Origin of the sequence: Robertmurraya massiliosenegalensis JC6, from assembly GCF_000311725.1 — a bacterium.
Taxonomy (GTDB): Bacteria; Bacillota; Bacilli; order Bacillales; family Cytobacillaceae; genus Robertmurraya; species Robertmurraya massiliosenegalensis.
In genome coordinates this window covers 649,489-755,059 of the sequence record NZ_HE978511.1, presented here as the reverse complement: position 1 = coordinate 755,059, position 105,571 = coordinate 649,489, and the positions used below count along the sequence as shown (strand labels likewise).

Here is a 105,571-nt window from a genome sequence, read left to right as displayed (position 1 = left end):
CCGAAAGACCATAGTTTACATGATAGGTCAAGATCAGACCTAATGTATGTGGTGATGCATAAATCCTTGATAAGTCAACGGCTGGCAACTCTGGTGATTCCTTTGATAACGGTTGAAAATCGATATAAAACTGCCGGTAAATGTATCTTAATTTAAAGGCTTGAGGGTCCTTTTTAAATCGTTTCTTCTCTTTTGAAGATATCCCATTTAGCTTCTTTTGATAATAAGAACAGTCATTGTTCTTACACTTGAACACATGAAAATCTTTTCTTTCTTTAATTTTCTCGAGAGTTTTGGAACAATGAGGGCACTTAAGAATAGCCTCTTTTGAAAAACGATTTTTATCGCTGAAAAGGCAGGTACAGACTTTGCATTGATACTGACCTTTGTCTCCATTGTTGGCATACAAGTAATCTGATGGAGCACCACACTTTGGACAGAACATAGATTTAGGTACTGTAACTTTTGAACTCTTACGCCTTTGAACAGGTTTAAGAGACTTACCTTTCTTCTCTAGGTACTCAGCGAGAAGGACTTGATAATCAAGCTTTTCTGGCACTTCAATGATGGGAAGATCATCTACCTGGAGTTTTTGATAAGGTTTATTCACCGGCTGTTCTGTTGGCTTATCAAACATACTTTTACCGATTAATAGGGTAAGTAATGTTCGAATTAATTGTTCTTGAAAGTTTATAAAAGATAATAAATAGGTTATAATTTGAGGGTACAAATTGTCACTTCCATTCTAAGATATTTGGGTGTGTGGTAACCTCAATTATCCTTAGATTTCAGGGGGTGGCAATTTTTTTGCTTATAAAGCCCTCCAACAAGGTATTTTATAGCCTATTTCTTATAAAAGTTTTGACAATACGGTCTAGATAATGGGGGTGAGAAAATGGAGGTATCCACGAAACAGAATTATGGAAGCAATACAATGTCAAAATCAAAACAGAATAAAAACACCATATTTACTAGATTGAGGCAAAATAAAATTGCCTATTTTTCATTATGGTTCCTCGTTCTCCTACACTTGGTAGTTTTCTTAGGTCCGATTTTTTGGACCGTTAATCCAGAAGAATTACAAGAAGCTGGTTCATTAGCTAGTTGGTCTTTGCAACATCCTTTTGGAACAGATGATCTCAGTAGAGATGTTTTTGCAAGAATGCTCCATGGTGGAAGAGTTACATTACTAGTAGGTTTAGCAGCTATGCTATTCGCTTTATTTATCGGGACATTAGTAGGGGCTTGTGCTGGTTATTTTGGCAAATTTGTTGAAGCCGTGTTAATGCGAGTTACTGAGGCGATGATGGCAATTCCTAACTTCTTCTTTGTCCTCGTAGCGTTAACCGTTCTTGGAACAAGTCCAGTAATGGTCGTTATAGTTATTGCACTTTGCGGTTGGATGGAAATTGCGAGAGTTGTCTATGGTGAAACATTAAAGTGGAAGGAATATGAGTTTGTCGAAGCGGCGAATGCATCAGGTGCAAGAAGTATTCGAATTCTTACTAAATACATTATTCCGCAGATCGTTCCGTCCATTATTGTTTCAGGTACATTAACGATTGCAGCAGCAATTTTAACAGAGAGTGCTATTAGTTATTTAGGATTGGGGATTCAACCGCCTACACCAACATGGGGGAATATGTTGCAGAATTCACAACAATATATTTGGACAGCACCCATTTTAGGAATCTTACCAGGAGCCGCAATTACAATCGTTGTTCTTGCTTATAATTTCCTTGGTGATGGTTTGCGTGATGCTCTCGATCCCAAATATGTAAAGAAATAATGAGAGGAGAAAATTCTATTGTTTATAACCATTAATGATAATCAATTATATTATGAAATTCATGGAAACCCTGATGGAGAAACGATCTTTTTTATTCACGGCGCCCCAGGATTAGGAGATTGTCGAAGTGATATAAAAGCATTTTCACCACTTGGGGACCAATATCGACTCATATTTATGGACATGAGAGGTTCTGGACGTTCAGAGGGAAAACCACCTTTTACTCATGAACAATGGACAGCAGATATAGAAGCAATGAGAAAAGAACTTGTAGGGGGTCCAATTAAAATATTAGGTGGTTCCTATGGGGGATTTCTCACACTTGAATACGTCCTAAGATATCCTGATAATGTTACCCATGTATTATTACGTGATACATCTGCTAACAGTGAATTTGACCATCTCTCTGTTGATCAAGCTCTAGAAAGTAATTTACCAGGGATAACGGAAGAGGGAATACGGAAGCTTTTTGATGGAAAAGTAGAGTCTAATGAAGAATTAAAGGAAATGTTTGCTGCAATTCAACCACTTTATACAGTGAAGTTTGATGAAGAAGCAGTCAAAAAGAGGATCGATTCGATATATTATCGCTATGAAACTCACAATTATGCATTCAGATATAATAAGCCGAATTTTAATCTAGTTCCAGATTTACACAAAATAGCGGTCCCTACGCTCGTAACAGTGGGAAGACATGATTGGATTACTCCGGTAATTTGCTCTGAGTTGATTGCTGAGAAAATTCCTCATGCAACGCTAGTTATCTTTGAAAATAGCGGTCATTCTCCTCAGAATGAAGAGAATGAGAAATATTTGGAACTAGTTAGAGGGTTCCTACAAGACGCAAAATAAATGTCAGATAATGTGAAGCTAGATAATGCTGAGTTTCTAACGGCTGTTCTAGCTTTTTCTTTTAAATAAATTCAACAAGATAGCAGAGCAATTGAGGAAAATAACCATCTATGTAATTTTGTGATGAGGAGGATGTTAGATGAAAAATAGGATAGAAGAAATTGTAGAGAGGATCCCCCAAAAAATGAAAGCAGTTGTGATTCGTCAGCATGGTGGACCGGAAGTTCTAAACATAGAGGAAATGACAATCCCGAAACCAGGAGAGCAGGAGGTTTTAATTAAAGTAGAAGCAACTGCATTAAATCATCTCGATATATTTGCTAGAGAAGGTCTTAAAGGACCCGGTGTACCAAAGTTAACATTACCCCATATTTCAGGTGTTGATATTGTTGGATATGTGGTAGAATACGGTCCAAATATACTAAATTCATCGAATAAAATAGAAAAAGGGAAACGTGTGCTAGTAAATCCATCTTTTGGTTGTGGAGATTGTCGATTTTGTAGAAATGGTGAACCTAGCATGTGTCCAGATTATAAAATAGTAGGTGAACATTTATGGGGAGGATTAGCCGAATACGTTGTGGTACCAGCGAAAAATATTATTCCAATACCTGATCATATATCATCGGAAAGGGCAGCAGCCATTCCAGCTGTGTATACGACAGCTTGGAGAGGTGTCGTTCATGTAGGCAAAATTAAACCTTCCGATAAGGTATTAATCATTGGGGCATCTGGTGGGTTAGGCTCTGCGCAATTAGATATTGCAGTAGCTGCAGGGGCGACAGTTATTGGAATTGCAAGTAGTGAGGAGAAAAGAAAGAGATGTCTTGAAATGGGGGCAGTTGCTATGTTTGATTCTAATGGAGACTGGATGAGTGAGATCAAGGAATGGTCAAATCAAGAAGGGGTTGATATGGTTTTTGATTCTGTAGGGAAACCTACTTTTACCAAAAGTTTGAATAGTTTAAAAATGGGTGGAAAGCTGGTGTTGTCTGGAGCGACTGCTGGTGATTTTCCTGAGATTAGTATTCGCGAAATTTACCAATGGCATCGCCAAATATTGGGGGCACCGATGGGGAATTGGGATGATTTTTTACAAGTAACAGATTATGTTTGGCAAGAGAAATTAAATCCTCAAGTCAGCGCAGTGTTTCCATTGGAAAAAATAGCTGAAGCACAGAGTCTATTGGAAAACAGGAGCCATTTTGGCAAGATTGTGATACGTGTTTGTTAATAAATAGTAGAAACTTGGATGATTTCTGGAGCTATTCATGGAAAATATATAATAGGTTAGATAGTTAGAATTAGAATAAGTATACTGAAATTTGATAAAAGGCTATTGATTACGGAGGAAATCATGCAAATTCGAAAATTATCGATTAACGAAGAACCACCGATGGAACTGTTATTACTTGCGGATCCATCGTCAGATTTAGTAAAAGATTATGTAAAAAGAGGGGAATGTTTTGTAGCGGAAAAAGAGCAAGAAATGATTGGTTCATATGTCCTTCTTCCAACGAGACCAGAAACAGTAGAATTGGTTAATATCGCTGTAGCTGAAAGTAAACAGGGAAATGGAATAGGGAAACTACTTGTGTTAGATGCAATTAAGAGAGCAAAAGAACAAGGTTATAAAACAATGGAAGTTGGCACTGGGAATTCAAGTGTTGGTCAATTAGCCTTATACCAAAAATGTAATTTTAGAATTGTTGGCGTTGATCGTGACTTTTTTACTAGACATTATGTGGATAAAATTTTTGAAAATGATATTTGGTGTAGAGATATGATTAGGCTATCTCAGGATTTATTAAGCAAAGAGTGAAGGAAAATTAAAAGATTTATAGTTTTCAATAATAAATACTCAAAAACCTCTTGAAATTTTTTGAGATGTGAAGTATCATCTAACTATGTTTTAATTTATGTGAAAATATTCACATTCAAAACTATTTTTTTGGAGAGATATGTGAAAAAGTTCACAATAGCAGAACTAAACAAAAGGGAATGAAGTCGGATGAAAAAGCCAAAGGTTATTATTTTAGGTGCAGGCTATGGTGGTATTATTACGAGTAGAGAGCTAGAAAATACACTAAACAATGGCGAAGCAGAAGTTACTTTGATTAATAAGCATGATTATCACTATATATCAACCCAGTTGCATAAGACAGGTGCTGGTACAGCGTTAGATGATAAAGTTGCCCTACACATCCCAGATTTACTGAAGAAAAATATCGTTAATTTTAAAAAGGGAATTGTCCATCACGTGGACTTTAACAGCAAAACAGTGATTTTAGAAAATAATGAAACGCTAGAATTTGATTATCTATTGATTGCACTTGGATTTGATGTGGATACATTTGGTATCCCTGGTGTGGAAGAAAACGCCTTTAAGATTCGTAGCTTTAGAAGTTCTAAGGCTATTCAACATCATATTCAGCATCAATTTGAAAAGTATGCTGAAGATAGAGATTTATCTCGTCTTACATTTATCGTGGCGGGAGCTGGTTTTACCGGAATTGAAATGGTTGGGGAGTTAATTGATCAACTGCCTAAGCTTTGTAGAAAGCATGGGATTCCTTTAGAGAATACAAGAATTGTAAACGTCGAAGCTTCTGATAAAATATTGCCGTTCTTTGATCAAAAGTTAATTGACTTCACAACATCCTATTTAAAAAAGAATCGCGTCGAAGTGGTAACTTCAACAAAGATTGTTGAGTGTACGAGTGAGGCAGTTATTCTTGATAATGGTTATCAAGTACCTGCAAGAACACTAATCTGGTCCGGAGGAGTAAGGGCTAATCGACTTTTGGAAAAATGGAATCTAAATCTCGTAAGAGGGAAAATTCCTGTCGACCAATATTTACGCGTGAAAGAACTGGATGGTGTTTTTTGTGTAGGAGATGCGTCCTACTGTGTGAATGACGATCAAACTCCACTAGCCGCAACAGCTCAAGTGGCGATCCAACAAGCGCAAGTGTGTGGACCAAATCTAGCAGCTGCGATTCGCGGTCATGCCCTACAGCCATTCATGTATAGCCATAAAGGAACGGTGGCATCAATTGGAAGCCGTGCAGCTGTTGGGAATGTTTTTGGAATGAAAATAACCGGCCGTTTCGCTGCCTTTATGAAACAAGTGGTTGAAGCTCGATATTTATTTGTGCTTGGTGGACCATTGTTCATGGTAAAAGAATTGTTGAATTTAAATGCGAAGAAGGGCTATACTAAAACCGTTTCTTCTAGATAAAAGACTAAGAGAGTCTCCATTCGGAGGCTCTCTCAATGTATCTAAGTTGTTTAGACCGGAATCGTCACGATTTTATCATCCGTCTCGAGCTCATATATTGGAAGTATGATGATAAAAGTTGTACCTAGACCAAGCTCACTTTCGACTGAAACTTTGCCTTTTAATTGCTCAATGATTTGAAAGGAAATGGTTAAGCCGATTCCAGTTCCTTTATCTTTCGTTGAATAAAAAGGGGTACCAACGCGCGAAAGATGTTCTTTCGTCATCCCTTCACCATTATCTGAGATCTTAATGATGACATGTCTATTTGCCGAAAAAGCCGAGATAATAAGTCTACCGCGTTGTTTCATGGCTTCAATGCCATTTTTAATGATATTGATAAAAACTTGTTTGATCTCGTCAGCATTTCCTTTTATAAAGAGATCTGGCTCTATTATAGAGTTGATTTCGATGTTTTTTATATTCGTATAAGAAGTCATTAGTTCGATTGTTTTTGATAATTCTTCACTAATGTTAACAAGGTGAGAGCCTTTGTCATTTGGTTTCGCTAATGAAAGATAATCATTTATAATGTCTTGGGCTCGATGTAGTTCAGATAAAGAGATATCAATATATGTACGTTGCTGTTCAGTGATATTTCCATCCTTCCTCATTAGCTGTAAAAATCCATTGATAGTAGTCATTGGGTTTCGAACCTCATGGGCAACAGATGCAGCAAGTTGGCTAATGATGTTAAGTTTTTCAGAACGTTGCAATTCCCGATGTAGTTTGATTTGTTGCTTGAAATTTTCGATAAGAACGAAAACAAGTATTAAGGTAAACCATGTAATAAAGGAAAAAACGAACATCGTTAAAATGTGGTCAAATTGTTTATTATGAATTAATGAATAACTCCGAGTAAGTGTAACGATCCAATAGACAATACTGATTGCCAAAAGGCTCTTTTTTAAGGGAAGCGTTTTAAATTTTTTGCTTAAAAAATTTAAAATAATTGCCATGATGGCATAGTTTAAAAGGGTGATGAATATATGAGATTGTCCTAACCATTGTAAATATAGAAGCATAATAAGGATGGTCGCAATTCCTTGCCACAGGCCAAGATATATAAAGGCAACTATAATCGGAATAATACGAAAATCATAAACGAATCCATTAGCATAAGACACAGGAAATGAAATCGTTAATAGGAGAATCAAGACAACTAATGCGAATATCCTACCTTTATGTGTTTGCATTGTATAGATATTTTTGAGAATGGCCAGAAAGTAGTATAGCAGAATGGGAAAAATCACAAGTAATACATGATATAGTATGTGACCAATGTTCTCAAGCAAAATATAAAATCCCTCCCCCAAAACATATATGATCTCTTTCTCTTAATTTCTACAATTATAGATATAATCCTTCAAATGTTCTGTGATTCTAACAAAATTTCCTAAAATTCGGTTCCGTCTCTCGTACAAAAACTAGGATAATAGTCAAGAGATAATATCTATAGGTGGTATCCTTTTCTTGTTTGCCATATACTAGGAAATGTAGTTTACTTTTTAGCGTTAAAGAGGTGCATGATGTTTTGGCAAAAAATATGGATCACACCACACAGTTTTTACTTTTAAAGACTTTAGGGATAGCGATAATTGGCGGAACGATTGCTTTCTTCATTCATCTTCCGATTCCATGGTTACTTGGTTCTATGGCTGCTGTATTAATCGCTTCTAGTCTTGGACTAAAATTATATTGGCCTCAAAAAATGAGGGATATTGGGATCATCATTGTCGGTTATTCTATTGGACTATCATTTACAAAAGAGGCAATAAAATTAATTATTGCACAGCTTCCATCCATTTTCCTAAGCACAATCATTGTCATCAGCTTTTGCGTAGGGCTGGCATTCATGATTTCGAAAGTGACGAAATTAGATTTTCCATCCGTTTTGATTGGAAGTATTCCGGGAGGACTTTCACAAATGCTCCTTTTAGGTGAGGAGATAAAAAATATTAATTTATCGATTGTCACATTTTTACAAGTATCTAGATTAATCCTGATTATTATTTTTGTCCCACTGTTTGTATTCAGTCCATTTGTGGCAAAAGAAGAGGCTGTTTCTGCAACCATCATTCATTCTCCAACGGTACGCTGGGGTGATTTATTCCCAGATATACTCGTGTATATCCCAATCTTGCTCCTTTCTATTTTTATCGCCAAAAAATTGAGATTGCCTACTCCGTTCTTGGTTGGTCCTATTTTTGCAACAGCGGTCATTGGCTTATGTGGATATTTTGGCCCAACTCTTCCATCAACAGTGTTGGATGTTTCTCAATTGATGATTGGAGCTTACATAGGATTATTAATTCATCTAGAAGAAATTGAATACAAAATGAAAATGATTAGTGTTGCGATTAGTTCAGGGGTTTTATTATTACTCGGCTCCTGGGGGATGAGTTGGCTCCTTTCCCATTTAAAAAATATTCCTTTTTCTACGAGTACACTCAGCCTTGCCCCAGGTGGAATGGACCAAATGGGAATTATCGCAGCTGAAATTCACGCCGACCTCTCCATTGTTGCTGGTTATCAATTATTTCGCTTGTTCTTTATCTTTTTTGTTGTTCCGCCTATTTTAAGGTGGTTTGTATTTTATCTCTATAGAAAGAAAGATGTAGTAGTAACGCAGCAACATGGTGCAAAATAACGGCATCTCTAACGGAAAACGGAACCTAAATGGGTTCCGTTTTTTCATATTGGTACAAAATTTGCATAATCAGTTATGTATAGAAATAGAGGGAGGGGTATGATGACTTACCAAAATATATTGACGGACATTGATGAGAAAATAGGTGTAATTAAAATCAACCGACCTGAAGTGAGAAATGCTCTTGATGCCACCACACTGCAAGAAATAGGGGATGTACTAGAGCGTTGGGAAAATGAGGAGTCTGTGCAAGTGATTGTCATTACTGGAGAAGGAGATAAATCTTTTGCTGCAGGCGCTGATATAAAGCAATTAAAAGAGAGGAAGCCAAAAGATGCATTACTTCCAGGAAATCAAGGGCTTGCTCAACAAATTGAAAATAGCAGCAAAGTTACGATTGCTGCGATTAATGGATATGCCCTTGGCGGAGGATGTGAGTTAGCCTTAGCTTGTGACATACGAATCGCAGTTGAGCATGCAAAAATTGGACTGCCAGAACTGAACTTATCCATTATTCCGGGAGCAGGGGGAACACAAAGATTAGCTAGAATTATTGGCAAAGGTAGAGCAGTAGAAATGATATTAACTGGTGATATAATTTCTGCCCAGAAGGCGGAACGGATCGGCCTTGTGTCAACAGTTGTCCCAAAAGAAGAGTTGTGGAATGCTGTACAGGATTTAGCGTCAAAGATCGTAAAGAAAGGACCACTTGCATTAACATTAGCTAAATTGGTGATAAATCAAGGATTTGATGCTGATTTAAAAACAGCTCTGATGCTGGAGAAGTTTGCCCAATCCATTTTGTTTAGCACGGAAGACAAACGTGAAGGTATAAATGCATTTCTAGAAAAAAGAGAAGCAAATTTTAAAGGGGAATAATATGTAAAGTTTCAGAACGTCACTGTTCAATTAATAAACAAGAAAAAATTGGAGAACGTTGAAAGCTTACTATACGAGTTTTAAATATTGGCACATTTCATGCAAGAAATGAAAGTGTTTACAAGATATAAACCGTATGAATGGGAGGAGAAATACAAATGGACTTTAATCTTACAGAAGAACAACAAGAATTACAGAAATGGGCGAGAAACTTTGCAAAAGAAAAATTTTCTGAAAAAGCATATACATGGGTAAAAAACGGTGAAGTTCCATGGGAAAATGCAAGAATCCTTTCGGAGTATGGATTAATGGGCATGACTCTATCTGAAGAGGATGGAGGGCAAGGTTTGCCGTTAATCGATGCCATTATTGTCATGGAAGAAATTGCAAAGGTATGTCCAAATACAGCGGATATGTTTCAGGTGGGGAATTTTGGTGCCATAAGACAATTAGCTGCTTATGGGAGCAGAGAACTTAAGCAAAGAGTATTGCCGCAAATTCTAGGAGGAGAAAAATTGATATCTGTAGCAATGTCTGAACCAAATGCAGGTTCTGCTGTAACGGATTTAAGTACAAGAGCAAAAATTGAGGGAGACAAAGTTATTATAAACGGTACAAAGGTTTTTAATACACATGGTCCTCATAATTCTTACTATGTTGTCTGGGTACGTTTCGGTGAAGGTGTTAAAACCTCTGGTGCGATTTTAGTAGAAAGGAACTCGCCAGGATTTACAGTTGGAAAAACGGAGACTCATATGAGTGGTGAAGAACATTGTGCCCTATATTTTGAAGATTGTGAGGTTCCTGTTGGAAATATCCTCGTGCCTGAAGATGGTTTTAGAAGATTGTTTACGATGTTCAATATTGAAAGAATGGGGAATACTGCTAGGTCTCTAGCACTTGCTCAATCTGCTTTTGATTTAGCGGTAGAACATGCGAAAGAAAGAAAACAATTTGGGAAACCATTAGCTGAATTTCAAGGTATCCAATGGAAAGTGGCGGAAATGAAAATGAAGTTGGATGCTGGACGACTATTGCTCTATCGTGCAGCAACAAATGCAGATAAAGGGGCTCCAAGTCCACTTGAATCATCGATGGCAAAGGCATATATCAATACAACCGCATTTGAAGTAGCAAATGAAGCTGTCCAAATCTTCGGAGGATATGGGTATTCGACTGATTACCCGCTAGAATACATTTTTAGAAGAGTAAGAGGATGGATGATTGCAGGTGGGACACCTGAAATGATGAAGAATAAAATTGCTGAAGAAGTATTTGGAATGAGATTTAGTCAAAGAAAATAATCAAGAGTAGGAGGAAATGAATTGGCTAAAAATAATACAATTATTCAATCGACAGCTGCTGATACTCAATCTCCTGCTAGTCATTTTTTAATGGAGTTTGAAGGGGCGGACCTGCTAAGAAAATTTGAGTTACCTATTGCTAAGTCCAAATTAGCCACCACTCAGGCAGAAGCAAAAGAATTTGCAGAAGCAATCGGTTATCCCGTAGTTCTCAAAGGAATGTCAAAAGATATCATTCATAAAACAGAAGCAGGAATTGTTAAATTACCTATACAAAACGAAACAGCGTTAGTTGAGGCATATAATGAAATAATTGAAAACGCTTTAAACTACAACCAAGAAGCGAAGATGGAAGGAGTACTTGTACAAGAGCTAGCACCTAAAGGAACAGAACTCTTGTTAGGGATCAAAAAAGATCCCACTTTTGGTCATCAACTTATTGTTGGACTTGGTGGCACGCTTGTAGAGATCATGAAGGATTTCTCCATGAGAATGATGCCCGTAACCGTTCAAGACATAAAAGAAATGTTGAAAGAGCTTAAAGGGTATCCGATTTTGGATGGTTATAGAGGAAAAAGAGGAATTAATAAGCAATTATTATATTCCATTTGTTTATCACTTAACGACTTAGTAGAATCAACGCCTGAAATTGAAGAATTAGATTTAAATCCGGTTATTTTTAATGGGGATCAAGCGACTATTTGTGATGTGCGGATCCTAATGGGTACTCCATCAATGGGGGAAGCGAAAGAAAGGGATTTATCCTATGTAGAACACATGATTAATCCAACTTCCATTGCGGTCATCGGTGCATCTACGAACGAGAAGAAAAATGGTGGCAGACTTCTAAGATATATTATCGAAAATGGATATAAAGGGAAGTTATATCCGATAAATCCTAGAGCTGATCAAATTATGGGATATCAAGCTTTTCCAAGTCTTTTGGATATACCGGGTGAAGTGGAACTAGCTTGTATTATTGTTGGGGCAAATCATGTTCCGAGTGTCATGGAGGAATGTGTCGCAAAAGGGGTTAAAGCAGCGATTATTTATTCATCTGGTTTTGCTGAGATCGGAGAAGATGGGAAAGTTCTCCAAGAAAAGATTTTATCTATCGCTAAAAAGGGCAATATTCGTGTCCTTGGTCCCAATTCAATTGGAATTGCCAGTCCAAGTCTTAATATTTATACAGCGTTTGGAGCAGCACTTGAATCAAATGTTAAGATTCCGGGGAATATTGGATTTGTCTCACAGAGTGGTGCCATGGGGAGCGCATTACTAAGCAGAGCATGGGAGCAAGGAGCGGGATTTAGCCGTTGGATTAGTGTAGCTAATGAAGCGGATTTATCAACAGCTGATTTTGTTGAAGTATTAGCAGCAGACGAATTAACTAAAGTCATTACTGTTTTTATGGAAGGTCTGAAAAATCCAAAAGCATTCAAAAAAGCTATGGCAAAAGCATTAATAGCTGAAAAACCTGTTTTAGTGTATAAAACAGGGAGATCAAGTATTGGAAAACGAGCCGTTCAATCTCACACAGGGTCTATTGCAGGTGATGACGCAGTTTATTCGGCAGCATTCAAAAAATTTGGTGCCTTGAGAATTCAACGCTCAGATGAAATTATCGATGTCTCACGTGCATTTACGGTACAGCCATTACCAAAGGGGAAGAGGATAGGTGTGATTACAGCATCTGGAGGAGCTTGTAGCATTATTGCTGATTTATGTTCTGAACGCGGTTTAGAAGTACCTGAACTAACCAATACTGCCGACAAAATTAAAGAATTAATCCCGCCCTTTGGCTCAGCGCAAAATCCTGTCGATGTTACCGCAGAAGTGATTGCGAAACCGGAAATGTTCAAGAAAGTCGTCGAAACCTTGATAGAGGATGAAGAAATTGATGGTGTGATCGTTATGCTGACGACGAATGCTGACCCAGGGGCAACGATTATCGCCAATGCATTAATTGATGTATTTAAAAATCATGATAAACCATTAGTCGTCGGCAGACTAGGGGCAGACATGATTGCTCCACAGGCGATGGCGCGATATAGCACAGAAAATTTTCCCGTTTACCCAACTCCGGAACGAGTTGTGAGTGTAATGGACTATCTTGTTAAATATAGTGAAATTTTAAAGACTCACCGTGCTTCTTCAAAATTGTTTTAAAACAATGGGAATCTACGATCTTATCAAATAATGAAAATGATGGAATGAACATCGATAAGGGGAGGGACAAAGATGTCAAATATTGCTGTCATTGGAGCAGGAGTCATGGGGCGTGGCATTGCCTACACAGCTGCATTAGCAGGGAATAATGTCTATTTACAAGACTTGCATGCAAACGTGCTAGACGATGCACAAGCCTATATCCAAAAAGAACTGGAAAAATCGGTAGGAAGAGGGTATGTGAACCAAGATATAGCTGATGAAACGCTGCGCCGATTGTCCTTTACCACAAATATAGAATCAGCAGCATCTGATGCAGATCTTGTTATCGAAGCAGTGATCGAAAAAATGGAAGTGAAAATGAACGTTTTTAAGGAACTTGATCGAATTTGTCCGCCTCATACGATTTTGGCTACCAACACATCAACCATGAGCCCTACAGAAATTGGTGCACAAACCTCTCGTCCAGGAAAGTGCGTGGCAATGCATTTCTTTAATCCTGCTCATAAAATGAAGCTCGTAGAAATTGTAAGGGGTTTAGATACAACTAATGAAACGTATGAAAAAGTGAAGAGCATTGCCTTGACAATGAAAAAAGAAGTTGTTGAAGTCAATGAATTTCCTGGTTTTGTGACGAGTCGAATGAATTGCCTAATTGGTAATGAAGCAATGAATATGCTAATGGAGGGTGTCGCTTCGGCTGAGGACATCGATAAAGCTCTCAAGTTAGGCTTAAATCATCCGATGGGTCCATTAGAATTGGCAGATCTGGTTGGACTTGATTCTCGTCTTCGTAATATGGAATACCTTTATCAAACACTTGGTGAAAAATATCGCCCTTGCCCTCTGTTAATAAAATATGTTAAGGCTGGAAGACTTGGGAGAAAATCGGGGAGAGGTTTTTATACGTATACAGATGAAAAGGGGGGAGTTAAGTGAGAGATGTTGTCATCGTCGATTCCGTTCGTACCGCTATTGGAAAAATAGGTGGAAGTCTACAAGATGTTGAAGTAGATTTTTTAGCTGCAAAAGTAATCAATGGAATTATTGAACGAACCGGAATCGAAAAGCAAAGCATCGAGGAAGTCATTTTGGGTCATGGAAAGCAAAGTACGGATACACCGAACTTAGCAAGAGTTGCATCGCTAAGGGCAGGACTTCCAGTTGAAATTCCTGCTTACACGGTTCATAGACAATGTGGTTCAGGTCTCCAAGCGATTAATAATTCAGTTCAGCAAATACAATGTGGTCTTTCTGATTGTATTATTGCTGGAGGGGCGGAAAGTATGAGTACAGCTCCTTATTATATCCGTCATGGACGTTTTGGTTTTAAATCAGGGAATGGAGAAATTTTGGATCCAAATACAGAAAGTCAGCCCCGCTCTCAGCCGATAGAACAGTATGGGCATTTAACCATGGGGTATACAGCAGAAAATCTTGCTGAAATATACGATATTTCACGAGAAGAACAAGATGAATTTGCCTTAAGAAGTCAACAACTTGCCCTTCAAGCGATTGAGAAAGGTATTTTTCAGAAGGAAATAGTTGATTACGAGATCATTAGAAAAAAAGATAAAATAATTTTTAATACAGATGAACATCCGAGAAATACATCATTAGAGAAGCTTTCAAAACTTGCTCCTGTATTTAAGAAGAACGGAACGGTCACAGCAGGAAATAGCAGTGGAAGAAACGATGGTGCCGCTGCACTTTTACTTATGTCTAGTGAGTCTGCAAAAACGCTTGGGATCAAGCCAAAAGCAAAAGTCATTGCTCAGGCGGTGGCTGGAGTTGCACCTGAGCAAATGGGAATCGGTCCTGTTCCTGCTACATTAAAAGCATTACAGATGGCAGGACTCACATTTGATGATATTGGGTTAATTGAGCTAAACGAAGCGTTCTCAGCTCAATCCTTAGCAGTTTTAAAGGAATGGAATATAGATGCGGAAAAAGTCAATGTCAATGGTGGTGCAATTGCATTAGGACATCCAATTGGTGCATCTGGGGCAATCCTTATGACAAAGCTTCTTCATGAAATGGAGCGCCGTGGTGAAAAGTATGGACTTGTTACTTTATGTATTGCTGGTGGTTTGGGAATAAGTACGATAGTGGAAAATTTACAAGTGTAGTGTAAAGAGGCTCTAGACATAACTAACTTCAAATCATGAGAAAGGTGAATCCTGAGGGTACTCAAATTCACCTTTCTCTATTTTTGTATTCGATTTTCCTCGTACAAAAAAATCGTGTGAATCGCCAATTAGCCTTCAAGAATCCAATCGATTTCCGGTTTGCCTAAATTTCTACTAGAAGACCCTATTTTGCTCCAACCATCTCTTACCCTTAAGCGGAATTTTTCCTGTTATCTCCTCGATGGACTTCCTTTTAGGGAAAATAACGGAAGATTTTCCGCTTATGGAAGGCAAAATCGTTTGTTTTGGCATTTTTTGAGGGAATAGCAGGAATTTTTCCTGTTATTTTGGCTCTTTTTCATGATGGTTGCTCATTAAGCGGAATTTTTCCTGTTATGTTTTCATACCGATACGCCAACTGCGAGGGAATTTATCGACTCCAAATTAGAATCAAAAAGTCGTGACCCTGACTTTTTGACCTAGCCTTTATATTTTTTGTTTTGAACACAAATTTAAAATATTAAATTTTCTAATAATATGATAATATGTACAAGTAACTAGTTAGAAAAATGGACACATCGTTTAAAATTCAAACGTTAATTTTGTTTGATGACCATTTTTCCATCTACAATCGTATAGTGAATTGAACAAAGAAAGGAGATTTTTTGATGAATCCTAGGCTTATTATGACAGCTGGTTATCCAGAGCTAGTTGAAATGATCCAAAAGGTTTCTACTGATCTTCAAATTGAGGTGACAGTCATTGAAGGGATTTTGACTGAAGCAGCTCAAAAAGTAAAAGAGATGGTTGATTACGGAAATTATGAAGTGGTGATTAGTAGGGCGGGAACGGCACGGGCAGTAAAGAGTATGGTAGATTTACCGGTTGTGAACCACGATTCGGATCAATTTGATATTTTGCAAGGATTTATTCGCGCCAGACAATTGGGTGAGAGGGTGTGTTTTATTACATATCCGGAAGAAGGTTTTCTATTTGATTTTGACGAGATGATGAAGGTGATTGGATTTGAGGTAACGATTTTACCATATAATTCAGCTCAAGAACTAGAAGAGCAGATAAAAGTTGCAAAAGAAATGGGAATTGATGTGGTCCTTGGTGGTGGAATCCGCTCAGCTCAAATTGCTAAGAAGCATGGTATGAAGAGTATGTATTTGACCGCAAGTGAAAGAACGATAAAAAGATCTCTGATTTTAGCCAATAAAGTAGCCGAGGATCGCATTTTACTGAAGGAAAAGGCCGTACGTCATAATGCGGTCATTAATGCATCTGAAGAGGGGATTCTTTTTATAAACCGAGATGGAGAAATTGAATCGTGTAATCCGGCGGCTGAACAAATCCTGAATGTAAAGGCTGAGAATGTAGTTGGAAAGAATATGGAACAAATTTCCGATGTGCAATTACCAAGTTTTTTACGTGAAAAAGACATTTATTTAAGCAGTGGGAATTTCACACGAAAAAACTTGAATGTCACGTTTGAACCAGTTCTAGTTGAGGATAAGAGAATTGGAACCGTTATCACTTTTCGTGAAGTTAGTAAAATACAAAAATTAGAAAATAAGATTAGAAGAGAGCTTCATTTAAAAGGGCTTGTAGCTAAGTATTCATTTTCTGACATCGTTCATCAGAGTAAAAAAATGAAAGATATTATTCAGTTAGCAAAAGAGTATTCCAATACCGATTCGACTGTCCTCATCATTGGCGAGAGTGGAACTGGAAAAGAGTTATTTGCACAGAGTATACATAATGCTAGTAAAAGAAAAGATGGACCATTTGTTGCTGTAAACTGCGCTGCATTACCTGAATCTATTTTAGAAAGTGAATTATTTGGGTATGCGGAAGGGGCTTTTACAGGTGCTAGCAAGGGTGGTAGACAAGGTTTATTTGAACTGGCTCACGGAGGAACGATTTTTCTGGATGAAATTGGCGAAATCCCATCTCATATACAAACGAGATTATTAAGAGTGTTACAAGAAAAAGTAGTTATGAGAATTGGCGGAGACCGGGTGACACCTGTTGATATAAGGATTGTTGCCGCAACAAACCGAAAACTATGGGATTTAGTAAAAGAAGAGAAGTTTCGACTTGACCTCTATTTTCGATTAAGCGTCCTCCATCTTGAAATTCCTCCATTATTTCAACGAAGCGAGGATATCCCATTATTAGTGAATGCACTTTTAAAGAAACAGGGAGCTACTTTTATGTTTGAAGAGCTGCCAGAGCAACTACGCACCTTCTTTACTTCCTATCATTGGCCAGGAAATATTAGACAATTAGAAAATATTATCGAGAGACTTCACTTAAGACAACAAAGCTTAAATTTTTCAGGCAAAGAATTTATTCATGAAATTTTTATGGAAACAGAAACCGATAAGCAACAGACGAAAAATGGACTAGTCGTTAAATTAGGAACAATGGAAGAAATTGAACAACAGGTTATTCAGAACATGTTAGAAAGATACAACCAAAATCGAACATTAGTAGCCGAAAAGCTTGGAATCAGTAGAACGACATTGTGGAAAAAATTGAACGGATGAGTTTGGGAACAAGGTGTTCGGAAAATGAACGACATTTTTAAATATGTTTAAAAATTAAACTATTATTTAATTTCGCTATGCAAAATGTGTTAAATTAATCGTATTTAAATATAACTGGTGAATTAGCACGCTTCTTGCTATAAAGTATTAAGAAGAATTTTACGAATATTCGCTATATGAGCCAAAATATTCCATTGTGCAAGGATGGTGAAATCAATGGAGAAGAGTGTCGAAATGACTCTTGAAAACGGAGTAGCCAGCATTTTCTTCAATGAACCGAACTCTTTAAATGCATTAAGTAAGAAGTTAAAAGATGATTTAAAAGGCGCATTAGATCTTATTGAACAAGAACCAAATGTTAAAGTGGTTATTTTTGCAGGGAAAGGAAGAGCGTTTTGTGCAGGTGGAGACGTCAAGGCGATGCAAGCAGAATATGATCCGATCGAAGTGAAAAAAGGGATGGAAGTCTCCTCAACAATCATTGAGAGAATTCGTGATTTACGTAAAATAACCATTTCGGCAGTACAAGGATATGCAGCAGGAGCTGGAATGAGCTTAGCGATTGCTTCTGATATTGTAATTGCAGAAGAAAATGCCAAATTTGTTCTATCCTTTAAAAATGTAGGTTTAATCCCTGATTTGGGACTTCATTATCATCTCCCGAGAATGGTTGGTGAATGGAAAGCGAAAGAGTGGATTTGGTCAGGGAAAAAATTGACTGCTCAAGAAGCATGTGAAATTGGTTTTGTTCATGAAGTGGTGACGGAAGGTTCATTAATTGAAAAGGCAAATGAGATAGCAAATGAGTTAATGAATGGGCCCATTCAATCCTTCATTTTGTCGAAATTGCTTATCAATCGTTATCAAAATGCAAGTTTCACAGAGATATTAGAAAAAGAAGTCGATACTCAAACCATCATCAAGGGTGGTAGTGAACATAAGGATGCTGTTGCGGCATTTTTTTCAAAATAGTAGATAAAGCGTTTTCAAATGGTTTTCTTTATAGCGTATGAGGAGTTGTATGAAAATGAGAGCGATGACAGAAGAGTTAGCAAACCATGTAGCTAACTATAAAAAGATGACGTTGACAGAAGATATTCTCCAGCAAGTGAAAAGGGTTTTACTTGATTATTTCTGTTGTGCTATCACAGGTTCGCAAACAGTTGTGAGTAAACAGGTCTTTCAAACATTACTGGAATTAGAAGGAGAAGGGGACTATCATGTCATTGGCCATAAGAAAAAACTATCAAAAACAAATGCGGCTTTTATAAACGGAACGATTGCTCATAGTCTAGATTTAGATGATGGACATACGAAAGGCTCGATTCATCCTGGTACAGTGGTCTTACCACCTCTCCTTGCAGAAGCAGAGAAAGGAAAACCAAATTTCGATTTATTAGCAAGGGCGATTGTGATTGGATACGATGTCTGTTTGAGAATTTCTTCGGCTCTTCATCCTTCTTCACGGAAAAGAGGGTTTCATAATACACCTGTGGCGGGGATATTCGGTGCTGTTGCTGGCCTTTGTGTCCTGAATGAACTTAATAAAAAAGAAGTTCAAAATGCTTTTGGGATTGCAGCCAGCTTTGCTGGTGGAATATTTGCTTTCTTAGGCACGGGAGCAGAGGTAAAACGAATTCATCCTGGTCAGGCTGCTCGAGATGCACTATTGGCTGTGGAACTTTCGCTTAACGGGTTGACGGGTCCAAAGTCGGTATTAGAATCTGAAAATGGTCTTTTTCAAGCTTTTGCTGGCGCAGATATTTCAAGCGAAAGATTATTACAAAACTTAGGAAAAACCTTTGAGATTTCGAATATTTACTTTAAACCATATCCATGTTGCAGACATATTCATTCTTCAGTAGATGCAGTCTACAAGTTAAAAGAAAAGAATGAAATTAAGGTAGAGGATATTGTACGTATTCGAGTAGGGGTAAATAGTATTGCTTATAAGCATCGACATCATGAATGTCAGTCACTCCTTGATGCACAAATGAGCCTGCCGTATACAGTAGCACTTGCTCTGTTATATCCAACACTGGAAATTGGTCATTTTGCTCCTGAGAATTCAACAAGCCAATGCAGAAATTTGGCCAGTAAAGTAGAAGTGTATATCGATGAATACGCAGAAACAGTGTATCCAAATGAAAGAGCAGCAAAAGTAGAAATAAATGTTGCAGACGGATCGACTTTAATGGAGTTAATTCACAATCCATTAGGTGAACCATCACACCCGTTAGACGATGCTCAATTAGCAGCGAAATTCTATGGGAATTGTAAATCAATTATTGGAGAAGAAAAGACAGAAGAAATGATCGCAAATATTTTCAATATAGAAAAGGAGATTGATTTTCTCTATAAATCGTTTCATAACAACAATATTGCAACCGATTACAAAGGTTGGATCAAACATTCAAAGGGAGTGAGCAAGTGAAAAAAATAGATGTGCTGAACCCTGTTGCTGTGACAGTGAAAAAAGATAAAAAGGAAGTTTCCAAGCTTGAACAGCTTGAAGGGAAATATGTCGCTTTTCTTGATAACTTAAAACCCCAATCTGATAAAGTGCTGAATGGAATTCGTGATTATTTTGAAGAGAAAGGTATTAGAACAAAAGTATTTAAGAAAATAGATACTCCTACAGCAGTGCCAGAGATAGTGGTGCAAGAGATCCAAGATAAATATCATGCTGTGATTACTGGAGTCGGTGACTGAGGATCCTGCACATCATGGAGTGTCCATGATTCGATTACGTTTGAAACTTTAGGAATTCCTACTGTGACGATATGCTCGGAAGTGTTCCAGCCGTTAGCATCAATGGAAGCAGAAGCAAAAGGTTTTCCAGATCTAGTCATTAAAGAAGTTCCACACCCACTCGGTAGTTCCTCAGATGAGCAAGCATACCAGTATGGGCTTACTATTGCCGATGAAGTGGCTAGTGCTTTGACTGAAACTTCAATGAAGACAGATGAATGCTCTCATGAACAAGATTTTGAACCGATATCATTTGAAATTAACGCCGGACCGCTTGATTTCTTCGAGAGCGTTAACGAATATTTTTACGAGCAAAAATGGTCAGATGGTTTGCCGATTATTGCTCCTATACCAGATCGAGTCAAAGCCATGCTTGAACAGACTACACTTAGTCCAAATGACTCACTTGGTGAATTTCCACCTTCATGGGCAGTCACAACAGTGGAAAAGGTCGCGATTAACGCAGTAATGGCAGGCTGTAAACCAGAATATTTTCCAGTTGTTTTAACAGCTGTGAAGGCGTTATTAGATAAAAAATTTAATCTATATGCAATCCAAGCAACTACGAATCCGGTGACGCCATTAATTGTTGTGAATGGTCCAATCGCTAAACAATTAAAAATGAATAGTAAAGCAAATGTATTCGGGCAAGGGAATATGGCTAATCTCACAATTGGCAGAGCGATTCGACTATGTATGCTAAATATTGGGGGAGCATTGCCAGGTGAAATGGATAGGGCAACACAAGGTCAACCTGGAAAAATTAGCTTTTGTATAGCTGAAAATGAAGAGGATAATCCATGGAACGCCCATCATATTGATTTAGGATACACTTCTGAACAAAGTACGGTGAGTGTATTCGGTGTAGCTGGCACCCATAATATTCTTGAGCAAACAAGTACAAATGCCCAAAATTTATTGATTATGATTGCAGGTTCGATGACACCGTTAGGAATCAATAATATGACGATCGGGGGAGAAGTCTTATTAGTATTTTCTCCAGAACATGCAAAACTCATAGAAAAATGTGGGTATTCTAAAAAGGATGTTCAAAAATTTCTTTATGATCAGGCACGTGTTCCAATCAGTATGTTCCCTGAGGAAACGAGGAAGCAGCAGCTCTTTAAGAGAAGAGAAAAGTGGTTTGCAAATGTTCCTGAATATTATTCAGTTCCAGTGGTCGATTATTTAGAAGACATCAAAATACTAGTTGCTGGTGGAGATGGAGCGCACACAACGTTTATGCCATCATTTGGAGCAGCGAGTCGAACGGTGACAAAGTTAATAGAGTGAGAGCTTATAAAGAAAAGGCTGTCTTGAAGTAGTAGGGGACTGTTCACAGCTTAATAAAATGAGAGATATTTCCGCACATGATGGATGCTTGATTGGGGATCGGTTAGAAATGGAACAACTGTAGAAAGTGAGGGGACAATATGGTAAAAAAGATCGTTTTCATTATCGCATTGGCGACTTCGTTATTCACCATTTACACAGCAACCTTTGGACAATTCACACCCGTACTTCAGCGTGGAATTTTCATAGGATTGATGTTGCTACTGGTATTTTTACTATATCCAACTAGCAAAAATAAAAAAATACTCCGAATTATCGATGTAATGGCGATAGTGGGAGTCATTTCTTCCATTGTTTATTTATATATATCGTATCCAACCATTGAAAGTAGAATTGGCTATGTGAATCATGCTGATACGATTTTTGGCCTTATTTTGGTTGTACTTCTGTTAGAAGCATGTAGACGTGTGACAGGATGGGCATTAACGATTATCGCTGGAATCTTTTTGGCCTATGGCTTTTTTGGATACTTAGTTCCTGGCTTTTTTGGTCATGAAGGCTACACATTAGCTCGACTCATGTCAACGATGTTTTTAACGACCGAGGGAGTTTTTGGTTCAGCCCTTGCAGCAGCGGCTACGTTTGTAGCGATGTTTATCATTTTTGGAACCTTTCTCGAAAAGGGAGGGGCAGGTCAAGTATTCATTGATTTAGCCATGGCAATTGGTGGACGAAAAAGAGGAGGTCCAGCCAAAGTTGCGATATTTGCAAGCGCCTTAATGGGTTCTGTGAACGGAAGTCCTGTTGCGAATGTTACGACTACTGGAGTATTTACGATCCCATTAATGAAGAAAGTGGGATATAAAAAAGAAGTTGCTGGTGCCGTAGAAGCTGTTGCATCAACTGGAGGTTCTATTTTGCCACCGGTTATGGGAGCTGGTGCCTTCATCATGGCTGAAATGGCTGGGTTGCCATACTCAGCAATCGTAACAGCAGCTGTTATTCCAGCGTTATTGTATTACTTATCGATATATATGGTTGTTGATTTTGAAGCTGCCAAAAATAAGTTAGAAGGTTTATCAAAGGAAGAAATACCTGACCTTAAAGAAACGCTTAAAAAAGGGTTTTTGCTTTTGCTTCCGTTGTTTGTACTAATCTTCTTTTTAGTTTTCGCTAAAATGTCAGTTACGAGGTCAGCGTTATATTCGATCGTAGCGGTGATTCTTGTTAGTTTTTTTACGAAAGATAAGAAAATGGGCATCAGAACATTGATTGATACCCTTGTGACATCAGCAAAAAGTATGATTGTTGTATCGATTGCCTGCGGTACTGCTGGAATCGTTGTTGGGATTATTACGCTTTCCGGATTAGGGTTAAAGCTATCAGGAGTTCTCCTAGCTATAGGTGAAAACTCTTTATTCTTAACCCTATTACTAACGATGATTGGAGCCATAATTATTGGGATGGGGCTTCCACCAACACCTGCGTATATCGTCTTTTCAGTTTTAGCTACACCAGCATTAGTTCAATTAGGTGTTCCGTTACTTGCTGCCCATTTGTTTGTATTCTATTATTCTTGTTTTGCACCAATTACACCTCCTGTGGCATTAGCAGCTTTTACAGCCGCTGGGATTGCAGATTCCAAACCCTTTAAGACGGGGTGGATATCATTTTTGTACGCACTTCCAGCGTTTATCATTCCATTCCTGTTTATTTATGGTCCTGAGCTAATGGGAGAAGGCACATTACCATCGATTATCTATAGCGTAATAACGGCGTCAGTGGGAGTAATTGCAATGGGAGCAGCTTCAACAGGATGGTTCAGAAAGAATCTAGTCATAATTGAAAGGTTCATTTTGCTTAGTGGCGGGGTTACATTAGTTATTCCGGGATTAATGTCCGATTTAATTGGAGTTTTATTGATAGGTCTTGCCCTCTTTTTAATCCAAATTAGAAAACCTAAAGTAACGAATGTTAATAACAATAACCAAGTAAAAGAGGTATTGGAATGACAATCTATAACGAAACCATTAAAAAACTTTTAAATCAAGCGGTTGAATTTCATGTGCACTTTGCACCAGATGGATTAACGAAACGAAAGAACGATGCATTTGAACTTTTAAAAGAAGCAAAGGAAGTAGGAATGAGAGCTGTTGTGCTCAAGAACAAAAGCTTTGGCACAGGTGCGATCGCACAACTTGCGAATAAACATTGTGATGGTGCAAGAGCAATTGGCGGTATTACACTTGATTCAAGCGTTGGAGGTATAAATCCAGAAGCTGTAGCAATTGAAGCGGCAATGGGTTCAAAAATCGTTTGGATGCCAACCTATTCATCTAAAAATGATCCTCATTATATGGAAACAGAGAAACATAAAATTAGGAATGGTCTAATGATTGTCGATCAAAACGGTCAGCTACTTCCAGAAATAATTGAAGTGCTAGAGATTATAAAGGAGAATAATATGATTTTAGCAACTGGACATATTTCCCGAGACGAAATCTTCACATTATTTGATAAAGCCATTGAGATAGGGATTAATAAACTAGTTGTGAATCATCCTTTGACTCCATCAGTAGGGACTCGACTTTCGCTATCAGACCAAATCGAGCTTTCAAAACTCGGAGCTTATATGGATCACTGTTGGGTAGCAACGATGCCAAAGCATTCCCAGCTTCCAGTAACAGACTATATTACCGCTATTCGCAAGGTAGGGGTCGAGAAATGTATTATGTCTACGGATTTTGGTCAAATTCATAATCCGACACCATTGGAAGGATTCCAAGATATGGTTCAAACTCTTTTGCAGGAAGAATTTAAATTAGAAGAAATTGAACAGATGATTAAGAAAAACCCTGCTCAGCTTTTAGACATTGATAAAGGACTGAATTGAACAATGGTTACGGAGTTGAAGATCGGGTTCATCGGTTTCGGAGAAGTAGCAAGATCGATTTCAGAGGGATTAGGTGGGCAAGGGCATATAAAAATATTTGCCTACCATTATAAAGGACGTAATGTTTCGCAAGCGATGTTGCAAACAGCAGATAAACTAGGTGTTATGTTAATGGAATCAGAAGAGCAGTTAGCGAATGAAAGTGACGTCATTTTTAATGTGACGAGAGCAGATGTAGCAGTAGACTCAGCCCAAAAAATGTTGCCATTTTTAACCGATGCTCATCTCTATATTGATTTAAATAGTGCTAGTCCTATCATCATGCAAGAAATGGGAGAGCTCTTTAATAAAAAGGGGAAATCATTTATTGATGGTGTCTTAATGGCACCACTTCCCCAAACTAAACACGAAGTTCCTATCCTCGTTTCTGGAAAGAGCGCTATAAAGGTAGCAGATGTGTTACGGCCATTAGGAATGAATATCGAAGTTATAAAGGGGAGTCCCGGTACTGCTTCAAGCATTAAAATGATTCGTAGTCTTTTTATGAAAGGATTTGCAGCGCTAATAATTGAAACCTTTGTTGCGGCAAAACTTTCTAAAGACAGCTATGAAAACGTTATGGAATCACTAAAAGAAACGTTGAATACAATGTCCTTCGATCGGCTGTTAGACCGCTTCTTAACAGGAACTCAACAACATGCACAGAGAAGAGTGATTGAAATGGAAGAGGCCATATCTTATGTGTCTCAATTAGGAATGGAACCCGTCATGACAAAAACAACAAAAGAATTATTGCAATTAATCTCTGAAAAGAAAAAGAGCGCAAACAAGGATTTAAACAATACAAAAGATGAATTGTTTTTATTTTATAAACAGGTCTTTCATATGGAGGATAATCCATGAATGAAGATAAAGTGTTTTCCTATGAAATATTAAATGACTTTACGTATCAAATATTTTTGCAAGTTGGATTACGTTCGGAAGATGCAAAAACAATTGCTGATCATCTTGTAGGAGCAAGCTTAAGAGGTGTAGATTCACACGGATTAAGTAGAATCCCCATATATGCAAAGAGGATGAGAGAGGGACTTGTTACGATTGATGGAAAGATCGAAGTCGAGGAAAAGGGAGCAGCAGCAGCGCTTGTCAATGGAAATAACCTACCGGGTATATTAGTTGCACAAGCGTCTATAGAACTTGCGGTAGAAAAAGCAAAAAATACTGGAATTGCAATTGTTGGAGTTAAGCATTCAAATCACTGTGGGATGTTAGCAGCTTATGCAAAATATGCAGTTAATGAGAATATGATCGCTTTATTAACTTCAAATGCCTCTCCATCCATGGCACCATGGGGTGGGCAAGAAAAATTCTTTGGAACAAACCCGTTCTGCTACGGTCTTCCTGCTGGAGCGGAAGATGCCATCATTTTAGATATGGCAACGAGTGTAGTAGCGAAAGGAAAAATTAGGATTGCTGAGAAAATGAAAGAGAAAATTCCGGAAGATTGGGCGATTACACATGATGGCCGAAGAACAACAGATCCAACCGAAGCATTACAGGGGTTAGTCCTTCCAATGGCAGGACCAAAGGGATATGGAATCGTGTTATTAAATGACTTTTTGTCTGGAATTTTTACGGGAGCGAATTATGGACCTTATATTGCTTCAATGTTCGAATCAAAGAGGCAAGAGGTGGGACATTGTTTTATCGTCATGAGGCCTGATTTATTCCAATCACTTGAAGAGTATCAGAAAAAAGTAGATAACTATATATCGCAAATACGTCAGGTTCAAAAGATGAATGGAATTGAAAGAATTTATTTACCTGGTGAAATTGAAAGGGAAAAAGAAGCGATTCGAAGAGAAGAAGGAATTCCATTATCAAAGTCATTGTATCAAGAACTACGTGAAACTGGTTCAGAACTGGGCGTTACTCTGGAGACGTTAACGTAAAGGGGGGCATTACGTGACTAAATCGCTCAAACAGCAAAGTCCCTTTTGGGATTATATAAACATGGAGGAAGTCGTTTCAAAGAATGGGTATGGTGAGGTGGAAATTAATATTTTTCCTCAGCTATTGCAGCGTAGGGGGCATGTACATGGTGGAGTCATTGCTACACTTATAGATGCATCCATTGGTTGTGCTATACGTTCCCTACTTAAAGACGAAGAAATTTCTGCTACGATTGAGTTGAAAACGAACTATATAAGACCAGCAATTTCAGGGAAATTAATAGGCAAAGCAGAGATAGTGCAACGAGGAAAAACGATAGCAGTAGGTGAATCAAAAGTTTTCAATGATGAAGGAAAATTGATTGCAATGGGTGTCGCTACATTTATGATCAAGGAAAAGGGATGAAGATAGCTAAGTATTGGGATGATTTTCTTGTAGGAGACACGTACACAAGTGAGAAAAGGACAGTTTTGGAAGAAGATGTGGAGCGCTTTGCGGAAATCTCAGAAGATATGAATCCCTTACATCTTGATGAGAATTTTGCGAAAACAACTCCATATGGAAAGCGAATTGTTCATGGAATGTTGGTTCTTTCCAAAGTGACTGGACTTCATTATGGATTAGGTGTATTCAAGGGAACATCATTAGGAGTCGTAGAAATCCAATGGAAATTTAAAAAACCTGTTTTTATTGGAGACAGCATTCAGTTTGAAGCTCGGGTAGAAAATAAAATCGAGACTTCAAAAAAGGATAGAGGAATTCTCATACGTTCTATTTTAGTTAGGAATGAACATGGAGAAATTGTGCAAGAAGGTAAGTTTGTTAATTTAATCAGAAGAAAATGAATTTGATTTTGATATTAGACTAAAAAAAGGGGTCCTTAACAGTGCAATTATGGATGTTTCTAGGAATCCAACTAATCGTATCAATCGTTTTACAAGGAACGAAGCCCATTGTCTCTTTGTATGCCGATTCCTTAGGAGCATCATCTATTCAAATTGGAATTTTAGTCTCTGCATATGCTTTTCTTCCGATGTTATTAGCCATTAAAATTGGAAAAATACTTGATCGTATCGGTGCGAAAAAATTAACTCTATTTGGTGCAGTTGGCATGCTTTTAGCTGTCAGTACACCGATTATGTTTCCTACTTATTACGCTTTACTTTTTACCCAACTCATGATCGGTTGTTCTGTTATTTGCTGTCTTATTTCTATGCAGAAAACAATTGGGAATTTATCAGGAAGTCGTGATAAACTCATAGCACTTTTTAGTTTAATGGGAGCTGTTGGAGAGTTCATAGGACCGATACAAATGAGTTTTATTTATGAACATTTTGGGATTAAAGAAACCTTTTCAGTTAGTATTATCTTCCTTATGGTCGTTATTGTCATCGTAACGGCATTGCCAAAAACCTCGTGGAAAAAGTTGGAATCGCCTGTACCAAACAAACAGAGCACCCTTTCTCTCCTGACAAATAGTAATTTGCGAAAAGCAATGATTACATCAGGTTTAGTATTAAGTTCAAAAGATCTTTTTGTTGCCTATTTCCCCGTTTATGCAACTGATATTGGGTTCAGACCAAGTACGATCGGGATCATGATTTCAGTCAGTGCTGCAGCAGCAATGCTTGTAAGAATTTTTCAATTTCCGTTGGTCCATCGTTTTGGCAGAGGGAGGGTGCTTACTGCGACCTTACTGATCAGTGCGATTTGTTTCATACTCATTCCCTTATTTTCGCAAATTTATATGCTATTACTCATTAGTGCCATCTTAGGAATGGGTCTAGGATTAGGGCAGCCATTAAGCCTCGTCTTTGCACTTAATGTTAGTAAAACGGAGAGACATGGAGAGGTATTAGGACTGAGGTTAACGATTAACCGAATTTCTCAATTTACAGCTCCATTTGCCTTTGGAGGAATTGGAGTGTTAGCTGGAGTTGGTTCAATTTTCTATCTTATTGGATCAGTGATCTTTACAGGCATGTTTTTTACAAAAATGAGTGGTGAAGAGGCAGAGAAAATGAGTGAGAAAAATATCTCTTAGGTTGTTAATAAAAATTACAGCGGAAACGGTATTTTGTTAAGTTTTTAAACAGGGAGTATATTCTTAAGTATTCCCTGTTTCTCTAGATGATTGATAATTAAGAATTATTAATGAATTTTCCGAAAGATAAAAGTTGGCATTAAACTTGCTATGTTATTACTGTATAAATATTTAGGAGGGGTATGGATGAAGGAAGAAATATTAGAAGCATTAGAGATGTTTAGAAAAACGCTTCAAGCAGACGGGGCCGATCTTCAAGTTCGTAATGTTGATTCAGAAAATATTACGATGGAACTAGTCATACAAGATGAGACTTGCCTTGATTGTATTGTTTCGAAGTCGATTATGAGTAATATTATTGAAAGCCAGCTTAAGAAAAAAGGGATTCCTTTTGAAAATCTAAATTTAGAATATCCAAATATTGAAGTATAGTATTTTTTATTCATAATGAAAGCGTTGTCAAAGAAAGAGAAAAAATAAAAAAACGAAGAGAGAAGGGAATAAATTGGGGAAGAATTTAGTGAACAGAAAACTAGTCTTCATTTTTATCGTAGCTTTCTTATTTAGTGGTATATTAGCAGCTTGCTCTGGCCAGTCATCTTCTAGCTCTGGAGGAGATACAAAGCAATATAAAATTGTGACAGCGACAACTACGGGTGCCTATTATCCAGTAGGTGGTGTGATGGCATCTATTTTAAGTCAGATGGATGGCTATAATTTCACAGCGGAAGCAAGTGGGGGATCTCAGGAAAATGCTCGTTTAATTGATTCAGAACAAGCACAAATTGGCTTTTTTGGAGCAGATACTAGTTATAATGCTTACCATGGATTAGAAGCTTTTACGGATAAACCGATAAAATTAGCGGGACTAGCGCAAATTTACTCTAATCCCTTCCATGTAGTGACATTAAAAAATAGCGGAATAGAATCCATTGCTGATTTAGAGGGGAAAAAGGTTGCAGTTGGCGCACCTGGTTCAGGAACATCTGGTAAGGCTAAGTTGATTCTAGAAGCTTATGGTTTGATCTTTGATGAGAACATGAAAGCAGAATATCTCGATTTTGCTGAGGGTTCTGACGCTTTGATTGATGGAAATGTCGATGCGGTTATTATTTCTGTAGGATTGCCTTCAGGAAATGTACAGGAGTTAGCTACTTCACATGAAATAAATCTCGTAGGATTTGAAACAGAAAAAATTGACGAGATTAGAGAGAAGTATCCGTACTTCACAGAGACTACAATACCTGCTGGTACGTATAAAGGTATTGATGAAGATGTAAATGTAATAAGTGCACCTAATGAAATTAATGTGGACCCTGATTTAGACGATGATTTTGTATATGAAATTACAAAAATGCTTTACGAAACGAAATATGATGAATTTGTAGCTTCACATGCGAGTATGAAAGATTCAACATTAGAAATAGCCCCTAATACGAGTGTACCTCTTCACCCAGGTGCAGAAAAATTTTATAAAGAAAAAGGGTTGATTGAGGAGTAACGATTCATCGAAGAACCTTAATAAGATGAGATGAGAACAAATTTAGAGACTGGGATCTAAAGTTTAATGGATCTCAGTCTCTTCTATATTTCCATAGCTATCCGTATTCGATCATTTGCTTTCAAAACACTTATATGGTCTAATTAATTGTCGAACATATTAAGTGTTTATACTATTTTTATACTAATTTATATAAAAAGTATGATATATCATTGTGGGGTTTTTTTATGAAGAATGAAATAAGTAGTACTATCCGTTATCTGATCGAAAATGGGGATATAGAGGAAGCAAACGCACGATTAGATCGCCCATATACTCTTTCTGGCCTAGTTGTTCATGGGCAGGCATTGGGGCGTGAACTCGGTTTTCCAACAGCGAATATGCAACTGAAGGAATCATATGTACTTCCAAAGGCAGGAATCTATGTCGGGAAGGCTGTTATTCATGAAGAATCATCAAAAGAAGGCCAATGGAATGTTCTCATTAGTGCCGGCTATCGTCCGACTGTAAAAGGAAAAGACTATTTAATTGAAGTCCATTTCCTCGATTTTAGTGGTGATTTATACGATCGTACTATTTCTGTCTCCTTCTTACACTATTTACGTGAGGAAATTAAATTTAATGGTCTGGATCCGTTAATTGAACAAATGAATTTAGATAAACTCGAAGCGAAAAGAATATTAGAGATAGACAAAAATTGAATCATTGTCGTGAAGAAATGGTGGTTGGGGAATTTTGAAGCTATTTCATATTTTTAAAGATTGCTTATTGTTACCGCAAAAAGATGCCATGCTACGTTTAAATCGTCTCCAGATGAAAAATACCTTTTTATACTATTTCGTTTTATTGCTCATTTTGATCATTCCATTGGAGTTAACGGTGTTGCAGAAAAATACGACAGGACCTAATGACTTTTATATTACCCAAGTCCTTATTTTGTATCCTTTTTTTATGATATTCTATGCTTTAATCGGAATCTCTTTATTAACCTTTCTTACTGTCCTAATGGGAAAAGCGTTAAAGCGAAAACTGAAATTTCAACTCCTTTGGAAAATGATTGCCTTTACTCTAACTAAACCAATACTCGTTTTTGTGTTCGCCTATATAATGCTAGGAAATCAGATCATTGTCAATGTGATTGTAATGCTGCTAACTTTTATTAGCATTCTAAGGTTGATACTAGCTTATCCTAAAAAGAAACTGTGATCAAAAGAGGCTGAGTTAAAAAGTCGGTGGTTACGACTTTTTGATTCTAGTTTGGAGTGTATACATTCCCTCGCATTTGGCGAATCGATATGAAAACATAACAGGAAAAACTCCGCTTAATGAGCAACCATCATGAAAAGAGCCGAGATAACAGGAAAAATTCCTGCTATTCCCTCAAAAAATGCCAAAATTAACGATTTTGCCCTCCATAAGCGGAAAATCTTCCGTTATTTTCCCTAAAAGGGACTCCATCGAGGAGATAACAGGAAAAACTCCGCTTAAGGATGAGAAATGGTTGGTGCAAAATAGGGTCTTCTAGTAGAAATTTAGGCAAACCGGAAATCGATTGGATTCTTGAAGGCTAATTGGCGTTTCACACGATTTTTTTGAACGTGGAAAATCGAATACAAAAATAGAGAAAGGTGAATCTGAGTACCCTCAGGATTCACCTTTCTCATGATTTTGAAGCTAGTTATGTCCTAGCCTCTTCTTAATATCCAACCTCAACTGAAGCTACAACGATGTACATCAAATCATTTTTGTCGCCTTTTTCCTCGAGGACAATTCCACTCGTTGTTAACATACCGCCATCCATTATTTCAACGGTTACTTGTCCATATGGCAATGTCGCTTTTACTGTTTCCATATCCAATTTATCTTTATCACATGGTACAGCCAGCTTTACATTAACTTTCATATTATCTAGGTTATGATCAGGTAAAACAGTACGAATGCCAGGCATTGAGTTAAAATGAATGGCATTTTTAATCGCTCTGACAGCAGCTGTCGTGATGTCCTGACCATGAACATCAATCCCCATTCCAGTTTCGATAAACATTAATTGCTCCATATATCCTCATCCTTTCCTCTGCTTTCAACTATTATATTAACTCTTTTTTTGGTCAGATGTTAAATAAAAGGATAAAAAAGTATAGGAAGTAATCAAAATATTACCATTTGTTAGCGCTTTCAAAAGTTCTTTTTCAATATATAATCAATTTGTAAATAAAATACTTTCGATTGAAAGGGGTTTCATTATGAAAAAGGGGTTTAAAGTCATTTCATTATTATTTGTCACATTTCTGCTGGTGGCATTTTTGGCAGCTTGTAACAGCAGCAGCAGTGGGGGAAGCAGTAAAGGAGTTAGTGTAGGAATTGTATTGCCAACAAAGGATGAGCCAAGATGGGTGCAAGATGAACAACGATTTAAGGACGCACTTTCAGATTCTGAGTATACAACTGAAATTCTATTCAGCCAAGGTTCTTCGGCTAAAGAAAAAGAAAATGTTGAAACCTTATTAAACAAAGGGATAGATGTTCTAATCATTAGTCCACATGATGGTGAAGCTGCAGGCGCTGCAGTTGAAGCAGCCAAAGATGATGGTGTGACAGTCATTGCGTATGACCGTTTAATCACAAATACTGATGCAGTCGATTACTACGTTACGTTCGATAGTATTGCGGTTGGAGCGGCACAAGCACAATATTTAGTGGATAAGACAAATGGTTCGGGAGTGCCTCTTTATCTGTATGCTGGAGCTGCATCTGATAATAATGCCTTTTTATTCTTTGAAGGAGCGTGGAGTGTTCTTCAACCGAAAATTGCTGACGGTACATTCAAAATTGCCAATTCAAGTGAAGCGATCGCCTTACAGGATAAAGGAGAACTTACTCGTGATGAAATGAGTAAAATTCTTGGTCAAGTAACGACAAATTGGGATCCAAATGAAGCAATTAACAAGGCACAAACCCATCTTACGGCTGCAGGAGCAGATATGAAAGGGGATGTAGCGATTCTTGCTCCAAATGATGGTACTTCACGTTCCATTGCGGACACATTTGCTTCAGATTCAGAGATTTCAAGTTATATCATCACAGGCCAGGATGCAGAGAAAGCTTCTATTCAATACATTATAGATGGTAAGCAATCGATGACTGTCTTTAAGGATGTTCGAACGCTAGTTAAAGATGCAATGGGCATGGCTGTAGATATTCTTGATGGAAATACACCAGAAACAACAGGTACCTATGATAACGGTGAAGTTGAAGTAAAAGCAAAACAAACGGATGTTATCGTCGTTAATCAGGAAAACGTCAAAAAAGAATTAATTGATTCTGAGTATTATGAAGCAAGTGAGTTTACTGGACTTTAAGAATGATAAAGACTGTATAGGAATGAGGGATAGTGATAGATTCGTCTATCACTTTTCCCATTTAATAAGGGATTGATAGGGGGGATAAAGATGCAGAAGTATATTTTAGAGATGAATCAAATTTCAAAGGATTTTAGTGGAGTTAAAGCACTGAGTGATGTCAATTTCAAAGTAGAAAAAGGAGAAATTCACTGTTTAATCGGTGAGAACGGCGCAGGGAAATCTACTCTGATGAAAGTTTTAAGTGGCGTACACCCTTACGGAACATATGAAGGTGATATCGTGTTTGAAGGAAGAATTCAATCCTTCAATAAAATTAGCGATAGTGTCAAAGCTGGGATTGCCATTATTTATCAAGAACTGGCGTTATTTCCAGATCTCACAGTCTATGAAAATATTTTTGCTGGTAATGAAGTTAAGCGCGGCGGGGTTATTGATTGGAATCAAACGATTGTCCGTGCAAAAGAGCTGTTGAACAAAGTTAAGTTGGATGTGAATCCAGATACCCTTGTGAAGGACTTGGGCGTCGGAAAAAGACAGTTAATCGAAATTGCCAAAGCGTTAAGTAAAGATGTTAAGCTTCTCATTTTAGACGAACCGACTGCAGCACTCAATGAAGATGATAGTGAGAATCTCCTAAAGCTATTAAAAGAATTGAAATTACAGGGCATCACTTGCATCATGATTTCACACAAGTTAAAGGAAGTCATTCATATTGCAGATAGAGCGACCGTTTTACGTGATGGCCGAACCATTTGTACCCTCGATGGTGCAAATGGTGAAATGACCGAAAGCGTTATTATCAAAAATATGGTAGGTCGAGAAATAAATGATATATATCCAAAAAGACCAGATAAAAAAATCGGCAAGAAAATTTTAGAGTTAAATAATTGGTCTGCTTATGATCCCCAGTTAGGACGTCACGTCGTAAAAAATGTTCAAATGCATGTGAATGAAGGAGAAATTGTTGGCATTTCAGGATTAATGGGTTCTGGAAGAACAGAGCTTGCACTGAGCATTTTTGGAAATTCGAAAGGATATCGGCTTAAAGGAGATTTTTTATTTAATGATACACCCCATACTTTCAAACATCCAAGTGAAGCAATACATGCTGGAATCGCTTACGTTACTGAGGATCGAAAGGGAGATGGACTATTCCTAAGTCAAGATATCAAAAATAATATCTCTGCCGCCAATTTGAAAGGAATCTCTCCCAAGGGGCTTATCAATCAAAATGAAGAAATTAAAGTGGCAGATCAATACAAGCAATCACTCTATATTAAGGCGTCATCTGTTGAACAACTCGTCGGAAATTTGAGTGGTGGAAATCAACAAAAAGTCTCTCTAGGAAAATGGTTATTTGTAAATCCGAAGCTTTTAATACTTGATGAACCGACTCGTGGCATCGATGTCGGGGCAAAATTTGAAATCTATTCAGTTATGAACAAATTAATACGTGAGGGCATGAGTATCATCATGATTTCTTCAGAATTAGGTGAGGTGTTGGGCATGAGTGATCGTATTTATGTGATGGCACAGGCAGAGATAAAAGGAGAACTTTCAGGTGAAGAAGCTACTCAAGAAAAAATTATGCAACTTGCGACGCAATAGGAGGGATTAGAGCATTGAATACGATTAATGAAGCAAAAAACTTAATTAAGGATAATATTCGTGATTACGGTATGTACATTGCTTTAGTTGTTATTATTCTTACATTTACGATTATGACGAATGGTTTATTTATGTCTTCTCGAAACATTAGTAATCTCCTCGATTCTGCTGGATATATTGCTGTTCTTGCTGTTGGAATGACATTAGTCATTGTCATTCGTCACATCGATTTATCGGTAGGATATGCAGCAGGATTCTTAGGAGCGATTGCAGCGATTCTTCTGACACAAGCTGGTGTTTCTGTGTTTATAACGATACCGGTTATTCTCCTTTTAGGGATAGTGGTAGGATTATTCAATGGAGTGCTTGTTGCGAGTATTGGAATACCGTCTTTTGTAGCAACATTAGCAGGGATGCTTATATTTAGAGGTGCACTCCTGCAGGTAACAGAGAAAACAGGAACGATAATCATTCAAGATGAAAAATTCAATGCCATTGGAAATGGATATATTCCTGCTCTTTTTCAAATAAATGGTTTGCACTTCCTATCATTAATTGTTGGTCTAGTGGGAATTGTTCTTTATATTTATAGCGAAATCTCGAATCGTCGAAATAAAATTAAGTATCAATTTGAAGTAGTCTCAAAAAATATCTTTATTTTAAAATTAGTCTTTATTTCTGCCATTATTGCCTATATTACATGGATTCTTGCTGGTTATAATGGCTTTTCGTGGACCATTATTATTATGTTATTAGTGGTAATTATTTATCATTTCCTGTCTACCAAAACCGTGCTTGGGAGACATGTCTACGCTGTGGGGAGTAACCCCGAAGCGGCTCATTTAAGTGGAATTAACGTTAAAAAAATTACCTATATTGTATTTGGTTCTATGGGCATGCTGGCTGCTCTTTCTGGAATTCTATTCACGTCTCGATTACAATCTGCTACAACTACTGCAGGAACGCTGTTTGAGCTTGATGCTATCGCTGCGGCCTATGTCGGTGGTGTTTCATCGGCAGGAGGAGTTGGGAAAGTAACGGGAGCCATTATTGGTGCAATCGTTATGGCTTCCTTAACAAACGGAATGAATTTGTTAGGGGTTGGTATTTCCTATCAATATATGATAAGAGGTGGCGTGTTAGCTGGAGCAGTTATTTTTGATGTAATGACAAGGAAGAAGCGATAGAGGAGCAGTTTAGCGAAGGAAAAAGAGTATCCAAAAGAGGATGCTCTTTTCCTACATTCTCTCATTTCGCTGAAGATAGCTTGAAAATAGAAATCTAGCTATATCTTTTGTTGAACAATTACCAATTAGTGGTATGATGAGAATAAAAAAGCTCTTGTAAATAGGCCAATCAAACGCTTAAAGAGATCATCCTTAAAATGTTCAATTGAAAGCGTTTTATCAATGGTGTTTAAGCTTGAAGGGAGATACCACTTTTGCGAAAGATAGGGTTTATTTTACTGTTTATAGTATTCTCCTTCCTAATTTATCTTACATTTGTATCGGCTGAAATTGTTTTTCGGTCTGATCGACAAATGCCCAAGTTTGTAGAACAGAAAGAAATGCAGCAAAGGCTTGTCCTAATCACACAAGATACAGAAACCCCTTTTTGGAATAAAGTGGGGAATGGTGCGCTCGAACAGGCACATAAGGAAGGAGCTCTACTAGAAATTTGGGGTAGCTATGGAAATAATCGTGAGGAATTTCTAAAGAAACTCGAAATTGCTATTCATTCAAAAGTAGATGGAATTATTGCACAAGGGCTTGATTCTGATGAATTTAAATATTTATCAAAGGTGAAAGCATCTTTTTATGGAATTCCTGTCATTACAGTCGCAAACGATGTACCTGTTCAAGAAAGCTTAAGAAGAACGTATGTAGGCTCTGATCAAGTAAGAGCAGGAAAGATGCTTGCTCGACAATTATTACATGATATGGGAACGAAGGGAAAAGTACTACTTACCTATAATAGCGAAGAAGAATTCTATCAATTACAGAGATTACAAGGAATAAAGGAGATATTGGGAAAGCATCCGAATATCGAGCTTGTTGATGCGGAAACGGCAAGTTCCCGGGAAGAAGTAATCGCTACTACACAGGATGTATTGAATAAATGGCCAGATGTTGACGCCATTATTGCGGTAAATTCAGATATTTTATCAGCATTAGTACAAGAAATAAGTAAGCGTTCACAAGTTGAGCCGTATTATATTTATTCCTTTGATGATGGGCAAGATTCCATAGCCCTTCTCCAAGAAAGAAAAATTGATGGCTTAATCGAACAATCTCCTGAGTTGATGGGGGAAAAAAGTGTTCAGTTGATTATGGAGTGGCTCACAGGAGAAACCATGCCACTTCAAATTGATGGCTATTTTACCAATATTCGAATTGCGAGAGCGACGGACTACAATGATTAGTATTCAGAAGAAAATATTAATGCTGACCACATTTGTCTTATTTATTATGGCGAGTATTTGGATTGCCCTTACGTATTACAATTACAAAACACAGCATCACTATAACGAAATATTACAGAGATATTTAAATATGAATGAAGTGACACGAGTTAGTCAAGAAATGATCACCCACTTAAATAACTATATGCTCTTACCGTCAGATGAAAATTTAAAGCTACTTGATTTCAGCAAGGAAAAGATTCAGCAAGCAAAGTATGAGGTATTTCCTTTACGGAATGAAGAGAATCAGTTTGCATTAACAAATTATATCAATCTTGTTGATAGTTTAGTTGAGACAACGGATCGGCTTATTTTATTCAATAATGGCAATGATCCAGAGTCCGTGACACAAGAGTTTTCTGAAGCTAATCGAATTTCAAATTATATTGCGGAAATGAAATTAACGTTGTTAGATACAGAACTGTCAACATATGACCGTTTCTATCGCAGTATTATCGAACAGTCAGAGGAATTAATCAAGCTGGGCGTTTGGCTCATCCTGTTAATTACGATTGCGTTATTAATCATCACGTATTGGCTGTCTTTAAGCATAACTAGACCGATACAGAAGTTGACAGAAGCAGCGAATGAATTGTCACATGGACGATTTGACATGAAAATACATGTTGATGCGAATGATGAAATATCATTTCTTGCGAAAACATTTGATCGCATGCGCATCAATATTAATAATCTTATTTTAGAAATGAAACAAAAGGCACAGCTTGAACACGAGTTACAGCAAAATAAATTACTTTTACAAGAGAGCCAATTTCGTAGTTTACAAAGCCAAATCAATCCCCATTTTTTATTTAACACGCTTAATACATTATCAAAAAAGGCGTATTTAGAAGGGTCAGAAGAAACAAGTGATCTACTTGTGAGTGTCGCTGGGTTACTTCGTTATAACTTAAAACAGATAGATCGCTCTGTTACACTTTTGGAGGAAGTGGAAGTATTAAAGCAGTACATGGATATTCAAAAAGCAAGATTCTCAGATCGCTTAATCTTTCACACTGAAATAAATGAGGCGTGTCTTCATGTTCGGATTCCAGCTTTAACGTTACAGCCAATTATTGAAAATGCTGTGATCCATGCAGTAGAGCCAAGTGAAGAAGGAGGAACGATTCTATTAAAAATTGAGGATGGAGCAAATTGGGTGAACGTGCACATTGTAGATGATGGAATGGGAATGTCGCAATCAAAAATGGAACAAATCTTAAATGAACAACAGATTCAATCAGAAAGTCATTCTACAGGGATCGGATTTAGTAATGTCGTAAAACGGCTTAGACTTTTCTATGGATATCATGATGTCATTTCAATTAAAAGTATCGAAAAAAACGGTACAACCGTAACGATAAAAATAAATAAAGGAGTGATAGAACATGACGAAGCTCCTAATCGTAGATGATGAACAGATTGAAAGGGATGGAATGAAAGCGATTTTACAGAAAGCATATCCAGAAATCGTAATCGAACAAGCGAAAAATGGGAATATCGCTGTTCAAATGGTCGATAAAGTTTCTCCTGACCTTATTTTAATGGATATAAAAATGCCTGGGATGAGTGGGTTAGAAGCGATAGAAGTCATCAAAAAGAAGTTTCCAAAAATCAAATTTATAATGGTTACTGCCTATGACATGTTTGAGTATATGAGAGCTGCGATAAAATTCGGTGTCAAAGATTATATATTAAAACCAAGTAAGGCGAGTGATATATTACAAACAGTGGGAAAAGTAATCGAACAAATCAAAGTGGAAAAAGAGCTGGAAGAGAAAAATAGGTTGAAACAGCAAGAATATCAAAAGGCTTTAGCACTTGTGGAAACGGATATTGTCACCCAGTTGTTGTTCGATCATGTGCATGAAGTTCATCTAGATATGCTTGTTGAAATGTTGGATATTAAATCAACGAATGAAATGTTCGTAATATGTGTGTTAATCCCTCAGGAAAAAGAGAATATATACTCCCTTATCAAAGATAAAGCAAGAAAAGTTGGAAGTTGTTGGGTAGGTGCTTTATATGGAAATCAGCTGCCTATCATTGTATTTAGAGATCCAGCCAAAACATTTCGCTCCCAAGCAACTTTCCTCGCCCGAGAAATTCTCTCGATTGGGAAATCAAATCAAGAGCAATGGTTTATTGGCATAGGGAGAGTCGTGCATTCATTGGAAAAAATAAAACAATCCTATCAGGACTCATTAATAGCGACAATTGAGACAAAACTTCCACAAAAATTTCGTTTTTACTCAGATGTCCCCGCCCTAGCAGACGACGGTATGAATCTATTAGCTTTTCGTGAAAAAGACTTCTCCGATCAGATTAGACTGGGGGAATGGAGAAAGATTCAGGGAAACGTAATGGGATTTATTCAAGCACATGAAAAAGAAGGGGTTGATATCGTTCAGGTGCAGCAAAGAGTTGTGGAAGTATTATGGTTTATCTCAAGAATTATGCGTGAAATCGGTATTCAAACGATTACGCCTTTATATTCCTTTAAAATTCAAGATTACCGCCAGTTACGAACAGAGGTTAATCTTCTTCTTGAGAAAATGAAACAAACTCATGCAGAATATTATGAGCAGTTTGAAGCAGCCACGATTAGGCAAGTCAAACAATTTATCATCGACCACTCCCATGAAGATATCTCTCTTGAGTCATTAGGGAAGAAGGTAGGATTAAGTTCAATTTATATTAGTAAAATGTTTAAAGAGAAATTGGGGATTAATTATATCGATTTTTTAACCGAATGTAGAATTGAAAAGGCGAAGAGCTTAATGTGTGATCCGGAGAAGAGTATTAAAGAGATTTCGTATGAAGTTGGTTATCATGAGCCCAATTACTTTAGTAAAGTATTTAAGAAGATTTGCCATATGTCACCTAAGGAGTATAGAAAGAACGTACTTCATACCAATCGTTAAGGAGGAATATGGATGCAAAGGGAAATCGTTAAACCAATATTCTTCCTTATTTTCATTATTTGCGTAAGTCTACTTTCCGCTTGCGAGAAGAATCCGGTGCAAAAGACGATTCCAGCAACAACTCCTTCAGATGAGGATGTTCATCAGGATGTGGATGAAATTAAAGTTGGCTTTTTGATGGATACTTTGGAGGAAGAACGTTGGTTAAAGGATAAAAAAATGTTTAAAGAGGCAGTAGAAGAGATTGGTGCTAAAGTGGAAATCATGGAGGCGAATGGTGATGAGGTTCTCCAGATCACACAAGCAGAATCACTCATTAAACAAGGTGTAGATATTTTGGTGATGGTTCCATATAATGCAGAGGCTGCAGGAGCAATTGTACAAAAAGCACATCTTGCTGGCATTAAAGTTATTTCTTATGATCGGCTAGTGAAAAATGCTGAGATTGATTTATATATTTCATTTGATAATGAAAAAGTAGGGGAATTACAAGCTAAAGTTATTACAGAACTTGCTCCAGTAGGGAAGTATGTCTATATTGGTGGAGCGGATACGGATTATAATGCTCATCTTTTAAAAAGAGGAGTGTTTCGTGTTTTAAAGCCGTACATCGATAAAGGGGATATTAAAGTCGTATACGATCAATGGACGGAAAATTGGATCCCTGTTAACGCTTATAAGAACATGGAAGCAGCACTTAAGGCGAATCATTATGATATTGATGCTGTATTTGCTGGAAACGATGCAACAGCAGAAGAAGCGATTAAAGTTCTTTCACAATTTGGTCTTGCAGGGAAAGTTCCAGTTGCTGGTCAAGATGCAGAATTAGCAGCCATTAGGAGAATTGTAGAGGGTACACAAACGATGACCGTTTATAAGCCAATTAGAGCCCTTGCCACAGCTGCAGCAGAAGTTGCAGTCCGATTAGCAAATGGGGAGAGCATTGAAACGGATAGCAAAATAAATAATGGAAAAATAGAGGTACCTTCCATACTACTCCCACCAATCCCAGTGGATAAACTTAATATTGATGAAACGGTCATCGCAGATGGTTTTCATACGAAAGAGGAGGTGTACACAGATTAGGTATTTTGAGAAATTACTTCACAATGATCTTGCGTAGATCATTATGTATAGATTTGAAAAACTGGTTTCTATTTTAGGAAATGGAGCGTCTTTATAATTGAACGCAATCCTCCCATTTGGAATGCGTTCTTTTTTTATTATACAAAAAACGAATAGTTGAAATTTTTAGAAAAAATCTATAAGATCAATAGATAATCGAGTTAAAGTGTAGATTGGAGATGCAAAAACGATGGAAGAAATTTTGAAATGGTATGAGGAGTTTCATAAGATTCCGGAGATTGGTTGGAAGGAATTTAAGACAACGGATAAAATTGCTAGTATTTTGGACGAGCAAGGTGTTCGTTACAAACGATTGCCGAATATGACAGGAATTGTCGCCGAAATCGGGGAAGGAGAAGAAGTTATTGCCGTTCGAGCAGATATCGATGCTTTGTGGCAAGAAGTTGATGGAGTGTGGAAAGGGAACCATTCCTGTGGTCATGACGCCAATATTGCGATGGTGTTAGGGTCCATTTTACACTTGAAAGATAAACCGCTAACAAAGAAAATCCGCTACATTTTTCAACCTGCTGAAGAAATCGGCGAAGGTGCCTTAGCATTGCTTGAACAAGGGGTAATGGATGATGTTAGCCATCTTTTTGGTATTCATCTTCGTCCGATTGAAGAGCTTCCATTAGGAAAGGTGTCTGCCTCGATTCAGCACGGTGCACATGTTTCCCTTATCGGAAAAGTGGAAGGAGTCGACGCCCATGCCGCTCGCCCTCATCAAGGACAGAATGCTCTTGATGTCATCGTAACTCTGCATCAATTATTAAAAACGATTTATATGGATCCATCTGAAGCGTGCTCTGTTAAATTGACGAAGGTTATGGCAGGAGGAGAAAGTATCAATATCATTCCAGGTACAGCGGAATTTGCAGTTGACGTTCGGGCCCAAAAAAATGACGTGCTTTCAGCGATTCGTAAAGAAGTGGAACATATATTAGATAAATTAGAAGTTTTATTTGATCTAAAAATAGATTGGGAATGGACGAGTTTGACACCAGCGGCAGAGGTCTCACGAGAAGCAGAAGAAATTGCAGAAGATGCGATTAAGGCTCTACTAGGGCCAGAAGCATTTGCTCCATCTATCATAACACCTGGTGGAGACGACTTTCATTACTATACGATTAAAAAGCCTCAAATAAAAGCTTCGATGATTGGAGTCGGTGCAGATCTGAAGCCAGGACTTCATCACCCCAACATGAATTTTGATAAATCAGCATTAAATCAAGGAGCTTCCGTGCTAGCGGAAACTTTACTAAGAGCATAAAAGAAAAAGGCTGGATCCTTGGTGATTCCTGCCTTTTTACATTTCACGTTCTTTTAAATTGTAGGCTCCCTTTAACTGCAGTTCTCTTTTGGCAGCAGGGTTCCAATTAACGAGGAAAATTCCTAAAAAGATTAAGAAACCACCAATTAGCAGGTTATATGTTAATGGCTCATTTAATAGTATCCATCCGGATAAAACTCCGAAAAAAGGGGCTAAAAAGAGAAACGCACTTGTTTTTCCCGGATCTCCAATTCGAAGTACAGTAAACCAACTGCCAAATTGAACGACGGAAGCCATAATTGCTAACCATAATAAAATACTGATCGATTCACCGGTAATGATAAAGTGAGGTTTTTCAAATAACAAACTCGTAATAATTAAGACAATGCCGCCAAATAACATTTGATAGGCTGTTAAAACCCAATTGTCGAATTCATTTTCCCATGCTTTAATCAAGAGTGTTGCGATCGCCCAGCTTACTGCAGAAAAAAGGCCAAGGATCGTCCCTATTTCATATTGAAGGCTCATGCCAAGGGTAATAAAGACACCGATAAAACCAACGCTAACACCAATCCATTGTAAAACTCGATACTTGGTTTTGACGAAAACGGTTCCAAACAAAACGACTAAAAAAGGGTTTGTAAACGTCAAGATTGAGGACTCACCAGCATTAATCGTCTTTAAACTTAAGAAAATACATCCCATTACCCCTGCCGTTTGGAATAATCCAACGACTATTATTTTCCCCCATGATTTAAGTGACTTCGGATGAATGCGATGGAATAGCTTAACAAAAAGAGCCATAACAAGCCCGGCAAGGGTAAAACGGCAGGCGACTAAAAGTATAGGCGACGAAAAGGCGAGACCCATCTTGCCAATTGCAAAGGATGAACCCATTAAACTAGTGGCTAATAAAATTAAACCTGAGTAGAGCCATTTATTCATTCCGTTTCTCCATTCTCAAGATTTTAAACGTATCAATAATGGGAATCTAATACTAGAATATTAATTGATTTTTTGGATTATTTCAACAAAATAGTTTAATGTGAATGTTTTCGATATCACCTCAGTATGATGGTGATAAAGGGAGGAGATTAAGATGGAAAAAATTAAATATGAAACAAATAATAAAATCGCATTCATTACGATTCATCGACCCAAACAGTTAAATTGTTTTGATTATGAGACTTTACATAAATTAGAAGAGATTGTAGATGAAACTAAATTTAATCAAGATATTCGAGTTGTCATGATTACTGGAGCTGGAGAAAAGGCGTTTAGCGTCGGGGCCGATTTAAAAGAGAGAAGGCACTTGAATGAACAACAAGTACGTAGAAATGTTCAAAAGATCAGAGATGTCTTTACAAAAATTGAAGAACTTCCACAGCCTACAATTGCAGCAATTAATGGTTATGCTTTAGGCGGAGGACTTGAATTGGCGTTAGCCTGTGATTTTCGTTATGCCGTAAAAAGTGCTCAATTAGGATTAACGGAGGTTAGCTGGGCCATTATCCCAGGAGCTGGTGGAACGCAAAGACTATCAAGATTAATAGGAGTTGCGAGAGCAAAGGAGCTAATTTTAACAGCACGAAAAATCGATGCCAATACGGCATATGAGCTCGGAATTGTAACAAGAGTAGTAGAACGTGAGCAATTAATAAGTAGTTCCATTGAATTAGCTGAAGAAATATTAAAAAATGGACCTCTTGCTGTTGCCCAAGCAAAATATGCAATAAATTATGGAAGTAATGTTGATTTAAAGACTGGTCTTGCCATTGAATCGAAGGCGTATGAGGTCATCATTCCAACTGAGGATCGGCTCGAAGCTCTGCGTGCTTTCAATGAAGGTAGGTCGCCACAATTTAAAGGAGAATAAGTTTAAAACATTGTGCAAAACCTAAAGGAAATAAATATTTAATTATGGTGGATGCACAATGGAATTATCAATGAATTGGAGTTCTATTTCAATCTTAGTAGCACCAATCATCTATTTCTTTACTATATATTCGCTATTTGGATGGTTGATTGAGAACACCCACAGCTATTTAACAAAAGGGGTATTTTTTAAAGAGAATTTCTTGTTAGGGCCATTTAAACCAATGTATGGCATTGCTCCTGTTCTACTAATTACTTTCATAACACCAGACACCGACTGGAAAATGGTTCTACTTATATGTTTTATCGTCCCAACAGCGGTAGAATATTTTAGTGGACTAATTTTAGACACCTATTTCCACAAAAAATGGTGGGATTATTCGAGAGAAAAATGGAATTTTCAAGGCCATATTTGTTTGAAGTTTTCATTCTCCTGGCTTTTACTATCATTAGTATGCGTGTATGTAATTCATCCAGTGGTGGAAAAGTCATGTCAACTTCTGGTGCAGCCTCTCGTGTTTACATGGCCATTTCTCCTCTTCTATTTTATCGTCGAGACACTTTGGGCAGTTCGGAGGCACATCGTTCAAAAAGAAACGATTGAAACACTTGGATAACAATCCAGGTGTTTTTTCATGGTTTCTTCCGAATGTGTGAAATTTGTCATAGCTGGATCTCGTTGCAAAATATATACTATGTGGATAAAACAATGAGTCATAAGGGAGATAGGCAGATGAGATTAAAATTGAAACTAGGTCCAAAAATTAATGTAGTTGTTTTAATTATGATGATGTTTTTGGCGATTGCGGTTGGTGGAGTCGTCGTACAGCAGGTAACAAAAGGAATCAAAGATTTCGCTTTGGAAAAGGCTAGAGGAGATTTAAATCTTGGAAAAAGTTATCTTGATGCTAAATTTCCAGGAGATTGGGCGATAAAAGATGGAAATCTCTACAAGGGTGAGACTCAGATCAGTGGGAATTTTGAAATTGTTGATGAAATTGGGGAACAAACGGGTGACACAGTTACGATTTTTCAAGGGAATACCCGAGTTGCAACAAATGTGATGAACAATGGCGAGCGTGCAGTCGGAACAGAGGTATCAGAGGAAGTCGCACAAGCTGTGTTAGAAGAAAATAAGGATTTTTTCGGTGAGGCAAATGTTGTTGGCAATAATTATGTAACCGGATACACACCTATCCATGATAAAAATGGTGAAACGATTGGGATTTTTTATGTGGGGGCACCACAACAAATTATTGATGAAACACTCACTTCGTTTATGAAAATATTTATTATTGTCCTTATCGTAATGGTCGGATTATCAATTGTAGTAGTCTATATCTTTACGAGGGGGTTAACGAAAAGATTGTCCACAATATCGTCTGCATTAGAGGCTGCAAAGCACGGAGATTTTACTAAAATGATTAAAGATGAGAAAGGTGACGAACTAAGCTTTCTATCAGAAAACTATAATTCAATGAAAGACCATCTACGAGAAATGATCCAAAAAGTCATTGAGAATTCAGAAAAAGTTGCTGCATCATCGCAGGAATTAACAGCAGGGGCACAGCAAACAACAGCGGCAACTGAGCATATTACCCATATCATTCAAGAGGTTGTGGAAGGGGCTGAAAAGCAGGCGACGAATGTGGAGGAAAGTGCACGTGCGATGGATGAAGTGACCATCGGGATTAATAATCTTGCCGAAAATTCCTCTCTTATCTCTGCATCAACCCAAAAAACTAGAGAACATGCAGAGCAAGGTGGAGTGCTAATTAATGAGACAGTTGGGCAGATGGAAACGATTCATCAGTCTGTGAATGCGAGTAGTCTAGCAGTTAAACTATTAGATGAGCGTTCTAAACAAATAGGTGTCATTACGAATACGATTTCTGACATTGCAAATCAAACGAATTTATTAGCTCTAAATGCTGCAATTGAAGCTGCGAGGGCAGGGGAGCATGGAAAAGGTTTTGCAGTTGTAGCTGAAGAGGTGCAAAAACTGGCGGTTCAAGCACAGCAATCTTCTACACAAATTTCAGAACTTATTCATGCGATCAACAATGAGATGAATGAAACCTATAAATCGATGGAACAAGTCAACACAGATGTTTCCAAAGGGTTGTCAATTGTTGAGAAAACAGAGGATAGTTTTAAAGAGATTATGAAGGCAATGGAAGAAATGGAGATAAAAATAGCAGAAGCAGCAGCAACGGCTGAACAAATGTCAGCTAGTGCTGAAGAAGTGTCGGCAACGGCAAGCGGAATTTCAGAAATAGCACAGCAATCGATGCAACATACTCAATCTGTCTCTGCGTCAACAGAGGAGCAGTTAGCATCCATGCAGCAAATACTAGCATCGGCTAATGGACTAAATTCAATTGCTGAACATCTTCAGGAAACCGTCGCAGAATTCAAATTATAAGTGGATTCATAATAAATAAGGTTTTTTTTCAAACATTGTTGCTATTTAGTCATAGATAGGAGAATAAAGCCCTATTATTCCTCGTTAAATAAGGAGCAAGTAAGCGAAAATAATGTGTGTTCTAAAACCTCATTTGTGGCCGACATTTACGAAATAACCTCTATCATTACGAAAACAGCAATAAATAATGAAGAGGCAGGGACATAACTAGCTTTAAATCATGAGAAAGGTGAATCCTGAGGGTACTCAAATTCACCTTTCTTTATTTTTGTCTTAACGCAAGACCTTCGAATTTTTCCTCGTACAAAAAAATCGAGTGAAATGCAAATTAGTCTTCAAGAATCGACATCGATTTCCGCTTTGTCTATACTTCTCCTATAAGACCCTATTACATCTCTCACCCTTAAGCGGAGTTTTTCCTGTTATCTCCTCATTGGAGTCCTTTTTAGGGGAAATAACGGAAGATTTTCCGCTTACAGAGAGCAAAAACGTTTATTTTGGCATTTTTTGAGGAAATAGCAGGAATTTCTCCTGTTATTTCGGCTCTTTTTCATGATGGTTGAGGCATTAAGCGGAAATTTTCCTGTTATCTTTTCATACCGATATGCCAACTGCGAGGGAATATATCCGCTCCGAACTAGATCAAAAAGTCGTGACCACTGACTTTTTGACCCAGCCACACATTTGAACAACTATTTAAACTTTTAGTACTCCACCTGTGCTTGCATTGGTGACAAGTTTTGAATAGCGGGCAAGATAGCCTTTTTTTACTTTAGATTCGAAACCTTTCCAATTTGCTTTCCGTTTTTCAAATTCTTCATCAGAAATCTCTAAGATGATTTTCCGATTGTTCAAATCGAGTTCGATGATATCTCCATCTTCGACGAAGGCAATCGGCCCGCCTTCTGCTGCTTCAGGTGAAATATGACCGATGGAAATTCCTCGAGAAGCACCAGAAAATCGTCCATCTGTAATAAGTCCAACTTTAGCGCCTAATCCGCGACCAACAATTTGGGAGGTAGGGGCAAGCATTTCAGGCATTCCTGGACCACCTTTTGGACCTTCATAGCGAATCACGACTACATCGCCTTCTTTTACCTTTCCGGTGATAATGCCAGATAATGCATCCTCCTGCGAGTCAAAACAAATGGCAGGGCCTCTATGATAACCACCGACAGAAGGGTCAACGGCTCCCACCTTGATGACCGATCCTTCTGGAGCAAGGTTTCCAAATAAAACTGCTAATCCGCCTTTCTCTGAATGAGGGTTATCTAAAGGACGGATGACATCCTTATCGAGAATGTCACAGCCTGCGACATTTTCTTTTAATGTTTTCCCTGTAACAGTTAAACAGTCTCCATTCATGGCACCTGGCTTCTTTAATACTTCATTGATAATGGCACTTACACCACCAGCATTATGAACATCTTCAATATGATAGTTAGAAGCAGGTGCAATTTTAGCTAGATGTGGGACACGAGCCGCAATCTCGTTAATACGTTCAAGGGAGTAATCGATTTCAGCTTCATGCGCTAAGGCTAATGTGTGTAGAACGGTGTTCGTGGAACCGCCCATTGCCATATCCAATGCGAATGCGTTATCGATGGCATCAATAGTCACGATGTCACGCGGCTTGATGTCTTTTTCGATTAATGTCATCAATTGCTTTGCGGATTTTTTCACAAATTCCTTTCGTTCTTCCGCAACAGCCAAAATCGTTCCGTTTCCAGGTAAGGCTAGACCAAGACCTTCTGCTAAACAGTTCATCGAGTTTGCTGTAAACATTCCTGAACACGAACCACAAGAAGGACATGCCACTTGTTCGATTTCTGTTAATCTAGCTTCATCAATTTTACCAGATTGGAAGGCCCCAACCCCTTCAAATACGGAGGTTAAGTCAAGAGCATTGCCCTCGCTATCTACACCAGCTTTCATCGGTCCACCGCTGACAACAATAGTAGGAATGTTTACACGGAGTGCCGCCATTAGCATCCCTGGTGTGATTTTGTCACAGTTTGGAATACAAACCATCCCATCAAACCAGTGTGCGGCTACGACAGTTTCAACTGAATCGGCAATGATCTCGCGACTTGGTAATGAATAGCGCATCCCAATATGTCCCATTGCGATTCCATCATCAACTCCAATTGTATTCATCTCAAATGGGACGCCTCCAGCTTCACGAATAGCATCTTTGACAATTTTTCCAAACTCCTGTAAATGCACATGTCCTGGAACAATATCAATATATGAATTTACAACGGCAATAAAAGGTTTATCAAAGTCTTCTTCTTTTACACCAGCAGCTCGAAGTAAGCTTCGATGGGGTGCACGGTCAAATCCTCTTTTGATCATATTACTACGCATTTCTGCCAACATAATTCCCTCGCTTTCAAATAACACTAAGAATAATTATTTAACTTTTTAATATTTTAACATTATTCAAAGAAATTGGACAGAATTTCCCTTTAACACTTTTAATTAAAAAAGTATAAGTGGTTTTTAAAACTACTTATTGTTAATTTGTTGATTTATTATATGGTGTTGAGTTTACATCAAGCGGTTTTTAGGGTAAAATAAAGGAGATATTAGATGAAATGAGGTCCGTGAATGGGAAAGCTAGATCAATATATTGAAGGCCTTGACCTTCAAAATGAAATATCACTTACTGACATTCCAGAGATTGATTTATATATGGATCAAGTGATTCAGTTGTTCGAGAATCACTTTAAAGAGACGAAACGAAATGAAGATGAGAAAATCCTTACGAAGACAATGATCAATAATTATGCGAAAGCAAAATTATTTTTTCCAATAAAAATAAAAAGTATTCAAAAGATCATTTACTATTAATCAGCTTAATTTATCAATTAAAAGGCTCACTCTCGATTAATGATATTAAAGAGACTTTTCAGGGAATAAATAAATTAATGGTAGAAGAGGAAAGCTTTGAATTAGAACGTTTTTATGAAGGCTATTTAGAGCTCAGTAAAGAGAATACGGAAAATTTTAAAAGGGATATTCAGGAGCGACGAACGGAAGTTGACAAGGAAATTGCAAAGCTTGAGACAGATACACCTGATTATTTGCATAAAGTGTTGCTTATTACTTCGCTCGCTCATATAAGTAACTTATATCGAAGAGCGGCTGAAAAGCTTGTTGATGAGATTATGGAAGAACAAGAAGGAAAGAAGGAAACAAAATGAGCGAAACCCATACGTTTACGAAAGGTGAAGAAATTGCAAATGCCATTACCCACGGAATCGGTGCAATATTAAGTATCGTTGCGTTAGTCTTTTTGATTATCCAGTCGGCCATTCATGGCAATGCATGGCATGTCGTTAGCTTTACGTTATTTGGTAGCACAATGCTTCTCATGTATCTTTGCTCAACAATGTTACACAGTTTACCATCAGGCAAAGCGAAGGATGTTTTTGAAATATTTGATCATTCGGCAATCTACTTTTTTATCGCAGGAACGTATACACCATTCTTATTTCTTGTGATTAAAGGGTGGTTGGGATGGACAATTTTCGGCATCGTCTGGGGTCTAGCTATTGCTGGAACTGTTTTTAAATCCTTTTTTGTGAAAAAATTTGTCCTCTATTCCACATTGTTGTATGTATTGATGGGATGGTTAATTGTCTTTGCTTGGAAACCTTTAATGAATAATCTCCCGCAAAATGCCATTCTATTGCTCGTGCTTGGTGGATTATTGTATACGCTCGGCTCTGTTTTTTATGTGTGGAGAGGATTTAAATATCATCATACCCTGTGGCATGTGTTTGTTATTGGAGGAAGTGTTGCTCATTTCTTCTGCGTATTTCTATATCTTGTCTAAGATGATTCGAGTCTTGTCATTATCTATGCTGAAACTTTCCTTGTATAATGTAAACGTGCGATTAACTTATTTGTAAGTGGAGGAATTTTTATGAAGTGCAAAATCAACAAAAATGCGGCAAAAGTCCTGAAAGATATGCTAACTAATGAAGAAGCAGAAGGAAAGATGATTCGTGTCTTTATCACTCATATGCATGATGATCACGCTCATTATGATTTAAAGTTTGATACCCCTACAGAGCATGATGAAATTGTTCAAACGGACAAAGGAATCGATATTCTTCTTGATAAACGAGAGGAATTTTTAGATGGTGTTTGGATTAAATATTTCTTCGTCCCAGAACCACAGTTTGAAATCACCAACCCTTCAAAGGAAGGTCATGGACACCACCACCATTAATGATTGAGGGTAAACTTTTTAAATGGCGAGTGAATTCTATTTAGAATTTGCGTGCCATTTTTTATTTTTGCGTAAAGTAGGTGAGTCTAAAGTGATAAAAAGGGAATCCGAATTAGAGGTGTATTCAGAAAAAAGTAAGCAAGAAACCGACATAGGGTGTCCGAATGCATTTTCCAATTTTACACGGAAACAACAAACTCACGATAGGTATTTATATCATCATTTTCTCGGAAAAATCTTCCTTATTCCCCATGATTTGAGGTAAAATAGAAAAATTAAAGGGGGAAAGGAACATGATTAGAAAGTTAACAAGAGACGATCACGAACGATGCTTTGCACTTTTAAAAACAGCAGCGGCAGAAAATCTTTTTATTATTGGTGATATTGAGGCCTATGGATATGACAAAGATTTTCAGAAGATATGGGGAGATTTTGATACAAATGAACAATTAATTGCCGTTCTATTAAAATATGAAAATAATTATATTCCGTATGCAAAGGCAGAATTTGACGCAAAAGGGTTTGCTAAAATCATGGATCAAGATCCCGATTTCTTTATGATGTCGGGGTTAAAGGAAATAACAGCAAAGATTGAGCCCTTTCTCGAAAAAAAGCTTGTAAGAAAAAGAGAAATGTACTATGCGAAGTGTACAAGTCTCCAATCGAATCAAGCCGATGTGTCTAACGTGAAACAGGCACAGCCAAATGATGCTGAAGCGTTGGTGGACTTGCTCAATCGTATTCCAGAGTTTACAGATTCTATTATTACAGTCGAAAGAAAGCGCAGAGGCTTAGAGGATGGATCTTCCCGTTCTTTTTATATAGAAGAAGGTGGAAAAATGGTTTCGACTGCTTCCACCGCTGCTGAGAATTCTATGTCAGCAATGGTTGTAGGAGTAGCGACTTTAGAGAACTATAAGAAAAAAGGCTATGCAACTGCTTGTATGGAAAAACTGTGTGGTACCCTTCTAGAAGAGGGAAAAGAGCTCTGTTTATTTTATGATAATCCTGCTGCAGGCGCTATTTACAAACGAATCGGTTTCGAGGATATAGGGTTCTGGATGATGTATACATTTGAACATTAATAAAGGCCTATTCAAATGTCATCCTGTGGACATGTACGAAAAAACCACAATCATTACGAAAACAGCGAAAAAAATAGGAAAGTTTGCGCAAGCAAACTTTCCTTCGAATTAAAATGGATATTGACGTTCTTTCGTTTGGATTGATACCCATTTTGTTACGGTGAATTCTTCGACAACCCAAGGATTCCCGAAGCGACCTAATCCGCTCGCTTTATTGCCCCCAAATGGAATATGTGGAGCATCATTAACCGTTTGGTCGTTAATATGTGTCATACCAGCATCAATGTGAAGAGCGAGTTCTTCTCCTTTTTGTAAATCGTTTGTGAAAATAGCTGAGCTTAACCCGTATTCAGTATCACTAGCAAGGGCGATTGCTTCCTCATCAGTTGCAGCTTTAATAATCGGGGCAATGGGGGCAAAAAGCTCAGTTTGTGCAAGTTTGCTTGCATTATCAACATTCGTGAAAACATAAGGAGTCATAATATTGCCGACTCGTTTTCCTTCCAAAGCTATCGTTGCTCCATCACGCTTTGCCTCTTCGACATAGGAGAAAGCCTTTTCAAGTTGGCGTTCATTGATGAGGGGTCCGATAATATTCGTTGGATCTTTCGGATCACCATAAGGAATAGCTTTAGCTCTTTCCACAAATTTCTTTACAAATTGATCGTATTTATCTTGATGAACAATGATGCGGTTAATGATCATACAGATTTGTCCTTGATGAATAAATTTCCCGAATATAGCGGCGTTGACAGCCCTGTCAACATCCGCATCAGATAATACGACAAACGGGCTATTTCCACCGAGTTCCAGAGCAACCCGTTTTAAGTTTTGACCTGCGATCCCACCAATATGTCGCCCGACGGCTGATGAACCTGTGAAGCTAATTAGTTTTGGTATTGGATTCCTTAGCATTTCATCCCCGATTTCCTCAATATCAGTCAAAATCACATTTAATACACCCGCAGGTAAACCTGCGTACTCAAAGGCTTTTGCAATAATCGATCCACCAGCTAGAGCGACTTGAATATCGGGTTTGTGAACGACACTATTTCCGAGTGCAATGGCTGGTGCGATCGTTCTCATGGATAGATTAAGTGGAAAATTAAAGGGTGAAATAGACGAGATCACTCCTAAAGGTAGGCGATAGATATGATTAAGCTTATCTCCAGAATTTGTCACTTCACGAACTTTATGAACTTCATCTGCATATTTAATGGATTCCTCTAAAAACTCTAGAGCAAGATGATGCTCAACATTGCACTTTAACACGCTTCCACCGGTATCACGAACTAATGTCTGAACAATTTCATCCTTATTGTCTTTAAAATATTCGATTGCTTTTTCGAGAACGTTTCTCCTTTCATCTACTGACGATTTTGCCCATAATTTCTGAGCTTCTTCAGCAACTACGAAGGCTTGTTCAAGCTGTTCCTTCGTTGCAAGCCGTACAGTTGCGAGCGTGGAGCGATCATACGGATTCAAAACGTTATAGCTACGCTCACTTTCTCCTGTTACCCAAACTCCATTAATATAACTTTTGTCCATCACACCTACTGCCTGCATATGCAAACTCCCTTCTGAATTAAATTGATAACGCTTTCATAAATAATGCTCGATGATGGGAATAAATGTATGAATAGTAAAATTATATAAATGAAAAACAAGGACGTAAATGTCCTTGTTGCGGTATGTGAAACAATTAAGAAATATTTATAGGATGATCGTTTAATAGAGAAAGAACCCCTTTGTCACTACTGTTTTTCGGTGGCCACACTGATAAATCGAAAGGATAGTCTGAGCCAGGAACGACCGATTTTTCCCCAACGGTTTTAATGAGAAAATCAATGCTGTCCTCATTCCAGAGTACAGTATCGTACCAAAAGCGGCTTACGTATTCCGATGGACGGGCTTGCAAATTATGTGAAACTAAGTCCCATTGTTCAAAGCCTTTATCTAGTCTACCAATTTGGTAGGGAAGAAAACCGCCGCCATGAGCAAAGAGAATTTTTACTTTTGGAAATTTGTCAATCATGCCACTTAACAATATATCTGTTGCACATACGGTCGTTTCCCACGGAACGCCAATTAAATTCGGCATCATTCTCCTTTTGAGACGAGGTTCCTCACAAAGGAGAGGATGGATAAAGACAATCGCTTCTAGCCGGTTCGCTTCCTCAAAAAACGGGGTGAAGAAGTGGTCTGATAGCATATGGCCTTCAATTCCCGGTCCGATAATGACTCCCTTTAAGCCAAGCTGCATGGCTTCCCCTAAAATCTTTGCTGCTTTAACGGGATTGGTTAAAGGAACGGTTCCTAATGCTGAGAGTTCATTAGGATGAGAGGTTACGAGATTGGCTAATGCCAGATTATACACCCTTGAAACCTCTGTAGAAATATCATCGGTGAAATCATACATAAATAGCTGTGGGATCGGTGAAAGGATAGAATGAGAGACACCAACATCTTTTTGTTCACTTAAAAATAACGAACTATCTATGAAAGCTTTCTTCAATTCAAAACCCCATTTTCCGTTTACAACTAAAAAATCATCCTTGTTCTCATCTTTTTTTACCCATCTAGCATCGACTTTTTGTTGATGATCTTTTAACCAAGATAAGACTTCTGAAGGGATAAAATGTGTATGGAAATCGTACATGCTAATCACTCCTCACTTTTATTAGTGTCCTCGATAACCCATTCTCTCGGATATTTCTTTCGCTGCTTGAATGACTTTTTTGGAGAGCGTGGGAATTTTATGTGTTTGGATTCTTTGTTTTGGTCCGACCACAGTAAGTGCGGCAATCACTTTACCTCTGTAGTCATAGATGGGAGCAGCAACGGAATTAACCCCTTCGAGAAACTCTTCGACACTATAGGCAAAGCCGTCTTTTCTCACTTTTTTAAGGTATGTTCGAAGTTGCTCAGGGTCTGCTACTGTGTTTTTATTAAATTTCTGAAGACTTTTATTGATAACGCTTTCAACAATTTTATCATCTGAAAAAGCGAGTAGAACTTTTCCTGAACTTGTGCAATAGGCTGGGTTTCTTTTGCCGATATGTGTTAAGAATCGGACAGGATGGTTACATTCGACTTTATTTAAATAAATCACTTCAAGGTTATCTAGTACAGAAATATGAGCCGTTTCACCAATGTTTTCGACTAATTTCATAAGCACGGGTTGGGACTCTCGATAAACATCCATATGACTATTCACGATGCCACTTAAAGATAGAATCGACAGTCCTAAACGATATTTTTTTGATTCGGGGTCCTTAAATACAAAGCCTTCACTTGCAAGTGTACTCATCGTTCTGCTTACTGTACTTTTATTAAGCCCAAGTGAAGCTGAGAGATCAGAAATCTTTTTTTCAGGTTCATCCGTTGTAAAGCTTTTTAGAATACGGAGAGCATTTTTAACCGATGAAAGATGATGATCATCACGTTCAATTATGGCCATTTACCATTCCCCTTTCAAGTTTCTTTATAGTAAACAAGGATTCTATAATGGAAATCTTAACAAAATCGAAAATAAAAATAAAGGGATTTTTCTAAAAATTCAACTTTTTATTTAAAATAACTAGAAGCTTGATTTAATGCGGTTAAAAAGTTTATAAAAAATATCCCGTGTTGCATATAGAGCAATTCGTACATTGTATTCGTAAAAGGGAAGCGTTAACATAATTTTTAGAAAATATAGAAAAAACATAAGGTTAGGGAGGACTCACATCATGCAAGTAGAAACGAAAGTAAAAGCAATGAATTGTTTGCACTTCATTAATGGACAGTTTGTACAATCCCAGAATAAAAAAACATTTGAGAATATTAATCCTGCTACAGAAGAAGTGCTTGGAACGGTTGCCGAAGGTGGAAAAGAAGAAGTTGATTTTGCTGTAAGAGCAGCGAGAAGAGCACTAGATGGTCCATGGAAAAAAATCACTCTAACAGAACGGTCAAAGATCATTCGTAGAATTGGAGATTTAATTTTAGAGAGACAGGAAGAGCTTGCGAGATTGGAGTCACTGGATACAGGGAAGCCATTTGCATTAGCGAAAAAAATCGATATTCCTAGAGCAGCATATAACTTTCATTTTTTTGCTGATTACATGATTTCGGTAGGAACAGATGCCTATCAACAAGATGACCAAGCCATTCATTATGCTTATCGCAGGCCGGTTGGAGTAGTCGGTATCATTAAACCTTGGAATCTCCCATTATTACTTTTAACTTGGAAACTAGCCCCTTGTTTAGCGATGGGGAACACAGCGGTCATTAAACCTGCCGAATGGACACCGATGACAGCGACCGTTTTGATGGAAATTTGCAAAGAAGCAGGAGTGCCCGATGGCGTAGTGAATCTTGTCCATGGATTTGGACCAAACTCCGCAGGAGGCGCGATTTCAGAACATCCAGATATTGATGCGATTTCCTTCATTGGTGAACCAGGAACAGGTACAGCGATTATGAAGTCGGCAGCTGATTCTCTAAAAAAACTTTCCTATGAGTTAGGTGGGAAAAATCCAAATATAATTTTTGCTGACAGTGATTTAGATGATGTTATTGAAACTACGATTCGTTCGAGCTTTATTAATCAAGGGGAAGTTTGTCTCTGTGGCTCGCGGATTTATGTTGAACGACCTATTTTTGATGAATTTGTGCAACGCTTTGTTGAGGCGACGAAGGAATTAAAGGTGGGTGATCCACTTGAAAAAGAAACCAATGTTGGAGCCCTCGTCAGTAAAGAACATTATGATCGTGTAAAAAGTTATGTGGAAATAGCGAAAAACGATGGTGGCACGATCCATACTGGTGGGAAACGCCCAGTCGGTATTGAAAAGGGCTACTTCCTTGAGCCAACGATTATCACTGGATTAGATCGGAATTCTCGCTGTGTAAGAGAAGAGATTTTTGGACCAGTTGTCACGATTACACCATTTGATATGGAAGAAGAAGTGATTATGCAAGCGAATGATACTCATTATGGATTAAGTGCGACCATCTGGACTACGGATTTAAAGAAAGCCCATCGTGTTGCTCACCAAATTGAAGCAGGAATCATTTGGGTAAATACATGGTTCTTACGTGATTTAAGAACTCCGTTTGGAGGAATGAAGCATAGCGGGATTGGACGTACAGGTGGAATGCATAGTCTCGATTTTTACTCAGAACTTTCCAATATCACAATTAAATTATAGTTTTAAAAGGGAGGTCGAACACATGTTAAATAAAATAACGAAATTTGCTCGTAGCTTAGCAGAAGCGGAAGAAACTAAAAGAGGGATTGCTCCGATTTCGTCTATTGATTCAAAACTAACAATGAACGAGGCATATGCGATTCAACTTGAGAATATTCAAAGAAAAGTTGCTGAAGGGCAAAAAATAGTCGGAAAAAAAATTGGCCTTACTTCATTAGCTATGCAAAATCTATTAGGAGTCGATGAACCTGATTATGGTCATCTTCTCGATAGTATGGCTGTTGAAAATGGTGGCCGCATACCAGCTGATAAAGTATTGCAACCCAAGGTAGAAGGGGAGATAGCATTTATTTTAAACAGGGAACTTCGAGGTCCAAATGTGACGACATTAGATGTATTGAAAGCGACTGAATACATCGTTCCAGCACTTGAGATCGTCGATAGTCGTGTTCAAGATTGGAAGATCAAACTTCCTGATACGGTTGCAGATAATGCATCCTCAGGCTTCTTTGTTCTTGGAGGTAAACCTTTAAAGGTAGATGAAGTAGATTTGAAAATGGTGGGAATGGTCTTAACGAAAAACGGAGAAATCATGAATACGGGCATTGGAGCTGCTGCATTAGGAAATCCGGCCAGTTGTGTTGCATGGCTTGCTAACAAACTTTCAGATTTTGATATTCCGTTGCGGGAGGGTGAAGTGATTTTATCAGGTGCCCTTTCTGCAGCAGTCGAGGCAAAACAAGGAGATTCCTTTACTGCTCGATTCGCTCATCTTGGTCAGGTCAGTGTTCATTTTTAATGATATTTTAAAGGGGGAGGCACATGAATAAAGTAAAAGTGGCCATACTTGGCTCTGGAAATATTGGTACAGATCTCATGTTAAAGTTGAGGAGATCTGAGCTTCTATCCTTAACGACTGTAATTGGGATAGACCCACAATCAGAGGGGTTAAAAATGGCCAGAGAATTGGGATTTGAGACGATTGATACAGGGATTAAAGGATTTTTAGAAAAGTCAGAGCTAGCGGATATCGTCTTTGATGCTACCTCTGCGAAAGCACATATTAGACATGCGAAACTTCTAAGGGATGCAAGGAAGCAAGTTTTAGATTTAACACCTGCTGCAGTTGGACCATTTGTGGTTCCATCCGTCAATATTAATGAGCATTTAAATTCAGATAATATTAATTTAATCACATGTGGAGGTCAAGCGACAATTCCAATTGTTCATGCCATTAATCGTGTTCAAGCAGTTGAATATGCTGAGATCGTAGCTACGATTTCAAGTAGAAGTGCGGGGCCAGGTACACGAGCGAATATTGATGAATTTACACAGACGACTGCAAATGGAATTGAAAAAATTGGTGGAGCAAAAAAGGGGAAAGCGATTATTATCTTAAATCCAGCTGAGCCACCCATTATCATGAGAGATACGATTCATGTTTTACTAGAAGGCAAAAGGGTCGATAAAGTAAGAATCGTTGCTTCAGTTAATGAAATGGCAAAGCAGGTTCAGTCTTATGTTCCAGGTTATCGATTAAGACAAGAACCGTTTTTCGATGGCAATCGAGTCACAGTATTTATTGAAGTTGAAGGAGCAGGGGACTATCTCCCTAAATACTCGGGGAATTTAGATATTATGACAGCGGCCGCAGTGAAGGTAGCAGAAGAATGGGCAAAACATAAAATTGCAAAAGTAGCTCGTGTCTAATTTGCTAGAAGGGAGAGTTGTGCAGAAAATGGTAGCAAATAGAGATGTATTGATTACTGAGGTGGCATTAAGGGATGGGAGCCACGCAATCGGTCACCAATTTACAGTTGAGCAAATAGTAGCAGTAGCAAAAGGATTAGATGAAGCAAATGTCCCTTATATTGAAGTCTCTCATGGCGATGGTTTAGGCGGTTCTTCTTTACAATATGGCTTATCGAAAACAAATGAAATGGAGCTGATTGAGGCAGCCGTTGCCTCCGTAAAGAAAGCGAAAATTGCTGTCTTGTTATTACCAGGAATCGGCACGATGCCTGAGCTTAAGGAAGCAGCACAATTAGGGGCGAAAATGGCCCGAATTGCTACCCATGTTACAGAAGCCGATGTTTCACCACAGCATATTTCACTTGCGAAGGAGCTTGGAATGGAAACGGTTGGATTCCTCATGATGTCACATATGGCACCGACAGCTAAATTGGTTGAACAAGCCAAATTAATGGAAAGCTATGGTGCTGATACTGTCTATGTGGTTGACTCTGCCGGAGCACTTTTGCCTCATGAGGTTAAGGAAAGAATAAGGGCATTAAAGGACAGTTTAACAGTTAATGTTGGTTTTCATGCTCACAACAATCTATCTTTAGCAATGGCGAATACACTTACAGCAATTGATGAAGGAGCAACACGAATTGACGGTAGTATTCGTTGTCTTGGTGCAGGAGCTGGAAACACGCAAACAGAAGTCCTTGTATCAGTACTAGATAAGCTGCGTATTCAAACAGGGATTGATATTTATAAAATGATGGATATTGCAGAAAACATCGTTGCTCCTATCCTTGAAAAACCGCAGGAGATTACAAAAGATAGCCTTGTTTTAGGGTATGCAGGTGTGTATTCTAGCTTTCTCTTACATGCTCAAAAGGCTTCTGAAAGATTTGGAATTGACTCTCGAGATATTCTGATTGAACTTGGAAAAAGAAATGTTGTCGGTGGGCAGGAAGATATGATCGTTGATGTGGCAGCAGAACTTTCTGGGAAAAAGACAAAAGATTTAAATAGAGTTTGATTTTTTGAGTTTCGTTCGTGATATAAAGGAGGATAACGATGAGTAGCACCATCTATAAGGAGATAGCCGCACATTTAGTAGCAGCAGAAGTCGAAAAGCGTGAGGTTGAAAAAGTCACGGCTACCTTCAAACCCGATTTGACAGTGGATGAAGGATATTTGGTCCAAGAGGAAATTGTTAAAATCAAGTTAGAAGAAGGAAAGCGAATGATTGGCCCCAAAATGGGTCTTACAAGTCTAGCAAAAATGCAACAAATGAATGTCAATGAGCCGATCTATGGCTATGTATTCGATTATATGTTGATTGAGGACGGTGGAAAGGTTTCCTTACAAGACCTCATTCATCCAAAGGTCGAAGCAGAAATTGCTTTTGTCATAGCTGAAGATATTGAGGGACCTGGAGTAACTGGGGCACAAGTTTTATCAAAGACGGAATATGTTCTTCCTGCTCTTGAAATCATTGATAGCCGTTATAAAAATTTCAATTTTACTTTACCTGATGTGATTGCTGACAACGCTTCAACTTCACGGGTTGTGTTTGGTTCATCACTCAAAAAACCAGAGCAATTTGAACTTGATTTAGTCGGTGCTGTTTTAAAAATAAATGGTGAAATAAAAGAGTTGGGTGCAGGAGCAGCTGTCCTTGGTCACCCAGCTAATTCAATTGCGATGCTTGCAAATATGCTCTCAAGAAAAGGGGAGAAGGTAAGAAAGGGAGATATGATTCTTACTGGAGGAATTACCGGTGCGGTCATGTTGAAGAGCGGTGACTTTGTTAGTGCGAAATTTGATGGAATAGGCGAAGTGACTTTTAAGGTAACTGATTAAGTTTTTGATTTTATGATAGAAAGGAAGTAAATCGTCCAATGCCAATTATAAATGTGCAGCTTATTGAAGGTCGAGAGGAAAAAAAGATTGCTGAGGTCATTGAGAATATTACCAATACTGTTTCTGAAACGTTAGATGCTCCAAAGGAGACGATACGAGTGATCGTGACGGAAATTCCGAAAACCCATTGGGGCAAAGCTGGAAAACCGATGTCAGAAAAATGATAAAGGCTTTTAACGTAAACGTTATTGAAATGGATGATAGCATTCTTGCAAATATCGCTACCGTTTTTTTAGAGAAAATGCCTTGCACTCTATAAAGAACTTCACGTATTAGGAACACCGACAACCTAAGCAAGAACAGCCATTATAAAAGATTAGAGGAGGAATGAAGATGACAATAGAGCTTAGTTTGCTCGCTCCGCATGTACCTAGTATTTGTCATGAAGATCAAGTTCCAGAATTTCAAAAGGATATGGTTGCTTACATGAAAGGAGTTTCCAAGAAAATTTCTGAAATTAAGCCAGATGTCGTTGTATTAGTTTCATGTCATTGGCCATCAACATTTTTCCATTATGTTGACTGTACGGAAGAACATAAAGGGATTTTAACTGCGTTTGAAGCACCTGATTTAATAAAAGATGTCCCCTATCATTATCCTGGAGATTCGGATTTGGCAAATGAACTTGTCCAAGCCGGTCATACGGCGGGACTACAAGTTCAAGGAGTCAATGACCCTTATTACGTATGGGATTATGGAACAGTTGTCCCATTGCGCTATCTTGTACCAAATGAAGATATTCCGGTCATCAATTTATCTGTTACGTTAGCAGCAAGTCTGGAAGAAACGTATCAATGGGGCAAAGAAATAGCTAAGGTATTGAAAGAAAGTGATAAAAAAATCGTCTTTGTTTCAAGTGGTGCCCTTTCCCATAATCTCGTAAGAGGCAGACATAATAAACCAACTGTTTCTGAACATGCCTTAGATAAACAATTTATTGAATTTATCATGAATAAAGATTATAAGGGAGCTTATAACATGCTTCCCCAATATGCAAGGCTGGCGAAAGTAGAGTCTGGTGGTAGGCATTTAGCAATGTTATTAAGCATGGTTGAAAATGACTGGGAACCAACTTATTTTGCTGATGGACAGTCATCAGGTAGTTGGAATGCACTAATTGCCTTCGGAGAAAAGGATAAAGTGAGATTGGTGGCTGAGGCTGAAGCTGAGTTTGCAACATAATGAAAACGCTTCAATTAAATAGGAGAAAGGGGTCTCCCTTTTCTCCGCTTACGGTTAATTTAAGGTAGGAGTGATACGATGCGGACTCAAGTAGGGATCATAGGTGCAGGACCAGCTGGTTTAATGCTCTCACATCTATTGCATCTTCAAGGAATTGATTCGATTATTTTAGAAAATCGTTCTAGGGAAGAGATAGAAGAAACGATAAGGGCTGGTGTATTAGAGCAAGGAACAGTCGATTTGTTAAATGATACAGGAATTGGCGAACGAATGATGAGAGAAGGTCAAGTGCATGACGGCGTGGAGTTCCAGTTTAATGGAATGAGACACCGAATTAATATGAAAAAACGAACGGGAAAATGTATTACCGTTTATGCCCAGCATGAGGTGATTAAAGATTTAGTGGCTGCTCGATTGGAAGCAGGAGGGAAAATTATATTCAATGTGAGCGATGTTTCCCTTGCAGATATTGACACGAGTCAACCGAAAATCTACTTTCGTCAAAACGGAGTCGCAGAAGAAATTGATTGTGATTTTATTGCTGGATGTGACGGGTATCATGGTCCAAGTCGACAAACGATTCCAGCAAAAAAACGGAAAGAAATCAAACATGTTTATCCATTTGGATGGCTAGGGATCTTGGCAGAAACGGCACCATCTCATCCAGAATTGATCTATAGCAATCATGAAACTGGTTTTGCATTAATTAGTACACGCTCTCCAGAAATTCAGCGCTATTACCTCCAAGTAGATCCGACAGATTGTCTTGACGAATGGTCTGATGATCGCATTTGGACGGAACTACATAAACGAGTAGATATGGATGGCTGGAGCCTCAATGATGGTCCAATAATTCAGAAGAGTATCGTTTCAATGAGGAGCTTTATATGCGAGACGATGCAATATGGTCGGCTGTTTATTGCCGGTGATGCAGCACATATTGTTCCACCAACTGGTGCGAAGGGATTAAATTTAGCTATTGCTGATGTCCAAGTGTTAGCAAAGGGGATTGTCCAATATTACGATCAAAATGAACTCAATCTATTGGAACGATATTCTCAAATATGTACAAGACGTGTTTGGAAAGCACAACGTTTCTCAGCATGGATGACGCAAATGTTACACCGTAATTTTAAACACACACCGTTTGAATACGGTCTTCAATTAGCTGAGTTAGATTCGGTTACAAGTTCTATCGCTGGTGCAACTTATTTAGCAGAAAACTATGTAGGTTTACCAATTGAGTGGTAAAGAGAAAAAATTTTCAAATTGTTGCATATATAGAAACACGTATCTTGCTTAAAGCATTATAGCTCTATATGATAAGGATAATTTAAAAACGAAAAATTAAGAATTATTAAAAATAAAAACGTTAATTCAAAATTTTTCGTGAATGTAAGCGTTTTTAATATTTTGATAGGGGGATAGAAAAATGAAGAAAAGCGTTAAAATGTCGATTTTTAGTCTACTTATTTTACTTTTGCTTGTCTTCACCGCTTGTTCCAACTCGAGTGGTGGAAGTAGTTCTGAGGGGGCTGATGGAGAATCAGGTGGTGGAAAAGTTGAGCTTAAAATGGGGCATATGAATTCACCAGAACATGTACAGGACTCTGGAGCGATGACTCCATTCAGCAAAGAAGTAGCAGAGTTGACCGATGGCCGTGTTAATTTTCAAATTTATCCTGGTGGTGCACTAGGGGGACCAACGGATACGTTTGATAATATTGTGACGGGAATTATGGACGCTGGCTGGGGATTACATGGGTATAATGCCGGGAAGTTCACCGTTCACTCAGTCTTACAGCTGCCGTTTCTAGCAGATGGAACGGGTGCAGAATTAAGTGTTGTCGCACAAAAGCTGTATGATACATTTCCGGAAATTCAAGAAGAATATTCGGATGTAAAACCACTTTGGGTTCACGCTGCTGACCCATATGCCATTATTACAAAAGGAAAAGCAGTAAGAAGTTTCGAGGATGTCAAAGGTTTAAAGCTGAGGACACCTTCTGTTGAGGCAGGAAGTATGATTGAATCTTGGGGTGCCACTCCTGTGTCCTTACCTGCTCCAGAAATTTATGATGCCTTACAAAAAGGAGTCATTGATGGTGGGGTCCTTCCTGTAGCAGCTATTCGAGATTTTAACTTAGCTGATTTAGTAGATTACGTAACACTTGGCAACTTTAATACAAGTTTATTTTATGTGGTGATGAATAAGGATAGCTGGAACAAGATTTCTGCAGAAGACCAAAAGCTTATTGAGGAAGAGTTATTAGGACTTCCGATGGCTGAACGAGCTGGTCAAGCATTTGACGAACAGAAAAAGCTGGCAGAACAAGACGCTGAAGCAGCTGGAGTTGAGTTTATTACGCTTCCGGATGATGAATTAAATAAATTTAAAGAAGCTGCCACAGGTGTGACTGAGAAATGGTTATCTGATATGGAGGCAAAAGGAATTGATGGACAAAAAATCTACGATGAGACAGTGAAATTAATTCAAGGTCAATAGTTTTTTCACACGATGAGGTGAGGATATGAAACAAGAAGTAGAAGTTCATGAAGGTCAAGCGTTGGGAGCATCCGCTCTCAACGAAGCCTCTCTTTTGCAAAAAGAGAAGACTGGCCGATTTGAAACCGTTATTTTGTTTTTGAACAATGTATTGCATAAAATTTCAAGCATTTTATTATTCTTCTTAATGTTTTTAACAACGGCAGATGTAATAGGTCGTTATTTCTTTAATAAGCCGATTACTGGAACGTATGAGCTGACTGGGTTAATTGTCGCCATCATGATCTTCTTTAGTTTAGGTTCCGCCCAAATTAAAAGAGATCATATCGAAATCGATTTTCTAACCAATAAAATGCCTTTGAAGATGCAGCAGATTTTGTTTGTCATAAGTTCATTCGTCCTGACTGTATTGCTCTTATTAACGACCTGGCAACTATATGAATATACGATGAGAATTTGGGCAGGAAATGAGACGAGTGGCGATCTCGGACTTCCATTATATATATTTTCCATTCTAGCTATGGTAGGGGCATTTTGTTTTATGCTCACATATCTTCTAGATACATTAAAGGGGATCGTGAAGGTGGTGAAGAAAAATGAGTCCTGAAGTAATTGGTTTGATCGGTATTGGGTTATTACTGGTACTTATCCTATTGAGAGTTTCGGTAGGATTATCTTTGTTTTTAGTTGGATTTCTTGGTGTTGCATGGTTATCTGATTGGAATGTTGGCCTCTCTCAGCTCGGTTCTTCGGCATTTGGTACGGCAAAGAATTATAGCTTAAGCGTCATTCCATTGTTTATTTTAATGGGGATGTTTATGTCGAATACAGGACTTGGAAAAGACCTCTTTCAGGCTGTCGATAAATGGATTGGACATTTTCGTGGTGGGTTAGCAATTGCGACAGTTGGTGCCTCTTCGATTTTTGCTGCCATTTCAGGCTCTTCTAATGCAACGACAGCTACACTAGCAAAAATTACAATCCCTGAAATGAATGAATACAATTATAAAACGACTTTTTCTACAGCAGCTGTTGCAGCAGGGGGAACGTTAGGAATCTTAATTCCACCGAGTGTCATTTTAATTCTTTATGGAGCGCTTACTAATGAACCAATTGGTCCACTGTTAATTGGTGGTTTAATACCTGGAATCATTTTAACGTTTTTGTTTATGGCAATGATCAATATTCAAGTTCGGTTAAATCCATCGATTGCACCAAGAAAAAACATTACTGTACCGATGAAGGAGAAATTTGTTTCTCTTAAAAGTATTTGGCCATTCCTGATTATATTTATTGTCAGTATTGGTGGAATCTATTTTGGTGTATTTACTCCAAGTGAAGCAGGAGGAATCGGAGCGATCGGCGCTTTCTTTTTAACGTTAATGTCAAAACGATTAAACTGGTCAAAATTAACAGCTTCATTAGATGAATCGATTCGTTTAACAGTGATGCTTTTTCTCATTTTAATTGGCGCTTCGCTTTTCGGGAAATTTCTCGCCTTAAGCCAAATTCCGATGTATTTAACCCAAACAGTTGGGACGCTGGATGTATCACCTTATGTCATTTTGGCGATGATTCTCTTAGTGTATTTTGTTTTAGGGATGTTTATGGAAGGGATTGCGATTATGGTCCTTACGTTGCCGATTGTTTATCCTCTTATAACACAGCTTGGTTTTGATGGTCTGTGGTTTGGTATTATTATGGTCATGGTTTTAAATATTGGAGTATTGACACCACCACTTGGTTTGAGTGTTTACATTATTAGTGGGGTAGTAAAGGATATACCAATCGAGAAAATTTTTAAAGGGGTTATTCCAGCTGTTATTACGATGATTGTGTTTACGATTGTTCTTGTGATATTTCCGGAAATCGTTACTTTTTTGCCTGCGATGATTAAGTGATAAGGTTTTAAAAAAGGAGGTACCATTATGTTTAAGAAGACTCTTGAAGAAAAAGCAATTAAACAATTAAAGGAGAAAATGGATGAGGGTTTGCTGCCACAATGGGTTTTGACAGATCCAGACATTTATGATTTAGAGGTTGAACATATTTTTGGTCATACTTGGCAATTTTTAGGGCATGAAACAGAAATTAAGGAACCTGGCAGCTACGTGACCCGTTGGATGGTTCATGATCCTGTCATTCTTTTAAGAAATCGCAATGGTGAAATTAAAGCATTTTTGAATTCTTGTACTCATCGGGGAACGCAATTATGTACTGCTGATCGTGGCAATAAGAAAACATTTACTTGCCCATACCATGGTTGGAGTTATAACACGGATGGAGAATTGATTGGGATTGTCGCAGGAAATAAAGTGTATGGGGAAGAGATGGATAAGTCAGAGTGGGGATTGCGACCAATTCCGAAAGTGGAGTCCTATCAAGGGATGATTTTCGGTAATTTAGATCCAAATGCAGAATCTCTTGAAGATTATTTAGGAGATATGAAATGGTATCTTGATATTTTACTAGGTAGAAGTGGTGGAATGGAAGTGATTGGTTTACCACAAAGATGGGTTGCAAAGGCAAATTGGAAGGCAACGACGGAGAATTTCGCAGCTGACCCATATCATGTGCAAACAACCCATCGTTCTACAGTAGAAATGGGAATCAGTCCTGAAGATCCATTGTATGCTGGCTATGGTCATCAAGTGGTCTTAGATAACGCCCATGGGATCAATGTCATTACATCGAAGACGGGAAAAGCGAGGGTGCCATTTCAGGGAACACCCGAATCGATGTGGCCATTGTTTGAACAGCACTTAACGCCAGAGCAGTTAGACATACAATCAAAAGTAACCGTTTTCGTAGGAGGTGTTTACCCGAATCTTTCTTTTGTTAGTCCGATTCATGGGACAGAAGGTCATTTACACAATTATTTAAATTTTAGAATGTGGCGACCATTATCACCCGATAAAGTTGAAGTTTGGTGTTGGTTCCTTATCGATAAGGCAATGCCTGAAGAATATAAGAAAGATGCGTATAGAGGTTACTTAGGTTCGTTCGGTCCATCGGGAACGCTTGAGCAGGATGATACGGAAACATGGGCGCGCATAGTAGAGGTAAGTAAGGGATTAATGATGAAGGACAAGGAATTAAATTATAATAGTGTAAGCAACTATTTAATGGGTTATAGCCATGTGACACCTGATGAGAATTTTCCTGGTCCTGGAACAGCCTATCCAACTACTTATATTGATGCGATGGCAAGAAGAATGCATGAAAAATGGCTAGAGTTACTCTCCAAGGATCTGATGGTAAAGGGGGAGAGAACATGAGTCATTTACAAAACAAAGTTTCTCCTGAAATACAATCAGAAATTATAAACCTCTATTATCAAGAAGCCTATTACCTGGATAATCGAAAATATAAAGAATGGTTAGAGTTGCTAACAGATGACATTAAGTATCGAATGCCTCTTCGCGAGACTGTTGAAGGGGTTGGGGTCGACGATATCTCTGTTGATTCCTCTTTTTTCGAGGAAACTAAAATTTCCTTACGAACAAGAGTCAATCGTTTATACACGAAGTCAGCTTGGGTTGAAAATCCCGCAACTAGACAAAGGCATTTTATCACCAATATTTATATTGAAAGTACTGATGAAGATACTATATATAAGGTAAGAAGTTATTTTCTTTTTAAAAGAAGCAGAGGATCAACAACTGATATTGAAGAAATGTTTGGAGAAAGACATGACACAATCCGATGGGAGCAAAATCAATGGAAGATCGCTACACGTGCAGTCTACCCAGACCAATCCGTCATCACCACGATGAATATGAGTATGTTCTTATAAAAGGCTCAAAAAGTCTAATTCACGATTAGAGTTAGACTTTTTTCTATTTCAGCCCGTCCCTCTTTTTTATATTAGAACTATCCTTCGTTTCATCCACATAATCATTAATATCCCGATAAATACGTCTTAAGACTTAGATTCATTTACTTACTCAGTCTATAGAAAATCTTCAAACTTTTGGTATGATAACAATAAGAAGAATGGAGTGAGGAATGGGATCAGAGGGAATTCGAAACCTTTATCCGATCCAATCGTAATACAATAGAGGATTATATGTTAGGAGTCGATAAAAAAATGAATCCATTTATATCGTTTATATTACGGTCGTTTATTGCGCTTCCAACGGCTGGATTCGTTTGGCTAATTAGTTATTTCGGTTTTGAACAAACCCTTTTAGCTTCCACTGGAGTATCAATTGTTGGTGGTTTGCTCGTGTTTTTCCTTATAAAAGGGATTATGAAACACCGTTTTATTAAAAGCCAAGGTCTTACTAGGCGTGAGTATAAATATATTGAGAAAAATTTAGACGAAGCAAAAAGAAAAATAAATCGGCTTACGAAAGCATTGTTTTCTGTTAGACAAGTAAGCATGCTAAAGCAGAATATGGAGATTGCTCGTGTCACAAGAAAAATATATCGAATTACAAAAAAAGAACCGAAACGATTCTATCTTGCGGAACAGTTCTACTTTTATCATTTAGATTCATTAGTGGAGTTAGCAGAAAAATATTCCTTCTTATCTACTCAGCCAACGAAAAATGTTGAGCTTAATCTTGCTTTAAAAGAAACAAGGAGAACGATGGATGAAATGAGGTATTCGTTAGATAAGGATATGGAACAAATTTTAGCAAATGATCTCGATACACTTCATCTCGAACTTGATGTAGCAAAACATCATATGAATACGTTGAAAGAGTCGCGATTTCTTGATGAAAGTAGGAAACTGAAATGACCAAAAAAAACGATTCTCTATTTGGAAATACAAGTCCTGTTTTTGATGATTTGTTGGCGAATCCATTCGCTGAAGAACAAAAACAAACAGAAGCCGCTTCTTCTCATGAAAAAAAGCCAGTGAAGTTAATAGACGTTATCCCTGAAGAAAATCGAGCGAAAGCATATCAGCTTGCCGAACAAATTGATCCAAAAAATCATGAAGCAATGATTTTTTACGGTTCACAGGCACAAGGAAAACTTCTATCTTTTTCCCATTCAATGCTTGAACATGTACAAAAACAAGATGTAGGGGAAATAGGGGACATCATTCATAATTTGATGCAAAAATTAGGCAGTGTCAATCCGGATGATTTAAAGCCAGAGAAGCCATCTTTTTTCTCGAAAATGTTTGGGCGAATTTCGAGTTCCATTCAAGAGGTATTATCGAAATATCAAAAAACAGGTGCTCAAATCGATCGAATTGGTGTGCAGCTCGAACGGAGTAAAAATACGTTATTAAGTGATATTCATTATTTAGAGAAGCTTTATGAAAATAATAAGGATTACTTTAATGCGTTAAATGTGTATATCGCAGCTGGTGAACTTAAACTAGAAGATCTCAGGGAAAAGACCATCCCTGAATTACAGAAAAAGGCAGAAGCCTCTCAAGACCAAATGAAGTATCAAGAAGCGAATGATATGATTCAGTTTGCTGACCGTTTGGATAAACGTTTATACGATTTAAAGCTTAGTCGTGAAATAACCATCCAAAGTGCTCCACAAATAAGACTCATTCAAAATACCAATCAAGCGTTAGTGGAGAAAATCCAATCTTCCATTCTAACGGCCATCCCATTATGGAAGAATCAAGTAGCTATTGCTTTAACTTTAATTAGACAACGAAGTGCTGTTGAAGCCCAAAAACAAGTGGCTAAAACGACCAATGAGTTGTTGTTGCGAAATGCCGAAATGCTAAAAGCGAATACAATTGAAACAGCAAGGGAGAATGAGCGGGGCTTTGTTGATATTGAAACATTAAAGAAAACGCAGGAAAACTTAATTTCCACTCTAGAGGAGACGATGCGGATTCAAGAAGAAGGAAGAAATAAGCGTCGTCAGGCTGAATATGAATTGGCAACCATGGAAAATAATTTAAAGCAAAAACTACTGATGATGAAGGAAAAGTAAAAAACAATTCCGGATCTATAAAGGAAGATGTGTAACTCAGAATGAGTCGAGCATCTTCCTTTTTCTATTTTATTAAGGACTGTTTTCGTAAAATGAGTCGTTAAAATCGAGAAGCTAATTTTAATGTTAAATTATGACTTGAAGCTCTCGTGTCGAGGTCTCTAGCTCTTTTCCATAATCAATTTTGTCTTTCCATTCGAGTTAAGAGCTATAAGACATACATGTAAACAGATAAGAAATGTGCAGTGCTGCCAAGCATGATGAAAATGTGGAAGATTTCATGAAATCCTAAATGCTCGGATTCTAGAAATTTTGGCTTTGTTGCATAAATAATTCCACCAATCGTATAAAAGATGCCGCCAAGAACTAATAGAAATAGTCCTGTATTACTTAATACCTTTGCTAGTGGAGGAGCTACAAAAATAACCATCCAGCCCATCACAATATAAATCAGTGTTGATAGCCATCGAGGACAATTAAACCAAATCATTTTAAATAACACACCACATACGGCAGCAAAGGTAATGATTGAAAAGAGTACCCATCCAGTTACGCCATTTAAACTAATTAGACAAAATGGTGCATACGTTCCAGCGATTAAAATAAAAATCATCGAATGATCAATTTTTCGCAGAAAGGCGATCACTTTGTCTTTTGCCATGACCATATGATAAGTGGCAGAAGCTGAATAAAGGAGGATCATACTGATACCAAAAATAATAACTGCAGCGATCGAAAGTGCTGTTTCTGTTGTTAAAGCAGCTTTAATCACCATTGCAAGTAAGGCTACAAAGGATAATATAGCACCGCTTAAATGAGTTAGCCCGTTAATAGGTTCGCGAATATACTTCAACGCAAATACCTCCTGATTTCATTATGTAGTTATTGATACTACTTAAAATAATACACATATTACAACAGTTAGTCAACAGGATATAATCACTAATAATATGCGTGTAAGGTTTTATAACATAAAATTCAAAAAAATCCAAAAAGCATATTGACATATGTGTTTTATAGGGTAAAATTAGTATTAATTAAAGGATGTTATATTTCCTAACATCAATAAGTTAGAAGATATAACAATAAAAAAGGGGGAAATATTTTTGGATGCTGTCGTACTGATGGATAACCTGTGGGTAGCTGTTGGAGCAATTTTAGTATTTTTTATGATTGGTGGATTCATATTACTCGAAGCAGGTTCGACAAGAATGAAGAACGCAGGCCATATTGCTGGTAAAACTATTTTTACTGCGGGAATTGGTACTTTAGTTTTCTGGGCAGTAGGTTATGGATTTATTTATGGTGATGGGAATGCATTTATTGGATTATCTAATTTCTTTTATGGAGATGCATCAACAGTAGAAGAAGGTTTAACACCAGCGGTAGACTTTTCTTTCCAAGTAATGTTTGCAATCGTTTCTTTAACCATTGCGTTTGGTGGATTTGCAGAGCGTGCTAAACTATCGGTTTATGTCATTTTCGCTGTATTGTTTTCAGCTCTAGTATATCCAGTTGTTGCCCACTGGATTTGGGGAGGCGGCTGGTTAGCTGAACATGGTAAGCAAGATTTTGCTGGTTCTACCGTCGTTCATTTAACTGGTGCGATGGCTGCATTAGCCGCAACCATCATATTAAAACCGCGTATTGGTAAATACAATAAGAATGGTTCTTCTAATAATATTGCTGGTCACAACCAAGTGTTTACGGCTTTAGGTGTACTTATTCTTTGGGTTGGTTGGTTCGGATTTAATGGAGCAAGTACTTTCGGAGTAGCTGACGGATTTTTAGGTTTCGTTATTCTTAATACTCAATTAGCTGCGGCAGCTGGTGCGATTGCAGCGATGTTTACAGCATGGATGTTAACAGGGAAAGCGGATGTTCCAACAACTCTAAATGGAGCGCTTGCTGGTCTAGTTGCCATTACAGCATCATGTGGTTTCGTTGAGCCTTGGGCAGCGGTGTTAATTGGTTTAATTGGTGGAATTATGGTTGTCTTCAGTATGAAGTTCTTTGATAAGGCAAAAATCGATGACCCAATTGCAGCATTATCTGTTCACGGAACGGTCGGTGTTTGGGGTACCCTTTCAAACGGTTTATTCGCAGTTCCAGCATTATCTACTGATATTGGTTGGGGGCAAGCAGGATTATTCTATGGTGGTGGCTTCACGCAATTAGGAGTTCAAGCATTAGGTGTTGTCGCTTCTGGTATTTATGCGTTTGTTGTTGCTTTCGTCCTTCTTAAAATTATGGATAAAGTTATGGGTGGACTTCGTGTCTCTGAAGAAGAAGAAATTATGGGTCTTGATATCAGTGAGCATGGAAGTTATGGATATCCAGAGCAATTTGAAGCCTCAAAAACAGTTAAAGATGATTCAACTCAAGCGAATTTAAGCTAAACTGTGATAAAATAGCATAAAATATAAATGTACGGGTGAATAAGCGATGGCCTCTTTTTATAGAGGCTTTTCGTGTTTAATGATCGACAAGGAATAGGGGGTGCCTGGGTGACGATAGCAACTCCATCATACGAGACAATCAAAGATTGGAAGGAGAAAATGATTGCTTCCCATTTTTCCGATCCATTTCGTTTAAATGAAATTCACGATGAAGCGATGGGAAAGGTATTTGAAATAGCAATTAACCGACTGAAACTAGGAGAGCCACCATGTGAATATTCCTGGTTTATTACTGGAAGTGGGGGGCGTTTTGAACAAGGTCCAATCAGTGATCAGGATCATGGAATCGTCTATGTCAATTCAAATTTGGAAGATGAGCACTATTTTGCAGAGTTAGGGAAGGAAATTTCGCATGGTTTAAACATTGTTGGTTATCCATATTGCCAGGGCAATGTGATGAGTTCCAATCCTCTTTGGTGTAAGTCCATGGAAAAATGGAAGCAACAACTTTTCACTTGGATGGATGAGGCTACATGGGAAACCGTTCGTAATTTACAAATATTTTATGATGCAAGAGCATTACAAGGGAACGAATTTCTTGTGCGTGAATTAAAGGATGTTTTCTATGATTACGAAAAAACCCATCCTACTTTGTTAAAGAGATTGATGGAAAACGTCATGCACATCAAAAATGGTATTGGGCCACTTGGACAAATAATCGTTGAGGAACACGGGACAAATGTAGGATCCATTAACTTGAAATATACAGCCTTTCTACCCTATGTCAATGCTATTCGTCTATTAGCTATAAAAGAAGGGATATATGAGACTTCCACAATCGACCGGATGAATAGTTTGGTAAGAATGAATGGCTATAGTGCGGTGTTGCGGGAAAGCCGAAAGCATTTTCTGACATTATTAAAATATCGAAATTCCCTATACAAAGCTGAAACTTATGATGATACTCATTATTTAAGTGTTAAATCATTGAGTAAAGAAGAGAAAAAAGAAATAAAGAGAATTTTGAAGGATGGCAAACGACTCCACCAGTATGTATCGAATTTAATAATGCATTAATTCTGTTGGGGAAAGGAGTGAAAAGGAGTGCCATTAGAATCATTTCGTCAATTAATGAGAGGGATCCAAGGGAGGTTATCGATTTCTGAGGGAAATCTTCAAAGCTCTCAACAAATCGCATTTGTAAGACAGATGCAAAAGGAGCTAAAGCAAGAAACGGCATTATATACTCAATTTGATCAATTACGTGTTGTTGTTTTTGATATTGAGACGACTGGATTTTACCCAGAGCTTGGAGATGAAATTATATCGATCGGTGCCATAAGGGTTCAAAATGGAGTAATATGTGAAGAAGATATTTTCTATTCACTTGTCAGATATGAACAGGAGCTTCCAGAGGAAATTGAAAAATTGACTGGTATTTCGTCTTTAGAGCTAAAGGAAGCAAGCCCTTTATCTGAAGTGATGATTCGTTTTTTTGAGTTTGTGAAAAATGATACGTTAGTGGCTCATCATGCCAAGCATGAGAAGAGTTTTTTGCAAAATGCGAGCTGGAAGCTATTTCGAACTCCTTTTAAGCATCGAATTGTTGATACATCCTTTCTCTATCGAGTAGCAGAACGTGAGCTCAGCTTGTCCAGATTAGAGGATTTATGTGAGCACAATGGGATTCCGGTTATAAACCGTCATAATGCTTTGGGAGATGCGAAGTTAGCTGCAAAATTATGGTGTTCTTATATTGATAAACTCAAAAAAATAGGGTGCAGAAACTTAAACGATGTTTATGAGCGCCTTGCAAGACTATAAGACTCTCACATAGGTAGAGTCTTATTTTTTATGAAGGGGGACAAGCGCTTAAGAGCTTTTCACCCCATATAGAATTAAACCAACCCCACAAAAAATCCATAACATTTTTGTCAGCGAGATCTTCTCTGCGATTCCAATTAAGCCGATTGTTGTTGTCAAAATTAAAATAATTGGGCCAATTAAAGCAAGAGAACTATTGATTACCAATGCTTTCTCAACTTGGTTCACTTTTAAAATCAACAGTGCGGCAAAAATTTCAATACTACCTGATAACATTCTTAAAAGGGCCATTCCAATAATGGCTTTTTCTAAAAACTGAAACATGATGACATCCCCTCCTTTATTACTGTATGCATGAACATTGAAGAGAAGGACAAGTTTTTTCCCTGCTTTTGCATTGAATTTAGACAATTCATGGACTTAAGCTGGGATCCATGTCTAATGCCTAAAACTCTTTCCTGTAGATCGCATACTCTATAGTAGAATTACCTTGTTTGAGTCATGATGGTGATTATAAAAGGGAAAGAAGGGTTGTTTTATCATGTGCTCAAATTTTCTAATGAGAGAAGATTGGAGTGTTACGATAGATGATTATCATGATGGGGGCAGAATTAAAAAATCCGCCACCGACAAATTTAAGTGATCTGGAAAAAAATATATATGAAGAATTACAAAAAAGTGGTTCTTCGCATCATTATCCATCTTGGCAGCAACTTCGTTTTGAACTTCTGCTTCGGAAAAATATTATTGAAGCAGCTAGTAAGTTGGCTTACAGTCCAGTTGAATTTAAGGTTTTTCAAGATTCAAAGTTTAACCCTCGTTATTGGACAAAAACGCGTGGGGGCTATTTACTGAACCCAAATGTTTTACCGTCTCAAGCAATTGAGGATATTTTTGTAAATGGGCATGAGTATGCTTTTGAATGCTCAACGGCGATTGTGGTTATTTATTATTACGCCGTATTAAAGTCAATAAATGTTGAATTCTTCAATCGAATCTTCCCTAATCTTTTGGTTTGGGATTGGAGCTATGATGAAGATTTGCGCATTATTACGAAAGTAGGAACTGATTTTATTCCAGGGGATGTATTGTATTTTCATAATCCAGATTATTTGTATCCGGTTTGGATTGGTGAAAATGCTGTTTTTCTTGGGCGTGAACAATATTTTGGTCATGGAATTGGGATTAAAACAAAGGATGAGATGATAAATGCATTAAATACACTTAGAAAGCCAGATGCAAAGAAATCAGCCTATTTGTTATCCCAGTACAGTCGTCTTGATTTTCATTACTTATCTCAATTTGCTAATAACTAAAAAAATCGATTATTTGGGGAGTTTTATTGTCAAATAGTTAAATACCCAGTTGTTAACTCCCTCTTTGCATAATCTATGAAGAGGAACACAATTTTTTATGAGGAGGAATATGACGTGTATCAAGTGCCTAATAGGAGTTATATGCCTAATCAGGATCTTCGTATTATTCGAAGACCATTTGGTTTTGGATTTAGACCATTTGGGTTTGGCTTTGGGTTACCGCTAGGTTTTTTAGGTGGTTTAGCAGCAGGTGCTCTCATTAGACCACCATTCTACCCATATTACCCACCATTCCCTTTTTACGGTGGTGGGTTCTTTTACTAAGAAACGAAAAGGAATGAGTCTGAGAAATGGCCTTTGAGGCTATTTCAGGCTCTACATAGAGTTTCATCAATATAGTATATAATATAAGCAAACCCTTTAACTTTTAATTTAAACATGATAGTCTATCATTAACGTAATAGAATAATCAATTTTCCTTGGTACATGGTGAAAACGATTCAGATGGATGTGAATAAAAATTGAGTGGGAATGAACAACTGGAAAGAGCTCGGGAAAGAGTAATCGATGCGATAGCTCAAAATATTAATTTATATGGGGTTACCGACTCTGTAGGTAGACTGTATGGCTCTCTCTACTTTCAAGATGAACCAATGACATTGGACGCTATGAAAGATGAACTTGGCATGAGCAAAACAAGCATGAGCACATCGGTTAGAGGTTTAATGGAATTAAAGATGGTTGAAAAGGTTTGGAAAAAAGGAGAGCGCAAAGATTTGTATCGTGCCGAAATGGATTGGTATCAAAGCTTTAGCGATCTATTTACAATAAAATGGCGAGCAGGTGTAGGAGCCAACATCAATGCAATCGAAAAGTCCAAGAAAGAATTATTGGACCTATTGAGCGAAAAAGACATTGAGGACGACACAAGGCTCGAAGCAGAAAAAATGATGACTAAATTGGATTATGCCCTAGAGTATTATGATTGGCTGCAACGCTTAGTTAATAGCTTTGAAACGAAGGAAATATTCGAATATATTCCATTGAAAAAGGGAAACACAGACTAAAAAGTTAGTCTGTGTTTTTTTGTATGGACAGGTGTCTTGTGATGATAACACCTAAAAAATGTGCGTTCGTCTATTCCCATCTTTCATGAAAATGAATAGGATATATTGACTCATAATAAGGAGGTCTAAAATATGTCAGCTGAATACGGGTATGGCGGCGGTTTTGCCCTATTAGTAGTACTGTTTATTTTATTGATTATCATCGGTGCTTCTTGGGGTTACGGCGGATTTTATTAATGAATAAAAAAACATTAAAGGAGGAGATCTAATGCCATACGGATATGGTGGTTACGGTGGCTACGGTTACGGCGGATTTGGTGCCGGCTATGGTGGCGGCTTCGCTTTAATTGTAGTTTTATTCATTCTATTGATTATCGTTGGAGCAGCATGCTTTAAGTGGTAAATGAAGAAAGAAGGCAGGCGTAAGCTTGCCTTCTTTTTATTCGTCTAACGCTTTCAGCCCGAGCGTACTGACATGTTTTTTTCTTTCGTTTTGCTCAATATAACGAAGTTCTTCTGTAAGATCGTTAATGGCGACAATTTCAAATAAAATCATTGTTTCAGCTGTAAAATGGCTTACTTTCGAAGGCTTATCTGTAGGCTCACTTTTCAACTCCCAAAAATAGGACAACAGTTTGTTCATTAATGCCTCATGCTCCTGAATTTTTTCGTTCTCCCGTTTGATTAACATCAATGAAATCGAGACCACTGCATCGTTAATATCTTTGTTTTCATTAATTTTGTGACTGCTATTGTCAATGGGAGCATGAATGATATTACCGATATGAAAGAGAATTTGTCTTAACACAAGAAGCTTTTTATGTTCATAATGAACCTTCCTCATATCATCCTCTGTATGTTTATGATACTTCCACTCCTGCCTTTGAAATTGACAGAGTTGTTCAGCTTTATCAAGGTCTTTTAAAATGCGTTGAAAGAGGTTTAATGTATCACGCTTCTTTTTCACCTTTGGAACTTCAACAAATACTTGTTCCAGCAGTTCACCTGTATTTTTTAGTAAATCACTTGTCGAATGAACAATCATTTTTGAGTAATGAGGGGGCAATATAATCAAATTAATCAAGGTTGAGACCGCTAAGCCAATCGTAGTGGTTCCTAATCTGACAAGGAAACTATCAAAAAAATGGTCGTGTGTGAATGGAATCATATTCACGGCTGTTAAAGTTGCCACTAGGATCCCTGCGTCTAACTTCAGTTTATGGCAAGTAATAATCGTCAGCATTGCAGAAAGGGAGTAGGTAAGTGCCGTATTCCCGAACCAGGCAGTTATGAGCATTGAGTAGGCCGCCCCGATGACAGAAGCTGGTAACCGAATGATCCCCTTTTTGATTGAATCAGATGCTGTAGGTTCGATCGTCACGATCGCTGTAATGACAGCAAAAATGGCTGGCCATTCTAGTGCCAGACAGATAAAAGCTGTAATGAAGACAGCAATCCCTGTTTTTAAAATTCTTCCCCCTAAAAACTTTGAAAATGGCATTTTGAAACTCCTTATTTTGAGGCGTCGGAAATTTCATTACATCTGACCCTCTTTTTCCATTATTGTCTCGTTTCAATAAACTCAAACAAAAACGATTGACCATTGCGATAGAAACGCGGATCATAAACTCCTATCCGCTCTTCATCAGCAACGATGACGACAAATGGGGACCACTCAACAAGCGTTTTTGCCGCTGGTTTCTCAGCGAACAATTGCTCTAAATCTGCATCTTCAGATGAAGTTAGAGTGTAGAGTTGTTCTTTTTCTTTAAATGGATGATCGTGAAACAGAATAACCTCATCCCCTGACTTTGTAATGACAGTGAAGTTCCATGGGATAAAGTCAGCAGATAATGCGATCTGATCATAATCGTCTTTGTAATCTTTATGAATGATGTAACCTTGAGTCGTTTGGATGATTAGATGGAGAACGATGAATCCCCAAGCCGCTCGAAAATAAAATGGGGAGCGGTGCTTCTTTCTTCTAGATAAGAAAAATGCAACTGCTAATATGATCCAAAAAATGAGATCGACAATCGGAATCGTACCAAAGGTAATTCTAATTGATGAAAAAGGTTCTAAATAACCGGTTCCCCAAGCATTAAATAAGTCACTTGTGTTATGTATAAATACTGCTAACCAAGCGAGGAAAAATATCCGCTTATCTTTGATTTTAAATAAAAGAATCGCTATTAAATAGAAAAAAAGCGCCCAAAGTGGTGTTAAAAAGATGGAGTGAGTAATCCCTCTATGCCACATTTGATAAAGACCTTCGGTATCCCAAACTTGTGAAATCACATCGATATCAGGAATTAGACTGGCTCCAACGGCGGTAGTTAAATAGGCTTTCTTCGTTCTAGAATCAAAATTAGACTTGTCAACCGTCCCGTACAACGCAAGTCCAAACAAAGTGTGCGTGATTGAATCCATGTATTCACCTGCTTATTAATGTTTGTACTTATTATATTGGATAACACTATGTAAAAAAGCAACTATTTGATATAATATATCGTTGCAGGAATTTAATGAATACATTGAAATATATGGTTTGCTTTAAAATATTGGCTATGTGAGACAATAGGATGGATGAAGACACGATTTTTTGCCTCGTGACAACGAAGAATGAACGAAAAACCAACCGTTAACCACAGCCAAAATATGAAATGTTATTCGATTGGAGAGGACTCAAACACTTATGGCTAAAAATTTTAAAGAAGAAGTTTTATCCCGTCGTACCTTCGCAATTATCTCCCACCCGGATGCAGGGAAAACGACGTTAACAGAAAAGTTATTATTATTTGGTGGCGCAATTCGTGATGCAGGTACCGTTAAAGGAAAGAAAACAGGGAAATTCGCAACAAGTGACTGGATGGAAATTGAAAAGCAGCGTGGAATTTCTGTAACATCGAGTGTGATGCAGTTTGAATATCAAAATCGTCGAGTTAATATATTGGATACCCCTGGACACCAAGATTTTAGTGAGGATACGTATCGTACATTAACAGCCGTCGATAGTGCGGTGATGATTATCGATTCGGCAAAAGGGATTGAGGAGCAAACTTTGAAGCTCTTTAAAGTTTGTCGTATGAGAGGAATTCCTATTTTTACTTTTATAAACAAACTTGATCGGGAAGGAAGAACACCACTTGAGCTTCTTGCCGAACTTGAAGAAGTGATGGGAATTGAATCTTATCCAATGAACTGGCCTATCGGGATGGGGAAAGAATTCCTTGGGATATATGATCGTTTCTATAAACGAATTGAACAATTCCGAGTAGACGAGGATAAACGTTATGTCACACTAAACGAAGACGGCGAAATTGAAGGAGAGCATCCGCTTAAAGAGTCTGGGTTATACGATCAAACACTTGAAGAAATTATGTTATTGAACGAAGCGGGTAACGAATTTTCTCGCGAAAGAATTGAGAATGGAGATTTGACTCCAGTATTTTTCGGGAGTGCATTAACGAATTTTGGTGTGCAAACCTTTTTAGAAACTTATTTGCAATTTGCTCCTTCACCACAACCAAGAAATTCATCAGAAGGAGAAATTGATCCACTGTCTGAAGATTTTTCTGGATTTATCTTTAAGATTCAAGCGAATATGAATCCCGCACATCGAGACAGAATTGCGTTCTTGCGCATTTGCTCTGGAAAGTTCGAAAGAGGAATGACGGTTAATATCCCAAGAATCGGGAAGCAAATGAAGCTAGCTCAGTCTACCCAATTTATGGCGGATGACCGAAGCACAGTGGATGAAGCTGTTAGTGGAGACATTATTGGTTTGTATGACTCAGGTACTTATCAAATTGGAGATACGTTAACGATTGGCAAAAATCAATTTCAATATGAAAGATTGCCTCAGTTTACACCAGAATTATTTGTTCGAGTTACAGCAAAAAATGTCATGAAGCAAAAGCATTTTCATAAAGGGATTGAGCAGCTTGTACAAGAAGGTGCGATTCAGCTATTCCGGAATGTAAGAACTGAAGAGTATTTATTAGGTGCAGTCGGTCAGCTTCAATATGAAGTATTTGAGCACCGTATGAAAAATGAATACAATGTTGAAGTGATTATGGAGCGACTAGGCTCAAAGATTACCCGTTGGGTGGAAAATGAAGAAGTGAATGAAAGTCTATCGGCAGCGAGAAGTATTCTTGTGAAAGATCGCTATGATAAAAAGGCATTCCTATTTGAAAATGAATTCGCATTACGATGGTTCCAAGATAAAAATCCTGATATCCAGTTATATAACCCGATGGATGATTATCAATAATTCGGTGTAAAACGACTCTTTTTGTGGAGTCGTTTTTTTTAACGCCGTTTTCGTAATGATTGTGGTTTTTTCGTAAATGCCGGCCTCAGATGAGGTTTTAGAACAAACATTATTTTTGTGCGGCATCTTTCGCTTACTTGATCCTCATTTAACGAGTCATAATAGGGCTTTATTCGCCTATCTATGACTAAATAGCAACAATGTGAGCGAAAATAGCCTTTTTTTACGTTGACAAGGAGCAAGAAAAAACATATATTAAAATAGTAATATTTACTTTAGTGCTAAAAAGCGTTTAAGTGCGAAAATATGAGTAAAGTACAACTTGGAGGAAATATAAAAATGAATCAGGACAAACCTGTTATCAAATTAACAACGTTAGAAGCGATTATAATAACGATTATGATCTTAGGTGGGATAAGTATTTCCATCATTCGATATGAAGCGGTTCCTCATATTCCTATTATTCTAGCCATTTTCCTTTTGCTTCTCTTCGGCATGATCAAGCGAGTAAGTTTAAAGGAATTAGAAAATGGCATGATCGAAGGAGCGAAATCAGGATTAGGTGCGGTTATGCTATTTTTCTTTATTGGAATGTTGATCAGTAGCTGGATGGCAAGCGGAACGATTCCAACTTTCATATATTTTGCGCTAGAGTTAGTGAATGGAGATTTTTTCTATAGTGTCGTGTTTGTTGTAACGGCCATTGTTGGGATAAGTATTGGAAGCTCATTAACAACGGCGGCAACTCTTGGTGTAGCTTTTATCGGGGTAAGCAGTGCTTTAGAACTTTCACTTCCTATAACAGCTGGTGCGATTATATCTGGTGCGTTCTTTGGAGATAAAATGTCGCCGTTATCTGATACTACGAATCTGGCATCGATGGTGGTGAAGGTTGATTTATTTGAACATATAAAAAACATGCTTTGGTCCACCATTCCAGCTTTTGTCATTTCGCTTATTCTCTTTACCATTTTATCTCCCCAGGAAATACCAGCAAGCTTTGAAAAGATTACGAGCTTAAAAGAGACGTTGCAGCAACTAAATCTAGTTCATTATTACTCATTCGTTCCATTTGTGATTTTAGCTGTTTTAGCAATCAAGCGAATTTCAGCCATTATTACTTTATCTTTTGGAATTATCTCGTCTTTGATTGTCGCCTTTGTCGTTCAGAAAAATTTGACATTCAAAGGGATGATGGAATTCCTCTTTTCAGGTTATACAATGGATAGTGGTGTCGAGGAAATCGATCAGCTATTAGGCAGGGGTGGGATCGAAAGCATGCTATTCTCTATTTCATTAGTACTGCTTGCCTTAGCACTTGGAGGTCTTCTCTTTAAATTAGGCGTTATTCCAGCGTTATTAGATGGGATGTCAAAGCTTCTTTATAAAGTTCCTACTCTTTTTGCAACAACGGTAGCAACGGCGATCGGTACTAACTTTTTAGTAGGGGAGCAGTACTTATCGATCCTGTTAACCGGTAATACATTCGAAAAGTCCTTTCGAAAAGCGGGCTTACATTTGAAAAATTTATCAAGGGTATTAGAAGATGCAGGAACGGTGATTAACCCACTGGTTCCATGGGGAGTTTGCGGGATTTTTTTAACAGGAGTACTTGGTGTTTCTACTATCGACTATTTACCATTCACATTCTTTTGTCTACTATGTCCTTTGATCACATTATTCTACGGTTTAACGGGATTAACGATTGTAAAGAATTGATGAGCAATCAAAAGCCAACAATGGACGACAACATCTGTCCATTGTTGGCTTTTTTTATTAAGATGATTTTATGTCACAGGATTGTGGAATTCATTCGTTTCTCCTTGCTTGCATCCAAAAAATGACTTCTATATAGTTATAAGTAGATTCTATAAAAATCCTATAATACCAGCTATTTACAAGATGTTTGTTGAACTTTTGAAACTTTCTATTATGCTCTGCAAGAGAGAGGGGTTTTGTCATTGAAAATAAGTAATTTTTCGATTAAACGTCCAGTTTTTACACTTGTAACGATGCTTCTTGTGATTATTCTAGGAGCCGTTTCATTATTGAATATTCCATTAAAGCTCATTCCAGATATTAATCCTCCTATTGGTGTGGTTGTCACTTCTTATGAAGGAGCCAGCCCAGAAGAGGTCATGGAGAAAGTAACGAAACCCCTTGAAAGTACATTAGCAACACTTCCAGGGATTAAGACGATGACGTCTACCTCACAGGAAGGGGCCAATTTAATATTAATGGAATTTTCCTGGACTTCAAATATTGATGATATTCAAAGTGATGTTATTGAAAGATTGGATCGGGTGATGCTGCCCGATGATGTTGGTAAGCCAAGATTTATGAAATTTGACCCTTCACAGCTTCCTGTTATCCAACTTTCCCTTAGCTCAGATACAGATAAAGAGAGCTTGAGAGAATTGGCTGATCAGCTGCAATTAGAGCTCTCTAAGGTTGAAGGTGTGGCAAGTGTCAATCTTTCAGGAACAACAATTAAAGAAGTTCGAGTCGAATTAAATCAGGAAAAATTACAGGAATATGGTCTAAGTCAAAGCGATATCGTCGATGTGATTCGATCAAATGATATTTCCATGCCAGGGGATACCATTTTAACAGAAGGAAAGGAATTGACGACCAGAATCATCAGTACAATTGATTCGATTGATATTTTGAAAAATCTGACTGTAACCGTGAATCCACAAAATGGAGAAAAGGTCGCTCTTTCTCAAGTAAGTAGTGTGGAGCTTGTGAACGCTGATGATCGCACGATTACGAGAACGAATGAAAAGCCTTCGGTGCTGTTAAGTGTGATGCAGCAGTCAGATGCCAATACAGCAGCTGTGTCAAAAAGTTTTACCGCAGAATTGGACAAGCTTCTCGAAAGGGAAAAATATGAAGAGATTGAATCAGACGTCCTTTTTGACCAGGGGGATTATATTCAATTAGCGATTAGTAATATTACGACAACCTTAATCATGGGTGGCTTACTTGCAATGATCGTGCTCTTTTTCTTTTTGAGAAGTGTAAAGAGTCCACTTATTATTGGTGTTGCCATTCCTTACTCGGTCATTGTCACATTTGTTCTGATGTATTTTTCCGATTTCACGTTAAATATCCTGACATTAGGTGGTCTGGCATTAGGGATAGGGATGCTTGTTGATAATGCCATTGTTGTGATTGAAAATATATATCGCCATTTATCGATGGGAAAGGAACCGAAAGAAGCTGCTCGAGATGGCTCAAAGGAAGTAGGACCAGCGATTATCGCTTCCACTTTAACGACGATATCAGTGTTTTTGCCAGTTGTCTTTATCACAGGGATTATTGGTGAACTGTTTACCGAGTTTGCATTAACGATCTCATTTAGCTTGTTTGCATCATTAGTTGTTGCGTTAACGGTTGTGCCGATGTTAGCTAGTAGATGGTTAAAGGAACCTAAACATAATTACGAAGAAAAAAGACAAAATTCTTCTTCCATGAAATGGTTGGAACAATCGATTAAATGGTCACTAAGACATCGAGCAGCGATTCTCCTGATTGTTCTTTTACTGTTGGGAGTTGGAGGCTATGGGCTAACAACTGTGGGAACACAGTTTATTCCAAGTACAGATGAAGGCTATTTCACGGTCAAAGTTGAATTGGAGAATGGAACTGCATTAACTGAAACAGAAAAAGTGATCGATGCGATAGAAGAGAAATTCCAGGATCATGATGAAGTTGAAACGTATGTCAGTCTCGTTGGAACGACACAAGAAGGCTCCTTTAGAGGAACAAAAAATACGAATATTGCAGAACTTTATGTAAAAATGAAAACTCTAGAGGAAAGAGAGATTTCGACCTTTGATTTTGTTGATGAGGTTAAAAGAGATGTGGAAAGGGCGGCTCATTCTGTCAATGACACGGCAGAAGTTTCTTTTAATCTTCAGTCGTCTACAGGGTCTAGTCCTAATACCTTAACGTTCAGTGTGAGAGATTTAGATGAAGGACGTCTAAACGAGTCGGTCGACCGCATTTATGAAGCTGTTATGGGTTTAGACGATGTCACTGAATTAACGACTGATTTAATGGACGAACTAGAAGAAATTAAAATGACCATTGATCGTGAAAAGGCATTTGATGAAGGACTATTACCCGCTCAAATTGCCATGGTTGTCAATGATGTAACTCGAGGCAGTCAGGCAACCCAAATGGTTGATGAATCGGGGAATATTTATGGAGTATTTGTTGAATATGATCCAGAGGTTACCCAAGATTTAGCACAATTAGAAGGTCTTTTAATTAAAAAACCAGATGGAAACTATATTACATTGGACCAAGTGGTAACGATCGAAAATGGGAAAGGTCCTGTCCATATTCAAAGAATCAACCAACAAAATGCGGTTCAATTTACTGTGAAATACAAAAACACGACCAATTTAGGGGATATGTCTAAAGAGGTTGATAAGAAAATCGCAGATCTTGATTTGGATGAAGAAACAGAAATCGTTTATAGTGGTGATCGAGATTTACTAGAATCAACGATGGATGATTTAATTATGGCCCTAGCTTTAGCGATTGTATTAATTTACATTGTGATGGCTGCTCAATTTGAGTCGCTGAAATATCCTCTTGTCATATTGTTTACCGTTCCATTAATGGTCATTGGTGTAGCGATTGCCTTAACATTAACTAGAACACCGATAGGGTTAACGGCAATGATCGGCATCATTGTGTTAGCTGGAATTGTCGTCAATAATGCAATCGTGATTGTTGATTATATAAATCAGAAAAAGGAAAGCGGCTTAAAGACATATGATGCGATCATCGTTTCGGTTAAGGATAGAGTAAGGCCGATCCTTATGACGGCGGTAACCACGATTTTAGGTTTAATTCCGTTAGCCATCGGAATTGGCGAAGGGGCAGAAATTATGCAGCCAATGGGAATAGCTGTTATTGGTGGCCTTATTAGCAGTACGTTGCTAACTCTATTTATCATTCCGATTGTCTATAGCTTTTTTGATAAAGAAACGAGAAGATTAAATAAAATGTATGCAACGCCTGAAGGACATTTAATTCCTGCTTATTTATTGGAGGAAAGAGTTGAACAAGCAGAAGAGGGAGACGAGTTTGAAGCAATGGAAGAACATCTGCCAAGTACAGATTCGGCAAAATATAGTAAAGCAGACATGGCTTCCATGTTAGAAGAGCTTTTAAAGCTTGTAAATGATAGTGATAAGGATGAACAGAAAAAAGATAAAGAGTAGTGGAAATCAACGTATTTTAACACTACATCCATTCAAAATGACAAAAAAGATGACTTTATAGTCATCTTTTTTTTTTGAATAGAATTTACAGCCCCCATAAATATTATCTGGATAATCGTACTTCTATATTAACAGTGGCCACTGAATGAATATGAGGTGATGAAACCATTAACAATTAATCCTTGTTGAGATACGCCAGCCAATAACAATAAACCATAGGCATTTGATTCACAGCAAAAATTTCCAAATTCCTAACCCTTAAAAAATGGACATATGTATCGTATTATATTATATGTGATCTATAAGGGGTGAGACTGTTGTTTGGTTTATTATTTTTGGCAAAAAAGAAGAAACAATCATTAGAAGAAAAGGTACAATCCATACAGCAGGGCGACCAAACTTTACAAAACGAACTGATCGAAACCTATAAACCTTTTATTGCAAAATCAGTTTCATCTATCTGTAAGCGATACATTACAGAAACGGATGATGAATTTAGTATTGGCTTAATCGCATTTAATGAAGCTGTACAAAAATATAACCCTTCTAAAGGAAGCTCTTTATTGAGCTTTGCTGATGTACTCATTAAGCGAAAGGTTATTGACTATATTCGTTCGCAATCAAAATACAAAAATATAAGTTTGCAAATAAATGATGAACAAGAAGAGGATAGTCAACACTCCTCTGTTGAAGCTCAGCTTTCCATCGATGATTATCAAAGAAAAACAGAAGCGACCAATCGAAAAAATGAAATTATCCAGTTTGCGGGAGTATTACAACAATATGAGCTTTCTTTTGATGAACTCGTGAAAAACTCTCCTAAGCACGCGGATGCAAGGAAAAATGCCATGAAGGTTGCGCAAACTTTAGTGGAACAAGAGGAGCTAAAACAATATCTACTTGAAAAAAAGAAACTTCCCATAAAACAGCTTGAAGAAGCGGTGCAAGTGAGTAGAAAAACGATTGAAAGAAACCGCAAATATATCATGGCTATTTCATTAATATTGATTGGCGATTACTTATATTTAAAAGACTATATAAAAGGGGTGTTGGAAACGTGAGAACAGGTATCATTATGGAGAAGAATGGACGTTTTTTAACATTATTAACCCCTGATGGTGAGTTTTTAAAGATTTCAAGTGATGGAGAGCAACATGATATTGGTGAGGAAATCCCGATTCCTACCTATGAAAAAAGAAAAAGTAGTGTTCCTTTAACTTTTTTTCAGACATTAAAAGGAAAATCAATGGTAGCTGTAGCGGTAGCCTGTTTGTTTGTCATTTTTACATTTATTCCATTGAACCAAAATGAAGTATATGCCTATATGAGCATTGATGTTAATCCAAGTATTGAACTTGGCTTTAATGATGAATTAAAGGTAATTGAACTCATTCCTTATAATGAAGAAGGAAGAGAAATTGTTGAAGAAATGGGAAATTGGAAACATAAGGACATCCACGAAGTAACGGCCAATATTGTCACAAGTATTAAAGAAAAAGGGTATATCGAAAAAGAACAAGAAATTGTGATTGGTACTGTTCATTTAGGCGAAGCAAAGCAAAAAACAGAACAAGAAATTCAAAAAACGATTCATGAATTAGAAAAAACAATCTTAGAAGATCAAGCGAAAGTAACTTCATATGAAGCAACTTCAGAAGAGCGTAAAATCGCCATTGAAAATGGAGTTACGACTGGGAAATTAAAGTCTGAACAGAAAAAAGAACAAAAACCTTCTGTTGAAGAGAAGAGTCAAGAACAAGATCAAAAGCAGGAATCAAAAGAAGAATTAAAGAAAGACGTGAAAGAAAAACCTGCAAATTCTCAAGTGCAAGAAAATCGTGGCAAAGTGAATGATAGAAACAAAGAGGATAAAAGGAAAAATGGGCAAGGGCCCCCAAGTCATGTTCAAGAAAAACAAAAGAACAAAGTAAATGATCCATCTAACAAAGATCAAAAAACGAATACGTTTAACCATGGTAAAAACAGTAGTTGGGATAACAAAAACAACGATGGAGCAAAATGGAATAATAAAAACAATCAAAATCATAAGCAATATAAAGGCAATCATAAGAATAACGGTCAAGGTCATAACCAGGTTAAAAATAATAATCGAAATAATAACTGGAATAAGGGGAATAGTCGCAATCCCCATAATGGCAAAAATGATCGTTAAATGTAAGGTGAGTCCGACAACTGATGTCGGACTCATTTCCATTTATATGAAATTTTTCTGTCACTTTTGCTGCCCAGAAAGTTGAGACTGCGCTTGTTTTACAAGTCGTTTTGTAATTTCTCCGCCTACAGATCCGTTTGCTCTAGAAACCGTATCGGAGCCTAGATTTACACCAAATTCCTGAGCGATTTCATATTTAACCTGGTCCATATATTGTTCAATCCCAGGTACTAAAAGCTTATTACTACTTCTTGCCATTCTTCTCAACTCCTTTTTCATTTTTTATTAAAATAAGGGATAAGAAATCCCTGTAAAAATAGTATTTGAAATGGAATCAAATCCATGAGTGGTAAATTTGTCAAGAAACATGAAAGGAAACGACAAAAAAGGAACTGAAAATGTTCAGTTCCTTTTGGGCAAATTAATTACGTCTATTCCTTTACAGCTTCCATTAACAAATCAACAATGTGTACAGCGCGCATTTTTTCACTTAAGCCTTCTCGTTCAATGCCAAGTTTCATTTGTAATAAGCATCCAGGATTGGCAGTAACAACGGTTGTGGCATGCGTTGCTTTTGTTTGTTCCATTTTGTAGTCGAGGATTTGCATCGACATTTCCGATTCAACAATATTATAAATCCCAGCAGAGCCACAGCATCTTTCGGCATCGTTCATTTCTTTAAAATCAATCCCATCGATAGCTTCTAAAAGGGCTCGTGGTGCTGATGCGGTCTTCATGACATTGCGTAAGTGGCAGGAATCTTGATAAGTTACAATTTGATAAGGGAGTTCTAATTTCACCTTTTCATGGAATCCAACTTCAAAAAGAATTTGTGAAATATCTTTAATTTTGTTTTTGAATGCAAGAGCACGGTCTTTCCATTCACGATCATCTTTGAGGAGATGGTCATAATCGACAAGAAATGCTCCACAGCCACCTGCATTTGTAATAATAAAATCAGCTTCTAAATTTTCGAATGCTTGAATGTTTCTTTTCGCAAGTTCCTTGGAACCATCTTTTTCTCCACTATGGCCATGTAGAGCGCCACAACAGTTTTGATTCTGTGGAATGACAATTTCACAACCTGCAAGCTGTAGAAGCTTCATCGTTGCATTATTAGTTTCTAGAAACATCGTGTCCATTAAACATCCTGTAAAAAAGGCAACTTTTGCGGTTTTAGGTGCCTCAGCAGGTAAAAATTGAGGACGATTTTTCATTTCTTTCATCGTAGGGACTTGTGGAAGTACACGTTCCATCGCTGCAAGGCTATTCGGAAAGAGTTTCATTACCCCAGTTGCTCTTGCCACTTTTTGCAGTCCTGAACGCTGGTAAAATCCTAATAACCCGGTAAAGTTTCGCATTCGATTTTGATGTGGAAATAACCCTTCGAAAACAACTTTTCTTACTGTACGAATAGGGAGTGAGTGGCGCTTATTCTGATTAATAATGTCACGAGCTTCTTCAAGTAAATGACCATAATTAACCCCAGAAGGACAAACAGGCTCACATGCTCTACAGCCAAGACATTGATTGAGGGATTTTTCAAAATCTTCATCCGGTTCAATTAATCCATCTACGACTGCCTTCATTAGGGCAATTCGTCCTCTTGGAGAGTGAGATTCCTTGAAGCCGGAAGTAATATAAGTTGGACAGCTTGGCAAGCAAAAGCCACATCGCATGCAATTTAAAAGTTCATCCTCATCCATGCGATTTTTGAATTGATCTTGAATTATCTGTTGTTCTTGCACGGTTGTCATTGTCCAATCACCACACGTTTTCTGCTATCTTTGGCAAATATTTTGCCGGGATTCATAATGTTATTTGGATCAAGTGCTGCTTTAACTGCCTTCATCGCAGCTATTCCGTCAGGTCCAAGCTTTAACTCTAAATATGGAGCCTTCATAATCCCTACCCCGTGTTCACCTGTAATGGTGCCGCCAAGCTCTACTGCTTTTTCAAAAATTTCCTCAAACGCTTTTTCTACACGTTCCATTTCGTCCTTATTACGTGCATCTGTAGGGACGGTCGGATGGAGATTTCCGTCGCCAGCGTGGCCAAAGGTACAAATATTTAAATCGTATTTGTCAGCAATTTCATTGATTGCTTTCACCATATTCGCTACTTGTGAACGAGGAACTGTCGCATCTTCAAGAATCGTCGTTGGTTTTAAACGTGCTAAAGCAGAAAGGGCTGTTCTTCGAGCAGTCGTTAGTGCCTCAGCTTCAGCTACTGTCTTCGCAATTTGTACAGATACGGCTTTTTCTTCTGTACAAATATCAGCGATTTTTTTGATATCTCTATCTACCACTTCAGGCGAACCGTCTTGCTCGATTAAAAGCACGGCTTTTGCATCTGTTGGAAGTCCAATTTTAGCGTAATCCTCCACCACTTTTAATGTGGCTTGATCTAAAAATTCCAGAGTAGCGGGAATGATTTTATTGGCAATGATCTTTGAAACCGATTTAGCTGCTGCTTCAAGATCTTCATAAAGGGCTAACATCGTTTTTTTCGTCTCTGGAATAGGGACAAGTTTTAATGTTGCTTCCGTAATGATTCCAAGTGTTCCTTCTGAACCAACATACAGTCTTGTGAAATCATAGCCTGCTACATCTTTCGCCAGCTTTCCACCAGTACGAATGATACTGCCATTAGCTAGAACAATCTCTAGTGCAATCACATAATCCCGTGTTACACCGTATTTTAACCCGCGCAATCCACCAGAGTTTTCATTGATATTGCCACCGAGTGTAGAGGATTTCATGGAACCTGGATCAGGAGGGAAGAACAAAGCTTTTTCTTCAACTGCCTTTATTAAATCAAGAGTAATAACCCCTGGTTGTACAGTAGCCGTTAAGTTTTCTTCATCAATCTCTAAAATTTGATTCATATGTTTAAATAGAAATACAATTCCACCCTCTGTTGGGCATGTACCACCACATAAATTTGTACCTGATCCTCGAGGAACGATTGGAATATGGTGCTCATTACAAATTTTTACAAGCTCAGCAACTTCTTTTGTATTTCTCGGGCTTACGACACCGTCGGGTAGAGCTTGGAAATTGGGTGTAGCATCATAAGAATAAGTAAGTCTGCCAACCTTGCTATCATCGAAGTTTTCAGTTCCGACAATAGAGACGATTTTACTCTTAATATCTTCGTTCATCATAACGTGTTTCCCCCATCACTATCTTAGTTTATAAAACGCTTTCAATTTAACATGAAGCTATATACTCACTATAAGTATAAAAAATAGAGGGGGAATCTTCTATGTATATTTCTACAAAAAAAGAGTGAGAATATCCATTTATTTTAGTTATTTATCCATATAGGATAAAACAGTTCAGTTATCTAAAAACTGGATCGCTAAATAAAGAACAAACAGGTCATCCGTATTACGAGGATTTAAATTTGTAAGTTCTGTGATTTTTTTTAGGCGGTAATGAAGGGTATTAATATGAATATGTAATGTATGTGCTGTATTTTTTAGTGAAAAATGATTCTCAATCAATGTTTTTAACGTAAGAACTAATTCTTCATCTGATAGAAGTGGTTCAATCGTTCTTTGAACAAAATCGTCCTTCGTTTGCTGACTTATTTCATCAAGGATCATGTCTAAGGCAAGATCTTCATCAAATATAAGATGACGATTTGTTTTACAAGCGTTAAGTGCTCTAATCGCTTGATGATACGATTGAGTAATTTCAGTCGGTGAAATGGTTAATCCTACTCCAAGAGACACATCCGTTTTCAAACACTCTGTTAGAAATTGTTGAAACCGTTTTGCTTTATTCCGACTATAATTTGTTTTTTGTTTTTGTGGGCAAAGGAGGTAGATAATCCGATTATTGCCCCATCTAGAAATGACTTCAGATTCTCCTTTTTCATGCCAAGATAAAATAGATAACCACACATCTCGATGTAAGAAAGCGGAATCTTGCGTCACCTCTGCAATCATCACTTGGCGATTGATGTTCAAGTCAATATTTAATAAATGAGCCCGATCGATAAAACGTTCATTCCACTCTTTTAAATAGAACCAGTCTAAAAGAAAGGCTTCCACTGAACGGGATTGCCAATCAAACTGTTCTGTGTAATAGCTTTCGCTAATAAGGAGTTCGGTCATTTTACGAATGATTTCTCCAAATGGGGAGATGGCTTCAGGCTTTCCGGTAATTCCTATAACGCCCACAACATTTCCTTGAAAGAAAATCGGTAGATTAATCCCTGCTTTAACCCCTTTCAGGACAGCTTGATCTTCTTCTGATATGATGAGTTTTTCCTTTCTTTGAGAAGCCAATAACGCCCCCTCATGAAATGTACCTACCCGAATAGAATTCGTACTCGCAATAATCATTCCGTTTATATCAACAACAATAATGTCTTCATCTAACAATCTTCTTACTTCAGATACAATCTTTTCTGCAAGTTCCTTATATAACATGTTCGCACTCCTCCTTTCTTAAGTATAATCGATTTTCTTTCAGGAGGCAGAAAAATCAATTTAATATGTAATAACGGGAAATTTTTCGTAAATGCTTTAAATATGGGACAAATTTCTATATGATAGGGGAATAGATAAAGAACTAGGTCAATTAGCTTCTTTAATTGATTAAATTGAATAAAGAGGAACAAAAATGTGGACAAAAATTAAGTACTATCTAAAAAAACTAACTCCAGCTCAAGTGATTGTTGGCTATTACGCATTAGCAATCACGATTTCCGTATTATTATTACGGATTCCTGCGGTACATAAAGATGGGATTGAAATACCCTTCATTGATTCCGTCTTTACAGCGGTAAGTGCTGTAAGTGTTACGGGTTTAACGGTAATTAATGTGTCAGAGACCTATAGTGTATTTGGGATTGTTGTCTTAATGGCGATCCTTCAATTCGGTGGAATAGGAGTTATGACGTTAGGGACATTCTTTTGGCTCTTGCTTGGACGTAAAATTGGACTAAAAGAACGACGTTTGATTATGGTCGATCAAAACCAGACAAGTTTAGCAGGACTAGTCAACTTAATTAAAGATATTTTAAAAATTATCCTCTTGATTGAGTTAATAGGAACGATTATTTTAGGGGTTTATTTCCTGAATTATTATTCAACATGGCAGGAAGCCTTTTTCCATGGTCTGTTTGCTTCGATAAGTTCGACGACAAATGGTGGGTTTGACATAACAGGTCAATCGTTAGAGCCTTATGCAGGAGATTATTTCGTACAACTTATTAATATTATTTTGATTACATTAGGAGCTATTGGTTTTCCTGTACTGATAGAAGTTAAGCAGTTTTTAGTAAGAAAGGAACATCAGCGAGCATTTCGCTTTTCATTATTTGCTAAATTAACGTCTTTAACGTTTCTTATCCTACTCATTTTTGGAACATTCATCATTCTCTTATTGGAGTGGCGTTATGCCTTTGTAGGTGAAACATGGCACAAATCATTTTTCTATGCCTTTTTCCAATCCGCATCGACTAGAAGTGGCGGACTATCGACCATAGATGTTAGTACTTTCTCTGAAGCGACCTTAATCGTAATGAGTGGCTTGATGTTTATAGGAGCGTCTCCAAGTTCGGTTGGAGGAGGAATCAGAACGACGACATTTGCGTTAAATATTCTTTACTTATGGCATTTTGCCAAAGGAAATCGACATATTAAAATTTTCAGAAGAGAACTGCATGAGGATGATATTCGAAAGTCACTAGCAGTAACGATGCTGGCATTCGCACTTTGTTCAACATCCCTTGTTGCTTTATCGATCTCGGAAGAGCATTCCTTAATAGAACTCTTGTTTGAAATTTGCTCTGCATTCGGTACGACAGGTCTGTCGATGGGAATTACTGCAGACCTGTCATCATTTGGAAAAGTTGTCATTATGATCTTGATGTTTATCGGTAGAATTGGACTTCTTTCTTTTCTCTTTATGATTGGTGGGAAAGAAGAAAAAACCAATTACCATTATCCAAAAGAAAGAGTTATTATCGGATAAGTTATGTAAATCCTAATCTTTCCCGTGGCTGACATCCTTTGTCGGATGCATAAACGGGGAAGCATTAGGCTTTTTTTTGTTTTCAATTAACTCTCTGTTTTCACGAGTATTCCAACCGATATCATTCGTTGGGTGAATCCATTCCTCGCCGGACATAATCGCCGGATCGATCTCATCACTCCACTGTTCAAGGGGTGATTGATCTGAAGAATATTGACTGTCTCCGATGACTACTCCGTAATCATTCACAAAGGGTGGTTCCATTTCCATATTTGTATCTTTAAAGTCTGGTGAATTGATTTGATGGGGCATCGTATCATCAATGGAAATCTTATTAAGCTTTTTCTTCACGTACTTTCTCTCCTTTTTAAGTTGGTTATCTTTAATTTTTCCTAAATTGAATGAAATATTAGGTAGTGTAATGTACTTCAATAATGAAAATAATAAGATTGTATAAGTGATTTTCCAATGAGGAGGAGTCATGATGGCAAAAAGAAAAGCTGAGTTTAATGCTGTAGAAAAGCATAGTAAAACACCAAAGAAAAATATAGAAGAAACGGAATTCTCTGCAGAATTTGCTAATGGAGAAAATGATATGAAGGGCTTTAATCGAAATTCTAAAAAAGGACGAAAGGGGAAAAAATAATGAGTAAGAAGAAGAAAAAAGATGCTAGCAGAGTGGAATTTGGAAATGAATTTGGCGATTTAAACGCTGCTAAAAATTATGAGGTTCCTTTTGCAAGTAGGGAGAAAAAGGATGTTGGCAGAAAGAAAAAGAAACAATAAAATGAACACCCGGTTAACGTCCGGGTGTTCATTTTTTGTTAGAAAGCTTTTATTTCATTGTTTAAGTGGAAAAAATTCGCTTTTTCCTGAGCGGCATTAAAATAAACGATCATGATGGTGTTGCTAGCTTCAATTTTTTCGAAATTTAAGTATGTCGTTAAATCAAAAGGTATCTTCTCTACAAGGGTATGTTTATATAGTTCTCTTTCGTTTAAATGCAAGTTGGCAAAATTTTCTCCAACGATGGAAGGCTTTTGAAGAATGGTCTGATACATATCTGCTCTTTCTTTTTTATCCAATGTTGGTTCCCACCACGGTTTTCTTGGTTTGTATTTAGCCTTTGATAAATAATCCAATTTCATTAAGCCAATAACTGTTTCGAGATCATTAAACTCGATAAATTGTAGGAATTGCTGAAGTCTCTTAAATAAATCTTCTAGTTGATGTCCAATTTTCGCCCATCCTTGACTTTCCCAATAGGCACCAAATTCTTGAAAGAAATCAAATGGGGTAGGGAAGTGGTTCACAAGATATTCCACGGTATGGTCCATCCGATGATCATTCCAGTATTTCTCCAAAACATCCTCCACTTGCTTAATTTTAATGATATCTTGGAAGGACAACACATTGTTTCCCAAAATTTCATATGGAGAATGATCCATATAAATATATTGATGTTCATCTGCCCGAATTCTTAGCCCAGTACCGCGGAGCATTTTCAAAAATCCTAGCTGTAGTTCTTCTGGCCTTAAAGCGAAGACATCATTAAAGGTTTTTCGAAATGAAAAATAATCCTCTTCCGGAAGGCCAGCGATCAAATCTAAGTGTTGATCGATTTTCCCACCTTCTTTCACCATTGTGACTGTACGGGTTAGCTTCTCAAAGTTTTGTTTTCTCATTACTAGTTCATTGGTAAAATCATTTGTTGATTGAACGCCAATTTCAAATCGGAATAATCCTTTTGGCGCCTCTTGATTGAGAAATTCTATCACTTCTGGACGCATGATATCTGCGGTGATTTCAAATTGAAAAACGGTTCCTGGGACATGTTCATCAATTAAGAAACGAAACATTTCTAATGCGTAGCTGCGGCTTATGTTGAATGTACGATCAACAAATTTAATCGTCTTCGCACCGTTACTCATTAAATAACGGATGTCATCTTTAATTTTTTCTCTGTCAAAATAGCTGACACCGACTTCGATCGAGGATAAGCAAAACTGACAGCTAAATGGACAGCCTCGGCTTGTCTCAATATAGGTGACCCTTTTGGTTAGTTGTGGTATATCCTCTTCAAATCTGAACGGTGAGGGGAGTTCTCGTAAATCGATTTTATTGCTTTGCGGCGTAATGCGGACTTTTCCGTCTTCACGATAAGCAATTCCCTTCACTTCAGTGTAGTTAATCTCTTTATTGTGCAATTGTTGCAGAAGTTGTTTGAATGTTTCTTCTCCTTCACCGATGACGATAAAGTCTACCTCGGGTACTTGTTCCATCCAGTCAACTACATCATAAGTGACTTCCGGTCCTCCGAAAACAATACGAATAGAAGAATCAATTTTTTTAATCATTTTGATTACTTTAATGGTTTCTTCAATATTCCAAATGTAGCAGCTAAAGCCGATTAAATCCGGTTTTCTTTGAATAAGGTCGGTCACAATATTTATAGTTGGATCTTTAATCGTGAATTCGACAATATCAATATCAAATTCAGGTTTTGCAAATGCTTTGAGATAACGAATGGCGATATTAGTATGGATATATTTAGCGTTTAAAGTAGTACAGATAATCTTCATGGTCTTTTCAAACTCCTTGAAATACGTTAATTAACTCTATTAGTATACATGATTGATGACATCGGCGACAAAAAATGATGAGAAAAGGGTGATGTGTTCTTTTACCAAAATTAAAAAACCTGCCGAAGGAGTTCGACAGGTACGATCTTTCTTTTACAAAGGCTCTATTCGCAAACATTGTTACTACTTAGTCATAGATAGGAGAATAAAGCCCTATTAGTACTCGTTAAATTAGTCTCAATTAAGCGAAATTAATGTGTGTTCTAAAACCACATTTGAGGCCGACATTTACGAAAAACCCACAATCATTACAAAACAGCGTTTACAAAATTATTGTTGTAACCCATAAACGGAATGGTCGATAGTTGGACCATTGCAAAATCGACAAAACGAATTAGAACAGCTTTCTTCTATTATATTAGAGATAAAGCAATAAATCCTGCTAGTCCTGCTAATAATCCGTAAATAATACAAGGGATTAATGTTTTCCGGATAATTTCCCCTTCTTTACCAGCTAGACCTACAACAGCACTAGCGGCAACAACATTATGAACACAAATCATATTACCAGCTGCTGCACCAATTAATTGAACCGCTAACACAATATTTGTATCAAGACCAATTTGATTTGCAACATTGTACTGAATAGGTGAGAACGTTAGAGTTGAAACCGTTGCACTCCCTGTAATAAATGCTCCTAGCTCACCGAGGAAAGGTGCAACGAAAATCCAAATAAATCCAAGATTATCGGCAAAGCTTGTCGCAATGTATTGTGGCATGCTTAGAAGATCATTCGAATTCAAGCCGGAATTACTGAAAACCTGAACCATTGCAAGAGTTGCAATTAGAGAGATAGACGTCGTCTTCATGGAAGACAATGACTCCTTCGCTGCTTTTGTAAAGGTTTTCGTTGATTTACGCTGAATGATAAACGCTAAAATTGCTGCTATTGTTAAAATCGTTCCTGGTGAATAAAGAAATTTCCAATCTGAATTGATAGAATCGATTCCTAATATCCCAACCCAGGAGAGGTCTATCGCTGTGTTTGTAAAATCTTTTAACCATGGCAGAATACGAGTTCCTAGTAATAGAAGAACTACGATTAAATAAGGAGACCATGCCGTTACAAGTCCCATACTTGACTTTGATGTATCAACCTTGAAGCCTTCCTTCATGGCACCTTTCCATTCTGTTTTTGGTAGCAGGAAGCCTTTTTTAGCGGTTAATGATGCAACGACTAAGCCAGTTAGAGCAGCTAAAATAGATACAAATTCTTGACCGAATAGTACGGAGTATAAATAAGCTGAACTAGTATAAACAATCCCAATTAATAGTGTCCATGGAATCATTGGGAGAGCATCCTTAATACTCTTTCTTTCACCGAAAAAGCTCGTTAAGATACTTACGAGAATAAGTGGAATGAAAGTTCCGGCACCAAGATCTAATAGAGTAATCGTTTGGCCCACTTCATTAAAAAATGCTGTATCTGCACCTGGAATATTACTTAAACCTACAGCAACTGGAGTCCCAACAGCACCAAACATGACAGAAGAGCTATCTGCAATTAAAGCAATTGTTGCAGCAGCAATCGGTCTAAACCCTAAGGCGATCATAAGAGGTCCAGTCACCATTGCCGGAGTACCAAATCCTGCAGCCCCTTCTATTAGAGCACCAAATAAGAATGCGACAATGATGGCTTGGACACGCATGTCCGCTGAAATGAATTGAAATCCTTGATTTATTCTTGTGATGGCTCCTGTATTACGTAATGTATTTAATAGTACTAGTGCTCCAAAAAGAATCCAAAGTATTGTGAACGTTTTATGCGTTCCTTGAAAAACCGATGAAAGAATAACTTTTGAATCCATACCCCAAGTGGTAAGCGCTAACAAAATAACAATAATCGCACTAATTGACATTCCCTTAATTGCAGGCATTTTAAATAAAACTAAAAAAACAAACGGTGCAATAATCGCACTTAAAGCAACAAGTAGTAACATCCCCAATCTCCCCATTTCTAAGTCATTTCAAATTTCACCATGTGAACGCTATCATTATGAGCGATATGGTGAGTTTAGTAGTTTAAACATTCCCCTTCTAGTCTTCATCTGAAAAATCATCGACATCATTTTACGAAAATAGTAATCGCTTTCAAATTTTCGTATAACAAGATGATACGGTCATCTGATGACTAGATGTTTCAAATTATATTTGGTCTAATGATATATTTCAACCGTTTTTTCTAAATTATTTTTATTTTTTGTTAGTAGATAGGAATGGACTATTAAGTTAAGCAAGGATTAAGTATAATATAATAGCTATCTATGTTTTATGAAGTCATGGGTTCAAGGGATTAGATGGGGTGAAATACTTGAAGTATAAACAAATAAAAGCAAAAAAAATCTATGAAGAGGTAGCAGAAGCACTTCATGAAATGATTCGCACAGGTCAGCTGAATCCAGGGGATAGACTTGATTCTGTTCAGCAACTTGCTGAAAACTTTCAAGTTGGGCGTTCGGCGATACGTGAGGCACTTTCTGCTCTAAAAGCAATGGGACTTGTTGAAATGAGACAGGGGGAAGGAACATTTATAAAAAGCTTTGAAGCAAAGCAAATTATATTTCCTTTATCAACAGCCATCCTTATGAATAAGGAAGATATTGCTAATCTTTTAGAATTTAGAAAAGTGATCGAAACGGGAATTTCTGCAGCTGCTGCGAGAAAACGAACCGAACATGATTTAGAAGCTTTAAAATTAGTTTTAGAAGAAATGAAAAATGTAAAAGGGGACAGTGAGCTAGGAGAGAAGGCTGACTTTAAATTTCATTTGGCCTTATCTGAAGCATCTCATAATCCGATATTATCTGGATTGATGTCACAAGTTTCAGAGCTGTTGTTTGAGACACAAAAAGAAACTCGGCGATTGTGGTTATTTTCAAAACAAACGACTATTGAAAAGTTGTATGAGCAGCATGTAGCGATATACGAAGCCATCCTTGAACAAGACGAAGAAAAGGCGAGAAAGACGATGTTTTCACATCTCGATAATGTGGAGGATATCCTTAAGAAATACTTTAAAGAAAAAGAAGTTCAATAATTTGCAGGGGCTTATTCTCTATTGAGGTAAGTCCCTTTTTTAATATGAAGACTTATTATTGGGTATTTTTTCCTTTGTGAATTTTTTTATGAAAACTCTTTCATAATCACAAATGTTTGTAGTAGTATAAAAATAACAGAAATTAAGTCTTCCAGTTTTTAGTCATCAGATGACCAGTTGACTGTAAGTGAATTTCAAAATTGTATGTAAGGAGCGGGGAAAATGAAAGTAACCCTTTTTGCTACTTGTTTAGTAGATATGTTTCAAGGTGATGTAGGAAAGGCGACAGTTGAATTACTAGAAAGACTTGGTTGTGAGATCGATTTTCCTGAATCGCAAATTTGTTGTGGCCAACCAGCCTATAATAGCGGTTATGTTGAAGATACAAAACCAGCCATGAAAAAGATGATCGAGACATTTGAACATGCAGAATATGTTGTCTCTCCGTCTGGCTCATGTGCTTACTTTTTCAAGGAATACCCACATATTTTCAAGGGGGACCCAGTATGGGAGCCAAAAGCTCAGGCATTAGCAGATAAAACGTATGAATTAACCCAATTTATTGTAGAAGTATTAGGAGTAAAGGATGTGGGGGCAAGCTTAGAAGGGAAAGCAACTTACCATACATCTTGCCATATGACCCGATTATTAGGTGTAAAGGAAGCGCCAATGGAATTGCTGAAAAATGTAAAGGGTCTAGAATTTACAGAACTTCCGGGTAAAGACAAATGCTGTGGTTTCGGAGGCACGTTCTCTGTGAAAATGTCTCATATTTCTGAACAAATGGTCGACGAGAAGGTTCAATGTGTTGAAGAAACTGAGGCAGATATCTTAATTGGGGCAGATGCCGGTTGTTTAATTAATATTGGTGGAAGAATTGATCGAAAAGGTAAACCAATTCGAGTGATGCATATAGCTGAAGTTCTTAATAGTCGATGAAATTTGACATAACTACAAGAATAGCATCGACAAAAGGAGGAATTGCGTATGGCAATGAAAACCAGTAACGAAAAATTTGGAGAAAGAGTCGATAAAAATATTCAAGATGCTTTTATGCGTGGTGCCGTATCTAGTGCCCAAGAGCGTTTTCAAACACGACGGCTAAGTGCTGCAGAAGAATTAGGAAACTGGGAAGAATGGCGTTCTCATGGGGAAGAAATTCGCCAACATGTATTAGATAATATTGATTACTACTTATATGAACTAAGTGAGAGCGTGTCAAAACGAGGAGGACATGTTTTTTTCGCTGAAACAGCGGATGAGGCAAGTGAGTATATTGAAAAAGTAATTAATAAAAAGAATGCTAAAAAAGTAGTGAAGTCGAAATCGATGGTAACAGAAGAAATTAATTTGAATGCTAGTCTTGAGAAGATAGGCTGTGAAGTTATCGAAACGGATCTTGGCGAATACATTCTACAGGTCGATGACCATGAGCCACCATCTCATATTGTTGTACCTGCTCTCCATAAAAATAGACAACAAATACGAGACGTATTTAAAGAAAAGCATGGATACCAACATTCTGATGAACCAGAAGAATTAGCTTTACATGCCCGTGAAAAACTACGTCAAGAATATTTATCAGCAGATGTCGGTATAACAGGCTGTAACTTTGCCATTGCTGAAACGGGTTCTGTCACATTGGTTACGAATGAGGGGAATGCAGATTTAGTAGCGGCATTACCGAAAACCCAGATCACTGTGATGGGAATGGAAAGATTAGTTCCTACTTTTGAAGAAATGGAAATTCTCGTTAGCCTCCTAACAAGAAGCGCAGTAGGCCAAAAGCTTACGAGCTATATAACAACTCTAACAGGGCCAAAGGATGAAGGAGATGTCGACGGGCCTGAGGAGTTTCATCTTGTTATTGTTGACAATGGCCGCTCAGATATCCTAGGTGGGGAATTCCAATCAATCCTTCAGTGTATTCGCTGTGCGGCATGTGTCAATGTTTGTCCTGTTTATCGCCATGTTGGTGGACATTCGTATGGCTCAATTTATTCAGGACCAATCGGAGCAGTTCTGTCTCCATTATTAGGAGGCTATGATGATTATAAGGAATTACCATATGCTTCAACCCTTTGTGGAGCTTGTACGGAGGCGTGTCCAGTAAAGATTCCACTACATGATCTACTTCATAAGCATCGACAGATCATTGTTGAAAAAGAAGGAAGAGCTCCAATTTCAGAGAAGCTTTTAATGAAAGCATTCGGGATTGGCGCTTCATCTCCAGCCTTGTATAAGATTGGTTCAAAAATGGCACCAGCTGCGATGAATCCATTCTCAGATGGAGATAAAATTTCCAAGGGGCCAGGTCCATTAAAAGCTTGGACAGAGGTACGTGACTTCCCAACACCAAATAAAGAGAGATTCCGTGATTGGTTCAAGAACCGTCCTAAAGGAGGGGAACAATAATGATTGGAACGATTCAAAACCGTGATCCATTTTTGAATAAATTGGCAAATCGTCTAGGTCGTGAAAGAAGGACGGAAGTTATAAGTCCAGAATGGAAATATAATCCTCAAGAAGAAGTTCTTAAGGGAGCTTCCCAAGATGAGTTAGTTGAGGTTTTAAAGGAGCAATGTAAAAACATTCATACAAACTTTGTTATGACAGATACAAGCCATTTGCCTACTGCTTTGAATGAAGTGGTGGAAACTTATGGTGGTGGTCCGATCGTTTCATGGAAAGACGAACGGTTCGAGCAATTCGGTCTATCTACATTAATGAAGGAAGAATGGGCGGAAAAAGGAATTTCCCTTCATGAATGGGATTACACAAGGGGCAAAGAAAATATCGAAAAAGCCAATCACGCCAATGTTGGGATTACAATAAGTGATATTACACTAGCTGAATCTGGGACTGCTGTTCTTTTTAGTAGCAAAGATAAGGGGAGAACCGTTAGTTTCCTTCCAGCGACATCAATCATTCTAGTTCCGAAAAGCAGTATTGTACCACGTATGACACAAGCTGCTAAAATTATCCGTGAAAAGGTGAAAAGTGGTGAGCAAGTAGCTTCATGTGTAAACTTCATCACCGGACCAAGTAATTCCGCAGATATTGAAATGATTTTAGTTGTGGGAGTTCATGGACCGATTAAAGCAACATATATCGTGATTGAAGATCTATAAGTGACTGTTTGAATTTTTTATACACAAGATCAAGACGTATGAATTGTGGCATACGTCTTATTCTTTTTTTTCTTGCATTGGTAGGGGGAAAAGTTAAGGTCTTGAGTATGAGTTGGGCTGCTGACTTCTGATTGTTGACTGTTGCGAAATATAACAGGAAAAATTCCTGTTAATTACTAAATATCGTTAAAAAAGGCTAAAATAGCAGGAAAAATTCCGCCTATTGACTTCAAAAACGTGAAAATAGGTGGTTTTGCTCTGCATAACAGGAAAAACTTCCGCTATTCCCCGACAATGAGCCCGAGCAAAGCCTATAACAGGAAAAACTCCGCTTATTATATTTTTTGTTGTTTCTCGATTACAGGTAAGGCCGAGTATTTTCAAAAATCGATTCAATGTAAATTACGAGGAATAATATGAATCGAAATGTGATTTTTAGCAAAGTATTACTCTTTTAAATTGAGAAGAAATGTTTTTTATCGGAATTTGAATAGATATAATAATAGGAGATGGATTGACAAATGAAAGAATTTTAATAAAATAAAAATAGTTCTATCCTCATATTCTTCTTGATAGTGTTCCTTAAGTGAATTTCAACCTCTTTTTTCTCTCGCATTAACACTCATTTTTAAAAATCTTTCCGAAGTTCAAATGAATAAGTATTAAAATGATTGATTCGTTGCATCTATTTGTAGAAGAATACGTGGCATGAACATAAGATAGGAGGGATAATCCTATGGGATTTGAAGAAGAATATCAATCCTTTTTAAATGCACACTTACAGGTAAGAAATGGTGAACGGTTACGGAGATTGCAAGAAGGCCACAAACAGGCAGAAATGCTGTTTTTGAAGCAAATATGGTGGCCAATATTTTATCACTTCAAGTATTTACATCCAGAATATGAAGTCGATGATTTCAAGGATGGCAAAAGGTATTTGGATTTTGCTTATATTCGTCCTGGTATAAGGATTTGTTTTGAGGTTGACGGGTACGGACCTCACCTAAAAAACATAAGCAGATGGCAATTTTCAGACAATCTGGATCGTCAAAATCAATTGGTGATTGATGGATGGACCGTAATCCGCTTTTCTTATGATCAAGTGAAGGATGAACCACGTCGATGTCAACGGATTGTTCAGCAAGTGATTGGTCAATGGTTAGGGGATGAAATCGACCAGACATCTTTATCCTTTGTTGAAAAAGAAGTACTTCGGTTTGCGATTCGAAAAGGAGAAGCAATATCCCCTAGAGAAGTCGAAAAGTATTTGAGTCAAAGTGACAAGACAGTTAGAAAAATACTTTCACAATTAGTCGATAAAAATATGTTGATTCCGGCATCTGGGGTCAAGAGAATTGGTTCATATCGATTAAGCGATCTAATTAAGCATCGGTTCTAATAAATATCAGAAAAGCTTCCGTTATCCCCCGACAATGAGCCCGAGCAAAGCCTATAACAGGAAAAATCAAACATGACCTAATGGTCACCGCGAGGTATGAAAATTGGTATGGTGTACAGCACACGAATGAATAATATTTCCATTTTTTTGTCTAGACTATTAGTAACAGATTAAAGGCCGTCGGAATATTGGTGTTTTTAT

At 37.7% G+C, this 105,571-nt stretch carries 94 protein-coding genes and 2 pseudogenes; 77 read left to right on the top strand and 19 right to left on the bottom strand.

The annotated features are described in order from the left end of the window. A pseudogene (locus tag BMSHG_RS28390) lies at nucleotides 1-730 on the bottom strand (DDE-type integrase/transposase/recombinase); the annotation flags it as partial. Nucleotides 731-895: 165 nt separating this feature from the next. On the opposite strand from BMSHG_RS28390, the gene BMSHG_RS03850 reads away from it, so the two are divergent. From BMSHG_RS03850 to BMSHG_RS03830, 5 genes are all read left to right on the top strand, one after another. Next, nucleotides 896-1,789 (top strand): ABC transporter permease, encoded by an 894-nt coding sequence (locus BMSHG_RS03850; RefSeq protein ID WP_019153121.1) that lies wholly within the window; start codon nucleotides 896-898, stop codon nucleotides 1,787-1,789. Between the two features lie 18 nt (nucleotides 1,790-1,807). Next, complete coding sequence (locus BMSHG_RS03845) at nucleotides 1,808-2,641, top strand: alpha/beta fold hydrolase (protein ID WP_019153120.1); 834 nt, start codon at nucleotides 1,808-1,810, stop codon at nucleotides 2,639-2,641. Nucleotides 2,642-2,780: 139 nt separating this feature from the next. Further along, a complete protein-coding gene (locus BMSHG_RS03840; RefSeq protein ID WP_019153119.1) occupies nucleotides 2,781-3,875 on the top strand; it encodes an alcohol dehydrogenase catalytic domain-containing protein in 1,095 nt (364 codons plus the stop codon). 123 nt (nucleotides 3,876-3,998) lie between these two features. Further along, entirely contained in the window at nucleotides 3,999-4,463 is a 465-nt protein-coding gene (locus BMSHG_RS03835) for a GNAT family N-acetyltransferase (RefSeq protein ID WP_019153118.1), read from the top strand. Nucleotides 4,464-4,652: 189 nt separating this feature from the next. Further along, nucleotides 4,653-5,882 carry an NAD(P)/FAD-dependent oxidoreductase gene (locus BMSHG_RS03830; protein ID WP_019153117.1) on the top strand — a complete coding sequence of 410 codons (1,230 nt, stop codon included), beginning with the start codon at nucleotides 4,653-4,655 and terminating at the stop codon, nucleotides 5,880-5,882. A 50-nt stretch (nucleotides 5,883-5,932) separates the two neighbouring features. On the opposite strand, the gene BMSHG_RS03825 is transcribed toward BMSHG_RS03830, so the two are convergent. Beyond that, a complete protein-coding gene (locus BMSHG_RS03825) occupies nucleotides 5,933-7,216 on the bottom strand; it encodes an ATP-binding protein (RefSeq protein WP_019153116.1) in 1,284 nt (427 codons plus the stop codon). Nucleotides 7,217-7,455: 239 nt separating this feature from the next. Between BMSHG_RS03825 and BMSHG_RS03820 the strand changes: the two genes are divergently transcribed. The 21 genes from BMSHG_RS03820 to BMSHG_RS03715 all read left to right on the top strand — a co-directional run bounded on the left by BMSHG_RS03820 (nucleotide 7,456) and on the right by BMSHG_RS03715 (nucleotide 31,248). After that, nucleotides 7,456-8,571, top strand: coding sequence for an AbrB family transcriptional regulator (locus BMSHG_RS03820; RefSeq protein WP_019153115.1), 1,116 nt, complete (start codon nucleotides 7,456-7,458; stop codon nucleotides 8,569-8,571). Between the two features lie 102 nt (nucleotides 8,572-8,673). Continuing rightward, nucleotides 8,674-9,450, top strand: coding sequence for an enoyl-CoA hydratase/isomerase family protein (locus BMSHG_RS03815; protein WP_019153114.1), 777 nt, complete (start codon nucleotides 8,674-8,676; stop codon nucleotides 9,448-9,450). Nucleotides 9,451-9,608: 158 nt separating this feature from the next. Then, nucleotides 9,609-10,754, top strand: coding sequence for an acyl-CoA dehydrogenase family protein (locus tag BMSHG_RS03810; protein ID WP_019153113.1), 1,146 nt, complete (start codon nucleotides 9,609-9,611; stop codon nucleotides 10,752-10,754). Nucleotides 10,755-10,775: 21 nt separating this feature from the next. After that, nucleotides 10,776-12,923, top strand: coding sequence for an acetate--CoA ligase family protein (locus tag BMSHG_RS03805; RefSeq protein ID WP_019153112.1), 2,148 nt, complete (start codon nucleotides 10,776-10,778; stop codon nucleotides 12,921-12,923). 72 nt (nucleotides 12,924-12,995) lie between these two features. Continuing rightward, entirely contained in the window at nucleotides 12,996-13,862 is an 867-nt protein-coding gene (locus tag BMSHG_RS03800) for a 3-hydroxyacyl-CoA dehydrogenase family protein (RefSeq protein ID WP_019153111.1), read from the top strand. Then, the gene (locus BMSHG_RS03795) at nucleotides 13,859-15,052 is read left to right on the top strand and encodes a thiolase family protein (RefSeq protein ID WP_019153110.1); all 1,194 of its coding nucleotides are present in this window, start codon (nucleotides 13,859-13,861) and stop codon (nucleotides 15,050-15,052) included. Before BMSHG_RS03800 ends, BMSHG_RS03795 begins: the two co-directional genes overlap by 4 nt. Nucleotides 15,053-15,720: 668 nt before the next feature. Further along, nucleotides 15,721-17,607: a sigma-54-dependent Fis family transcriptional regulator gene (locus BMSHG_RS03790; protein ID WP_019153109.1), complete on the top strand. Its 1,887-nt coding sequence runs from the start codon at nucleotides 15,721-15,723 to the stop codon at nucleotides 17,605-17,607. A gap of 216 nt (nucleotides 17,608-17,823) precedes the next feature. Further along, nucleotides 17,824-18,579 carry an enoyl-CoA hydratase/isomerase family protein gene (locus BMSHG_RS03785; protein ID WP_019153108.1) on the top strand — a complete coding sequence of 252 codons (756 nt, stop codon included), beginning with the start codon at nucleotides 17,824-17,826 and terminating at the stop codon, nucleotides 18,577-18,579. 55 nt (nucleotides 18,580-18,634) lie between these two features. Next, complete coding sequence (locus BMSHG_RS25670; protein ID WP_019153107.1) at nucleotides 18,635-20,041, top strand: MmgE/PrpD family protein; 1,407 nt, start codon at nucleotides 18,635-18,637, stop codon at nucleotides 20,039-20,041. Then, on the top strand, nucleotides 20,038-21,651 hold the full coding sequence (locus BMSHG_RS03770) for a UGSC family (seleno)protein (RefSeq protein ID WP_273701418.1): 1,614 nt from the start codon (nucleotides 20,038-20,040) through the stop codon (nucleotides 21,649-21,651). The genes BMSHG_RS25670 and BMSHG_RS03770 overlap by 4 nt, the downstream gene beginning before the upstream one ends. 140 nt (nucleotides 21,652-21,791) lie before the next feature. After that, complete coding sequence (locus BMSHG_RS25665) at nucleotides 21,792-23,663, top strand: TRAP transporter permease (RefSeq protein ID WP_019153104.1); 1,872 nt, start codon at nucleotides 21,792-21,794, stop codon at nucleotides 23,661-23,663. Continuing rightward, nucleotides 23,660-24,544 (top strand): DUF6282 family protein, encoded by an 885-nt coding sequence (locus tag BMSHG_RS03760; RefSeq protein WP_019153103.1) that lies wholly within the window; start codon nucleotides 23,660-23,662, stop codon nucleotides 24,542-24,544. The genes BMSHG_RS25665 and BMSHG_RS03760 overlap by 4 nt, the downstream gene beginning before the upstream one ends. Nucleotides 24,545-24,547: 3 nt before the next feature. After that, nucleotides 24,548-25,447: an NAD(P)-dependent oxidoreductase gene (locus tag BMSHG_RS03755; protein ID WP_019153102.1), complete on the top strand. Its 900-nt coding sequence runs from the start codon at nucleotides 24,548-24,550 to the stop codon at nucleotides 25,445-25,447. Further along, entirely contained in the window at nucleotides 25,444-26,496 is a 1,053-nt protein-coding gene (locus BMSHG_RS03750) for an Ldh family oxidoreductase (protein ID WP_019153101.1), read from the top strand. The genes BMSHG_RS03755 and BMSHG_RS03750 overlap by 4 nt, the downstream gene beginning before the upstream one ends. A 13-nt stretch (nucleotides 26,497-26,509) precedes the next feature. Further along, nucleotides 26,510-26,902, top strand: coding sequence for a PaaI family thioesterase (locus tag BMSHG_RS03745; RefSeq protein ID WP_019153100.1), 393 nt, complete (start codon nucleotides 26,510-26,512; stop codon nucleotides 26,900-26,902). Beyond that, nucleotides 26,899-27,342, top strand: a complete 444-nt coding sequence (locus tag BMSHG_RS03740; RefSeq protein WP_019153099.1) for a MaoC family dehydratase — start codon at nucleotides 26,899-26,901, stop codon at nucleotides 27,340-27,342. Before BMSHG_RS03745 ends, BMSHG_RS03740 begins: the two co-directional genes overlap by 4 nt. A gap of 41 nt (nucleotides 27,343-27,383) precedes the next feature. Continuing rightward, nucleotides 27,384-28,541, top strand: coding sequence for an MFS transporter (locus BMSHG_RS03735; RefSeq protein ID WP_019153098.1), 1,158 nt, complete (start codon nucleotides 27,384-27,386; stop codon nucleotides 28,539-28,541). 186 nt (nucleotides 28,542-28,727) lie between these two features. Further along, entirely contained in the window at nucleotides 28,728-28,973 is a 246-nt protein-coding gene (locus BMSHG_RS03730; RefSeq protein ID WP_019153097.1) for a NifU family protein, read from the top strand. Nucleotides 28,974-29,061: 88 nt separating this feature from the next. Next, the gene (locus BMSHG_RS03725; RefSeq protein WP_034658518.1) at nucleotides 29,062-30,042 is read left to right on the top strand and encodes a TAXI family TRAP transporter solute-binding subunit; all 981 of its coding nucleotides are present in this window, start codon (nucleotides 29,062-29,064) and stop codon (nucleotides 30,040-30,042) included. 227 nt (nucleotides 30,043-30,269) lie between these two features. Beyond that, nucleotides 30,270-30,743, top strand: a complete 474-nt coding sequence (locus BMSHG_RS25660; protein WP_019153095.1) for a riboflavin kinase — start codon at nucleotides 30,270-30,272, stop codon at nucleotides 30,741-30,743. 34 nt (nucleotides 30,744-30,777) lie between these two features. Beyond that, nucleotides 30,778-31,248, top strand: coding sequence for a hypothetical protein (locus BMSHG_RS03715; protein ID WP_019153094.1), 471 nt, complete (start codon nucleotides 30,778-30,780; stop codon nucleotides 31,246-31,248). 490 nt (nucleotides 31,249-31,738) lie between these two features. On the opposite strand, the gene BMSHG_RS03710 is transcribed toward BMSHG_RS03715, so the two are convergent. Beyond that, complete coding sequence (locus tag BMSHG_RS03710; protein ID WP_019153093.1) at nucleotides 31,739-32,098, bottom strand: Lin0512 family protein; 360 nt, start codon at nucleotides 32,096-32,098, stop codon at nucleotides 31,739-31,741. Nucleotides 32,099-32,285: 187 nt separating this feature from the next. Between BMSHG_RS03710 and BMSHG_RS03705 the strand changes: the two genes are divergently transcribed. The 8 genes from BMSHG_RS03705 to BMSHG_RS03670 all read left to right on the top strand — a co-directional run bounded on the left by BMSHG_RS03705 (nucleotide 32,286) and on the right by BMSHG_RS03670 (nucleotide 42,795). Then, the gene (locus tag BMSHG_RS03705; protein WP_019153092.1) at nucleotides 32,286-33,401 is read left to right on the top strand and encodes a sugar ABC transporter substrate-binding protein; all 1,116 of its coding nucleotides are present in this window, start codon (nucleotides 32,286-32,288) and stop codon (nucleotides 33,399-33,401) included. A 90-nt stretch (nucleotides 33,402-33,491) separates the two neighbouring features. Beyond that, complete coding sequence (locus BMSHG_RS03700) at nucleotides 33,492-35,012, top strand: sugar ABC transporter ATP-binding protein (protein WP_019153091.1); 1,521 nt, start codon at nucleotides 33,492-33,494, stop codon at nucleotides 35,010-35,012. A 14-nt stretch (nucleotides 35,013-35,026) separates the two neighbouring features. After that, nucleotides 35,027-36,199 carry a sugar ABC transporter permease gene (locus BMSHG_RS03695; RefSeq protein ID WP_019153090.1) on the top strand — a complete coding sequence of 391 codons (1,173 nt, stop codon included), beginning with the start codon at nucleotides 35,027-35,029 and terminating at the stop codon, nucleotides 36,197-36,199. Between the two features lie 254 nt (nucleotides 36,200-36,453). Then, nucleotides 36,454-37,434, top strand: a complete 981-nt coding sequence (locus BMSHG_RS03690) for a sugar ABC transporter substrate-binding protein (RefSeq protein ID WP_019153089.1) — start codon at nucleotides 36,454-36,456, stop codon at nucleotides 37,432-37,434. Next, nucleotides 37,427-38,887, top strand: coding sequence for a sensor histidine kinase (locus BMSHG_RS03685; protein WP_026073313.1), 1,461 nt, complete (start codon nucleotides 37,427-37,429; stop codon nucleotides 38,885-38,887). Before BMSHG_RS03690 ends, BMSHG_RS03685 begins: the two co-directional genes overlap by 8 nt. Further along, complete coding sequence (locus BMSHG_RS03680) at nucleotides 38,862-40,397, top strand: response regulator (RefSeq protein ID WP_019153087.1); 1,536 nt, start codon at nucleotides 38,862-38,864, stop codon at nucleotides 40,395-40,397. The genes BMSHG_RS03685 and BMSHG_RS03680 overlap by 26 nt, the downstream gene beginning before the upstream one ends. A 12-nt stretch (nucleotides 40,398-40,409) precedes the next feature. Then, entirely contained in the window at nucleotides 40,410-41,483 is a 1,074-nt protein-coding gene (gene xylF, locus BMSHG_RS03675) for a D-xylose ABC transporter substrate-binding protein (RefSeq protein ID WP_019153086.1), read from the top strand. Between the two features lie 229 nt (nucleotides 41,484-41,712). Beyond that, complete coding sequence (locus BMSHG_RS03670) at nucleotides 41,713-42,795, top strand: amidohydrolase (protein WP_019153085.1); 1,083 nt, start codon at nucleotides 41,713-41,715, stop codon at nucleotides 42,793-42,795. Between the two features lie 36 nt (nucleotides 42,796-42,831). Here BMSHG_RS03670 and BMSHG_RS03665 read toward each other — a convergent pair whose 3' ends face one another. Further along, entirely contained in the window at nucleotides 42,832-43,740 is a 909-nt protein-coding gene (locus BMSHG_RS03665; protein ID WP_019153084.1) for a DMT family transporter, read from the bottom strand. 154 nt (nucleotides 43,741-43,894) lie between these two features. On the opposite strand from BMSHG_RS03665, the gene BMSHG_RS03660 reads away from it, so the two are divergent. The 3 genes from BMSHG_RS03660 to BMSHG_RS03650 all read left to right on the top strand — a co-directional run bounded on the left by BMSHG_RS03660 (nucleotide 43,895) and on the right by BMSHG_RS03650 (nucleotide 47,095). Further along, nucleotides 43,895-44,671, top strand: a complete 777-nt coding sequence (locus tag BMSHG_RS03660; RefSeq protein ID WP_019153083.1) for an enoyl-CoA hydratase-related protein — start codon at nucleotides 43,895-43,897, stop codon at nucleotides 44,669-44,671. A gap of 58 nt (nucleotides 44,672-44,729) precedes the next feature. Beyond that, nucleotides 44,730-45,287, top strand: coding sequence for a putative ABC transporter permease (locus tag BMSHG_RS03655; protein ID WP_019153082.1), 558 nt, complete (start codon nucleotides 44,730-44,732; stop codon nucleotides 45,285-45,287). Between the two features lie 116 nt (nucleotides 45,288-45,403). Beyond that, nucleotides 45,404-47,095: a methyl-accepting chemotaxis protein gene (locus BMSHG_RS03650; protein ID WP_019153081.1), complete on the top strand. Its 1,692-nt coding sequence runs from the start codon at nucleotides 45,404-45,406 to the stop codon at nucleotides 47,093-47,095. Nucleotides 47,096-47,791: 696 nt separating this feature from the next. Here the strand turns inward: BMSHG_RS03650 and ilvD are convergent. Next, a complete protein-coding gene (ilvD, locus tag BMSHG_RS03645; RefSeq protein ID WP_034658515.1) occupies nucleotides 47,792-49,462 on the bottom strand; it encodes a dihydroxy-acid dehydratase in 1,671 nt (556 codons plus the stop codon). A gap of 243 nt (nucleotides 49,463-49,705) precedes the next feature. Here ilvD and BMSHG_RS25655 point away from each other — a divergent pair. From BMSHG_RS25655 to BMSHG_RS03625, 4 genes and pseudogenes are all read left to right on the top strand, one after another. Next, nucleotides 49,706-50,301: pseudogene (locus BMSHG_RS25655) on the top strand (DUF1836 domain-containing protein). Next, a complete protein-coding gene (gene trhA, locus BMSHG_RS03635) occupies nucleotides 50,298-50,936 on the top strand; it encodes a PAQR family membrane homeostasis protein TrhA (RefSeq protein WP_019153079.1) in 639 nt (212 codons plus the stop codon). The pseudogene BMSHG_RS25655 and the gene trhA (BMSHG_RS03635) overlap by 4 nt, the downstream one beginning before the upstream one ends. 90 nt (nucleotides 50,937-51,026) lie before the next feature. Continuing rightward, nucleotides 51,027-51,335, top strand: a complete 309-nt coding sequence (locus BMSHG_RS03630; RefSeq protein WP_019153078.1) for a heme biosynthesis protein HemY — start codon at nucleotides 51,027-51,029, stop codon at nucleotides 51,333-51,335. 293 nt (nucleotides 51,336-51,628) lie between these two features. Further along, on the top strand, nucleotides 51,629-52,420 hold the full coding sequence (locus tag BMSHG_RS03625; RefSeq protein ID WP_019153077.1) for a GNAT family N-acetyltransferase: 792 nt from the start codon (nucleotides 51,629-51,631) through the stop codon (nucleotides 52,418-52,420). A gap of 108 nt (nucleotides 52,421-52,528) precedes the next feature. Here the strand turns inward: BMSHG_RS03625 and BMSHG_RS03615 are convergent, their stop codons facing one another. From BMSHG_RS03615 to BMSHG_RS03605, 3 genes are all read right to left on the bottom strand, one after another. Beyond that, entirely contained in the window at nucleotides 52,529-53,986 is a 1,458-nt protein-coding gene (locus BMSHG_RS03615; protein WP_019153075.1) for an aldehyde dehydrogenase family protein, read from the bottom strand. Nucleotides 53,987-54,122: 136 nt separating this feature from the next. Next, nucleotides 54,123-55,079 (bottom strand): amidohydrolase family protein, encoded by a 957-nt coding sequence (locus BMSHG_RS03610; RefSeq protein ID WP_019153074.1) that lies wholly within the window; start codon nucleotides 55,077-55,079, stop codon nucleotides 54,123-54,125. A gap of 21 nt (nucleotides 55,080-55,100) precedes the next feature. Then, nucleotides 55,101-55,880, bottom strand: coding sequence for an IclR family transcriptional regulator (locus BMSHG_RS03605; RefSeq protein WP_019153073.1), 780 nt, complete (start codon nucleotides 55,878-55,880; stop codon nucleotides 55,101-55,103). A gap of 271 nt (nucleotides 55,881-56,151) precedes the next feature. Here BMSHG_RS03605 and BMSHG_RS03600 point away from each other — a divergent pair, with 271 nt between their 5' ends. The 15 genes from BMSHG_RS03600 to BMSHG_RS03530 all read left to right on the top strand — a co-directional run bounded on the left by BMSHG_RS03600 (nucleotide 56,152) and on the right by BMSHG_RS03530 (nucleotide 70,876). After that, nucleotides 56,152-57,615 carry an aldehyde dehydrogenase gene (locus BMSHG_RS03600; RefSeq protein ID WP_019153072.1) on the top strand — a complete coding sequence of 488 codons (1,464 nt, stop codon included), beginning with the start codon at nucleotides 56,152-56,154 and terminating at the stop codon, nucleotides 57,613-57,615. Between the two features lie 22 nt (nucleotides 57,616-57,637). After that, nucleotides 57,638-58,414 carry a 2-keto-4-pentenoate hydratase gene (locus BMSHG_RS03595; RefSeq protein ID WP_019153071.1) on the top strand — a complete coding sequence of 259 codons (777 nt, stop codon included), beginning with the start codon at nucleotides 57,638-57,640 and terminating at the stop codon, nucleotides 58,412-58,414. Nucleotides 58,415-58,437: 23 nt separating this feature from the next. Then, nucleotides 58,438-59,325: an acetaldehyde dehydrogenase (acetylating) gene (locus BMSHG_RS03590; RefSeq protein WP_019153070.1), complete on the top strand. Its 888-nt coding sequence runs from the start codon at nucleotides 58,438-58,440 to the stop codon at nucleotides 59,323-59,325. A 28-nt stretch (nucleotides 59,326-59,353) separates the two neighbouring features. Further along, a complete protein-coding gene (gene dmpG, locus BMSHG_RS03585; protein ID WP_026073311.1) occupies nucleotides 59,354-60,385 on the top strand; it encodes a 4-hydroxy-2-oxovalerate aldolase in 1,032 nt (343 codons plus the stop codon). A gap of 38 nt (nucleotides 60,386-60,423) precedes the next feature. Then, nucleotides 60,424-61,212, top strand: coding sequence for a 2-keto-4-pentenoate hydratase (locus tag BMSHG_RS03580; protein WP_019153068.1), 789 nt, complete (start codon nucleotides 60,424-60,426; stop codon nucleotides 61,210-61,212). A gap of 38 nt (nucleotides 61,213-61,250) precedes the next feature. Then, the gene (locus BMSHG_RS03575; protein WP_019153067.1) at nucleotides 61,251-61,436 is read left to right on the top strand and encodes a 4-oxalocrotonate tautomerase; all 186 of its coding nucleotides are present in this window, start codon (nucleotides 61,251-61,253) and stop codon (nucleotides 61,434-61,436) included. A gap of 169 nt (nucleotides 61,437-61,605) precedes the next feature. Beyond that, complete coding sequence (locus BMSHG_RS03570) at nucleotides 61,606-62,454, top strand: DODA-type extradiol aromatic ring-opening family dioxygenase (protein ID WP_019153066.1); 849 nt, start codon at nucleotides 61,606-61,608, stop codon at nucleotides 62,452-62,454. Nucleotides 62,455-62,532: 78 nt separating this feature from the next. Continuing rightward, nucleotides 62,533-63,705, top strand: coding sequence for a 4-hydroxybenzoate 3-monooxygenase (locus tag BMSHG_RS03565; RefSeq protein WP_019153065.1), 1,173 nt, complete (start codon nucleotides 62,533-62,535; stop codon nucleotides 63,703-63,705). A 181-nt stretch (nucleotides 63,706-63,886) separates the two neighbouring features. Further along, on the top strand, nucleotides 63,887-64,960 hold the full coding sequence (locus BMSHG_RS03560; protein WP_019153064.1) for a TRAP transporter substrate-binding protein: 1,074 nt from the start codon (nucleotides 63,887-63,889) through the stop codon (nucleotides 64,958-64,960). 25 nt (nucleotides 64,961-64,985) lie between these two features. Further along, the gene (locus BMSHG_RS03555) at nucleotides 64,986-65,567 is read left to right on the top strand and encodes a TRAP transporter small permease (RefSeq protein ID WP_019153063.1); all 582 of its coding nucleotides are present in this window, start codon (nucleotides 64,986-64,988) and stop codon (nucleotides 65,565-65,567) included. Beyond that, nucleotides 65,557-66,861 carry a TRAP transporter large permease gene (locus tag BMSHG_RS03550; RefSeq protein WP_019153062.1) on the top strand — a complete coding sequence of 435 codons (1,305 nt, stop codon included), beginning with the start codon at nucleotides 65,557-65,559 and terminating at the stop codon, nucleotides 66,859-66,861. Before BMSHG_RS03555 ends, BMSHG_RS03550 begins: the two co-directional genes overlap by 11 nt. 27 nt (nucleotides 66,862-66,888) lie before the next feature. After that, nucleotides 66,889-68,238, top strand: a complete 1,350-nt coding sequence (locus BMSHG_RS03545) for an aromatic ring-hydroxylating oxygenase subunit alpha (protein ID WP_019153061.1) — start codon at nucleotides 66,889-66,891, stop codon at nucleotides 68,236-68,238. Then, a complete protein-coding gene (locus BMSHG_RS03540) occupies nucleotides 68,235-68,756 on the top strand; it encodes an aromatic-ring-hydroxylating dioxygenase subunit beta (RefSeq protein WP_019153060.1) in 522 nt (173 codons plus the stop codon). Before BMSHG_RS03545 ends, BMSHG_RS03540 begins: the two co-directional genes overlap by 4 nt. Nucleotides 68,757-69,050: 294 nt before the next feature. Continuing rightward, nucleotides 69,051-69,707, top strand: coding sequence for a 5-bromo-4-chloroindolyl phosphate hydrolysis family protein (locus tag BMSHG_RS03535; RefSeq protein WP_026073310.1), 657 nt, complete (start codon nucleotides 69,051-69,053; stop codon nucleotides 69,705-69,707). Further along, nucleotides 69,704-70,876 carry a toxic anion resistance protein gene (locus tag BMSHG_RS03530; RefSeq protein ID WP_019153058.1) on the top strand — a complete coding sequence of 391 codons (1,173 nt, stop codon included), beginning with the start codon at nucleotides 69,704-69,706 and terminating at the stop codon, nucleotides 70,874-70,876. The genes BMSHG_RS03535 and BMSHG_RS03530 overlap by 4 nt, the downstream gene beginning before the upstream one ends. Before the next feature lie 208 nt (nucleotides 70,877-71,084). Here BMSHG_RS03530 and trhA (BMSHG_RS03525) read toward each other — a convergent pair whose 3' ends face one another. Continuing rightward, entirely contained in the window at nucleotides 71,085-71,729 is a 645-nt protein-coding gene (gene trhA, locus BMSHG_RS03525) for a PAQR family membrane homeostasis protein TrhA (RefSeq protein ID WP_019153057.1), read from the bottom strand. Between the two features lie 253 nt (nucleotides 71,730-71,982). On the opposite strand from trhA (BMSHG_RS03525), the gene BMSHG_RS03520 reads away from it, so the two are divergent. The 3 genes from BMSHG_RS03520 to BMSHG_RS03510 all read left to right on the top strand — a co-directional run bounded on the left by BMSHG_RS03520 (nucleotide 71,983) and on the right by BMSHG_RS03510 (nucleotide 75,099). Continuing rightward, nucleotides 71,983-73,275 (top strand): ammonium transporter, encoded by a 1,293-nt coding sequence (locus BMSHG_RS03520; RefSeq protein ID WP_019153056.1) that lies wholly within the window; start codon nucleotides 71,983-71,985, stop codon nucleotides 73,273-73,275. Nucleotides 73,276-73,383: 108 nt separating this feature from the next. Further along, nucleotides 73,384-74,352: a DUF294 nucleotidyltransferase-like domain-containing protein gene (locus BMSHG_RS03515; RefSeq protein WP_019153055.1), complete on the top strand. Its 969-nt coding sequence runs from the start codon at nucleotides 73,384-73,386 to the stop codon at nucleotides 74,350-74,352. Nucleotides 74,353-74,379: 27 nt separating this feature from the next. Further along, nucleotides 74,380-75,099: an exonuclease domain-containing protein gene (locus tag BMSHG_RS03510; RefSeq protein ID WP_019153054.1), complete on the top strand. Its 720-nt coding sequence runs from the start codon at nucleotides 74,380-74,382 to the stop codon at nucleotides 75,097-75,099. A gap of 48 nt (nucleotides 75,100-75,147) precedes the next feature. On the opposite strand, the gene BMSHG_RS03505 is transcribed toward BMSHG_RS03510, so the two are convergent. Further along, nucleotides 75,148-75,423 carry a YqhV family protein gene (locus BMSHG_RS03505; protein WP_019153053.1) on the bottom strand — a complete coding sequence of 92 codons (276 nt, stop codon included), beginning with the start codon at nucleotides 75,421-75,423 and terminating at the stop codon, nucleotides 75,148-75,150. Between the two features lie 263 nt (nucleotides 75,424-75,686). Between BMSHG_RS03505 and BMSHG_RS03500 the strand changes: the two genes are divergently transcribed. The 5 genes from BMSHG_RS03500 (at nucleotide 75,687) to BMSHG_RS27340 (ending at nucleotide 77,885) form a co-directional block, all read left to right on the top strand. Next, nucleotides 75,687-76,415 carry a hypothetical protein gene (locus BMSHG_RS03500; protein ID WP_019153052.1) on the top strand — a complete coding sequence of 243 codons (729 nt, stop codon included), beginning with the start codon at nucleotides 75,687-75,689 and terminating at the stop codon, nucleotides 76,413-76,415. A gap of 114 nt (nucleotides 76,416-76,529) precedes the next feature. Beyond that, nucleotides 76,530-76,739, top strand: a complete 210-nt coding sequence (locus tag BMSHG_RS03495) for a hypothetical protein (protein WP_019153051.1) — start codon at nucleotides 76,530-76,532, stop codon at nucleotides 76,737-76,739. A 197-nt stretch (nucleotides 76,740-76,936) separates the two neighbouring features. Next, nucleotides 76,937-77,482 (top strand): GbsR/MarR family transcriptional regulator, encoded by a 546-nt coding sequence (locus tag BMSHG_RS03490; protein ID WP_019153050.1) that lies wholly within the window; start codon nucleotides 76,937-76,939, stop codon nucleotides 77,480-77,482. A 132-nt stretch (nucleotides 77,483-77,614) separates the two neighbouring features. Further along, nucleotides 77,615-77,719 carry a YjcZ family sporulation protein gene (locus tag BMSHG_RS27345; protein ID WP_019153049.1) on the top strand — a complete coding sequence of 35 codons (105 nt, stop codon included), beginning with the start codon at nucleotides 77,615-77,617 and terminating at the stop codon, nucleotides 77,717-77,719. A 31-nt stretch (nucleotides 77,720-77,750) separates the two neighbouring features. Beyond that, nucleotides 77,751-77,885, top strand: coding sequence for a YjcZ family sporulation protein (locus BMSHG_RS27340; RefSeq protein ID WP_019153048.1), 135 nt, complete (start codon nucleotides 77,751-77,753; stop codon nucleotides 77,883-77,885). A 36-nt stretch (nucleotides 77,886-77,921) separates the two neighbouring features. Here the strand turns inward: BMSHG_RS27340 and BMSHG_RS03475 are convergent, their stop codons facing one another. Together BMSHG_RS03475 and BMSHG_RS03470 are read right to left on the bottom strand one after the other, a co-directional pair. Further along, nucleotides 77,922-78,983, bottom strand: a complete 1,062-nt coding sequence (locus BMSHG_RS03475) for an aromatic acid exporter family protein (RefSeq protein WP_019153047.1) — start codon at nucleotides 78,981-78,983, stop codon at nucleotides 77,922-77,924. Nucleotides 78,984-79,042: 59 nt separating this feature from the next. Next, complete coding sequence (locus tag BMSHG_RS03470) at nucleotides 79,043-79,912, bottom strand: metal-dependent hydrolase (RefSeq protein WP_019153046.1); 870 nt, start codon at nucleotides 79,910-79,912, stop codon at nucleotides 79,043-79,045. A gap of 265 nt (nucleotides 79,913-80,177) precedes the next feature. Here BMSHG_RS03470 and BMSHG_RS03465 point away from each other — a divergent pair, with 265 nt between their 5' ends. The 5 genes from BMSHG_RS03465 to BMSHG_RS26995 all read left to right on the top strand — a co-directional run bounded on the left by BMSHG_RS03465 (nucleotide 80,178) and on the right by BMSHG_RS26995 (nucleotide 89,171). Then, complete coding sequence (locus BMSHG_RS03465) at nucleotides 80,178-81,758, top strand: peptide chain release factor 3 (RefSeq protein WP_019153045.1); 1,581 nt, start codon at nucleotides 80,178-80,180, stop codon at nucleotides 81,756-81,758. A 339-nt stretch (nucleotides 81,759-82,097) separates the two neighbouring features. Beyond that, nucleotides 82,098-83,477: a Na+/H+ antiporter NhaC gene (gene nhaC / locus BMSHG_RS03460; RefSeq protein ID WP_019153044.1), complete on the top strand. Its 1,380-nt coding sequence runs from the start codon at nucleotides 82,098-82,100 to the stop codon at nucleotides 83,475-83,477. A gap of 242 nt (nucleotides 83,478-83,719) precedes the next feature. Continuing rightward, nucleotides 83,720-86,998 carry an efflux RND transporter permease subunit gene (locus BMSHG_RS03455; RefSeq protein WP_019153043.1) on the top strand — a complete coding sequence of 1,093 codons (3,279 nt, stop codon included), beginning with the start codon at nucleotides 83,720-83,722 and terminating at the stop codon, nucleotides 86,996-86,998. 308 nt (nucleotides 86,999-87,306) lie between these two features. Then, nucleotides 87,307-88,059, top strand: a complete 753-nt coding sequence (gene sigI, locus BMSHG_RS03450) for an RNA polymerase sigma factor SigI (protein WP_026073307.1) — start codon at nucleotides 87,307-87,309, stop codon at nucleotides 88,057-88,059. Further along, a complete protein-coding gene (locus tag BMSHG_RS26995; protein ID WP_019153041.1) occupies nucleotides 88,056-89,171 on the top strand; it encodes an anti-sigma factor domain-containing protein in 1,116 nt (371 codons plus the stop codon). The genes sigI and BMSHG_RS26995 overlap by 4 nt, the downstream gene beginning before the upstream one ends. Before the next feature lie 60 nt (nucleotides 89,172-89,231). Here BMSHG_RS26995 and BMSHG_RS03440 read toward each other — a convergent pair whose 3' ends face one another. From BMSHG_RS03440 to BMSHG_RS03425, 4 genes are all read right to left on the bottom strand, one after another. Next, nucleotides 89,232-89,429 carry an alpha/beta-type small acid-soluble spore protein gene (locus tag BMSHG_RS03440; protein ID WP_019153040.1) on the bottom strand — a complete coding sequence of 66 codons (198 nt, stop codon included), beginning with the start codon at nucleotides 89,427-89,429 and terminating at the stop codon, nucleotides 89,232-89,234. A gap of 173 nt (nucleotides 89,430-89,602) precedes the next feature. Further along, entirely contained in the window at nucleotides 89,603-90,928 is a 1,326-nt protein-coding gene (locus tag BMSHG_RS03435; RefSeq protein WP_019153039.1) for a (Fe-S)-binding protein, read from the bottom strand. After that, a complete protein-coding gene (glcD, locus tag BMSHG_RS03430; RefSeq protein ID WP_019153038.1) occupies nucleotides 90,925-92,337 on the bottom strand; it encodes a glycolate oxidase subunit GlcD in 1,413 nt (470 codons plus the stop codon). The genes BMSHG_RS03435 and glcD overlap by 4 nt, the downstream gene beginning before the upstream one ends. 174 nt (nucleotides 92,338-92,511) lie before the next feature. Continuing rightward, nucleotides 92,512-93,612, bottom strand: coding sequence for a CdaR family transcriptional regulator (locus BMSHG_RS03425; protein WP_019153037.1), 1,101 nt, complete (start codon nucleotides 93,610-93,612; stop codon nucleotides 92,512-92,514). Nucleotides 93,613-93,805: 193 nt separating this feature from the next. On the opposite strand from BMSHG_RS03425, the gene BMSHG_RS03420 reads away from it, so the two are divergent. Beyond that, a complete protein-coding gene (locus BMSHG_RS03420; RefSeq protein WP_019153036.1) occupies nucleotides 93,806-95,161 on the top strand; it encodes a TrkH family potassium uptake protein in 1,356 nt (451 codons plus the stop codon). A gap of 12 nt (nucleotides 95,162-95,173) precedes the next feature. Here the strand turns inward: BMSHG_RS03420 and BMSHG_RS28980 are convergent, their stop codons facing one another. Beyond that, nucleotides 95,174-95,512 carry a DUF3905 domain-containing protein gene (locus BMSHG_RS28980; RefSeq protein ID WP_019153035.1) on the bottom strand — a complete coding sequence of 113 codons (339 nt, stop codon included), beginning with the start codon at nucleotides 95,510-95,512 and terminating at the stop codon, nucleotides 95,174-95,176. Nucleotides 95,513-95,645: 133 nt separating this feature from the next. Between BMSHG_RS28980 and BMSHG_RS28645 the strand changes: the two genes are divergently transcribed. Continuing rightward, complete coding sequence (locus BMSHG_RS28645) at nucleotides 95,646-95,807, top strand: hypothetical protein (RefSeq protein ID WP_019153034.1); 162 nt, start codon at nucleotides 95,646-95,648, stop codon at nucleotides 95,805-95,807. Then, on the top strand, nucleotides 95,807-95,947 hold the full coding sequence (locus BMSHG_RS28640; RefSeq protein ID WP_019153033.1) for a hypothetical protein: 141 nt from the start codon (nucleotides 95,807-95,809) through the stop codon (nucleotides 95,945-95,947). The genes BMSHG_RS28645 and BMSHG_RS28640 overlap by 1 nt, the downstream gene beginning before the upstream one ends. A 38-nt stretch (nucleotides 95,948-95,985) precedes the next feature. Here BMSHG_RS28640 and BMSHG_RS03400 read toward each other — a convergent pair whose 3' ends face one another. Together BMSHG_RS03400 and BMSHG_RS03395 are read right to left on the bottom strand one after the other, a co-directional pair. Then, on the bottom strand, nucleotides 95,986-97,743 hold the full coding sequence (locus tag BMSHG_RS03400; protein WP_019153032.1) for a B12-binding domain-containing radical SAM protein: 1,758 nt from the start codon (nucleotides 97,741-97,743) through the stop codon (nucleotides 95,986-95,988). 413 nt (nucleotides 97,744-98,156) lie between these two features. Beyond that, nucleotides 98,157-99,743, bottom strand: coding sequence for an L-lactate permease (locus tag BMSHG_RS03395; RefSeq protein WP_019153031.1), 1,587 nt, complete (start codon nucleotides 99,741-99,743; stop codon nucleotides 98,157-98,159). A gap of 371 nt (nucleotides 99,744-100,114) precedes the next feature. On the opposite strand from BMSHG_RS03395, the gene BMSHG_RS03390 reads away from it, so the two are divergent. The 5 genes from BMSHG_RS03390 (at nucleotide 100,115) to BMSHG_RS03370 (ending at nucleotide 105,370) form a co-directional block, all read left to right on the top strand. Continuing rightward, nucleotides 100,115-100,840, top strand: coding sequence for a FadR/GntR family transcriptional regulator (locus tag BMSHG_RS03390; protein WP_019153030.1), 726 nt, complete (start codon nucleotides 100,115-100,117; stop codon nucleotides 100,838-100,840). Between the two features lie 222 nt (nucleotides 100,841-101,062). Further along, complete coding sequence (locus BMSHG_RS03385) at nucleotides 101,063-101,779, top strand: (Fe-S)-binding protein (protein WP_019153029.1); 717 nt, start codon at nucleotides 101,063-101,065, stop codon at nucleotides 101,777-101,779. A 48-nt stretch (nucleotides 101,780-101,827) separates the two neighbouring features. Then, complete coding sequence (locus tag BMSHG_RS03380) at nucleotides 101,828-103,255, top strand: LutB/LldF family L-lactate oxidation iron-sulfur protein (protein ID WP_019153028.1); 1,428 nt, start codon at nucleotides 101,828-101,830, stop codon at nucleotides 103,253-103,255. Next, nucleotides 103,255-103,971 (top strand): LutC/YkgG family protein, encoded by a 717-nt coding sequence (locus BMSHG_RS03375; protein ID WP_019153027.1) that lies wholly within the window; start codon nucleotides 103,255-103,257, stop codon nucleotides 103,969-103,971. The genes BMSHG_RS03380 and BMSHG_RS03375 overlap by 1 nt, the downstream gene beginning before the upstream one ends. Nucleotides 103,972-104,707: 736 nt before the next feature. Then, nucleotides 104,708-105,370, top strand: coding sequence for a hypothetical protein (locus tag BMSHG_RS03370; RefSeq protein WP_019153026.1), 663 nt, complete (start codon nucleotides 104,708-104,710; stop codon nucleotides 105,368-105,370). The last annotated feature ends 201 nt before the right edge of the window (nucleotides 105,371-105,571 follow it).

What these genes read in the sequence shown, in the direction of transcription:
- BMSHG_RS03850 (WP_019153121.1), top strand. Translation starts at nt 896, where the DNA reads ATGGAGGTATCCACGAAACAGAATTATGGAAGCAATACAATGTCAAAA.
- BMSHG_RS03840 (WP_019153119.1), top strand. Translation starts at nt 2,781, where the DNA reads ATGAAAAATAGGATAGAAGAAATTGTAGAGAGGATCCCCCAAAAAATG.
- BMSHG_RS03835 (WP_019153118.1), top strand. Translation starts at nt 3,999, where the DNA reads ATGCAAATTCGAAAATTATCGATTAACGAAGAACCACCGATGGAACTG.
- BMSHG_RS03830 (WP_019153117.1), top strand. Translation starts at nt 4,653, where the DNA reads ATGAAAAAGCCAAAGGTTATTATTTTAGGTGCAGGCTATGGTGGTATT.
- BMSHG_RS03815 (WP_019153114.1), top strand. Translation starts at nt 8,674, where the DNA reads ATGACTTACCAAAATATATTGACGGACATTGATGAGAAAATAGGTGTA.
- BMSHG_RS03810 (WP_019153113.1), top strand. Translation starts at nt 9,609, where the DNA reads ATGGACTTTAATCTTACAGAAGAACAACAAGAATTACAGAAATGGGCG.
- BMSHG_RS03800 (WP_019153111.1), top strand. Translation starts at nt 12,996, where the DNA reads ATGTCAAATATTGCTGTCATTGGAGCAGGAGTCATGGGGCGTGGCATT.
- BMSHG_RS03790 (WP_019153109.1), top strand. Translation starts at nt 15,721, where the DNA reads ATGAATCCTAGGCTTATTATGACAGCTGGTTATCCAGAGCTAGTTGAA.
- BMSHG_RS03785 (WP_019153108.1), top strand. Translation starts at nt 17,824, where the DNA reads ATGGAGAAGAGTGTCGAAATGACTCTTGAAAACGGAGTAGCCAGCATT.
- BMSHG_RS25670 (WP_019153107.1), top strand. Translation starts at nt 18,635, where the DNA reads ATGAGAGCGATGACAGAAGAGTTAGCAAACCATGTAGCTAACTATAAA.
- BMSHG_RS25665 (WP_019153104.1), top strand. Translation starts at nt 21,792, where the DNA reads ATGGTAAAAAAGATCGTTTTCATTATCGCATTGGCGACTTCGTTATTC.
- BMSHG_RS03760 (WP_019153103.1), top strand. Translation starts at nt 23,660, where the DNA reads ATGACAATCTATAACGAAACCATTAAAAAACTTTTAAATCAAGCGGTT.
- BMSHG_RS03755 (WP_019153102.1), top strand. Translation starts at nt 24,548, where the DNA reads ATGGTTACGGAGTTGAAGATCGGGTTCATCGGTTTCGGAGAAGTAGCA.
- BMSHG_RS03750 (WP_019153101.1), top strand. Translation starts at nt 25,444, where the DNA reads ATGAATGAAGATAAAGTGTTTTCCTATGAAATATTAAATGACTTTACG.
- BMSHG_RS03740 (WP_019153099.1), top strand. Translation starts at nt 26,899, where the DNA reads ATGAAGATAGCTAAGTATTGGGATGATTTTCTTGTAGGAGACACGTAC.
- BMSHG_RS03730 (WP_019153097.1), top strand. Translation starts at nt 28,728, where the DNA reads ATGAAGGAAGAAATATTAGAAGCATTAGAGATGTTTAGAAAAACGCTT.
- BMSHG_RS25660 (WP_019153095.1), top strand. Translation starts at nt 30,270, where the DNA reads ATGAAGAATGAAATAAGTAGTACTATCCGTTATCTGATCGAAAATGGG.
- BMSHG_RS03710 (WP_019153093.1), bottom strand. Translation starts at nt 32,098, where the DNA reads ATGGAGCAATTAATGTTTATCGAAACTGGAATGGGGATTGATGTTCAT.
- BMSHG_RS03705 (WP_019153092.1), top strand. Translation starts at nt 32,286, where the DNA reads ATGAAAAAGGGGTTTAAAGTCATTTCATTATTATTTGTCACATTTCTG.
- BMSHG_RS03700 (WP_019153091.1), top strand. Translation starts at nt 33,492, where the DNA reads ATGCAGAAGTATATTTTAGAGATGAATCAAATTTCAAAGGATTTTAGT.
- BMSHG_RS03685 (WP_026073313.1), top strand. Translation starts at nt 37,427, where the DNA reads ATGATTAGTATTCAGAAGAAAATATTAATGCTGACCACATTTGTCTTA.
- BMSHG_RS03680 (WP_019153087.1), top strand. Translation starts at nt 38,862, where the DNA reads ATGACGAAGCTCCTAATCGTAGATGATGAACAGATTGAAAGGGATGGA.
- xylF (WP_019153086.1), top strand. Translation starts at nt 40,410, where the DNA reads ATGCAAAGGGAAATCGTTAAACCAATATTCTTCCTTATTTTCATTATT.
- BMSHG_RS03670 (WP_019153085.1), top strand. Translation starts at nt 41,713, where the DNA reads ATGGAAGAAATTTTGAAATGGTATGAGGAGTTTCATAAGATTCCGGAG.
- BMSHG_RS03665 (WP_019153084.1), bottom strand. Translation starts at nt 43,740, where the DNA reads ATGAATAAATGGCTCTACTCAGGTTTAATTTTATTAGCCACTAGTTTA.
- BMSHG_RS03660 (WP_019153083.1), top strand. Translation starts at nt 43,895, where the DNA reads ATGGAAAAAATTAAATATGAAACAAATAATAAAATCGCATTCATTACG.
- BMSHG_RS03655 (WP_019153082.1), top strand. Translation starts at nt 44,730, where the DNA reads ATGGAATTATCAATGAATTGGAGTTCTATTTCAATCTTAGTAGCACCA.
- BMSHG_RS03650 (WP_019153081.1), top strand. Translation starts at nt 45,404, where the DNA reads ATGAGATTAAAATTGAAACTAGGTCCAAAAATTAATGTAGTTGTTTTA.
- ilvD (WP_034658515.1), bottom strand. Translation starts at nt 49,462, where the DNA reads ATGCGTAGTAATATGATCAAAAGAGGATTTGACCGTGCACCCCATCGA.
- trhA (WP_019153079.1), top strand. Translation starts at nt 50,298, where the DNA reads ATGAGCGAAACCCATACGTTTACGAAAGGTGAAGAAATTGCAAATGCC.
- BMSHG_RS03630 (WP_019153078.1), top strand. Translation starts at nt 51,027, where the DNA reads ATGAAGTGCAAAATCAACAAAAATGCGGCAAAAGTCCTGAAAGATATG.
- BMSHG_RS03625 (WP_019153077.1), top strand. Translation starts at nt 51,629, where the DNA reads ATGATTAGAAAGTTAACAAGAGACGATCACGAACGATGCTTTGCACTT.
- BMSHG_RS03615 (WP_019153075.1), bottom strand. Translation starts at nt 53,986, where the DNA reads ATGCAGGCAGTAGGTGTGATGGACAAAAGTTATATTAATGGAGTTTGG.
- BMSHG_RS03610 (WP_019153074.1), bottom strand. Translation starts at nt 55,079, where the DNA reads ATGTACGATTTCCATACACATTTTATCCCTTCAGAAGTCTTATCTTGG.
- BMSHG_RS03605 (WP_019153073.1), bottom strand. Translation starts at nt 55,880, where the DNA reads ATGGCCATAATTGAACGTGATGATCATCATCTTTCATCGGTTAAAAAT.
- BMSHG_RS03600 (WP_019153072.1), top strand. Translation starts at nt 56,152, where the DNA reads ATGCAAGTAGAAACGAAAGTAAAAGCAATGAATTGTTTGCACTTCATT.
- BMSHG_RS03595 (WP_019153071.1), top strand. Translation starts at nt 57,638, where the DNA reads ATGTTAAATAAAATAACGAAATTTGCTCGTAGCTTAGCAGAAGCGGAA.
- BMSHG_RS03590 (WP_019153070.1), top strand. Translation starts at nt 58,438, where the DNA reads ATGAATAAAGTAAAAGTGGCCATACTTGGCTCTGGAAATATTGGTACA.
- dmpG (WP_026073311.1), top strand. Translation starts at nt 59,354, where the DNA reads ATGGTAGCAAATAGAGATGTATTGATTACTGAGGTGGCATTAAGGGAT.
- BMSHG_RS03580 (WP_019153068.1), top strand. Translation starts at nt 60,424, where the DNA reads ATGAGTAGCACCATCTATAAGGAGATAGCCGCACATTTAGTAGCAGCA.
- BMSHG_RS03575 (WP_019153067.1), top strand. Translation starts at nt 61,251, where the DNA reads ATGCCAATTATAAATGTGCAGCTTATTGAAGGTCGAGAGGAAAAAAAG.
- BMSHG_RS03570 (WP_019153066.1), top strand. Translation starts at nt 61,606, where the DNA reads ATGACAATAGAGCTTAGTTTGCTCGCTCCGCATGTACCTAGTATTTGT.
- BMSHG_RS03565 (WP_019153065.1), top strand. Translation starts at nt 62,533, where the DNA reads ATGCGGACTCAAGTAGGGATCATAGGTGCAGGACCAGCTGGTTTAATG.
- BMSHG_RS03560 (WP_019153064.1), top strand. Translation starts at nt 63,887, where the DNA reads ATGAAGAAAAGCGTTAAAATGTCGATTTTTAGTCTACTTATTTTACTT.
- BMSHG_RS03555 (WP_019153063.1), top strand. Translation starts at nt 64,986, where the DNA reads ATGAAACAAGAAGTAGAAGTTCATGAAGGTCAAGCGTTGGGAGCATCC.
- BMSHG_RS03550 (WP_019153062.1), top strand. Translation starts at nt 65,557, where the DNA reads ATGAGTCCTGAAGTAATTGGTTTGATCGGTATTGGGTTATTACTGGTA.
- BMSHG_RS03545 (WP_019153061.1), top strand. Translation starts at nt 66,889, where the DNA reads ATGTTTAAGAAGACTCTTGAAGAAAAAGCAATTAAACAATTAAAGGAG.
- BMSHG_RS03540 (WP_019153060.1), top strand. Translation starts at nt 68,235, where the DNA reads ATGAGTCATTTACAAAACAAAGTTTCTCCTGAAATACAATCAGAAATT.
- BMSHG_RS03535 (WP_026073310.1), top strand. Translation starts at nt 69,051, where the DNA reads ATGAATCCATTTATATCGTTTATATTACGGTCGTTTATTGCGCTTCCA.
- BMSHG_RS03530 (WP_019153058.1), top strand. Translation starts at nt 69,704, where the DNA reads ATGACCAAAAAAAACGATTCTCTATTTGGAAATACAAGTCCTGTTTTT.
- BMSHG_RS03505 (WP_019153053.1), bottom strand. Translation starts at nt 75,423, where the DNA reads ATGTTTCAGTTTTTAGAAAAAGCCATTATTGGAATGGCCCTTTTAAGA.
- BMSHG_RS03500 (WP_019153052.1), top strand. Translation starts at nt 75,687, where the DNA reads ATGATTATCATGATGGGGGCAGAATTAAAAAATCCGCCACCGACAAAT.
- BMSHG_RS27345 (WP_019153049.1), top strand. Translation starts at nt 77,615, where the DNA reads ATGTCAGCTGAATACGGGTATGGCGGCGGTTTTGCCCTATTAGTAGTA.
- BMSHG_RS27340 (WP_019153048.1), top strand. Translation starts at nt 77,751, where the DNA reads ATGCCATACGGATATGGTGGTTACGGTGGCTACGGTTACGGCGGATTT.
- BMSHG_RS03475 (WP_019153047.1), bottom strand. Translation starts at nt 78,983, where the DNA reads ATGCCATTTTCAAAGTTTTTAGGGGGAAGAATTTTAAAAACAGGGATT.
- BMSHG_RS03470 (WP_019153046.1), bottom strand. Translation starts at nt 79,912, where the DNA reads ATGGATTCAATCACGCACACTTTGTTTGGACTTGCGTTGTACGGGACG.
- BMSHG_RS03465 (WP_019153045.1), top strand. Translation starts at nt 80,178, where the DNA reads ATGGCTAAAAATTTTAAAGAAGAAGTTTTATCCCGTCGTACCTTCGCA.
- nhaC (WP_019153044.1), top strand. Translation starts at nt 82,098, where the DNA reads ATGAATCAGGACAAACCTGTTATCAAATTAACAACGTTAGAAGCGATT.
- BMSHG_RS03440 (WP_019153040.1), bottom strand. Translation starts at nt 89,429, where the DNA reads ATGGCAAGAAGTAGTAATAAGCTTTTAGTACCTGGGATTGAACAATAT.
- BMSHG_RS03435 (WP_019153039.1), bottom strand. Translation starts at nt 90,928, where the DNA reads ATGACAACCGTGCAAGAACAACAGATAATTCAAGATCAATTCAAAAAT.
- glcD (WP_019153038.1), bottom strand. Translation starts at nt 92,337, where the DNA reads ATGATGAACGAAGATATTAAGAGTAAAATCGTCTCTATTGTCGGAACT.
- BMSHG_RS03425 (WP_019153037.1), bottom strand. Translation starts at nt 93,612, where the DNA reads ATGTTATATAAGGAACTTGCAGAAAAGATTGTATCTGAAGTAAGAAGA.
- BMSHG_RS03420 (WP_019153036.1), top strand. Translation starts at nt 93,806, where the DNA reads ATGTGGACAAAAATTAAGTACTATCTAAAAAAACTAACTCCAGCTCAA.
- BMSHG_RS28645 (WP_019153034.1), top strand. Translation starts at nt 95,646, where the DNA reads ATGGCAAAAAGAAAAGCTGAGTTTAATGCTGTAGAAAAGCATAGTAAA.
- BMSHG_RS28640 (WP_019153033.1), top strand. Translation starts at nt 95,807, where the DNA reads ATGAGTAAGAAGAAGAAAAAAGATGCTAGCAGAGTGGAATTTGGAAAT.
- BMSHG_RS03400 (WP_019153032.1), bottom strand. Translation starts at nt 97,743, where the DNA reads ATGAAGATTATCTGTACTACTTTAAACGCTAAATATATCCATACTAAT.
- BMSHG_RS03395 (WP_019153031.1), bottom strand. Translation starts at nt 99,743, where the DNA reads ATGTTACTACTTGTTGCTTTAAGTGCGATTATTGCACCGTTTGTTTTT.
- BMSHG_RS03385 (WP_019153029.1), top strand. Translation starts at nt 101,063, where the DNA reads ATGAAAGTAACCCTTTTTGCTACTTGTTTAGTAGATATGTTTCAAGGT.
- BMSHG_RS03380 (WP_019153028.1), top strand. Translation starts at nt 101,828, where the DNA reads ATGGCAATGAAAACCAGTAACGAAAAATTTGGAGAAAGAGTCGATAAA.
- BMSHG_RS03375 (WP_019153027.1), top strand. Translation starts at nt 103,255, where the DNA reads ATGATTGGAACGATTCAAAACCGTGATCCATTTTTGAATAAATTGGCA.
- BMSHG_RS03370 (WP_019153026.1), top strand. Translation starts at nt 104,708, where the DNA reads ATGGGATTTGAAGAAGAATATCAATCCTTTTTAAATGCACACTTACAG.